Raw genomic sequence first — 112,789 nt, 5'->3', positions numbered from 1 at the left:
CCTGCTGGCCGGCGAGAGGCTGGCCGCGGAGTCGGCCCGGTTCACCGGTTTCGGCTGGATGCGCGGCACGTCGGGCAACCTGTCGGAGGTCGTCGCCCGCGACCCGCTGCGCCTCGCCGTCACCGCCAGCGGCCTGGACAAGGGCGAGCTGGCCGCCTCCGACGTGGCCGTGGTCGACGCGGCCGGGCGGCCCGCCCCGGTGGACGGGGTGGCACCGCTCGTCCCCTCCGCCGAGGCGGGGCTGCACGCCCGGGTGGCCGACCTGACCGGCGCCGACGCGGTCGTGCACGTGCACGCGCTGAGCGCCGTCGTGGCGGGCCACCACTGGCCGGACGGCGTACGGCTGCGCGACGTGGAGACGCTGAAGGGCATCGGCCGCCTCGCGCACGACGACGAGGTGGTCATCCCGGTGATCGGCAACAGCCAGGACATGGCCGAACTGGGCGACCGGTTCGAGGCCGCCTACGACCCGCGCACCCCGGCCGTCATCGTGGCCTCACACGGCCTGTACACGTGGGGCTCGGACCTGAAGCGGGCCCGGCACGTCACCGAGTGCGTGGAGTGGCTGCTGTCCTACGCCCTCGCCACCAGGTGAGGGCGTAGGACCGGGCGTTCAGGCCGCGTCGGTGAGGATCTCGCCGACGCGGCCGAACAGCGCCTCCGGCTCGCGCGTCCGCGCGCCCTCCACCAGCAGGAACCGGGCGGCGCCGAGCACGCCGCGGATCGCCCTGACCCTGGCCGGCTCCTCCAGCGTCTCGATGTCGGTCACCCGGGAGAAGCCGATCACCCGCCGGGCCGCCTTGGCCGCCCCGGCCGCGACGGCGTCGCCGTACACCTTGCCCAGGTAGCCCTCCATGACGCCGGAGCCGAACACCCGGGGGTCGGCGCGGCCGGGCCACAGGGCTGCGAACTCCTCGGCGAAGGCCCGCCAGGTCTCCCCGGCCAGGCCGAGCACCCAGCCGGCGTGCCCGGTGTCGCCGAGCGCGAGACCGCGGGCGGCGTTGAGCACGTAGTTGCCCCACAGGGCGCCGATGTCGAACCCGACCGGGCCGTAGAAGGCGAACTCGGGGTCGAACGCCTTGGTCGAGCGCGGCCTGCCGTCCTCCGCGGCGCGCACCAGGACCGAGCCGGTGTGCAGGTCGCCGTGGATGAGCGCCTCGGCGTGCGTCATGAACGTGATCTTGGCCATGCCGATCGCCGAGCGCACCGCCGGGTCGCCCGCGTACCCGGCCACGTCGGCCTGGTTGGCGGGCAGGATCCTGTTGTGCTCGTGCGTGATGTACGGCTCGGTGTAGACGAGGTCCTCGGTGATCTCGCACAGCTCCGGGTTGACCGCCTCCGCCAGCGCCGCCTTGTGCGCCTTGGCGCCGAGCCCGAAGATCGACGTGCCGAACGCCACCCGGGCCACGTACCTGCCGAGGTCGCCGGCCACGCCCGGGTTCCTGACCCCCTCGTTGAGCAGGCCGCGCCACACCCGGTGGTCCGACAGGTCCTCGATCGCCAGCACGTGCCTGGCGGTGTCCTCGTCGTGGATCTCCGGCACCAGGCCGGGGGCGACGCGCCCGTGCGCGCGCAGGGCGCGGGCCTCGAACGCGTTGCGCTCGGGGGTGAACGGCCACGTCGGGTCCACCCGCACGTGCGGCAGCGCCTGCTTGAGGGCGAGCCCCCGGCCGGCCCCCTCGGCCACGAAGACGAGGTTCATGTTGCCGTCGCCGACCTCGCGGACCCCGGTGATGTCCGCGGGGTCCAGCAGGCGGCTCAGCGCGGGCCGCCCGGCGATGTAGTCGGGCACGTTCTCGACCGTGAGCAGTTCGTAGGACTGCCCGGCGCCGACGGTGACGGTCACCGTATCTTCCTTTCTCTTCGCCCGGGGGTCAGGGCGTAGCTGACGACCAGCGAGCCGACCAGCAGCGCCCCCTGGACGAACGTCTGCGCGTAGTAGGGCGCGTTGAGCATCGTGAGACCGTTGATCATCACTCCGATGAACAGCGCGCCCACCACCGTACCCACCGCGTTGGGCCGGTTCGCGCCGAGGACGGCGAAGCCGATCAGGGCCGCGGCCACCGACTGGAGCAGGTACGGGTCACCGGCGCCCACGTCGCCGCGGCCGAGCCTCGCCGACAGCAGGATGCCGGCCACCGCCGCGCACACGCCGGACACGGCGTAGGCCAGCGCCCGGTAGCGGCCCACCCGGATGCCCGCCAGCCTGGCCGCCTCGGCGTTGCCGCCGATCGCGTACAGCGCGCGCCCCCAGCGGGTGTGGTTGAGGAAGACGTAGACGGCCGCGGCGAGCACGGCGAAGACCACCACCGGGACCGGCACGGAGGCGATCGTGCCACCGCCCAGCCAGGTGAAACCCTCGGTGTACCTGCCGGGCGCGGGCGCGCCGTCGATGGTCATGCCGGCCGACACCGACTGGCCGGAGGTGGCGATGAGCGCGAGCCCCTGGAACAGGAACATCGTGCCCAGCGTGGCCACCAGGTCGGGCACCCGCGCCACCACGGTGAGCAGCACGTTGACCCCGGCCACCAGCAGCCCGGTGAGCAGGCCGAACAGGATCGCCGTGGCGCCGGTGAGGTTGAACCGCACCATGGTCAGGGCGGTCACCATCACCACCGTGCCGACACAGGCGCCGGCGGACAGGTCGAAGCCGCCGGTGGTCATCGACACGGTCACGCCGAGCGCCACCACGCCGACGACGGCGACCGACTGCAGGACGATCAGCGCGTTGCCGTACGTGGCGAACGCCGGTCGCAGCGCGGCGAACACCACCAGCATGACCACGAGGACGACGACCAGCCCGTAACGGTAGGCGACCGTGGCCGCGGTCTCCGCCACCGCCCGCCGTACGGGTGCCGCCGTTCCCGGCGGGCCCGCCGTCTCCTCCCGCGTCGTCGTCATCGCTCCCCTCCCTGCTCCGTCGCGGCGCCGCGCCGCGGGTCCGTCCCGTCCCCCGGGTCGTGCGGGGGCGGGTCGCCGTCGGTGCCGCCGGACATGAGGGCGGCCAGGCGTTCGGCCGTCACGTCGGCGACGGGCAGCTCGCCGGTGGGGGCGCCCTCGTGCAGGACGAGGACGCGGTCGGCGAGTTCGACGATCTCCTGCGGGTCGGAGGAGGCCACGACGACCGCCATTCCCGCGGCGTGCTCCCGCACCACCCGGCCGATGTCGGCGCGGGCTCCGACGTCCACCCCGCGGAAGGGCTCGTCGAGGAGCAGCACCCGGGGCGAGGTCTCCAGCCAGCGGCCGACGACGACCTTCTGCTGGTTGCCGCCGGACAGCGTCTCGATGGCGGCGTCCGGCGAGGCCGCCCGCCCCGCGCCGCGCACCCCGAACAGGTCCACCACGCGCCGCGCCGAGTCCGTCTCCGACCCGCGCGACAGCAGCCCGGCGCGGCTGTGCGCGCGCAGCCAGGGCAGCGTGACGTGCGCGCGGATCGACCAGCCCGGCACGATCGCCTGCGCCGAGCGTTCCTCGGCGGCGAAGGCGACGCCCGCGGCGATGGCCGCCCGCGGGTGCCCCGGCCGGTACGGCCGGCCGTCCACCCGCAGTTCGCCGGACACCAGCGGGCGGGCCCCGCCGAGTTGTTCGAGCAGTTCCGTCTTGCCCGACCCGACCAGCCCGGTCACGCCGAGCACCTCCCCTTCGCGGACGACGAGCCCGAACGGCCGCCCGCCCGCCGTCGTGCGTACGCCCTCGGCCTCCAGCACCGGCCTGCCCCGGCCGCCGGGCGCGGTCTCCCGCCCGGCGGCCGAGACGTGGCCGACCTCGCCGAGCATGGCCTCGACGATGGCGGCGCGGTCCAGCGGAGCGGTGAAGATCCGCCGTACCCGCCCGTCGCGGAGCACCACGACGCGGTCACACAAATCCTCGATCTCGGCGAGCCGGTGCGAGACGTAGAGCACCGCCACGCCGCCGGCGGCGGCCTCGCGCACCCTGGCCATGAGCGCGTCCGCCTCCACCGCGGACAGCGTGGAGGTCGGCTCGTCCAGGATGAGCAGCCGGGCCCGCCGGGACAGCGCGCGGGCGATGACGATCTGCTGCCTGGCGCTGGCCGGCAGCGTCTCCACCGGGGCGTCGAGCGGCAGGTCGAGCCGCACCGCGCGGGCCACCTCCGCGGCCCGCGCGCGGATCCTGGCCCGGGTGGTGAACCAGCCCGAGTGGCGCCTGCCGAAGGAGTCCAGCAGCAGGTTCTCCGCCACGGTGGTGCCGAAGACCACGCCGTCGTCGATGTTCTGGTGCACGGTCTGCACGCCCGCCGCCTGGGCCTCCAGCGGCCCGGCGGGCTCGGCCCGCGTCCCGGCCAGGTGGATCGTGCCGGCGCTGGGCCGGGTCACCCCGGACAGCACCTTGATCAGGGTGGACTTGCCCGCCCCGTTGGTGCCGATGAGGCCGACGACCTCGCCGGGACGGGCGTCGAGGGTGACGTCGTCCAGGGCGAGCGTGGCGCCGTACCGTTTGGACACCCCCGAGACGGACACCACCGGCTCGGCGGCGGCGGTCAAGACGTCGCCCAGGGCACCCGTGCGACGTCCGGCGTCAGGAGGGCGGGGACGGCGCGGGTGAGCTGGTCGATGGTGGTGATGCCGCCGTCGCGCAACTGCTTCTGGGTGACCAGCGCGGGCGGCACGCTGAGCTGCGGGTCCACCTTCTCGCCCGCGACCAGCAGCGCGGCGGCGCGGACGGCGATGCGTCCCACGTTGGACGGGTCGGTGGTGGAGGTGGCCACCCACGGGCTGTCGGGCTCGGTCATCACGCCGATGTCCGCGGTCGAGATGTCCGCCCCGTAGATCTTGACCTTGCTCTGCAGGCCGAGTTCCTTGACCGCCAGCGCCGCGCCCTTGGCGAACTCGTCGTAGGGCGCGAAGATCGCCTTCACGTCCGGGTTGGCCTGGAGGGCCGCCTTGGCCTGGTCGGCGACCGCCGACGCGGTGGAGCTGTTGACCACGCCGATCTGGGCGACCTGCTTGATGCCCGGGTTGTCCTTCTTGAACTGCGTCCACGTCTCGTTGCGCCGGTCCAGCGCCGCGTAGCCGGCGGCGTAGACGTAGACGACGTCGCCGGTGCCGCCGGTGTCCGCCTTGAGGGAGCTCAGCGCCTGCTCGGCGATGCTGTGGTCGTCCTGGGCGAGGGCGACGGCCTCCGGCGTGCCGGGATCCACGTCGAACGCCACCACCGGGATCTTCGCCGCCACGGCCTTCTTGATCGCGGGCTGCATGGTCTGCGCGAAGCCGTGGTCGACGATGATCGCGTCGGCCTTCTGGTTGACGGCCTGCTCCAGGTTGAGCGCCTGCTTGTCGTTGTTGCCGTCGCCGCTGGAGACGTCCAGCTTCACGTTCAGGGCCTGGGCCTCGGCCTTCGCGCCGGCCAGCCACTGCTCGAAGTAGTCGCCGGAGGAGAGCTGCCGCACGAGCGCCACGGTGACGTCACCCTTGGCGAACCGCTCGGGGACCGCGGCCGTCGGGGCGGCGGGGGTCGAGGACGGCGAGGCGGGGGTCGGCGCCGCTGCCGTGCTGGTGGCGGGCGTACCCTGTGAGCAGCCTGCCAGCGTGAGAGCGGCCGTGAGGAAGAAGACGGTTCCGCGGAGTCTTGCGTGAATCACACCCGGGATGATAGGCCCATTTGGGGCGCAATGTCCACTTTTCCCATGGGTATAAGGGGATTTGGCGACTTGTCATCCTCTGACCGACAATCGGGTGTATGACATACCTGACCGTTTACACGGATGGCGAGACCCCGGAGACCCTGCTGGAGACCGGTGACGCCGAGGAGATCGCGGCCGCACTCAAGGAGATCGAGGTACGGCTGCGCCACTGGGAGGTCATCGGTGACCTCGCGACGGGGGCCGACCAGGAGACCATCCTCGACGCCTACCGCGAGGAGGTGGCCAGGGTCGTCGCGGAGGAAGGCTACACCTTCGTCGACGTGGCCCAGCTGCACCCTGACGACAGCGCCGACTGGCCCAAGCGGGCGAAGGCCGCGCGGGAGAAGTTCCTCAACGAGCACACCCACGACGACGACGAGGTCCGCTTCTTCGTCGGCGGCTCCGGCATCTTCTACCTGCACGTGGGCGGCAAGGTGCACGCCGTGCTGTGCGAGCCGGGCGACCTGCTGAGCGTCCCCGCCAACACCACGCACTGGTTCGACATGGGCACCAGCCCCGACTTCACCGCCATCCGCTTCTTCCACGACGACGACGGCTGGATCGGCGCCTTCACCGGCGACTCGATCGCCTCCCGCATCCCCGACTTCGACACCATCACCGCCCGCCGCGCCGCCTGAAGGCACCCTTCGGCGCAGGGGGAGGCGGCGCGTCCGCGCGACCCCGCGGACACGGCTCCGTACAGGAGAGAGGGCCCCGTTCAGGGGCCCTTTTTCATGCCCGCCCCCGCTCCCCCGCCGGCCCGCCGACCGGCTCCGGTAACAGTTCCGCCAAGCGGCTTCCCCGGCTTCGTCAACCCTTGACCGGCAACACAAACGGGTATAAACAAAGACGAAACCAAGCCGAAACGGTGGTGAATCAACACGATGTACGCCGAGGAGCGACAGCAGGAGATCCTGCGCCGGGCGCGAACCGCCGGCCGGGTGGACGTGGTGACGCTGGCCGAGGAGTTCACCGTCACCACCGAGACGATCCGTCGCGACCTCACCGCCCTGGAGCGCGCCGGGGTGCTGCGCCGGGTGCACGGCGGGGCCATCCCGGTGGAGCGGCTGGGCTTCGAGCCCGAGCTCGCCACCAGGGACGAGGTGATGACGGCCGAGAAGGAGCGCATCGCCAAGGCGGCGCTGGCGGAGCTGCCGGAGGACGGGTCGGTCATCATCGACGCGGGCACGACCACCGGCCGCCTGGTGCAGATACTGCCCGCCGACCGGGAGCTCACCGTCATCGTCAACTCGCCGCCGCTGGCCACGGCGCTGGCCGCCCGGCCCAACCTGAGCGTGATCATGCTGGGCGGCCGGGTGAGAGGCCGCACCCTGGCCACCGTGGACGACTGGGCCCTCCAGCCGCTCGCCCACCTCAACGCCGACGTCGCCTTCATCGCGGCGAACGGCTGCTCGGTGGCCAAGGGGCTGACCACCCCCGATCCGGCCGAGGCCGCGATCAAGCGGGCGATGGTCAGGGCCGCCGAGCGCTGCGTGCTGCTGGCCGACCACACCAAGTTCACCAACACCTACCTGGCCCGCTTCGCCTCCATGGCGGAGATCGACGTGGTGATCAGCGACACCGGTCTGGACCCGGCGCTCGCCGCGGAGCTGACCGCGGCGGGACCGGAGGTGGTGCGCGCGTGATCCTCACGCTGACCCTCAACCCGAGCCTGGACCGCACGATCGAGGTCGGCTCGCTGACCCGCGGCGCGGTGATCCGGGCGGGCACGGCGCACCTCGACCCGGGCGGCAAGGGCGTCAACGTCTCGCGGGCGCTGCTCGCCAACAGCGTCCGCTCGTGCGCGGTCATCCCCTACGGCGGGGACGAGGGCCGCAGGCTCGTCGAACTGCTCTCCGCCGAGGGCATCGACATGATCACCGTGCCGGTCGCCGGGACGACCCGGTCCAACGTCACGCTGGCCGAGTCCGACGGCACGGTCACCAAGATCAACGAGCCGGGCACGGCGCTGTCCGCCGCCGAGCTCGACACCGTGGCCGACGCCGTACTCTCGGCCGCGCACTCCGCCGACTGGGTGGTCGCCTCGGGCAGCCTGCCGCCCGAGGTCCCCGCCGACGTGTACGCGGCGCTGTGCCGCAGGTTCGCCGGGGCGGGCATCCACGTCGCGATCGACACCAGCGGGCCCGCCCTGCTGGAATCCCTCACAGCGCGCCCCGCGCTGGTCAAGCCGAACCGCGAGGAGCTGGCCGAGGCCACCGGAGTGCCGATCACGACGCTGGGCGACGCCATCGGCGCCGCCCGCAAGCTGCGCGCCATGGGCGCGGGCACGGTGCTGGCCAGCCTCGGGCCGGACGGCGCCGTGCTGGTGACCGAGGACCGGGTGTGGCACGGCGAGTGCCCGGTCGCGGAGCGGCGCAGCACCGTGGGAGCCGGCGACGCCATGCTCGCCGGATTCCTGGCGGCGGGAGCCGAGGGCGAGACGGCACTCGTCGAAGGACTCGCCTGGGCCACCGCCGCGGTGGGCCTGCCGGGCAGCCGCATGCCCTCTCCCGCCGACATCCGGCGCGACGCCGTTCGCGTCGGAGAAGCCGATCCCACCCAGCCGCTGTCATCCGGGGGTTAGACAGCGACGCGTTCCACCCGCGTCCGGCATCACGGCGCCGGCGCCCCGGAAAAGGAGTAATCGATGGCCACCGCCTACACACCAACGGTCTACGGGACCGGCATAAAGGCCACAGTTCAGCGACTCGGCGGTCGTCTCGCGGGCATGATCATGCCCAACATCGGCGCGTTCATCGCCTGGGGTCTGATCACCGCGCTCTTCATCGACACGGGCTGGCTGCCCAACGCGACCCTCGCGGAACTGGTCGACCCCATCCTCAAGTACCTGCTCCCGGTCCTGATCGGCTACACCGGCGGGCGCATGGTGCACGACCAGCGTGGCGCGGTCGTCGGCGCCGTCGCGACGATGGGCGTCGTCGTCGGGTCCGACGTGCCGATGTTCCTCGGCGCCATGATCGTCGGCCCGCTGGCCGCTTACCTGATCAAGCTGGTGGACGGCTTCACCGAGTCCCGGACCAGGGCCGGGTTCGAGATGCTGGTGGACAACTTCTCCGCCGGCATCGTCGGCGCCGCGATGGCGGTCCTGGGCGCCCTGGGCATCGGGCCGGTCGTGCAGGTGTTCACCACCGCCGCGGGCAACGGCGTCGAGTGGCTGCTGCACCACAACCTGCTGCCGGTCGCCTCGGTGCTCATCGAGCCCGCCAAGGTGCTGTTCCTCAACAACGCGATCAACCACGGCGTGCTCACCCCGCTCGGCTCGGCGGAGGTCGCCGACCAGGGCAAGTCGATCCTGTTCATGCTGGAGTCGAACCCCGGTCCCGGGCTCGGCCTGCTGCTCGCCTACCTGTTCTTCGGCCCGCGCTCGATGCGCTCGACGACCCCGGCCTCGATGGTCATCCACTTCTTCGGCGGCATCCACGAGATCTACTTCCCCTACGTGCTGATGAAGCCGCGACTGATCCTGGCGGTCGTCGCGGGCGGCGCGGCCGGCGTCTTCACCTTCGTCGTCACCGGCGCCGGGCTGGTCGCCGCCCCGTCGCCGGGCAGCATCCTCGCCTACATGGCGATGACCCCGCGCGGCGGCTACTTCGGCGTCATCGCCGGCGTCCTGGCCGCCACCGTCGTCTCCTTCGCCGTCGCCGCCGTGCTGCTGGGCTTCGGGCGGGGAAGCGACGACGAGACCCCCGGCGGCACACCGGCCGCGGAGAGCACGGAGACGGCGGAGACCACGGGACCCACGGGACCCACGGGCGCCACGGGAGCCGCGGCAGCCACGGAGACGCGGGACGGCATCGAACCCCAGCAGGCGGGGACGACCCACACCATCACCGACAAAGACGGCGCACCCGTCATGAAGGAGGCGTGATCGGCATGGCCAGCATCGAGAGCAAGGACATCCACAAGATCGTCGTGGCCTGCGACGCCGGCATGGGCAGCAGCGTCATGCTGGCCGGCCAGCTCCGCAAGCAGCTCAAGGGCTCCTCGGTCACCGTGGAGCACACCCCGGTGGACCGCATCCCGGCCGACGCCGACGTCGTGCTCTGCCACGTCGCCCTCGCCGACCGGGCCAGGGCGACCGCGCCGGGCAAGCCGCTGGTGCCGTTCCAGATCTTCATCGGCGACCCGGCGGTGAACAAGCTCGTCGCCACCATCAAGAGCGGCGGGACCGTCAATGCCTGACACGGCCGCGCTCCCGCTCGATCCGCGGGCCGTACTGCTCGACGCGGTCGCGGCCGACCGGGACGACGCGATCCGCCAGTGCGGGCGGGCGCTGCTGAACGTCGGCGCGATCGAGGAGCCGTACATCGAGACGATGATCGAGCGCGAGCGGTCGCTGTCCACCTACGTCGGCGAGGAGGTGGCCATCCCGCACGGCACCGTGCTGGGCAAGGACACCGTGCACCACGACGCGATCTGCGTGGTGCGCTTCCCCGCCGGCGTCGACTGGGACGGGAACCGGGTCACCGTCTGCGTCGGCATCGCGGCCAAGGGCGACGGCCACGTGCGGCTGCTGTCGGAACTCGCCCAGATCCTGCTCGCCCCGGACCGCGCCCGTGCCCTGCGCGAGTCGGCGGACACCGCCGGCGTGCTGCGGCTGCTTCAACCCATCGGAGAGGACTCAGAAGAATGAAAGTCGCCCGTTTCCACGCTCCCGGCGACATCCGCGTGGAGGACGCGCCGGAACCCACGGCGCGGACCGGCGAGGTCAAGATCCGGGTGCGCAACTGCTCCACCTGCGGCACCGACGCCAAGATCTACAAGTTCGGCCACCACCACATCCGGCCGCCCAGGGTGATGGGGCACGAGATCGCCGGCGAGATCGTGGAGGTCGGCGACGAGGTCACCGGGTGGCAGGCCGGCGACCGCGTCCAGGTCATCGCCGCGATCCCGTGCGGCCGGTGCGAGGAGTGCCGGCGCGGCCGGATGACGGTGTGCCCGAACCAGGAGTCGATGGGCTACCACTTCGAGGGCGGCTTCGCGGAGTTCATGACGGTCCCGGCCAAGGTGCTGGCCGTGGACGGCCTCAACCGCATCCCGGACGGCGTCGGCTTCGCCGAGGCGTCCGTGGCCGAACCGCTCGCCTGCGTGCTGAACGGCCAGGAACTCGCCAGGGTCGGCGAGGGCGACGACGTGGTCATCATGGGCTCGGGCCCGATCGGCTGCCTGCACGTACGGCTGGCCCGCTCGCGCGGCGCGGCCCGGGTCTTCCTGGTGGACCTCAACGCCGGGCGTCTCGCCATGGCGGCCGGCCTCGTCCACCCGGACGCGTCGATCCGCGGCGACGAGACCGACGTGGTGGACGAGGTGCTCAAGCTGACCGAGGGCAGGGGCGCCGACGTGGTGATCACCGCGGCGGCGTCCGGCGCGGCGCAGGAGCAGGCGATCCAGATGGCCGCACGGCAGGGCCGGATCAGCTTCTTCGGCGGCCTGCCCAAGGACGCGCCGATCATCTCGGCCGACGCCAACCTCGTGCACTACCGGGAGCTGACCATCGTCGGCGCCAACGGGTCCAGCCCGCAGCACAACAAGCAGGCGCTCCGCCTCATCGCCGAGGGCGCGGTCCCGGTCTCGGACCTGATCACCCACCGGCTGCCGCTCGACCAGGTGCTCGACGGCATCGGCATCGTGAGCCGGGGCGAAGCCATCAAGGTAACCGTGGAGCCCTGACCACCGGCGAGAGAGGAAGGCGCAAGATGCCCGAGAGGACAGTCACCGTCGGGGCGGGTTCCGGGCTGCACGCCCGGCCCGCGAAGATCTTCGTACAGGCGGCGGCGCGGCAGGGGGTGCCCGTACGCGTCCGGGTCGGCGACGGCAAGGCGGTGCCGGCCAACAGCATGCTCGGCGTGCTGTCGCTCGGCGCCACGCACGGCACCGAGGTGACCTTGGAGGCCGAGGGGCCGGGCGCGGAGGAGGCGCTGGCCGCCCTCGCCGACCTGCTCGCCCAGGACCTCGACACGGCGGAACCCGCGGGCGCCTGAGGCCCGCCCGCCGACGGCCGCGCTCCACCACCCGGGAGCGCGGCCGTCGGCGTGAGAGGACTCTCGATACGATCACACCGGCCTTCCGGCATCCATCAGAAGCCGATGCGGCCTCTCTGAGAAGGAGCACCCTCCAGGGAAATGGCCGTTCTACCCAGAAAAGTTCGCCGAACCGGGAACTCCGCCTGCCTCTCGCAAGAACCACTGGTGTCAATGCCGACACGCGAAAGGCATGTAGATGCGACAACAGAGCCGGCCCACGTTGGCCGCGCCCGTGACCGCCAACGTGACCGCCGACGGGGCCGATGACGTGGCCACCGACGCCGCGGTGATCGCTCTATCCCGGCGCGAGCCCGAAGCGTTCGCCACGCTGTTCTCGCGGCACGCCCCGGCGCTCAAGCAGTACGCCGTCCGGCGCCTTGGCACGGAGGCCGCCGAGGACATCGTGGCGGAGGCCTTCATCGTGGCGTTCCGGAAGCGGGCGTCGTACGACCTGACCTTCGGTGACGCGAGGCCGTGGTTGTACGGGATCGCGACCAACCTCATCGCCCGGCACCGCCGGAGCGAGATCGACCTGTACCGCGCGCTGAGCCGTACGGGGGCCGACCCGGTCATGGAGCCGTTCACCGACCGGGTCGAACAGCGCGTGGCCGCCGGCGGGATGCGCGGCAGGCTCGCGGACGCTCTGGCCGGACTGCCCGACGGGCACCGTGACGCGTTGCTGCTGGTCACCTGGGGCCGGCTTTCCTACGAGGACGCGGCCCAGTCGCTGGGCGTCGCCGTGGGAACGGTCCGCTCCCGGGTCAACCGGGCTCGCAAGAAACTGCGCCGGACGCTCGGCGACATCGATCCGACCGCCGTGAACGAGGAGTTCCCACGTGGATGAGATGACCGTACTCAACCGGCTGCGCGAGGGCATTCCGCCGCAGCAGGACGTGGGCGCGGAGAGGAACCGCCTGCTCGCCGAGATACGTGGTGAGTCGTCGGTGCCCGTCCGGCTCGGGCCGGCGCGCCCGAAGGTCCGGCTGCGCCGGGGATTGGCGCTGGCCGGGGCTTTCGGCCTGGCCGCCGCCGTGACCGTCACCGTCGCCCGGCTCGACGGCGGGCCGAAGACACCGGTCACCCGGCCTCCCGTGGCCGCCGTGCAGGTCAGCGCCGCGTCGGTGCTGGAGAAGGCGGCCCTGGTCGCCGAGAAGAGCAAGGTCGTCGCATGGCGGCCGGAGCAGTGGTTCTACCTGAAGAAGACGCAGCCCGGCTCCCCGGTTCTCCCGGTGTACGAGCTGTGGACCCGGATGGACGGCGAGCGGCAGGCGGTGCGCGAAGCGGACGGCAAGCTCAGGGTGGGGCCGGGGGAGAAGGGGCCGATGAACCCCGCCAAGACCCAGCGGAAGATCGAGAACCTTCCCTCCGACCCGGGCGCGATGCTGGAACACTTCCGGGAGGACGCGGACGGGATGCGATTCGGCCGCACCATCTGCGGTGATCCGTCCCCCCCTTGCCCGGCGGGTACGGAGAAGGACGTCGAGGCGTACGCGGCGCTCCGGTGGTACATGGAGTACGGCCCGCTCATCCCGCCGGACAAGGCCGCGGCGATGTACCGGGCGATGGCCATGATCCCGGGCATCCAGCTCGACGAGAACGCGACGACGACAGAGGGCCGCAAGGGCATCGGCGTCGTCTTCGACGCGGGCCCCGGTGGAAAGCACTACACGATTCTCGATCCGGTCGACTACCGCTATCTCGGGGTGAAGGACCTGACTCGTTCGGGACGGGTCGTCGGCGGCTCCGTCCTCGCCTCGGGCCTGGTCGACAAGCCTGGGGAGACCCCGTGACCGCCGTGCGACGGGGCTCGGCCGCCGTCCTGCTCGGCGTCGCGCTGCTGGTCAACGGCGTGGACGACGTACCCGCCGCCGCCGAGGCCGCCCGGACGGCGTCGCCCGGGTCCTCGCCAGACGCCGCGGCGGCCCCCGCGGTGCCCGGCACGGCGGGGCAGCGGCGCACCGTGACGCTGATCACCGGGGACCGGGTGACGGTCCTGGCGGACGGCGGCGTCCAGGTGACCGCGGGTAAGGGGCGCGAGGGCGTCACCTTCGCCACCCAGCAGGTCGGCGGGCGGCTGCGGGTCATCCCCGGCGACGCGTTCGCACTGCTGCGCCAGGACCGTCTGGACCCCCGGCTGTTCGACGTGACGACGCTGCTGGAGTTCGGCTACGACGACCGGCGGGCGGACCTGCCGCTCATCCTGACCCGCTCCGGCGGCGCGGCCGAGCTGCGGTCGCCGCTGGCCGCGCACGGCGCCCGGGTCGTCCGTGACCTGCCCGCCGTGAACGGCGTCGCCGTGCGGGAGAGCAAGGCCGACGGCGCCCGCCTCTGGAAGGACCTCGTCCGCGGTCCGGACTCCCGGACGCTGGCCGCGCCGTCGGCCAAGGTCTGGCTGGACGGCAAGGCGAAGGTGTCGCTGGACGTCAGCGTCGGGCAGATCGGCGCCCCCGTCGCCTGGGCGAAGGGGTACACCGGGAAGGGAGTCAAGGTCGCGGTCGTGGACACCGGCGTGGACGCCACCCACCCCGACCTGGCCGGCAAGGTGGCGGCACGGGCCGACTTCACCGAGGAGCCCGGCGAGCGGGATCTGGTCGGGCACGGCACCCACGTCGCCTCGACCATCGCCGGCAGTGGCGCGGCCTCCGGCGGAACCCACCGGGGGGTCGCACCCGACGCCACGCTGCTGGACGCCAGGGTCTGCGTATCCACCCTCTGCGCCGACTCGGCGATCCTGGCGGGGATGCAGTGGGCCGCCGAGCAGGGCGCCCAGATCGCGAACCTCAGCCTGGGCCACCAGGACTTCCCCGGACTCGACCCGCTGGAACAGGCCGTCCAGACCCTGACCGACCGGTACGGCATCCTGTTCGTGGTGGCCGCCGGCAACCGGGGCGCCGACCGCACCGTCAACTCCCCCGGAAGTGCCGACTCGGCGCTCACCGTGGGCGCCGTGGACAGGTCCGGTGCGCCGGCGGGCTTCTCCAGCCGGGGCCCGCGCGCCGGCGACTCGGCGCTGAAGCCCGACCTCACAGCACCGGGGGTCGACATCAGCGCGGCGCGGAGCAAGGACTCCCCCGGCGAGGGCCCCTACACGGTCATGTCCGGCACCTCGATGGCCACGCCGCATGTCGCCGGCGCGGCCGCGATCCTCGCGGGACAACACCCCGGGTGGAAGCCGGACGCGCTGAAGTCGGCGCTGATGGCGAGCGCGCGGCCGCATCCGGAGACCGGCGTCTTCGCCCAGGGCGCGGGCCGGGTGGACGTGGCGCGGGCGACGTCCCAGCTCGTGACGGCCCAGCCCGGCGGGCTGGGCTTCGGCCGCCAGATGTGGCCGCACACCGACGATCAGCCGATCACCAGGAAGGTGACATACCGCAACACGGGCCCCACCTCGACGACGCTCCGGCTCACGATCCGGGCGATCGACGGGCGCGGCAGGCCGCTGTCGTCGTCACCGTTCTCCGTGAGCCCGGACACGGTGACCGTCCCGGCGGGAGGTGAGGCGCAGGCGACCGTCACCGCCGACACCCGCGCGGACGTCGCGGACGGGTTCATCGGCGGCTACCTGGTGGCGACCGGGGACGACGGCGTGTCCGTCGGCACGCCGCTGGGGGTCGAGAAGGAGGTGGAGAGCTACGACCTGACGCTGGAGCACCTCGACCGCGAAGGCCGGCCCGCGCCGAACGACTACACGTTCATCCTCAGGACCGACGTCACCCAGGAGGAGGCGCGTCCCCTGGAGGTCGAGAACGGTGACGGCACGATCACCCTGCGGCTCCCCAAGGGGGAATACCTGATCGACAGCAGGACCCTCGACGACCAAGGGGACACCATGCTCGTCCATCCGGGCCTGGAACTGCACTCCTCGCAGACCTTGGTGCTCGACACGCGCCTCGGCCGCCCGGTGTCCGTCGGTGTCCCCGACAGGTCCGCGATCTCCCTGCTCAGCGAGGTGACGTATGGCGGCGAACTCCTCGACGGCCAGAAGTTCTTCGAGGGCTTCATCGCCGATTCGTTCGACCGGCGGTTCGTCGCGCAACTCGGCCCGGCCCGGAAGCACGACCTGCTCACCAAGGTCGGGGGCCAATGGGCCGTGCCCGGACCGGACGGCGGACCGGACGGCGGCCCGGACGGCAGCCCGTCCGCCTACCGGCTGGCGTGGTTCATCCCCGGCGGGGTGCCCACGGGCTTCACGAGGAACGTCGCCCAGAAGGACCTGGCGACGATCCGCAGGGACTACGCCGCGCAGCGGCCCGGCTCGCTCGGCGAGGCGGGAAGCGGCGCCTGGCCCGCTGACGACTGGTTCTTCACCACCACGTTCCTCACGAATTTCGCCCTGCCCTTCACCCACACCGAGTACGTCAACACCGACGGCGGGATCCGCTGGAGGACCTCCTTCCACGAGTCCGGCTCCGACGACGTGGGAGGCCAGAGCTCGTCCGCGACCCGGTACGAGGCGAGGCGCGCCTACGCCGAGAAGTGGAACCGCGGAGTCTTCGGGCCGGCCCTCCTCATCGGCAGGGACGCCCCCGCCGTCACCCGCACCGGCGACAGGATCACAGCTCAGCCGTTGCTTTACGGCGACGGGGCCGGGCACGCGGGATACTGGGGGCCTCTCACGCGGGAACGCCTCGCCCTCTACCGTGACGGGCGACTGCTGACCGACGAGCCGTTCCTGTTCACGAACGTGGAGGTGCCGCCCGAGGACGCGGCCTACCGCCTGGTGGCCGAAGCCGAGCGCGGCGACGGTTCCCTGCCGTCCGCCCGCACCTCGGTCGCCTGGACGTTCCGCTCGGCCGCCGGCCGGGACGGCACGAGGACGGCGCTTCCGCTGTCGGTGATCCGGTTCTCCCCCGACCTGGACCGGCACAACACCGCGCCCGCGGGCAGGGTGTTCACCGTCCCGGTGACCGTACAGGCGCAGCCGGAGTCTTCGGCCGGTCCGACGCGTGACCTCTCCGCCGAGGTGTCCTACGACGACGGCGCCACCTGGGAACCGGCGAAGGTGCTGCGCTCCGGCGGGAACGGCACGCTCGTGCTGCGGCACCCGTCCTCGGACGGGTTCGTGTCGCTGCGCGCAAGTTCGGCCGACGCCGCGGGCAACACCGTCGAACAGACGGTCATCCGGGCCTACCGGATCGCCCGCTGAACCGCTTCCCCGGGGCCCGGCCCCGGGGAAGCGCGGCCCGCCCGGCCGGCCGGTCGGGGAAAGGCCGTTGCCGCCCGGCGGGACGCGTGCTTCAATGCGCTTAACGCGAGTGCCGGTGGCCATTTCTCCAGCGACGCGATTGCCGGGCGGGCAGGTCGCAGGAGGGCGTGCGGCAGACGGCGGCGCCGTGCGCCGCCCCTCCGGTGTGCGGGATCCTCCTTCCGCGCTCACCGGCGGGGTGCAGGCAAGGCCGCGCCGTTCCCGGGCGCCGATCCTCCACACGGCGCCCGCAGCGCAAAGGACTCGCACGTGACATCCAGAACCGACGGGGTGACCGCCTTCCGGCGGCGCCTGTGGCTGTTCGCCCTGGCCGGGGTGGTCGCCCTGGTGACGGCGCTCATCACCCTGCCCGACGAGGCGGACGCGCACGGCGCCGCGATGGTGCCCGGCAGCCGCACCTGGCTGTGCTACCAGGACGGCCTGCGGGCCAACGGGCAGATCATCCCCTACAACCCCGCCTGCGCGGCGGCGGTCAACCAGGGCGGCCAGCAGCCGCTGTACGACTGGTACAGCGTGCTTCGCTCCGACGCCAACGGCCGGACCAGCGGGTTCATCCCCGACGGCCAGATCTGCGGCGCCGGCACCACGAAGTACGCGGCCTACAACGCGGCCCGGACGGACTGGCCGCTGACCCACCTGACCTCCGGGGCGAACATCCAGTGGCGGTTCAGCAACTGGGCGCACCATCCGGGCAGGTTCGACCTCTACGTCACCAGGAACGGCTGGAACCCCAACGCCCCGCTGGCCTGGAGCGACCTGGAGCGGTTCAACACGGTCACCAACCCGCCCCAGTCCGGCCCGCCCGGAGCGCTCAACTACTACTACTGGAACGCCCAGCTTCCCTCCGGCAAGTCCGGCAGGCACATCATCTTCGTGCACTGGATCCGCTCCGACAGCCAGGAGAACTTCTACAGCTGCTCCGACGTCACCTTCGACGGCGGCAACGGCCAGGTCACCGGCGTGGGCCCGAACGGCACCACCCCGCCGGTGACGCCCACCGCCAATCCCACGGTCACGCCCACGGTGCCCCCGACGGTGACCCCCACGGTGACCCCCACGGTGACGCCGACCGTCCCGCCGGACCCGGCGTCCTGCACCGCCACCGTCACGGCCACCACCACCTGGAGCGACGGGTTCCAGGGGGCGGTGACGATCCGCAACACCGGCACGAGCCCGATCAACAACTGGTACGTGCAGTGGACCCAACCGGCGGGCGTGACCATCAGCCAGAGCTGGAACGGCACGCACATGCAGAGCGGGACCACGGCGATGATCCACGCGGCGGCGTGGAACGGAACCCTGGCCCCGGGGGCGTCGGCGAACGCCGGATTCCTCGCGACCGGCTCGGGCTCCCCGTCCTTCACGAACATCAGCTGCGGGTGACCCGAGGGTTGACCCGAGGCTGATCTGAGGCGAAATCGCGAAAACGGCAAGACAGCACGGCCGGTCTCGGAGGTTCTCCGCGACCGGCCGTGCTGAATATCCGGGCGGTGCCCTTCGCAGGGGCAGGTGTTGCACGCGAGTGGTGGCCACTTCTTGAGCGGCCTCACCTCCTTGGTCCGGCGAGACGTGCGGGAGCGCTCCCATGCATGCATTGGGAGGTTACGTCCGCATCCGGCCGGCACCGAGGCGCCGCCCGCCCAGCCCTTGTCGGAGGCACATCCTCGCAGGTCAGCGGCATGGTGGCGGATGAAATTTTCAGCCGTCTCACATGGCGGTGCGGGCCGTCCACAGCTCGGGGAAGACCTCCCTGGCCAGGCTGCGCTCCAGCCAGGCGAGCCCGCTGGAACCGCCGGAACCCGGCTTGGCCCCCATCGACCTGCGCACGGCGAGCAGATGGCGGTGCTTCCACTCCGCGAAGCGGCCGGCCACGTCCACCAGCGTCTCGGCCAGCTCGACCAGTTCCCCGCGCTCGTAGACCGCCCGCCAGGCCGCCTCGACCTCCGCCCCCGGCCGGTAGGCGGCGGTCAGGTCGCGCTCCAGCACGGCGGCGGGCACTGGGTAGCCGTGCCTGGCGAGCAGCGCCAGCGCGGTGTCGTACAGGCTGGGCGCGGCAAGCGCCTCGGTCAGCTCGCGGTACGCGCCGGGCACGCTCCGGTGCGGGCGGGTCAGCGGCTCGGACTTGTTGCCGAGCAGGAACTCCACATGCCGGTACATCGCCGACTGGAATCCCGACGCCTCCCCCAGCTGGTCCCTGAACAGGTTGAACCGCTGCGGGGTGAGCCTGCCCAGGGACGCCCAGGCCGCGTTCAGCGGCTCGAAGTGGCACACGCTGCGCCGCAGGGTCGCCGTCGCCCCGGTCACGTCGTCGCCGTCGAGGTGCCGTTGCGCGAGCCGCCACTCGGCCCGCAGCAACCCGAAGTAGAGCTCCATGACCTGCGTGGTGACCAGGAAGACGCGCTCCTCGGGCACGTCGGTGACCGTCCGCTGGAGGCCGTGCAGGACGGCGGTGCCCACGTACTCGTCGTACGGCGTGGCCCGCCCGAAGTCCAGCGTCGGGCTTCCGTGGTTCCCCGCCGCCGTGGCCGCCCGCTCCTTCTCCGTGATCATGACTCCTCCTTCACACCCCCATCGTGTAACACCGCTGGGCGCCCGGAGAAGATGGGTCTATCGTGGTTCCCCGGATCCGGGCTTCCGATCGGAAGGCGATTGTCCGGTTCCGCCTTCAGAGTGACGGAGGGTGATGATGGACGCGATGGACTGGGCGCTGCTGGGCGAGTTGCAGGCGGACGCCCGGCTGTCCTACAGCGAGCTGGCCAGGCGGGTGCACATGTCGGCCCCCGCGGTCGCCGAGCGGGTGCGGCGGCTGGAGGAGAGCGGGGTCATCTCCGGCTACCACGCCAGGGTCGACCTCGCCCGGGCCGGCCGCGCGGTGAGCGCGCTGATCCGGATGTCGTGCTACGGGCCGCGCTGCGTTCTGCGCGACCAGCAGGCCCTCGCCTGGCCGGAGATCATGGAGGTGCACCGGGTCACCGGCGACACGTGCTGCCTGCTCCGCGTCGCCACCGCCTCGATGCCCGGCTTCGAGGAGCTGATCGACCGGCTCGCCCCCTACGGGCAGCCCTCCAGCATGATGGTGCTGTCCAGCCCGGTCCCCTATCGTCCGGTGACCTCAGCCCAGTGACTTGACGATCTGCTCGGCGGTGTCCAGCCACAGGTGCGAGGCGGGGTCGATGACGTCGAAGTGGTCGCCCGGTCCTTCGAGGTAGACGGCCTCCCTGCCGGCCGCGCGGGCGTAGCGCCGCCCGGCGTCGACGAGGTCCGGCTCGTCGTCGGCGCCCTGGACGACGACCTGCGGCACGCCGAGCGGCAGCCGCGCCAGCGGATCGGCCGCGGCGTAGAGGCCGGGCAGCTCCGCGTGGCCGCCGCCGAGCGCGTCGCGCACGGCGCCGTTGCCGTAGTGCCGCCGGTCCTGCTCGGCCAGGTCGAACACCCCGGCCAGCGAGACGGCCAGGGTGACGGTCTCCGGCGCCTCGGCCGCGACGCGCAGCGCGAGCTGCCCGCCGGCCGAGTGCCCGAGCACCACCACCCGCCGCAGGTCCACCCGCTGGAGCTGGGCGGGGAAGCGGTCCAGGGCGGCCAGCCCGGCGCGGACGTCGGAGGTGGTGGCCGCCCAGCCGTGCACGTCGGGGCGGCGGTATTCGAGGTTCCAGGCGGCGAACCCGCGGTCGGCCAGGTCGACGCAGAGCGCGTCCATCGTGTCGGCGCCCCACGGCGAACGCCAGTTGCCGCCGTGGATGAGCACCGTCACCGGTGGAACCCGCTCGCCCATGCCGCCGGGCAGCCGGAGCTCTCCCCACTGGTCGGGGTGCAGACCGTACGGGATCCTGCGGGCGGGGCGGCGCAGGCGGTGCACGGCGTGCCGTACCGCCCAGGTGAGGCCCCACAGGCCGCGGCCGTGCAGGTGGGCGGCGCCGCCGGCCACCGGGAGCGGGCCGGTGCGGTGCAGGTCGAGCCAGACGGTGCGCGGCGTGTGCGGGCCGTGCAGCGTCATCAGCCGCCTGGCCTCGGGGTCCGGGCCGGGCAGCACCACCAGCGCCCCCGCGTCCGCGGCGCCGATCAGCCTGCCGAGGGCCGGCACGCTCCCGGCGGCGGCCACCCGCCCGTGGACGCCGAGGGCGCGGAACTCGCGGCCGGCCAGCTTCTCCACCAGGTCGGGGTCGGCGACGAGCCCGGGCCCGGTCAGCACCGTCACGTTCATGCCGGCTCCGCCGCCCGCTCCGTGCTCAGGCACCGACGGCCGCGTCAAGGGTCGCGGTGAGCCGCCGCAGGGTGGACCGGAGCTCGGCCAGCTCGCGCGGGTCGAGCCCGCTGGAGCCGACGATCGTCTTCGGCACGTCCGCCGCCCGCTCCTTGAGCCGCCGCCCCTCGGGCGTCAGCCGCACCAGCACGGACCGCTCGTCCGCCCGGCTGCGCTCGCGGCGCACGAAACCCGCCGCCTCCAGCCGCTTGAGCAGCGGGGAGAGCGTGCCGGAGTCCAGCCGCAGCGCCGTGCCGAGCTCCTTGACGGTCACCGGCTCGCGCTCCCACAGCACGAGCATCACCAGGTATTGCGGATAGGTCAGACCAAGACCGCCGAGCACACGCCGGTAGGCGCCGTCGAAGGCACGCGACGCGGCGTGCACGGCGAAGCAGAGCTGCCGGTCGAGCAGTAGCCAGTCGGACTCCATGAGGGAACGATACACCTTGACGACACACAATTAAATTGTGCACAATCAATCTGTCCGTCACCCATCGCGTACTAAATCGGGATATTGGGAGTACTCATGAGCACCGTCTACACCGGGATCGCCACCGCCTCGGGCCGCGACGGCCGGGCCGTCTCCTCCGACGGCATCCTCGACCTCACCCTCGCGCGGCAGAAGGAGATGGGCGGCTCCGGCGCGGGCACCAACCCCGAGCAGCTCTTCGCCGCCGGTTACGCCGCCTGCTACTCCAGCGCGCTGTCCCTCGTCGCGCGCAGCCGGAAGATCGACGTCTCCGACGTCTCCGTCACCGCCGAGGTCAGCCTGCTCAAGGACGACGGCGGCTTCGGCCTGGGGGTGACCCTGCGCGTCGAACTGCCCGACGAGCTGCACGGCGAGGTCGGCCAGGGACTCGTCGAGGCCGCCCACCAGGTGTGCCCCTACTCCAAGGCCACCCGGGGCAACATCCCCGTCGAGCTGGTCGTCGAATAGATCATATTTCAGGGGGTTATAGCTAGATCTGTGGTGGATTAGGGGTTAACGTCGCCCCATGTGCGGCTTCGAGATCACCGGCAAGGGCCTGGGGCTGCGCCAGGTGCGCCCACAGGACGCCGACGCGCTCCTCGCCGTCTACGGCGATCCCGCCGCCACCGAGCACATGCCCTTCGATCCCTGGACCAGGGGACAGGTCGAGCGGATGATCGCCCAGGCGCTCGACGCGGCGGCGGAGCACCCACGCCAGATCCACCTGATGTCGGTGATCGAACTGGACACCGGCCAGGTCATCGGAGTGGCACGGATCCGGATCGAGGCCGATCACCCGCACAGCGCGGAGATCGGCCTCGGTCTGCGTCCCGACCACTGGGGGCGGGGTCAGGGAAGCGACCTCGTCCGGCTGGTGCTGCACTACGGGTTCAGGATGCTCGGCCTGCACCGGATGTGGGGCGCCCGCGCCCCCGCCAACACGGCCGCCCAGCTCGCGATGCTGACCGCCGGAATGGTGGAGGAGGGCCGGATCCGCCACCACGTACGGGCCCGGGGGGCCTGGCGCGACTCGATCGTGCACTCCGCACTCGACGACGAGTGGGAGGGGCACCGCGCGCTGGGTAGGTGAGCGATGTGCCAAGGATCGAAAGGCAGGCCACCATGCTGTACGGCGAAGAGCATGTCAAGCGTTATCGAGCCACCGACGGCGAAGAGGGCCACGAGTGGCAGGGGACGGTCACGCTGATCCTCACCACCACCGGCCGCAGGAGCGGCGAGCGGCACTCCACGCCCCTCATCTACCAGCGGTCCGGCGACGACTACCTGCTCGTCGCCTCCAAGGGCGGCTCCGACGCCCCGCCCGCCTGGTACCTCAACCTCCAGGCGAACCCCGAGGTCGAGGTCCAGGTCAAGGCCGACAGGTTCCGGGCGCGGGCGCGCACGGCGACGCCGGAGGAGAAGCCGGAGATGTGGCGGACGATGACCGCCGCGTGGCCGGCCTACGACGAGTACCAGACCAAGACCGACAGGGAGATCCCCGTCGTGGTGCTGGAGCGGCTGCCCTGACCGTCCCCGCGCGGGACCGGCCGTGTCCTGATCGGCGGACTCCCGGCGGCGGAATCTGGTAAAAGGGCGGGATGAGACGTCGTTGGAAGCCGTGGCTGGTCGCGGCGGCCGCCCTGCCAGTCGTCGCCGGGTGCGCGCACGCCGAGCCGGACGCGGCCCCCGCGCCGCCCAGGCCCCCGGCCGGGGCGGCGCCCGGGAGCACCGCCGGGGCCGCTCCGCAGTCTCCGGCGGAGCCGGCCGCGGAGCGCCCCGCCGCGTCCGCCGCCGGGCGTGAGGCGAGGCCCGGGGTGAAGGTGCCGCCCGGGACCACGGCGGGCTACGTCGTGTTCGACCGCAGGACGGGGAAGATCACCGCGCAGCGTAACGCGCACCGCCCGTTCAGGTCGGCGTCGGTGGTCAAGATCCTCATCGCCGTCGACCACCTGGAGCGCGCCGGAAGCGTCCCGGACTCCGACGCCGCCCTGCTCAGGGTCATGCTGAGGTCCAGCGACGACGACGCGGCCACCACGTTCTGGAACCGCGGCGGCCGGAAGCAGATCATCCAGCGGATGGCGCGGAAGCTGGGGCTCTCCGACACCGCGCCGCCGCCGGACGACCTGCCCGGGTTCTGGGGCTACACCTCGATCAGCGCCCACGACATCGCGAAGACCTACCGCTACCTCTTCGACCGCGCCGACCCGAAGGTGCGCGGGCTCGTCCTGGGTCACCTGCGCAAGGCGACGAAGTGCGGCAGCGACGGTTTCGACCAGTCCTTCGGCATCCCGGACGCGATCAGCCGCCCGTGGGCGGTCAAGCAGGGCTGGTCCGGCTTCGGCACCACGCCCCCGGTCCGCTGCGGCGGCCCCTCGGCCGGCCGCCCTCCCCTCCCCCAGGCCACCGCCGTCACCCCGGCACAACAGGCCGTCGCCGTCACCCCGGCACGGCAGGCGGGCACGGTCACCCCGGCACGGCAGGCCGTCGCGGTCACCCCGGCACGGCAGGCGGGCAACCGCGCGGTTCCCGACTACGGCCGGCCGGTGCTGCACACCACCGGGATCGTCGGCCGGGACGACCGGCTGATCATGGTGCTGCTGACCGCCCACCCGGCGGGCTCGTCGTGGCGGGACTCGGTCCGCAGGACCACCGCGCTCGCCGCCGCGGTCCACCGCAGCGGTCGCCCATAGGGCCTCCTCCCGAGGACAGGGGGCTCAGGCCAGGGTCTGCCACCAGCCGTCCACCGGCGGCGGGTCGTCGGCGCTGATCCGCTCGCCGGGACGCGGCACCACCAGGCGCACGTCCCTGGCCTTGGCCTCGGTCCAGAGCCGGTCGACGGGCTCGCTCCACGGGTGCACGGACAGCTTGAACGTGCCCCAGTGCACCGGGAGCAGCACGTCGCCGCGCAGGTCGAGGTGGGCCTCGACGGCCTCCTCCGGCGTCATGTGGATGTCGGGCCAGGCCGCACTGTAGGCGCCGATCTGGATGAGCGTCAGGTCGAACGGGCCGTGCGCCCGGCCGATCTCCGCGTAGCCGTCGAAGTAGCCCGAGTCGCCGGTGTAGAACACCCGCCTGCGCTGGCCGGCGACGACCCACGAGCTCCACAGCGTCTGGTTGCGGGCGAAGGCCCGCCCGGAGAAGTGCCGGGCGGCGGTCGCGGTGAAGCGCAGCCCGCCGACGGTGGCGTCCTCCTCCCAGTCGAGCTCCACGATCCGGGACCGCGGCACACCCCACCGCTCCAGGTGCGCGCCCACGCCCAGCGGCACCAGGAACGGCACCGACCTGGTCCGGGTGAGGGTCCGCACGGTGGCCCGGTCGAGGTGGTCGTAGTGGTCGTGCGAGATCACCACGGCGTCGATGTGCGGCAGCCGTTCGATGGGCAGCGGCACCGGGTGCACGCGGCGCGGGCCGGCCAGCGCGGACGGCGAGCAGCGGTCGCTCCAGACCGGGTCGAACAGCACCCGGCGGCCCTCGATCTCCACCAGCGCGGTGGAGTGGCCCATCCAGGTGACGTGCAGCCCGCCCGTGGTGAGCGGCCCGGCCGGGCCGGTCGAGGGCCGCACGACGGGCACCGTGCCGCGCGGCGCGCGGTGGTCGTCGTCGAAGAGCAGCTGGCGCAGCACCCGCTTGCCGGTGCCGTGCGGGATCACCGCGCCCGGCACCGGGTTGCGGAACGCCTCGCCGTCGAACTGCGGGGACCGGCGCACCCGCCGGGCGCGCGCGCCGGAGGGCGCCGCGCCCAATGAGGCGGGGATGTCGCGCAGGGCCCACAGGCCCGCCGCGACGGCGACCGTGGCCGTCACCGCGGCCGCGAGGGCGCCCCGGCCGCCCCGCATCCGCATCGGTGACCCCCGTCGTGCCAAGTGCCGCTGCAGTGCCATGAGGCGCCCTCTCCATTCGACAGTCGCGTCCGACCTTCCCAACGGTCAACGCACCTTAATGGATCGGCGTTCCGGGCACGGGGCGGACCACCCGGAACGGGCCTCAGAAGGTGACCAGCGGCTCTCCGAAGGTGTCGGCGATGAAGTTGACGAAGAAGAAGCCGAAGAACAGGAAGTTCAGCACCAGGAAGAGGTAGTGCCACCAGCGCGGCCGGGCCACCTTGGGCAGCCTGCTGTTGAGGTACATCAGCAGGAACGGGTAGATCAGCGCGCCCAGGTTGGACATGTTGGCCGACCACTGGACGAGGCTGATCGGCAGCGCGAAGTGCAGGATGATCGAGATGACCACCATCAGGAAGAACATGAACGGGTAGTAGAACCGGCGCGGGTCGCCCTCGATCAGCGCGCGCAGCCGCGGGCTGGTCGCGTGCGAGGCGTCGGTAACGACCCGGACCATGCCCTCGAAGATGCCGAGCTGGGTGGAGAAGAGGATGAGCACGCCGAGGACCAGCGCCCCGTAGAACATCCCCTGGCCGTACTCGCCGCCGAGCGCGCTGGCCACGAAGGTGGGCACGTTCTCCTGGGTGGGCCGCTCGCCGGACAGTTCGACCGCGCGGTTCATCAGGATGGTGGGCAGCAGCATGCCGAGCATCGCGCCGACGAAGAAGACGCCCCACATGTCCACGAGCAGCAGCCGGTACCACCGCTTCCACATCCCGGCGTTGCGCTCGTCGTCGGGGAAGGTCACCCCGCTGGCCAGGATCTCGGTGCGTTCACCGCGCAGGCCGGCGATGAAGCCGACCCGGTGGCCCATGCCGTACCCCTTGTCGCGGTAGTGGCCCATGACGTACCAGTTGAGGCCGGAGGCGAGCGCGGTGAACCCGGCGAGGCCGCCGAGCTGGGTGGCGGTGATGCCGGCCGGGGGCGCGGCGGGGGTGACGAACCCGACGATCGCGTCCCACCACTGCGAGAAGGGCACCACGAAGACGTTGATGAGCAGCAGCGCGACCAGGATCGCGCCCACCATCACCCAGTTGGCGAGTTCGAGGGCGCGGCTGACCCGGCGGGCGGCGGCGGTGATGAGGAAGACCAGGAACAGCAGGGCGATGGCCCACAGGCGCGGTTCTTCGGCCCCGGAGGGCGCGAGCTCGCCGTGCACCAGCGCGTAGAGCCCCTGCCCGGCGGAGGCGGCCCAGCCGCCGGCGATGAACGCGAAGATCACGAGGAAGACGGAGATGGGCACCCAGAGCAGGAAGCCCGGGGGGACCCGGCCCCAGCCGACCACCGGGGTCTCGCCGGTGGCGATGACGTAGCGGGAGCACTCGACGTTGTAGAAGGTCTGCAGGATGGCGGAGACCAGGATCACCCAGCCGACGCCGACGAACCCGTACTGCCCGACCGCCTGCGGGCCGAGCAGCCACTCACCGCTGCCGATCGAGATGCCGAGGGCGATCAGGCTGGGCCCGACCGCGAACTTAAACAGTTCCTTGGTCCCTATCCTGGGGACCTTGAAGACCTCCTCCGGGGTGGGGAGGTCGGCGATCTCCAGTGCTGGACGGCTGACTCCTAGCTGACGTTTCTGCGTGCCTTCGGTCATGAAGGCGCCTCCTGGGATGCCTCCCCCGAGATCTGTCTTTCCCCGAGCATGATCCGGACTCAGGGCAAAGGCAAGAGTCAGATGTGATCGCCGTCACATGACCGTCACACCAGCCAGACGATCCCGGCGAACCTCCCGGTGTGCTGCTCGCGCCGGTGCGAGAAGAGTTCGGCGCTCTCGATCGTGCACCGGTCGTCGTGCCGTACGTCGCCGACGCCCGCGCGGGCGAGCTGCGCGGCGATCCCGGCCCGCAGGTCCAGGGCGGGGGTGCCCCAGGTGGTGGTGGACCAGGTCTCGGGCAGCACCCGCGCCGCGTCCTCGCGCATCTCCGCGGGCACCTCGTAGCAGCCGCCGCACGCGGCCGGGCCGATCACCGCGGTGGCCCGCGACGGGTCGGCGCCGCGGCGCACCATCTCCGCCACCAGCTCGGTGACCACACCGCCGACCGTGCCCTTGCGCCCGGCGTGGGCCGCGCCGACCACGCCGTTGTCCGGGTCGGCGACCAGCACGGGCGCGCAGTCGGCGCCCAGCACGGCGAGGCCGAGCCCCGGCCGGTCGGTCACCGCGCCGTCCAGCGCCGGCGGCTCGCCGGGGAACGGCTCGGTGACGTAGACGACCTCGGCGCTGTGCACCTGGCGGAGGAAAACCAGCCGTCCCGGCGCGAGACCGAGGTCGGCGGCGGTCTTGGCGCGGTTTTCGGCGACCGCGGCGGGGTCGTCGGAGGTCAGCGCGCCGAGGTTCCTGCTGTCGAACGGCGCGGCGCTGACGCCGCCGTGGCGGTCGGTGAAGGCCATCCTGGCCCGGCCCACGGAGATCATCGCAGTGTCCTGTACAGCTCGGCGGTGCGTTCGGCGATCCTGGTCCAGGAGAAGTGGGCGACGGCCCGCTCCCGCCCGGCCCGGCCCATGGCGGCGGCCCGCCCGGGGTCGCCGAGCAGGGCGTTGATCCGGGTGGCGAGCCCGGCGGCGAACAGCTCGGGGTCGTGCGGGGTGCCGTCGGCCGCCTGGTCGACGGGGACGAGGAGCCCGGTGGAGCCGTCCGCGACCACCTCGGGGATGCCCCCGGTGGCGGTGGCCACCACGGCGGTCTCGCAGGCCATCGCCTCCAGGTTGACGATGCCCATCGGCTCGTAGACCGACGGGCAGACGAACACCGTGGCGTGGCTGAGGATCTGGATGACCTCGGGGCGGGGCAGCATCTCGGAGATCCACACCACGCCCTCCCTGTCCAGGCCCGCGACCAGCGCGCGCACCTCGGCCTCGATCTCCGGCGTGTCCGGCGCCCCGGCGCAGAGCACGAGCTGCGCCCCCGGATCGAGGTCGCGGGCCGCGCGCAGCAGGTGCGTCAGCCCCTTCTGCCGGGTGATCCTGCCGACGAAGACGGCGTAGGGCCGGCCGGGGTCGATGCCGTGCCCGCGGAGCGCCTCTACGCCGTGGTCCGGCGCGTACTCGGCGGTGTCGATCCCGTTGTGAATCACTGTCACCTTTTCAGGCGATATTTCGGGATAAGTCGTGAGGACGTCCTTGCGCATCCCCTCCGACACCGCCACCACCGCGTCCGCCGCCGCCAGCGCGGTGCGCTCGGCCCAGGACGACAGGGTGTAGCCGCCGCCGAGCTGCTCCGCCTTCCACGGGCGCAGCGGCTCCAGGCTGTGCGTGGTGACCACGTGCGGCGTGCCGTACAGCATCTTGGCGACGTGGCCGGCGAAGTTGGCGTACCACGTGTGGCTGTGCACGACGTCCGCGCCCGCGCAGCCGGCGGCCATCTCCAGGTCGGCGCCGAGCACCTGGAGCGCGGCGTTGGCCCGCGCCAGCCCCTCCGGCGCGCGGTACGCGGTCACGCCCTCCTCCGCCCGCGGCGCGCCGAAACAGCGCACCCGCACGTCGGCCAGCCGGCGCAGCTCCCGCGCCAGATACTCGACGTGCACCCCGGCCCCGCCGTAGACCTCCGGCGGATACTCCCGGCTCAACAGATCGACACGCATACCCCGCACCTTAGCCCCAACCCCGCGCACGAAGGACGGGCGGCGGACCGGCGCGAGGACCCGTCCGGCCCCCGAACCCCTCTTCGGCGCGCCATGACCATCGGTTGAGCCACGTATCGCGTGCCCAACGCGAAGCAAGCCCGCCGGGCAGTAGGAAGCCCCGCCGCTCCGTCCCTCGCGGATGGACTCAAGCGGCGGGGCTGTGGGGCCTCGGCGGGAGCCGGCCCGGAGAGCGCGGCCCCCACCGAGGGGCTCATGGGCGGGCGCAGTGGTTCAGCGCTCCGCGGCGGCGTTCGAGGATCTCGTCCTGCTCGTTGAGACGCGTCGCGAGGTCGCGGAGCCGGCACCGGCCGATGGCGGTCCGAAGGCCCTGCCGGAGTTCGCGTCCGGTCACACCACCGCGCCGGATCGCCCACCACACGCCGTCGTGCTCGATGTCCCATCCGGGGTAGAGGTTGCGGAGCGCCTCCAGCAGCCGCCCGTCGTCGTCCTGGGGCACCGAGGCGGCCTCGTCCGGGGTCATCGCCGCTGTTCCGCGAAGCTCAAGACACGTGCGATCCGCTCGGCCGCCTCGCGGTCGTCGTCCACGGTGTCGATCGGCTCGTGCCAGGACCACCAGAACCGCCATACGTCGGCGAAGCCGGGCCCGGCGTAGATGGTCTCCGTCAGCTGCCGCGCGCCGGGGTTGGTCACCACGAGGTGCGGCATCCGGCCGTCGGCCTTCACTCCGGCTTCGAGGCCGCGGTCCTTGAGGAGCACCGCCAGGCGGGTCAGATGAGCGATGGCGGTCGTCCTGCGGGCGAGTGCCACGAGCGGGCGCGGCGTCGGCTGGTCACTCATCGGGCACCTCCCAGGACGCGAGGCCGGGGGACCACGGGGGTCATCGCGCGCATCTGCTGGGCGAGGTCCTCGGCCGTCCGAGCCCACAGAGTGAGCGGCTCGGGCGCGGCCCATGCGGCGATGGCGTAGAACTGGCGCCGGAAGAGGCTGTACATCACCAGCCACGCCGGGTGGCCGGCGTCGAGGCAGGCCGCGGCTTCCCGCTGCGCCTGGTCATACCGTCCGTGGACGACCTTCGGGTGGGGATGCCCGCACGGACAGCCCATAAGGTGTGGCATTGGGTCGCACCTCCGTTGTGCGATCAAGGGACCCGTCGATGCGCTTGGATCGCTCGGCGGGTTCCGCCAAACTGCGGCACTCCCCATCTCAACTCTCCGTGAGCACGCGCGGACAGGTGCGAGTGAGGGAGACTAGGGGAGAAGGCGTTTCCCCTGCCCCGAGGTGTTCGCCGTGAAGACGAATTCGGACCTGGCCGAACGGCTGCGCTCTGCGCGACTGGCGCGAGGCTGGGCGCAGAAGGATCTTGCGCGCCACATAGCCGACGTGGCTGCCGAAATGGGTGTTCCCATGCCGCAACGGGAGTCGCTGATCCGGGCGGTGAAGAGCTGGGAGAGCGGCGCCCACCGCCCGCGCGCCCCCTACCCGATGCTGATTGCGCGAGCGCTCGGTGCCGATGAGGGCAAGTTGTTCGGCGATGGCCGTCCCCGCGACGACGGCGACAGCGACGCCGTCGAGTTGATGACGCTCGCCGGCCGGGCCGAGACGTCCCAGCTTGGAGCCGGCACCTTGGACGATCTTGACGCGGTCGTCGATCAGCTCTGCCGCGAGTATCCGCGAACGGCACCTGCGGTGCTTCAGCGTCGGGCCAAGACACATCTGAAGTACGTCATGGACCTGCTCGATTCCCGCACAACCTTGGCGCAGCACAAGGAACTCCTCGTTCACGCCGGATGGCTGGCCGCGCTACTGGGGTGCGTCTACTTCGACCTGGGCGACCGGCTCGCCGCCGATATGGCTCGACGGCTCACCCTCCGTCTCGGCGAGCAGGCCGGGCATGGCGAGATCATCGCCTGGTCCTGGGAACTCGCCGCCTGGTTCGCACTTGTCGATGGGCGGTTCAGTGACGTGGTCACCTACGCCGAGGGCGGGCAACGCTACGCCCGGAACTCCAGCGCGGGCGCCCAGCTCACCCTCCAGGCCGGGCGCGGCTACGCCCGGATGGGGGATGCTCGCGCGACCGAAGCCCTCAAGATCGGGAAGGCCGCGCTTAACCAACTACCGCAACCCACGTCTCCAGATCACCACTTCGTGTTCGATCCCGCCAAGTACGAGTTCTATGCCGGGACGATCTTCACGCAGCTCGGGCACGACGACGCGGCGGCAGAGGAGCACGTACGCGAGGTGATCGAGCAGTGCAAGCGGCCAGGGGGCGGCATCCGTTGGCCGATGCGCCTGGCCATCACGAGCCTCGATCTCGCCGTGATCGCCACCCGTCGGGGCGACCTCGAAGAAGCCGTGTCTCAGGCCGGGACGGCGCTCATGTTGGAGCGGCGATCCGCCCAGCTTCTGCCGCGCGCCGTTGAACTGCACGCAGCGCTGCGTGAGCAGTATCCCCGTGAGCGTCTGGTGACCGACTACGGCTCGGCGCTCCACGAGGAATACGGTGTCACGCTGGGCCATCGCCCCTTGACGTGAAGCCCCCGGCTGCCTCGGTGAAGCGCGAAGAAGCCCCGCCGAACGATGATCGGCGGGGCGTCACGCTTACCCGGTGGGCGAACGGCAGGCTCGCCCGGTGCGTGCGGTCGCACCATCACGGGCTCGCGAGCGGTGACGCACCCGCCTGGCGGGCGGCGCGTGGAGATGACCGGGTGTAAATCATGTTTGGTGGGCTTTAGTAGGGTTATCGTCCTGGCTATGACGACCCCGAGTGTCCTTGCGATCGTGTTGGCCGGTGGCGAGGGGAAGCGGCTCATGCCGTTGACGGCCGATCGCGCCAAACCCGCCGTACCGTTCGGCGGGATCTACCGGTTGATCGACTTCGTGCTGTCCAACCTGGCCAACGGGCACTACCTGAAGATCGTCGTCTTGACGCAGTACAAGAACCACAGCCTGGACCGGCACATCTCGCGGACCTGGCGGCTGTCGGCGATGCTCGGCAACTACGTCACGCCGGTGCCCGCGCAGCAGCGCCTCGGGCCGCGGTGGTTCGCGGGGTCGGCGGACGCGCTGTTCCAGAACCTCAACCTGATCTACGACGAGATGCCCGAGCACGCGATCGTGTTCGGCGCCGACCACATCTACCGGATGGACCCCCGGCAGATGGTGCAGCAGCACGTGGACAGCGGCACGGACGTGACGGTGGCCGCGATCAGGCAGCCGCTGTCGCTGGCCGACCAGTTCGGCGTGATCGAGACCGACCCGGCCGGGCGCAAGATCGTCGCCTTCCGGGAGAAGCCGAAGGACGCCGTGGGCCTGCCGGACGCCCCCGACCAGGTGTACGCGTCGATGGGCAACTACGTGTTCAGGACCCAGGCGCTGATCGACGCCGTGCGGGAGGACGCGCTCGACCCGGTCAGCAAGCACGACCTGGGCGGGAACATCATCCCGATGATGGTGAAGTCGGGCGGGGCCGAGGTGTACGACTTCGCCAACAACGTGGTGCCCGGCTCGACCGACCGGGACCGCGGCTACTGGCGTGACGTGGGGACCCTGGACGCCTACTACGAGGCGCACATGGACCTGATCTCCGCGCACCCGGTGTTCAACCTCTACAACGCCCGCTGGCCGATCCACACCGGGCACGACCCGCTGCCGCCGGCGAAGTTCGTGCACAACGACGGCGACCGGGTGGGCCGGGCGGTGGACTCGCTGGTCTCCCCCGGTGTGATCATCTCCGGGGGCATGGCGTGCCGTTCGATCCTGTCGCCGCGGGTGATGATGCACTCGCACTCGCAGGTCGAGGACTCGGTGCTGATGGACAGCGTGCGGGTGGGCAGGGGCGCGATGATCCGCCGCGCGATCATCGACAAGAACGTGGTGATCCCGGACGGCGCCCGCATCGGCTTCGACCTGGAGGCGGACCGCAGCCGCTACGCGGTCACCCGCGGCGGCGTCGTCGTCATCGGGAAGAACGAGATCATTGACCGCTGATCGGACGACCTTGGTGCCGATTCCGGCGGAACGGCGGTGTCGGCACCGTCACAGCCTGTAGGCTCCCGCGGGTCACAACGGCATCGGGCCTGTACAGGCCCGCAAGGGGGGCAGTCTGGTGCGAAGGCGCCACTACATCGTGACCACGGGCGTACTCGGGACATGTCTGACACTGACCGGCTGCGGGGGCGGCCAGACCGGTGAGAACGCGTCGGCTCCGGCCGAGGACACGCAGGCGGCGAAGGACGCGCAGCCGCCTGCCGGCTTCAAGACGGTGGGCGGCGAGGCCAACGGGGTCACCGTCGCCGTCCCCGAGTCCTGGACCGCGCTCGACCTGACCAAGGACGACCTGGACCAGGGCCTGGCGCAGAGCGGGCTGAGCGGCGGCGCGCTGCGCCAGGCCAAGCGCGGACTGGAGTCGCTGGTGTCCAGCAAGGCCCTGTGGGCCTCGGACCCGGCGTCGGCGGCGCAGTCGCCGGACAAGTTCGCCACCAACCTGAACGGCTTCTGCCAGCCCAGCGCGGGTGAGACCACGGAGCAGCTGATCAGTTCGGCGAAGTCGCAGCTCGGCCGGCTCGACGCGACCATCGACGAGGCCGCCGAGGTGCCGGTCGAGGCCGGTCAGGCGGTGCGCGTCACCTACACGTTCACCAGCAAGGACGTGAAGGTCCGCGGCACCCAGTACTACGTGCCCGCGGGCGGCAGGACCTGCCTGGTCACGCTCAGCACCGACCAGAAGGACAAGCAGCAGCTGTTCGACCAGATCGGCAAGACGGTTCGCCCGGTCTGACAAGAATCAACCGATCGGCCGTGATCTACACTACTGTTCCGGCTGTGCGTAGATCGCGGCCGTTCTGGCATCTGAGTCCAGCCGAGCACAGCGTCTGGGAGGCCTATCCCACCGGCGAGTGGGTCGACCTGCGCACCGGCGACCGGGAGCGGGACGACCCCGCGGGCGGGGGCGCCTGGGGGCCGGAGCGCACGGTGCGGGCGGAGGTCCTCGTCGCGCTGCTGCTCGGCATGGCCCCGGCCGAGCCCGGCCACACACCGGGCCTGCGGCTGGCCGGCGCCAGGATCACCGGGGCGCTCGACCTGTCCGACGCCGAGATCACCACCAAGGTGCACCTGCTCAACTGCCACCTGGCCGAGACGGTGGACCTCACCGACTCGGTCACCAAGGGCGTCCGGCTGCGCGGCTGCGACCTGCGCCGGCTGCGCGCCGGGCGGTGCAGGATCGACGGCCTGCTGGACCTGGACGGCTCGACCGTGCACCAGGGCATGCGGCTGGACAACACGCACGTCACCGGCCAGTTCCGGCTGTCCAGGGCGCGGGTCTCCGCGCCTCGGCCCGGCGGCGACGGCGGTGGCGAGAGACACCTGCGCGACATCCGCGCCCCCTACTCCGGGGAGGAGCTGAAGGAGCGCGGCTACGTCCAGGACCAGTGGGCCGTGTGGGCGGGCGGGCTCAGCGTGGACGGCGGCGCCTTCATGCGCGGCCTGCGCGCCACCGGCGGCCTGCGGCTGATCGGCACCCGCTTCAGCGGCGGCCTCTACCTGCGGGAGGCCGTGGTGAAGGCGATCGGCACCCAGGCGGTGAACGGCGACCACATGGAGACCGCCAGCGCCGAGTTCAGCGGCGGGTTCAGCGCCGAGGGCACCGTGCGGCTGCGCGGCGCCCGCATCGCCGGCGTCCTGTCCTTCGACAAGGCCACCGTGAAGGCCCCCGGCCGTTCGCTGCATCTGAGTCACATGCAGGTGGACGAGCTGATCCTCACCGCGGAGAAGATCGAGGGCGAGGTCAACCTCGGCTACTCCCGGATCGGCGTACTGCTCGACCGCCCCGCCGTGTACCCGGACGCCGTGCACCTCAACGGCACGACCTACGAATCGCTGCGCGGCGACTGGACCGTCGCGGAACGCCTGAAATGGGTGTGCCGGGACCCGGGCGGCTACCGGCCGCAGCCGTACGAGCAGCTCGCGGCCTGGTACCGCCGCATCGGCCACGAGCCGGACGCCCGCCGGGTGCTGGTCGCCAAGCAGCGCGAGCGCCGCGGCACCCTCCCCGCGGCCGGCCGCGGCTGGGGCCGCCTCCTCGACGTCATGGTCGGGTACGGCTACCGCCCCTGGCTGGCCGCGGGCTGGGCCGGGCTGCTGCTGGCGGTGGGCACGACGGCGTTCTCCCTGGTGCCGCCCACCAAGATCGACCCGGAGGAGGTCCGGGCGTTCCAGCCGTTCATCTACACCCTGGACCTGCTGGCCCCGGTGAGCGTCTTCGAGCAGCGCGCCGCGTGGGAGCCGGTGGGCTGGACCCAGTGGCTGGCCGGCGTGATCATCGTCGCGGGGTGGATCCTCGCGACCGCGCTGATCGCCGGGGCGGCGCGGGTGCTGCGCCCTCAGTCCGGGTCCTGACCGTCGCGCAGCCCCGGCGTCTCCTCAATCCGGGTCTTCAGTCCGGATCCTGACCGTCGCGCAGCCCCGGCGCGCCGACCGGTCGCGCCTCGTGCGGCTCACCGTCCGCGCGCCGCCCGCCGCCGTGCACGCCGTCCCCGTCGAACGGACTGCGGCCGTCCCGGCCGTCCTGACCGTCTCGGCGGTCACCGCCGTCCTGGCCGTCACGGTCGGCGAAGCCGGAGCGGGTGGGCGCCTGGAAGGCCGGGCGCTCCTCGACGCGCAGCCGGGGCAGCGTGTGCGGGTGACGGTCCCGGACGTAGGCGACGAGATGCTCGCGCACGTCGCAGCGCAGGTCCCAGGCGCTGGCCGAGTCGGCGGCGCTCATCAGCGCGCGCACCTCGACCAGGCCGTTCTCGTGCACGTCGGTGACCTGGAGGGTCCAGTCCTTCTGGTCCCACAGCGGGTGCTCGCGCAGGTAGCGGTAGAGCTCGGTGCGCAGGTCGTCCACCGGCACCGTCCAGTCGACCCGGAGGAACACCGTGCCGACGACCCGGCTCCCGTGCCTGGTCCAGTTCTCGAACGGGTTGGTGGTGAAGTAGGACACCGGGAGCACGAGACGGCGCTCGTCCCACAGCCGCAGCACGACGTAGGTGAGGGTCAGCTCCTCGATCCGGCCCCACTCGTTGCGCACCACGACCACGTCGTCGATCCTGATCGCGTCGCTGAAGGCCAGTTGCAGCCCGGCGAGCACGTTCCCGATCGTGGACTGCGCCGCGATGCCGACGACGACGCCGGCGATGCCCGCCGAGGCGAGCAGCCCGGCGCCGAGCGTCCGCACCGCGGGGAAGGTGAACAGCATCGCGCCCAGCGCCACCACCACGAACACCGCGGTGGCGACCCGCCGGACCAGCATGATCTGGGTCCGCGCCCGGCGGGCCCGCACGTTGCCGTCGCCCTCCACCGCGATCAGCCGGTCCAGCACGACATCAGTGATCGCGTAGGCCGCCTGGACCACGAGCCAGGTGACGCAGCCGATCATCAGCAGGTCGAGGCCGCGCTCCAGGCCGCCGGTGGGCGCCGGCTCCCAGACGGAGTTCACGGTGGCCGCGACCGCCGTGGCGAACCCGGGCCAGGTGCACCGCCGGACGAGGGGCCGGGCGAGCACCCAGCGCTCGCCCAGCCTGGATCGCAACAATCGGCGCACCACCTCCACCGCGCCCACCGCCGCCGCCACGGCCACGATCAGAACCAGCCACTGAGGAATCCCGGACACGCCACCTTGCCCCTTTGTCGGTTACTCCTTTCCCATACCTTGCCCTATGTCCGGTCGGATAAGGAGGTCAGAAAGCCTCATCCAGGGTGACGTCGCCCACCACCCCGACCTGGTAGGCCGAGACCCGGCGTTCGAAGAAGTTGGCCAGTTCCTGAACGTCCTGGAGTTCCATGAACGCGAACGGGTTGGCCGAGCCGTACCGGGTGGGCAGGCCGAGGCGGGCGAGCCTGCGGTCGGCGACGTACTCCAGGTAGAGCCGCATCCGGGCGGCGCTCATCCGGCCGAGGTCGTCGCCGTCGCCGCACAGGTCGAGGGCGAAGGCGAGCTCGGCGGCGACCGCCTCCTCCATCATCGTGACGACCTGCGCGCCCAGCTCGTCGTCGAACAGGCCGGGCTCCTCGGCGCGGACGGTGTCCACGACGCTGAAGGCGAACTCCATGTGCATGGACTCGTCGCGGAACACCCAGTTCGTCCCGGTGGCCAGCCCGCCGAGCAGCCCCCGGGAGCGGAACCAGTAGACGTAGGCGAAGGCGCCGTAGAAGAACAGTCCCTCGATGCAGGCGGCGAAGCAGATCAGGTTGAGCAGGAACGCCCGCCGGTCCTCCCTGGTCTCCAGCCGCCGCAGCCCGCCCAGCGAGTCGATCCAGCGGAAGCAGAACTCCGCCTTGGCCCTGATGGACGGGATGTGCTCGACCGCGGCGAACGCCCTGGCCCGCTCGTCGTGGTCGGGCAGGTAGGTGTCCAGCAGGGTCAGGTAGAACTGGACGTGCACGGCCTCCTCGAAGAGCTGCCTGCTCAGGTAGAGCCGCGCCTCCGGGGCGTTGACGTGCTGGTACAGGTTGAGCACCAGATTGTTGGCCACGATCGAGTCGCCGGTGGCGAAGAACGCGACGAGCCGGTTGATGAGGTGCCGCTCCCGGTCGCTCATCCTGGCCAGGTCGGCGAGGTCGGAGTGCAGGTCGACCTCCTCCACCGTCCAGGTGTTGCGGATCGCGGCCCGGTAGCGCTCGTAGAAGTCCGGGTAGCGCATCGGCCGCAGCGTCAGGTCCATCCCGGGGTCGAGCAGCATCGGCTCGTTCACTGGCACGCCTCGCAGATCTCGGGGTTCTCCAGCGAGCACGCCACCGCGTCGGCCGGCAGGACCTCGGCGACGGGGCTCACGGTGGTCTGGGCGATCCTGGTCGCCGGACGGGACCGCAGGTAGTAGGTGGTCTTGAGGCCCGCCCGCCAGGCGTAGGCGTACATCGAGGACAGCTTCCCGATGGTCGGCGAGGCCATGAACAGGTTCAGCGCCTGGCCCTGGTCGATGTACGGCTGCCGCGCGGCGGCGAGGTCGATCAGCGCCTTCTGCGGGAGCTCCCACGCCGTGCGGTAGAGCGTCCTCAGCTCGCCGGGGATCTCCGCGATGTCCTGCACGGACCCGTCGGCCCGCTTGATCGCGTCCCTGACCTCCCCGGTCCACCGGCCGCGCGCCTTGAGGTCGGCCACGAGATACCGGTTGACCTGGAGGAACTCCCCGGACAGGGTCTCCCGTTTGAACACGTTGGACACCTGGGGCTCGATGCACTCGTAGCAGCCGGCGATGGAGGCGATGGTCGCGGTCGGCGCGATGGCGACGAGCAGCGAGTTGCGCAGGCCGGTGACCGCGACCCGGGCCCGCAGCGCCGCCCACTCCGCGGGGTGCGCGGGCACGGCGTCCGGGTAGTGGTCGGGGTGCAGCACGCCGGCCGCCGCCCGGGTGTCGGGGTAGGCCGGATGCGCGCCCAGTTCTTCGGCGAGCTCGGCCGAGGCGCCGTACGCGGCGAGCGCCACCTCCTCGGCGATCCGGGCCGACAGCTCCCGAGCCCGCGGCGAGTCGAACGGCAGCCGCAGCGCGAAGAACACGTCCGCGAGGCCCATCACGCCGAGCCCCACCGGCCGCCACTTCCGGTTGGCCCGCTCGGCCTCCGGCGTCGGGTAGTACCCCAGGTCGATCGTCCGGTCCAGCACCCGCACCGCGGTCCGCACGGTACGGCGCAGCCGCGCCCAGTCCATGCCGGCGGCCTCGCCGTCGCCGTCGCCGCCGTCGCCGCCGGACAGGTGGGCGGCGAGGTTGACCGAGCCGAGGTTGCACACGGCGGTCTCCGTGTCGCCGGTGACCTCCAGGATCTCGGTGCACAGGTTGGACAGGTGGATGACGTTGGCGGGCAGCGCGGTCTGGTTGGAGGTGCGGTTGGCCGCGTCCTTGAACGTCATCCAGCCGTTGCCGGTCTGCGCGAGGGTGCGCATCATCCGGCCGTAGAGCGCGCGGGCCCGTACCTGGCCGGTGTACCGCCCGGCCGCCTCGGCCGCCCGGTAGGCCGCGTCGAACTCCGCGCCCCACAGGTCGGTGAGCTCGGGCACCTCCTTGGGGTCGAACAGCGACCAGACGCCGTCCTCCTCCACCCGCCGCATGAACTCGTCCGGGATCCAGTTGGCCAGGTTGAGATTGTGCGTGCGCCGGGCGTCCTCGCCGGTGTTGTCGCGCAGTTCGAGGAACTCCTCGACGTCGGCGTGCCACGGTTCGAGGTAGACGCACGCGGCGCCCTTGCGCCGGCCGCCCTGGTTGACCGCGGCCACCGAGGCGTCGAGGGTGCGCAGCCACGGGACGATGCCGTTGGAGTGGCCGTTGGTGCCGCGGATCAGCGATCCGCGCGAGCGCACCCGGGTCCAGGAGATCCCGATGCCGCCGGCGTACTTGGACAGGCGGGCGACCTGGCCGTACCGCTCGTAGATGGACTCCAGTTCGTCGCGCGGGGAGTCGAGCAGGAAGCAGGAGGAGAGCTGGGGCCGGCGGGCGCCCGCGTTGAACAGTGTCGGCGAGCTGGGCAGGTAGGACAGGCCGGCCATCAGCCGGTAGAGCTCCTCCGCCTCCGCGACGGTGCCGGCGAGCCCGCAGGCGACGCGCAGGAAGAAGTGCTGCGGCCGTTCGAGCACCTTGCGGGTGACCGGGTGGCGCAGCAGGTAGCGGTCGTAGACGGTGCGCAGCCCGAAGTACTCGAAGACGTCGTCGGCGCCGGGGGCGATCAGCGCGTCGAGGGCGGCGGCGTGCTCGGCGACGAACGCCGCCAGCCCGTCCTGGACCAGCCCGGCGGCGTGGGTGGCCGCGACCGACTCGGAGAACTCCCGCACCCCGCCGGCCGCCGCCTCCTCGGCGATCTCGTCGGCCAGCAGCCGGGCCGCGACCCGGGAGTTCTCCGGGTCGATGAGCACCCTCGCGGCGGCCTCCTCGATGGCCGCACGTCGTCGGGCGGGTGTCATGACTGTCGTCACGTGTACTCTCCTCGCGAGCTCTTCCCCCGGAAGGGCACGCGTGAGGACGCCGCGGGTCCGCCGGTTGGCGAGCCCGCGCCGTGCCGTCCCGCGGCCCTCCCTCGAGGCCCTGGACCGCGCGCGCCCCCGGCCGGGGGCGCGCGGCGTCGCCGGCAGGTCTTCGGACTCACGGGCGCCGCGCCCGGTGAGGCACCAGGCGCGTCCTACTGGCCGTCGCTTCCCGGGCCGTGCGATCGGCCCAGTGCTCTTGACGGCGGTCGTTCCCGTTCACCGCTGCGGGGCAGTCCCGGACTTCCACCGGGTTCCCTCTTGCCTCGCCTGTGACAGGCGAACCAGCAACATCACGGGATCCTACATCTAGTGGCGGGGAACGCAACTACCCCCCATAAGTTGTGTCCGGGTGGGCGAGGAGGCCGAGATCGCGGAGCACGGCCCGGGTTCTGGCGATCTCGGCGCCGAACCACTGGGCGAAGCCGTCGCCGCCGAGGTGCAGCGGGGGCCAGCCGTGGGCCCGGCACGCGTCCCGCCAGCCGGAGGCCTCTCCCAGCCGGTCGCAGACGCCGGCCGCGGCCACCCGCTCGTCGTCGGTCATCCCCGCGGGTCCCAGCAGGCCGCACCAGTCGGCGAAGTCGACCCCGACGCCGCATTCGAGCAGGCTCGGCGCGTCGACGCCGTCGATCCTGGCGGCGGAGGACACGGCGAGCGCCCTGGCCGCGCCGGAGCTCAGCAGCCGCCGCCACTCCCCCAGCCTGCCGATGGCCACCGGCACCCGCCCGGCGAGCACGGCCGAGGCCGCCAGGCCCGCGGTCGAGTAGCCCGCGTACTCCACCCGCCTGGCGTCCACGCCGAGGCCCTGGGCGATCAGGCCGAAGAGCACGTGCTCGGCGCCGCCCGCGGGGCCGCCCGCGACGTGGAGGCTGTCCGGCGCCCGCCGGAGCGCGGCGGCGAACGCCTCGAAGTCGCGCAGCCGGGAAGCGTGGGGCACCACGAGCACCTCCCGGTCGCCGATCAGCCGGGCGAGCGGGGTCGCGGACTCCAGCGCGCGCCCGGCATCGTCCATCTCGACCGAGGCGACCAGCGGCACCCCGGCGAGGAGCCACCCGGCGGATCCCGCCGCGGGCCGCCCGCCCAGCACGTCCCTGACCACCGTGACGGGCGCGTCGGAGCGGCTGTCGGCCCGGGGCGCGCGGGCGAGCCCCGCGGCGCCGAGCGCCGCGACGAGGACGGCGGCGACCTCACGCCACTCCGGCCTGGCCGCCGTCGCGGCGACCACGGAGAGCCCGGTCAGGGAGCGCTCCGCCGTAGGGCCGCGGGTGGAGCAGCCCGCGGCCGCGGCGACCAGCCCGGCCCCGAGCGCGAGAAACCCCCGACGGTACATGTGCCCCACTTCCCACGAAAGGACTCATACCATAGGTTATCCCCTCATCACGGAACGTGACCACGAGGGTGGGGAGTCCGGGCCTTCTCAGCCCGCGGATCCGCGGGTATGGTCCGCTCGTGGCCGAAATCGAGAGCTATCCCTTTCAGAGCGGCCCTCGGGGTTGCCCCGCGCACGAGTGGGACGCGAGGCGGCGGGACGACCCGCTCGGGCCGGTGCGGCTGCCCAGCGGCGACGTCGTCACCCTCGCCGTCAGGCACGACGACGTCGCCGCGGTGCTGATCGACCCGCGGTTCAGCAGGGAGCTGTTCTATCCGGGCGCGCCCCGGATGTTCGACGGCTTCGACCTCGCGGCCCTCCCCGACACGCTGCTCAGCATGGACCCGCCCCGGCACACCAGGATGCGCAGGCTGCTGTCGGGCACCTTCACCCCGCGCCAGGTCGAGTCCTGGCGGCCCCGGGTGCGCGCGATCGCCCGCGACCTGCTCACCGCGCTGCCGGCCGGGTTCGACCTGGTGGACGACTTCGCCTTCCCGTTGCCCATCCAGATCATGTGCGACGTGATGGGAGTGGCCGGGATCGACGTCGCGCGGGTGCGCGGCTGGTCCGAGGCGATGCTGTCCACGTCGAGCCTGCCGCCGGAGGAGAAGGTCGCCGCCGCCGCGGAGTTCCACGCCTACACCACCGAGCTGATCGCCACGCACCGCGACGACCCGGGTGACGGCCTGCTCGCCTCGATGATCAGGGCCAGGGACGAGGGCGACCGGCTGACCGACGAGGAGCTGGTGATCAACACGATCGGGCTCTTCCTCGCCGGGCACGAGACCACGGCGTCCCTGCTGGCCCGCGCGATGCTGCGGCTGCTCGACCCGCGCGACGGCTACGAGCGGCTGGTCGCCGAGCCCGAGCTGGCCGGCACCGCGGTGGAGGAGCTGCTGCGGGTGGAGTCGCCGGCGCTGGCGGCGTTCCTCCGGGTGGCCACCGAGGACGTCGAGCTGCCCTCGGGCACGGTGCGCAAGGGCGAGGGCGTGATCGCCGGGCTGGCCGGCGCCAACCACGACCCGACGGCCTTCACCGAGGCCGGAGCCCTCGTCCTGGACCGGGAGGGCCCGCCGCACCTCGCCTTCGGCCGCGGCCCGCACTTCTGCCTGGGCGCCAACCTGGCCAGGATGGAGCTGCGCGAGATCCTGACCGTGCTGACCGAGCTGGCCCCCGGCCTCACCCTGGCCGTGCCCGCCGGCGAGGTCCCGTGGACCGAAGGCACCCTGGTGCACCGGCCCACGAGACTCCTCGTCCGGCGCTGACTACTCCACCGTGACGCTCTTGGCGAGGTTGCGCGGCTTGTCCACGTCGCGGCCCAGCGCCACGGCCGCGTGGTAGGCGAAGAGCTGGAGCGGCAGCGTCAGCAGGATCGGGTCCAGCTCGACCTCGCTCTTGGGCACCACGATGCAGTCGTCGGCCAGCCTGGGGTCGGCCTCGCGGTGGCCCACCATGAGCACCCGGCCGCCGCGGGCCCGGATCTCGCCCAGCGTGGTGAGGTTCTTGTCCAGCAGTTCGTCGTCGGGGACGATCGCCACCGTCGGCATGTCCGGGCCGATCAGCGCCAGCGGGCCGTGCTTGAGCTCGCTCGCGGGATACGCCTCCGCGTGCACGTAGGAGATCTCCTTGAGCTTCTGCGCGCCCTCCCTGGCCACCGGATAGCCCCGGACCCGGCCGACGAACATCATGCTGGGGTGATCGGCGTACTTGCGGGCCAGCTCGGCGATCCTCGGCTCCAGCTCCAGGATCTGCGCGATCTGGCCGGGCAGCAGCCGCAGCGCCTCGCAGATCCGGCGGCCGTCGGCCGGCGACAGGTCGTGCACCCGGCCGAAGTGCAGGGCCAGCAGCGCGAACGACACCGCCGTGGAGGTGAACGCCTTGGTGGAGGCCACCGACACCTCCGGCCCCGCGTGCAGGTAGACGCCGCCGTCGCACTCCCGGGCGATCGCGCTGCCCACCGTGTTGACGATGCCGAGGACCCGGCCGCCCTTGCGCTTGAGCTCCTGCACGGCTGCCAGCGTGTCGTAGGTCTCGCCGGACTGGCTGATCGCGACGTAGAGCGTGTCGTGCTCGACCACCGGGTTGCGGTAGCGGAACTCGCTGGCGGGCTCGGCGTCGGCCGGGATGCGGGCCAGCTCCTCGATGAGCTGGGCGCCGATCTGGCCGGAGTAGTAAGCGGAGCCGCAACCGATGATCTTCACCCGGCGGAACGCCCGGGTCTCGTGCGGCGTGAGGTTGAGCCCGCCCAGGTGGGCGATGTGGAAGCGGTCGTCGATCCGGCCGCGCAGCGTCCGGGCCACCGTGTCCGGCTGCTCGGAGATCTCCTTGAGCAGGTAGTGCTCGTAGCCGCCGGTGTCGTAGTGGCCCGCGTCCCAGTCCACGGTGAGCGGCACCTTGGCCGTCTCCCTGGCGTCCATCGTGAAGGTGTGGAAGCCGTCCGCGCGCAGCACCGCGAGCTCGCCGTCCTCCAGGTGCACGACCTGGCGGGTGTACCGGACCAGCGCGGCCACGTCGGAGGCGGCGAACATCTCCTTCTCACCGATGCCGAGCACGATCGGGCTGCCGTTGCGCGCCACGACCACCTCGCCGGACCGCTCCGCGTCCACCACGGCGATCCCGTACGTGCCGACGACCAGCTTGAGCGCGGTCCTGACCGCCTCCTCCAGGGAGTCGGTGTCCTTCACGGTGCGGGAGATCAGGTGCGCGAGCACCTCGCTGTCGGTCTCCGAGGCGAAGTCGACGCCGTCGGCCGTCAGCTTGGCGCGCAGCTCGTCGGCGTTCTCGATGATGCCGTTGTGCACGACCGCGATCCGCTCGGCGGCGTCGAGGTGCGGGTGGGCGTTGAGGTCGCTGGGCACGCCGTGGGTGGCCCAGCGGGTGTGCCCGATGCCGATGCCGCCCTTGAACCGCGCCGGTACGGCGGAGGCCAGGTCGGCGACCCTGCCCTTGACCTTGCGCGTCTTCAGCCCCCGGTTGACGACGGCCAGACCGGCAGAGTCATAGCCGCGGTACTCAAGACGCTGCAACCCCTCCAGCAGGATCGGCGCAGCGTCTTTCGGCCCCACATAGGCGACAATTCCGCACATCGAATAGAGCTCCTTACCCGTAAACGATCCTGCGGAGCTGCCGCACGGACAGCTCCGGTGCCGCGACCCGCCTGGACGGCAGTTCCGCGGAGATCCGTCGGAAGATCTCCTCGTTGGTCAGCCCGCCGGACTTCAACTCCCCGTGCCGGCGGCGAACGAACGCCTCCGTGCCCTCGGAGAAGTAGGTCAGCACATCGGCCACGACCCGCGCCGCCTCACCGGGGCCGAGCGCGCTCGTCCTGGTGAGGTGGATGATCAGATCCTGATGAGGATGCCGCGTCACGGTCACAGAGCAGGACCTTACGCAGCCGAAGTAGCGATCAACAACTTTTCTGCCCGAATTCGGGCAGAACGCCGCGTGTTTTGCATACCGATCCTCCTTGACGGCTCGCCGAGGTTCCTCGCCTAAAAGGGACATCGCCCGCAACCGGTTACTCTATGCAGCGAAGAGCATTCGAGGAGTAACTCTATGCGTTCCGGATCGCCGTCCGCCGCCGTCACTCTCGCCGTCACTCTCGCCGTCGCCGACCTCGCCATCACCCCGCCCGCCCACGCCCTGCCCGCCCTTCCCACCGCCTCCGCGCATCCCACCGCCTCCGCGCATGTCCCCTCCGACGCCGCCGGGTCCGGCGGGTCCGCGGGGTCCGCCGGGGACGCCGGGTCCGCCCGGCAGGCCGACTACGCGCGGGCCGCGCGGGCGTACGGCGTGCCGGAGAGCGTGCTGCTCGCCGTCTCCTACCTGGAGTCGCGCTGGGACACCCACGGCGGGCTGCCCAGCACCGCGGGCGGCTACGGCCCGATGCACCTCACGACCGCACCCCCGCGGCACGCCGCGCACCCCCACGGCCACCACCACGACGGGACCGAGGACCCGCGCGGCGACGACAGCCGCCCACGCCTGACCCTCCACTCCCCCGGCTCCGCCTCCCTCCTGGACCCCGGCCACGACTCCACCCCCCACCGAGGATCCGCCCCCCTCTCCGCCCCCTTCCCGCACCCCGGCTCCGCCCGCCGCGCGCTGTCCGGCGCCGCCCGGGTGGCCGGCGTCCGGCACGGGGCGGGCGCGTCGCGGGAGGCGGCCACCGGGATGGTTCCCCAGGTGGACAACGTCATGCGGGCGGCGCGGATCACCGGGCTCGACTCGGCCGTACTCCGGTCCGATCCGGCGGCCAACATCCGGGGCGGCGCGGCGCTTCTCGCCGAGCACCAGCGGCGGCTCGGCGGGCCGCTCTCCGCCGACCCCGCCCGGTGGTACGACGCCGTCGCCGCCTACGCCTCCCCGACCGGCGAGCCTGCCCGGCGCTCCGGATTCGCCGAGGAGGTCTACGCGCTGATCAGGTCGGGGATGCAGGCGACCACCGACGACGGCCACGCCGTACGGCTCGCGCCGGCCCCCGGGCTGCGGGCGGCGAGCAGGACCCCGGCGCCCGACCGGTCCGGGAGCGGGCAGGCCGAGTGTCCCGCGTCGGTGTCGTGCGAATGGATGCCCGGCGCGTACGAGAAGCTCGGCAAGGGCAGGTACGGCAACCACGACCGGCTGCGCGGCCCCCGGGAGATCGACTACATCATCGTCCACGACGGCGAGACCACCTACGACACCATGACCCGGCTGAGCAAGAACCCCTCCTACGTGAGCTGGCACTACACCCTGCGCTCCCGCGACGGGCAGATCGCCCAGCACCTGCGGACCCGTGACATCGGCTGGCACAGCGGCAACTGGTACGTCAACGCGCGATCGATCGGCCTGGAGCACGAGGGGTACCTCGCCCAGGGAGGCGCCTGGTACACCGAGGCGATGTACCGCGCGTCGGCGAAGCTGGTGCGTCATCTCGCCGGGAAGTACCGGATCCCGCTGGACCGCGCGCACATCCTCGGCCACGACAACGTGCCCGGCACCACCCCCTCCGAGGTCCAGGGCATGCACGAGGACCCCGGCCCGTACTGGGACTGGGCCCACTACTTCCGCCTCCTCGGCGCCCCCCTCAGACCCACCCCCACCCGCCACCTGGCCGCCCCCGTCGACGCGACCCCCCACCCACCCCACACCACCACCGCCCACCCACCCCTGAACGCACACCCCCGGTCGGACTCCCACCCCCCGTCGGCCGCGCACCCGCTGTTGGCCGCGCAGACCCCGTCGGCCGCGACCGTCCCGGAGCGACCACGGTCCGGCAGCCCCGCGCATCTCGCGGCCTCCCGCCCCGTCTCCTTCCGGACGATCCTCGCCGCCTCTCACCCCACCTCCTCCCGGACACCCCTCACCGCCTCCCCTCCCACCTCTCCCCGGACGGCCCTCGGCGCAGCGGCCGTCGGCACAGCGGGCACGGCCATCCACCCCTTCAGCGCCGGAGCGACGGCCCCTGACCCGGACCCGGGCACGCCTGCGGCGCCACCGCCGGGCGCCACCCCTTTGAGCGCCACGCCCGGGTCCTCCGCCGGCACCACGTCGAACCCGCCGTCCAGCCCGCCCCAGGACGAGGCCACGAGCCCGGCCCCCCGCCCCCGCCACGCCACATCCATGGACACCGCCCCCCGCCCGCGCCACGGATCGTCCCTGGACACCGTCCCGCGCCCGCGCCACGGCACCTCGCTCGACACCGTCCCGCGTCCCCGGCACGGCACCTCGCTCGACACGGCACCCCGGCCCCGGCACGCGTCGTCGCTGGACACGGTGCCCCGGCCCCGGCATGACACGTCGCTGGACCCCGTCCCGCGCCCGAGGCACGACACGCCGGCGAGCCCGCCGCCGCGGCCGATCATGCCGCTCAGACCGCCGCCGCGCCCGCCCTCGGCGGACGTGGCCGAGCCGGGGATGCACGTCCCGGCCGGGTACCGGATACGGGCGGCGGAGCCGTCCGGACCCCGCGCGATCATGATCGCGCCGGACTTCGACACGCACCGCCCCACGTTCACCGGGTGCAGCGGCAGGCGGCCGGAGCGGGTGTGCCCGAGCGGCGGCGCGGCGTCCGTCTGGCTGCACGACGCGCCCAGCCACGACGCGCCCCTGGTCAGGGACGAGGGCAAGCACCCGGGCGGCGGCTCCACCCGCAGCGTGTACGACCACGCGGCCCGCGCCTCGACCGGGCAGAAGTACGTCCTGGCCGGTCAGCGCGGCGAGTGGACCGCGATCTGGTACCTGGGGCGGCGGGCGTGGTTCCACAACCCGCCCGGCGCCCGGACGGCTGTCCCGGCCGGCGGCCGGATCGTCACCCCGCGCCCCGGCCTCACCTCGGTCCCCCTGTACGGCAGGGCCTATCCCGAGGCGTCCGCCTACCCGCAGGGCGTCCCGGTGCAGAAGCTGGTGCCGTTGCAGTACAGGTTCGCCGCGGGCCAGCACTACACCGTCGGCCTCACCGTCGACGCCTCTTACCTGCGGGCGGCCACCTTCGACCCGGCCCGGCACGTCATCGTGCGCGGCGGCCTGACCTATCACCAGATCCAGTTCGGGCACCGGGTCATGTTCGTCAGGAGCGACGACGTGCGGGTAATTAGGAGCTGATCCGCATGGCGATGGCGTGGCGTGGTCCGAGATGACGATAAGGTTTCCACGTGGGCCGGTTCACCGGCCGCACGCGGACGTGGCTCAGCTGGTAGAGCATCACCTTGCCAAGGTGAGGGTCGCGGGTTCGAATCCCGTCGTCCGCTCGGGTTCATCCCGGTGGAGTGGCCGAGAGGCGAGGCAGCGGCCTGCAAAGCCGCGTACACGGGTTCAAATCCCGTCTCCACCTCAAGGACTCCGGACCTTCCGGAATCCGCTAAAGTAAGGCAGACGCCAAGGGCCTCCAAGCCCGAAGCGATCACGCGGACGTGGCTCAGCTGGTAGAGCATCACCTTGCCAAGGTGAGGGTCGCGGGTTCGAATCCCGTCGTCCGCTCTGTTTACCGGGGCGATTAGCTCAGTGGGAGAGCGCTACCTTGACACGGTAGAGGCCACTGGTTCAATCCCAGTATCGCCCACCACTGCCCATAGCACCTATGGGCTGACCTGGTCAAACGGCCGCCAAAGCCCACTTCGGGCGTTGGCGGCCTTCTGACTTCTCCGGCTGATGTCCGTGGTTCGAGGGAGACGGTCGGTTCGCCATCCTCATGGAGGAGTCCGTCCTTCACCATCGAATCGCCGACGACCAGGTCATGGCGGGCCAACCGGGCCAGCTCCTGGAGGGCATGCCGCTCCCATCCATCTCCCTGGAAATCATTCCCTCCGGCGTGCCTCGCGGGCCGGCTACGAGATCGTCTGGGCCCCTCCCGGAACATCTCCTGCCTCACCCACGCCTACCTCGGACAAGCCCGCGTGTTCTCCCTCTCAAGGGAGATCCGGCAATGGCAACCGACCTCTTCGCTTCCGCCCGACCGGCCTGGCCCGCCGTACGTTTCCCAAATCACGCACACAGAGCGCTGACACCGATCCGAGTAACCGGCGCAAGCTCAGTGGTTATTTCAATGAGGCGCATGGCCGCAGAGGTGGCGGTGCCGTTCCGTCCCTTGCCGGACTGTCCCACCAACACAACTCGAGAGAGCCATCTGAGACTGGTAAACAAATCATGTCGACGTTTCTTCTCCGTACAAACTGCAAATTAGTTCGTTTTCGCAGGTCGCCCGAACTACGAGGAGTAGTGGCTAACTACTGAGGGACATTGTCCGACTCGGCTATCCGGCCGGCCCCGGCCCCGGCCGTGGACCTGGCCGCCGTTGACCTCTTCGCAGCTGTGGCGTAGAACTAGATCATGACCTTCAAGGTGCTGGTGTTGGCCACGACTAACACCCAAGTAGAGCCGGAGTATGTTCAACAGCAGGTGGACACCTTCAAAAGATGGGGGATGACCAATACCACCGATGACCGGCATTGGTCCGTAAGGCTGGACCCCAACGATCCCGCCACTTTCGACGCCATCAATGAGATCATGCAGCTGATGGTATATGTCGGACTCGACGGGGGCGGCGTTGACGTTCTGCCCGACCAATAGATTGAATCCCGGTGTAGTTGTCCTCGGTGACCGGGCTTTACTTCGAGGGCGCCACAGTCTTGGACTACTCCGAGTAGCCGGTAACTACTGAGATAAACGCCTGGTGGCGGATGTGCCGGCGTCCAGAGGGCGAGGCCCGACTGGTCAATGAAGCTCTTCACGATGCCGCGTCACCCACGCGTGGGCGGTCAGCTCACATCCGATGGCCCGTTTCGTCAAGAACTACATCAGCGGAAGTCATTCCTTCCAGGAACAGCGCGAATCGCCTGTGCGCATCACCAGCCGCCGGCGATGTCGGCCAGGACGGGCCACGCCTGCGATGGTCCAGCGCCGGGGTGCGGCACGATATCGAGCGCGTCGAGTAGCGCGGCGGTGTCGGCGGTGAGCGCGTCGGCGTCGGCGGGGTGCAGCCGGGCCGGTAGTACCCCGTCGGCGGCGAGGATGGCCGCGATTGCTGCGGCCAGCAGTGCCGGAGGTGCGGCGCGGTAGGGGCGGGCCGCACCTGGGCGCAGGCCGGCCAGGGTGCGGGCGGTGGGGCCGGGCGCGCCGGGTAGCAGTGCGATGCCGTGCCGGGTGAGTAGCTGCGCGCACTCAGCCGGCGCGGGTCCGCTGTGGGTGGGGATGCCTTCGGCGGCCAACACCGCCCTCACGGCGGCGAGCAGGACGCCGGGGCAGTACACCGCCACCCGCGGAAGCTCGGGCGCGGGCGAGGCGTAGCCGGCCGCGGCTGCGGGGTGCCCGTAGTCGCGCGCCGGCGGCGGGCCGGTGTGGCGGACGCGGCCGGTGACGGCGTCGGCGATCCGATCGGCGATGACCCGTACCCGCCCGGCCGTGTCGAGAGCTTGACGGCCGGACTCGCGGATGCGCCTGACCGTGATCGTGAGCGCGACCCCCAGCCACACGATCAGCGCGAGCACCAGGTGCTGCGGGACGGGCAGAAGAGAGCCGATGACGCCGAGCGTCCACCACAGCAGTGGCCGCACCGTCCGCGCGCGCCACCATCCGAGAAAGATATCCGGCATGCGTGCTCCGTTCGTGCCGGGGCGCGGGGCCTGTCCCCGCGTCGTGGCATCACAGTCACAGTGGGTGATGGTTCCGGCGACGAATCCGGGATTCCGGGGCGCTTTCCCGGAATTCCGGGGGCGGGCACGGAAAGCCGGGGCGAGGGCACGACCCGCGCGGGCATCATGGTTGCTCGCACAATGCGCACGAGCAGCCGCAAGGAGTCACGAACGATGTCGTCAAGTCAGCCGCTGGGGCCGGCGCCGCGCCCGTACCCGGTCCCCGCCAGCGCTGTGGAGTTCGGGGAAGCGCTGCGCGGGTGGGCCGGGCTGACCTTGGCGGGCATGCGGGACCGCAGCGACCGGCTACCGATCACCACCACATCGGACTATGAGCGCGGTAAGGCATGGCCCCGCTACGAATGGGTGGCCGAGTTCGTGGTGGTGTGCCTGCGGCACCGGCTCCCGCAGGCCACGCGCGCCCAGCTCGACGCCGAGCTGGTCCACTGGCAGCGGGCATGGACCTACACCGACCGCCATCGCACCGCCGGACCCGCCACCGCCTCACCGGAGCCGGCCCACCACACCGCCCCGCCGCCCGAGGGTGCCGTGCCGGTTCCCGACGCGGTGCCCACACTCGCCCCACCCGCGAGCCCACCTCACCCGCCCGAAACCCCCGGCGGCGCGGCCCCCGATGGGGAGAGCCCCAGGCGTGCACAGTCGGCCCGGTCGTGGTGGTGGGTCGGTGCCGTCGCTGTGGCTGTGCTGGCTGGAGGGGTGGTCGTCGCGGTGCGCGCCGGGGTCTTCGGCGCCGCTCCCGACCTCGCAGCCTCGGAGGTGGCCGGGCCGGCTTCGGCGGTGTTGGCCAGCGGCGCCGTAGAGGCGCTAGGCACCAAGGAAGGCATGGACCTGGACACCGGGCAGCGCAATCCCGACCAGAACGCGGCGGGTGTCGACATCTCGTTCTCGTCCTCGTCGACACACCTGGACGCGATGTCCACGCGCGTTTCTTACGTCGCGCTACCGGCTCCGGTTCCCGAGCAACGGCATCACTGCGCGCAGGCCACCGGCTACGTGCGCTGGTACGCCCACGTCTACACCCTGACCGAGGGCCGGAACGTGTGCGTGAAAACAGATGAAGGCAGGCTTAGCATGCTGACGATCACACGCCGCGCCACTGAGGCGAGCGGAAGCATCAGTTTCCGTTACGTCACATGGCCCTGACAGACAGCCGTTCACCGGAAGGACGGTTCTTGCCGGTTCGGATAGCAAGGCGATGGTCGCAGCCATGACGTCCAACATTGGATGACCGCCGTCGGCGTCCAGGGGTGAGACGGCGGCCGGAGGTCAGCCGGGTGGCTCCGTCAGCCGCTCCGCCCGGGTCCAGCTGGCCCAGCCACGCTCGCGTATCCGGTCCAGAAGCCGCTGCGCCCGCGGGTCGTACTCCAGGGCAAGCGCGTCCAGGAGGTCGAACGGCAGACCGTCGTGCGCCACCTCGCCGGAGGCGTATGCGTGCTCGGCCAGGCCGGCGGCCATGAGGTCGGCGACTTCGTCCAGACGCGGGTCGTCGTCTGCGTCGCTTTCGGACATTTCCGACAGGACCCGATAGAGCCGAACGAATTCCGGGTCATCGAGCTGCGCGAACTTCGCGGGCATGATCTCGCAGATCTGATCGGGCCAGCGAGCCGAGACCAGGATCCACCCGTCCCGCTCACCCTCCACCAACCGCTCTGACACCCCGATCTCCCGGAGCCGATCGAGATAGGAGACCACCTCCGGCTGGAGCGCCAGGCTGTCCCCGGCAGCGAGCTGCGCGATCTGCTTGCGGCTGATCTCAAGCCGTTCGATCTCGTCGCGCAGGTCGCCGTCGATCCTCTGGACCGCTTCGGCGAAGGTCGATGCGTCGGCGTCGAGCATCTGACCGATCTGGGACAGCGGCACGCCGGCGTTGGCGAGGGTGCGGATCTTGATGAGGGACACGACTGCCTTCGCGCCATACCGCCGGTACCCCGAAGCGTCCCGCTCCGGCTCGGGCAGGAGTCCGATCTGGTGATAGTGCCGCACCGCCCGCACCGTGACGCCGGCGTACGCCGCCAGTTGACCGATCGTCAGCATGCTCTGATCATGCCCTCAACTCGCCCGGACCGGTCGACACCGGCTCAGGAGATCCTGCGACGGTAGGAGATATCGGCGAAGATGTAGGCGACGACGAGGATGCCGACGCACCAGGCGAGGGCGATCCAGATGTCGGTGCCGACCGGCTGCCGGGTGAACAGGTCGCGGATCGTGTTGACGATGGAGGTCACCGGCTGGTTCTCGGCGAAGGCGCGTACCGGGCCGGGCATGGTGGCGGTGGGTACGAAGGCCGAGCTGAGGAACGGCAGGAAGATGAGCGGGTAGGAGTACGCGCTCGCGCCGTCCACGCTCTTCGCGGTGAGGCCGGGGATGACGGCGATCCAGGTCAACGCCAGGGTGAAGAGGATCAGGATGCCGGCGACCGCGAGCCAGGCGAGCACTCCCGCCTCCGAGCGGAAGCCCATGAGGAGGGCGACGAGCACGACGACCACCAGCGAGATCACATTGGCGGCCAGCGAGGTCAGCACGTGCGCCCACAGCACCGACGACCGCGCGATCGGCATGGACTGGAAACGCTCGAAGATGCCGCTCTTCATATCCAGGAAGAGCCGCAAGGTGGTGTAGGCGATGCCCGAGGCGATCGTGATGAGCAGAATGCCGGGCAGCAGGTAGTTCACATACGAATCCGACCCCGTGTTGATCGCGCCGCCGAACACGTAGACGAACAACAACAGCATGGCGATCGGCGTGATCGCCGTCGTGATGATGGTGTCCAGGCTGCGCGTGATGTGACGCAGGGAACGTCCCAGCAGGACGGCGGTGTCGCCGAAGAAATGCTTGTTCATCGTGGTCCCTTACGCGTCCGCGCCGACGTTGCGGTCATGGCCGTTCTTGCCGTTGTCGCCGACGAGGGCGAGGAAGACGTCCTCCAGGGTCGGCTGCTTCTCGACGTATTCGACCTTGGCGGGCGGGAGCAGTTGCCTGAGTTCGGTGAGGGTGCCGTTGACGATGATCCGGCCCTCGTGCAGGATCGCGATCCGGTCGGCGAGTTGTTCGGCCTCGTCCAGATACTGGGTGGTGAGCAGCACCGTCGTCCCCTGCCCGGCGAGTTCCCTGACGGCCTGCCACACCTCGATGCGCGCCTCCGGGTCGAGCCCGGTCGTCGGCTCGTCGAGGAAGATGACCGGCGGATCACCGATCAGGCTCATCGCGATGTCCAGGCGGCGGCGCATGCCACCCGAATACGTCGCCACCCTCCGGGCGCCCGCCTCGGCCAGCGAGAAGCGTCTCAGCAGGTCATCCGCGATCTTGCCCGGTTCCTTGAGGTGCCGCAACCGGGCGACCAGCACGAGGTTCTCCCGCCCGCTGAGGATCTCGTCCACAGCGGCGAACTGCCCGGTGAGGCTGATGGACTCCCGCACCTCCGCCGGTTGCGTGGCGACATCGAAACCGTTGACTCGGGCAGTCCCCGCGTCGGCCTTGAGCAGCGTGGACAGGATCTTCACGACTGTGGACTTGCCCGCCCCGTTGGAGCCGAGCAGGGCGAAGATGCCGCCCCGCGCCACGTCGAAGTCCACGCCGCGCAGCACCTGTAACTCCTTGTACGACTTCTCCAGGCCCTGCACGTGGATCGCAGACCCCCGGACCTGATCAGGCGGGATGCTCATGCCTGTCAGCATGGAGGGTTGACGCAGCGTCAGGGTCAAGCCCGCAGGGCAGATTCGATGCAACTGGTCCTCTGGACACCCTGCCCTCGTTCCGCCGCCGGCCACACCGGCTGATCACCGACCGGTGTCTATCCCTGGGCCAGGGTCATCAGGCGCTGCGCGGCGGTTCTGGCGCCGTCGATCCGCACCCGGGCGGCGACGGTCCGGGCGCGGGCCGCCACGTCCGGCCGGAGGGCCTGCTTGAGGGCGCTCGTCAGCGAGCCGGCGGCCGGGGCGCCGGGCGCGTGCGCGACTCCGATCCCGAGGTCCTGGACGCGCCCCGCCCAGTAGTGCTGGTCGTAGAGCTGGGGGATGACGACCTGGGGCGCACCGGCCCGCGCGGCCGCGGTCGTGGTGCCCGCCCCGCCGTGGTGGACGACGGCGGCGACCCGGCCGAACAGCGCCTGCTGGTTGACCTCGCCGACGGACAGGCAGTCGGGTTCGCCGTCCACCGGTGCCAGCCCCGCCCAGCCGCGGGACAGGATCGCCCGGCGGCCGAGCGCACGGGCCGATCCGACCATCACCCGGGCGAGGTCCCCAGGTGCGCGCATGCTGCCGAAGCCGAAGTAGACGGGTGGCTCGCCGGCCGCGAGGAACGCCTCCAGCTCAGGAGACAGCGGACGCTCGTCACGCAGGATCCAGGCGCCCGTCTGGACCACGGTCCGCTCGCCGTCCTCGGGCCACGGCCCCAGCACCGGGTCGGCGGCCAGCCAGGGCCGGTCGGTGAAGACGTGGCTTCGCACGTCGCCGACCGGCGCCAGGCCGATCGACGCCCGATGGGAGTCGAGCGCGGCGCCGAACAGCTCGTTGAAGCGCTCGGCGTCCCGCGCCCACAGCTCGCGGTTGCCGGCGGTCGCGGGCGGCTGCCCCGGTCCGGGCGGCGGGGCGTGGTACGGCGACGGCAGCACCGCGGGGCAGTAGGCGGCGAAGACGTAGGGGATCCCCATCGTCTCCGCCACCGAGCGGGCGGCCATCTGCAGGGCCGTGGCGGCCACGATGACGTCACAGCCCTCGGCCGCCGACGTGATCGCGGGGAACTGGGCGGCGATCGTGGCCTCCGCCATCTGCCGCCGCTGCTCGGGCGAAGGCGGAGCCGCCGGAGCCGCCGAGGCCGACGGTGCTGACGCGGCCGACGGTGCTGACGCGGTCGCGCGGCCGGCGGCGGTCGCGCGCAGTTCGGGGCCGATGGGCACGACGGGGATGCCGAGCCCTTCGATCCATTCGCGGAAGTCGGGCGGCACACACATCCGGACCTCGCAGAGCTTCCGCAACTCCAAGGCGAGTGCCACCAACGGCTGGACGTCGCCACGCGACCCGATGGTGGACAGCAGCACGCGCATAGGAAATCCCCCTGGTGACGGCATGGAACACGGCCGAAGGGCCGGCTGGTGGACATGAGCCGGGATCGGCATCCGTACCGGGCCCGGCCGGCTCACGGCCCCCGATTCTGCGGGATCACCGGGGTCTTGCCGCAAGCCCCCCTCCCACCTGTACGTTGAAAGTGGCGGCAAGGACGAAGCGCCCCTGAGCAGCGCCCCCGCCCGGCGTTCCGCATGACGTTCGAGCCGGCGCGGGCACATACGGAAGAGGTGTCCTCCCGGTGAGACCAGCGGGTGCCGTCGTCGACGTGTCGAACGTCTGCTGGTCACCGCGGATACCTCCGCTCGGCCGGCAGGTGCCGCTGCTGTCCCGGCTGGAGGCGGTGCGCGAGTGCTGGGTCCGCACGTACGGCACGGCGGCGCCGTTGACGCTGATCGGCGATCGTTCGCTCCAGCACACGCTTCCGCCGGGTGATCGGCACCGGTTGCACGAGTCGGTCCGCTCCGGGGAGCTGCGTCTGGTCCCCTACGCCGACCCGGTTCTCCTCGCCCTCGCCCGGGACCGGGGCCTGCATGTGATCAGCTCCGACCGGTTCGTCGACCAGCGGCGCGACCACCCGTGGATCGCCGGCGCCGCCGACCGCTTCCTGAGCTGGACGTACGACACAGCGGACGACACAGCGGGCGACCCAGCGGGACTCCGCCTCGCGCCGAGCGGCATCCGCGAGGTGCCGGAGCAGGACAAGTCCCGGCAGGAGGAGGCCAAGGAGCTGAGCTTCGCGTACAGGATCAATGTGCGTGACGCCGCGCACCGACGGGTTCTGCGCTCCGCGTGGCGTTGCACCACGCCTTCGTGCATCGAGGCGATGTCCTCGCCGGATCGGCTGCTGACCTGGCCGCGGCTCGGCGGCGACGGCGCCGTGCTGTGCCCGTCCTGCCGTCGGCCGCTGGAGGACATCGGGCCGCGCGGGGTCACCAGGGTGATCGTCGTCGCGGACCGGGCCGGCGGCGAGATCATCCGTTTCCCGATCAGTGAGAACCTCGCGCTCGTCATCGGCCGCGGGCGCCTTCCCTACGGCATCAATCTCGACGCACGCGGCCTGCCGTTCCCACGAGCCCGCGCCCGGGTGAGCCGCCAGCATGTGAAGTTGCAGATGTCCGGGACGGCGCGGATGCCACGGCTCACCGCCGTCGATCTGGCCTCGCGCAACGGTACGGCGATCAAGCGCTTCGGCATGCCCGCGGAGCGCCGGCTGACCTCCGGGGAGGAGGTCGTCGTCGGGGACAAGGACGAGCTTCTGCTCGGCGGCGCGGTGCTCGTCCGTCAGTCCGGCCACCGGTTCTCCTCCGGCCTCGTCCTTCCCGAGCTGGATGATCAGGGCGGGTCGGTCACCGAGGGGACCGATTCGTAGCGGGGCCGTGGTGACCGGACGCGGCCGAGCACTGTCGCGTACATACGGACGGGGTGCAGTTCCTCCGCGTCCACGTAGCCGGCGAACGGCGGCAGATCCTCACAGAACGGAACCAGGACCCGGTACACGGCTTCCGCCGAGGGCGGCCTGTCGCCGGGCTTCTCCGCCAGCAGCCGGGCGAGGAGGCGTTCCAGCGCTTCGGGCACCTGACCGGAGGCCGGATCCGGGAGGGGTGGTTCACGGCGGAAGGGGTCGCGTGCCGACGCCGGCGCCGTCGGGCCGGCGGACCGGTCACGTCCGGTGAGCATCTCGTCCAGGACGACGCCGAGCGAATAGAGGTCGCTCCGCGGGCTCGTCGTTCCGTGCCGGGCCTGCTCGGGCGCCATGTACTCCGGTGTGCCGACGACGACGCCGCTCCTGGTCAGCCTGGTGGCGGACAACGCTGCGGCGACACCGAAGTCCAGCACCTTGACCGAGCCGTCCCGGCAGAGCATGAGGTTGCCCGGTTTCAGGTCCCGGTGCACCAGCGAGCCGGCGTGCGCGACCGCCAGCACCGAGCACACCTGGGCGGCGATCGCCGCGGCCCAGGGCACGGGCACCGTGCCCGATTCGGCCAGGATGTCCGCGATCGAGCGGCCGTTGACGAGCTGCATGACCAGATAGAGATCCTTCCCCTCGGTCCCGCAGTCGTAGACCGCCGGCACTCCGGGATGTTCCAGCCGTGCGGTGATCCGCGACTCGCGCACGAAGCGCCGGACCAGCTCGGGGTCCGGCTCGCCACCGGGCAGTTGATCGACGCGAACGAACTTCATCGCGATCGGCCGGTCCAGACGTTTGTCACGGCCGAACCAAACCTCCCCCATACCGCCCTTGAGCCGAGAATCCGGATCGAGTTCGTAACGCCCGTCAATGATCATCCGTTTGTTCGGCACTGTTCACTCCGGCAAGCCTGAATTCCTGATGCAGAACGTACCTTCGCGGCTCCTCCGTATGATTTCCATCGTGCCCCCGAGCCATCCCCCGATTCGGCTGTCGTCCACCCGGCAGACGCTCAGTATCGTCTGGGCGCTCCTTCCGCTGCTCACCCTCGGTATCGGCACGGTGTTCGTCATCGGCTCCGCCGCCGCACGGTTGGCACAACAGAAACTGTGGCTGGCCGCGAGTGGTTATCTGGGGTACTTCGTCTTCGTCATGGTCCTCGCTCCAGGCGTCGATTATCCGCCGCAGGACGAACTGCGGAACACGGTCGCCATGTGGCTCTGGTTCGGCGGCATGTGCGGCGGAGGGACGCTGCACGCGTTTCTCATCCGTAAACAGGTTTTCCAGCCGAAGGCGCAGGTCCCGGATTCACCGACGGACCGCCCGCGACCGACTGACCCGCCGAGTACACCGCCCGGACGTCCGTCGCCGACCTGGGATCCCTGGGGAGCCGCCCCGTCCTCCGGTTTCACCGGTCCGGGCAGGCTGGGGCCGTACATTCTGCTGCAGAAGATCGGCGAGGGGGGCCAGGGGGCGGTTCATCTCGGAAGAGCGCCGGATGGGCAGCAGGTCGCGGTCAAGGTGCTGCATGAACGGTTTCGCGGCAGATCGGAGGAACTCGCCTACTTAATGCGCGAAGTGGCATCCGCTCAGCGCGTGCCCCAGTTCTCGACGGCCCGGATCCTCGACACGGGCATCGAGGGCGACGTCGCCTACATCGTCAGCGAGTTCGTCCAGGGAAACTCCTTGGAGTGGCAGGTGCGCCATGAGGGCCCGCTCGATGTCGGCCACCTGATCCGGCTGGCCATCGCGACCTCGGCCGCGCTCAACGCCATCCACTCCGCCGGGATCGTGCACCGCGATTTCAAACCCGCCAACGTGCTGCTCGGGCCGGATGGTCCCCGGGTCATCGACTTCGGCATCGCCAGGGCCCTGGACCAGGTGAGCACGGCCTCCGCCGGCGTCAGGGGAACCCCGGCGTACATGTCACCGGAACAGGTTTCCGGCCGGTCCGTCGGTCCCCCGTCCGACATCTTCAGCTGGGCATCGTCCATGTACTTCGGCGCCACCGGCCGCCTGGCCTTCGGCGGCGGCACGCAGTTCCAGATCTACGAGTCCGTGCTCCACCACCAGCCCGACCTGCGCGACCTCCCGCCGCCTCTCCGCGACCCCGTGGCCGCCTGCCTGGACAAGGACCCGTCGAAGAGGCCGACCGCCGGCCGGCTCATGGTGGCCATCGCACGCTGACCGGGAGAAGCCGACCGGGAAGACCGGAAGGGCGTTTTCCGCGGCGGTCCGCCGGCGGGGGTACGCGGCTCGTGACGCGAGACCGCGGCAGTTTCTCGAAGTCGCCCGGTCCGAGGTGAACCGTGTGGGTGATCTACGCCGTTCTTATGGAGAAGAACGCGGGCCGGCACGGCAGCCGGCCCGTCCTTCACGCCAGGCGAATGTGGAGAGGCGGCCGATGCGGCGCAGCGTAGGCAAGCAGGCGGATCCCGATCTGGGGATGCTGACCGGCCGGGTGCTGTTCAACCTGCAGAAGGAACTGTTCGAGACGCTGGCCCGGCGCGGCCATCCGGGACTGCGTCCCAGGCACGGCGCGGTGATGGTGTACCTCGACGCCGAGGGCAGCCGGGCCACCGAGCTGTCGCAGCAGTCCGGCCAGCACAAGCAGGTCATCAGCACGCTCGTCGACGAGCTGACCGCGCTCGGCTACGTGCGGCGGGAGCCCGACCCGCAGGACCGGCGGGCCAAGTTGGTGGTGCCCACCGCGCTGGGCCTGGACATGATGTCCACCTCGGACGCCATCGTGGCCGGGATCGAGCGGCGGCACGCGGAGGAGCTGGGCGAGGACGTGTACGCCGGCTTCAAGCGCGCCTTCCAGCGGATCGCCGAGCTCCAGGTCGCCTGGCGGGAGCGGATCCCCGGGCAGGCGACCGGCGAGGCGTGAGCGGTCAGGTCCGCAGGTCCATGGTCATGGTGCTGCCCCGCTCGCCCCGGCGCTCCTCGTGGAAGCCCACCGCCAGGTAGAAGGCGAGGGCCCGCGGGTTGCCGCTGCCGACACCCAGGTGCAGGCCCGGCACACCGCGGGCGCGCAGGGCCCCGGTCAGCGTCTCGACGAGCCTGCGGCCCAGCCCCGCGCCCTGGCCCCGGGGCAGGATGTCGATGTGCAGGTGCGCGGGGTACGGCTCGTGCAGCGGGTCGGCGAAGCGCCGGGGCCGGTGGATGTGAGCGACGCGCCGCCAGTCCTCCGTGCCGTCGCCCGGGTCGGCGGCGAGCTCCGCCGGATACCGTTCGCGCAGGCCCGGCCACCAGGCGTCCTCCAGCCACCGCTCGAACGCCGGCGTGTCCGCGGTGGCGACGATGTACCCGAGCACCCCCTGGTCGTCGCGGGCGACCCAGGTGAGACCGGGGTCGGCGACCGGGTACGGCCCGGCGTAGATGTGCGCGAGCAGGTCCGGGTCGCGGTAGAGGCGGGTGGCGTCCCGGCCCGAGTCGCCGGTCTGGAGGCACACCCGGTACATGCCGGGCAGGTCTGCGAGGTCGTACGGGCGGATCGTGGGCATCGTCGCCTTTCCAGGACGCCGGCCAGGTGGCCGCCGGGGAGGTGGCCGCCGGGGAGGTGGCCGCCGGGGAGGTGGCCGCCGGGAGGTTGCGGGAGGTGGCCGGTCAGGACTGCGGGAACTGCCCGGCCTTCTCCGCCGCGATCCGCTCGGCGAAGTACCGCGCGGACCGCTTGGGGGTGCGCTTCTGGGTGTCGTAGTCGACGCGCACGATGCCGAACCTGCGGTCGTAGCCGTAGGCCCACTCGAAGTTGTCGAGCAGCGACCAGGCGAAGTAGCCCCGCAGGTTGACGCCCTTGCCCCGGGCCTCCAGCGCGGCGTCGATGTGCGTGCGCAGGTAGTTCTCCCTGGCGGTGTCCCGCACGTAGCCCGACTCGTCCGCGACGTCGGGGTAGGCGGCGCCGTTCTCGGTGATGTACCAGGCGGGGCCGGGGTAGTCGCGCTCCAGGCGCAGCAGCAGGTCGGTCAGGGCCTCGGGGGTGACCTCCCAGTCCATCGCGGTGCGCTCGACGTCGCGCGGGACGCTCCTGGACGCCGGCCAGCCGTTGCCTCCCACCGGCGCGGCCTGCACCACCCGGGAGGTGTAGTAGTTGACGCCCAGCACGTCCACCGGCTGGTTGATCAGCCCCAGGTCGCCCTCCTCGACGGGGAGCGGGCAGCCCAGCTCGGCCAGCTTGCCCGCGATGTCGGCGGGGTACTCGCCGCGCAGCAGCGGGTCGAGGTAGAGCCGGTTGCTCATGCCGTCGTCCCAGCGGGCGGCGGCCAGGTCGGCGGGCGAGTCGCTGGCCGGGATCTTGTGCGAGAGGTTGAGCGTGATGCCCACCTCCAGCCCTTCTGAGCGGCCCCGGCTCGCGGCGGCGTCGCGGATCGTCCGGGACGCGAGGCCGTGCCCGAGCAGCAGGTGGTGGACGGCCGCCATGCCGGCGCGGGCGTCCTTGCGGCCCGGCGCGTGCTGGCCGAACACGTAGCCGAGCATGGCCGAGCACCACGGCTCGTTCATGGTCGTCCACTGGCGCACCCGGTCACCGAGGGCGTTGTAGGCGATCTCGGCGTACTCGGCGAACCGGTAGGCGGTGTCCCTGGCCGGCCAGCCGCCCGCGTCCTCCAGCGCCTGCGGCAGGTCCCAGTGGTAGAGCGTGATCCACGGCAGGATGCCCTTGGCGAGCAGCTCGTCCACCAGGCGGTCGTAGAACGCGATCCCGGCCGGGTTGCCGGCGCCCTTGCCGTCCGGCTGAACCCGGGGCCAGGCGAGGGAGAAACGGTAGACGTCCACGCCCAGCCCGGCCATGAGCGCGACGTCCTCGGGCATCCGGTGGTAGTGGTCGCACGCGACCGCGCCGGTGTCGCCGTCCGCCACGGCGCCCGGTGTGGCGCAGAAGGTGTCCCAGATCGACGGGGTGCGCCCGTCCTCACCGACGGCCCCCTCGATCTGGTACGACGAGGTGGCGACGCCCCAGAGGAACTTCGCGTTCTGTGTCATTGACCCTGCTTTCTACGTTCGACAACGAGCACGGTGCACCGGAGATCGACTCCACCCATTGTTCGGTCTCCTCGATCCGCCCGGGATCCGTACGCCGCCACACTCCCGTGCCCCCGGTCTGCCCCCGGTCCGCCAGGGATGCGGCCCGGCGAGGACGCTACTCCACGCCCGTCGCGTCCGGCCGGGCGAGGGTCCCGATGAGGCACGTGCCACGTCATCCCACATAAGGGCCGTTTCATGCCATAAATCCGGGTATGAGGTGATGTGGGGCAATCACGGCTTTCACGGGGGGAACCATGACGGCGTCCACGGAACACCACCCGCACACCGGCCACGAGCACCGGCACGGCGAGGGCTGCGGGCACGTGGCCGTGCCGCACCAGGGCCACGTCGACTACGTCCACGACGGATGCCTGCACCGAGCACACGGCGACCACGCCGACGAGTGCGGCGGCGGCGGGCACACCGTCCACCAGCGGCACGAGCACCGGCACGAGATGGGCTGCGGGCACGTCGCCGTGCCGCACGGGGACCACGTGGACTTCGTGCACGACGGCCACCGCCACGCGATGCACGACGACCACTGGGACGAGCACTGACCGGACCACCGTTCAGAGCGAGGCGATCTCCACGGTGACCCCGGGACACGCCCGGAAGGGGGCCAGCCGCTCCGGGTCCGCCTCGCTGTCGGTGACCAGCGTCCACGGGCGGTCCAGCGTGGTCCACCAGTGGCCGCCGGCCAGGCCGAGCTTGGTGGAGTCGGCCAGCACGTAGACGTCGCGGGCCCGCTCGACCATGAGCCGCTTCAGCGCGGCCTGCTCCGCGGTGCCCTCGCAGACTCCGCGGTCCGCGACGACGCCGTCCCCGCCGATGAAGGCGACGTCGGCGGTGATGCAGCGCAGCGCGCCCTCCGCGATGGGGCCGATCATGCCCAGGCTGACGTGCCGTACGGCGCCGCCGAGCGCGACGAGTTCGACGCCCTCGCTGTCGGCCAGCGCGTCCACGGTGGTGAGGCCGTTCGTGACGACCGTGATGCCCGACCAGGTGGCCAGGCGTTGTGCCAGCGCGCCGACCGTGGTGCCCGCGTCGAGCAGCAGCAACGCGCCCTGGCGTACGTGGCCCTCGGCCACCTTGGCGATGGCGGCCTTGTGGGCGCGGGCCAGCCGTTCCCGTTCGCGCACCGACTGCTCGCCGGGCGCCGCGGACAGCGCCCCGCCGTACGTGCGCACGATCGCGCCCCGGCAGCTCAGCTCCGCGAGGTCCCGGCGGATCGTCGACGGTGAGACGGCGAACATCGTGGCCATCTCCTCCACCGTGACGGGATGCGCCTGGAGCAGGTTCCCGATCCTGGCGCGGCGTTGCTCGGCTTTCACGGCTTCCCTCCCCCTTCGATCTCCCCCGGGTCCGGGTGACGGGGGACGAGTTCCACGGCCTGGCGGATCGCCTCCACCATGCTCGCGTGCCCGGCGCGGCCGGTGCCCGCGATGTCGAACGCGGTGCCGTGGTCCACGCTGGTGCGTACGACGGGCAGGCCGAGGGTGATGTTCACCCCTTCCTCCAGGCCCATGACCTTCACCGGCGCGTGCCCCTGGTCGTGGTACATCGCGACGACGAGGTCGAAGTCGCCGCGTACCGCCCGGAAGAAGACCGTGTCCGCGGCCAGCGGGCCGCGGGCGTCTATGCCGGCGGCGTTGAGCCGCCGGATCGCGGGGACGATCTTCTCCGTGTCCTCGCCCCGGCCGAACAGGCCGTTCTCCCCGGCGTGCGGGTTGATCCCGCACACGGCGACGCGCGGCGCGCGGACCCCGGCCCTGAGCAGGGCGGCGTGCCCGCGGCGCACGGTGCGCTCGACGAGTCCCGGGTCGATCCTGGAGACCGCGTCCAGCAGGCCGAGGTGCGTGGTGACGTGGATCACCCGCAGCCCGGGGGCGCTCAGCATCATCGACACCTCGGGGGTGCCGGTGAGGGCGGCCAGCAGTTCGGTGTGCCCGGGATAGCGGTGCCCGGCGGTGTGCAGCGCCTCCTTGTTCAGCGGGGCGGTGCAGATCGCCTCGACCCGGCCCGCCATGGCCAGTTCCACGGCGCGCTCGACGAAACGGTAGGCGCCCTCTCCCGCCGTCGCGCTCAGCACGCCGAACGGCAGGTCGGCGGGGATGCAGGCCAGGTCCACGCAGTCGATCACGCCTCGCGTGTAGGCACCGTCCTCCGGTCCGTCCACCGGGTGCACGCACCCCTGCCCGCCGACGATCGCGACGGCCCTGCGCAGCCGCTCGGCGTCCCCGACGACCAGCGGCCTGCTGCCGCGGTACACCCAGCGCTCGGTGAGCGCCCTGACGATGATCTCGGGTCCGATGCCCGCCGCGTCGCCCATCGTGATCGCCACGATCGGCCGCCCCGCCCGCTCCCGCCCGCCGGCCTTCACGCCCGCGCCGATCCGGCCCCGGCGCGCCCCGCCCGCCGTACGGCCCGCAACACCCGCACCAACGTCCCCGGGTCCCCGAACCCACCCGCCTTGGTGACGAAAAGCCCTTCCCCTCCCCCGGGCGGCCCCACGCACAACGACGTCTCCCCCGACCGCCCCGCGTGCGACACGTCCTCACCCGATTGCCCCGCGTGCGACACGTCCTCCCTCAGTCGCCCTGCGTGCGATACGTCCTTTCCCGGCCGCCTCTTATGCGGTGAGCCCTCTCCCCACCGCCACGCACGCGACACATCCTCTCCCGACTGCTCAGCGTGCGGCACGTCCTCATCCGGCCGTCCCGCACGCTCTGAGCCCTCTTCCGGGTGCCCGGCACGCGGTGGGTCTTCTTCCGGGCGGCTTGTGAGGTGGCCCGCCACCACGCCTGGCTCCAGTTCGCCCGCTATGCGCAGTTCGGTGGCACCGAGGCGGGTCATCAGCGCGCGGGCGGTCTCCCCGCCGGTCACCGCGAGCACGGCGACCCGGTCCGCGACAGCCGCCGCCACCGCGGCCAGCACCCCGGCCGTCTCCCCCGCGCGGCCCCCGTCCACCCCCGCGTCCGGATCCACGGAGAGCACCACGTCCCCCACGGCCAGCCCCTCCCCGACCGCGCGCACCACGGCTTCGGCGTCGAGGCCGCCGGACTCGGCGACCCCCACGGTGGGCCGGGACATGGCCCCAGGCACGGCCGAAGCCATGTTCGAAGACGTGGCCGGGGGGATGGTGACCGGAGTCCAGCCGGTGGCGACGAGGGCGGCGCGCTGGGCGCGGGCGGTGCCGGAGCGGCTGCCGATGACGGCCAGGGCGGGGCCGGGAGGCACGTGAACCGCCTCCCGGCCCGTTTCCCCCCCTGCCGCGAAGGACCTCCCCCAGGTCCTTCGCGAGGTCCGGCGTCCGGCGCGCTCCCCCTGCGCGCGCATGTGCCGGGCCATGTGCCGGGCCAGGGCGGTGGTGAGGCCCGCGGAGCCGGTGAGGAGGACCGGATGGGCACAGGCCAGGCCCGCGGCCGTGATCGCGGCGAGGTCGTCGTCGGTCTCACCGTCGCAGACCACCGCGTCCACACCGGTCCGGTACGCGTGCGCGAAACACGCACCGAGCGCGTCCGCGTCGCGCACCACGGCGAGGCCGGTCAGCCGCGTGCCGAGCCCCTCCGCCGCCAGCAGTGCGGCGATGTCGCCCCCGGACGGCACGCCGTACAGGTGGACCACGCCCCCGAGGGTGGTCCGTCCCGTGGCGGGGAACGCCGGGGCGATCACGGCGAGCGCCGGGCGGGCGCCGCCGAGGACGGCCGCCGCGGCCGCGACCTCCGCGGCGACGTTGCCGCGGAGCGTGGAATCGATCTTCTTCACGACCCGCGCCCCGGAGCCCGCAGCGCGCAGTACGGCGGCGCGGACGCGTTCCGCGGCGATGTGACCGGGCGCGTACCTGGTGTCCGTGTCCACGGCGACGACCTGCGCGTCCGGCCGGCATGCCGCCGGGGCCACCGACACGACGGTGGGCATCCGGGCCGCGAACGGCGCCGCGGCGTCGGCCGCTCCCGTCAGATCGTCGGCCACGATCACGACCTGTGTCACGACCTGTGTCACGACCTGCGTCACGCCCGCTCCGGCCCAGCGGCTACGCGACCTCGCTTCTTCCTCACCATCCTCTTAGCCACCTCCTGTCGCGGAGGACACCCTCCCCCGACACCGAACCCACCATACTGCTCATTTCGTGCAAAACAAGACATCTATGCATAAAACGTGCATGCCTATCCCCGGGGAGAGGGCTCCTCGCCCCGGGCGGACGGGAACCGGGGCAGGGCGGGGGCGGGGATATGGGCGGCGAGAGCGAGGAGCCGGGGGCGGAGGGGCCTGTGGGAAGGGGACGAGGCGGGGAGCGGACGGGCGGGCGGAACTGGCCGCAGACGTGGAGCCAGTGGGTTGCGAGGGGCCGGTGGGTTGTGGGGGGCCGGTGGGTCAGAGGTGGCGCAGGCAGAACGGATGAGCGGAAATGGGGCCAGAGGGGGCGGTCAGCGGGAGGGGCGGAGTGGGGGGCAAAGGCGGCGGTCAGCGGGGCGGGTGGGTGGAAGTGGGGGCAAAGGCGGCGGTCAGCGGGGCGGGTGGGTGGAAGTGGGGGCAGAGGTGGCGGGGAGGCGGATGGTGGGGTCAGAGGTGGCGGTGAGCGGGATGGGTGGGGGGAGGGGGGTCAGAGGTTGCGGTGGGTGGAGCCGGGGTGGGTGGGGGGGAGGTGGTGGATTCCGGGGCCGAGGAGGCGTTCGCGGAGGGTGGTGTCCTCGTAGGAGGTGCGGTAGCGGCCGCGGCGCTGGAGTTCGGGGACTACCAGGTCGACGAAGTCCTCCGCGGTGCCCGGGGACAGGTACTGCATGAGGTTGAAGCCGGTCGCGCCGGTCTCGTCCACCCAGCGCTCGATCTCGTCGGCCACCGTGCCCGGGTCGCCGGCGACGAAGAGCGGGCCGCCCGCGCCGATCCGGCCGATGGAGTCGAGCACGTCACGCACCCGCAGATCCCTGCCCACCAGGTGGCGGACGGCCCGCTCGGTGAAGTCGCCGCCGCGGGCCACGAGGTCGTCGATCCGCTCGTCCGGGTCGTAGGCCGCGAAGTCGATGCCGCTGCCGCGCTGGGCGAGGAAGCCCTCCACCCGGATGTGCCGTTGCAGGTCGGCGACCTTGGCGTCGGCCTCCTCCTGGGTGCGGCCGACGATGATCGAGGCGCCGGGGAAGACCTTCACGTGGTCGGGGTCGCGGCCGAAGGCGGCGGCGCGGCGCCTGATGTCGGCGATCTCCTCGCGCAGCGCCGCGAGCGACGGGGCCCCGGTGAAGATCGCCTCCGCGTGCCTGGCCGCGAAGTCCTTGCCGCGCTCGGAGTTGCCCGCCTGGTAGAGGACCGGGGTGCGCTGCGGCGAGGGCTCCGACAGGTGCGGCCCGGCCACCCTGAAGTGCTTGCCCACGTGGTCGATCGGGTGCACCTTGGCCGGATCGGTGTAAACGGCGCGCTCCCGGTCGCGGACCACGGCGCCATCCTCCCAGCTCCCCTCCCACAGTTTGTAGAGCACCTCCAGGTACTCCTCGGCGATCTCGTAACGCAGGTCGTGCTCGATCTCGTCGTCGAGGCCGAAGTTCCTGGCGGCGCCGCGCAGGTAGGAGGTCACCACGTTCCACGCCACCCGGCCCTTGGTCAGGTGGTCCAGCGTGGACATCCGGCGGGCGTGCGCGAAGGGCGGCTCGTAGGTGGTGGAGAAGGTCACCGCGAACCCGAGATGGCGGGTCACCGCGGCCATCGCCGGCACCACGAGCAGCGGGTCGTTCGCCGGCACCTGCACCGCCTCGCTGATCGCGGTGTCCGCGCCGCCCCGGTAGCGGTCGTAGAGGCCGACCACGTCGGCGAGGAAGACGGCGTCGAACAGGCCGCGTTCCAGCAGCTGGGCGAGGCCGGTCCAGTACTCCAGGTCGGTGTAGCGGTGCCGCTGGTTGGCGGGGTGGGTCCACAGGCCGTGCTGGATGTGGCCCACGGTGTTCATCTCGAACAGGTTGAAGTGGATGATGCCGGTCACGGTCGTGTGCTCCGCGTTTCGTAGGGGCGGGCGGGGAGGATGCCGTTGAGGTGGAAGTCGCCGACGTCGTGCACCTTGGCGCGGCGCGGGTCGTGCACGGTGTGGGTGCGCGCGTTGCGCCAGTGCCGGTCCAGGTTGTGCGCGCGCAGCGAGGAGCCCGCGCCGGCGAGCTCGAACCACTCGCCGGTCACGCGCAGGGCGGCGGTGTCGGCCTGCGCCCGCGCGGCGGCCATGGCCACCGCCGCCTCGCCCTCCCAGCGGGCCGCCTCCTCGGGGTCCGCGGTGCCGGCGATGGCCTCGCGGGCCTCGTCGACGACGTCCCCGGCGCTCTCCAGCAGGGCGCGCGCGGCCCGGACGAGTACGGCCAGCTCGCCGAACCGCTGGACCACCACGGGATCCTCGACGACCCTCGTGGCCTCGTTCCCCGGCCAGCCGCCCTTGGTGTAGCCGCGCAGGAAGGCCGCGGCGTCGGCGAGCGCGCCTTCGGCGATCCCGGTGTCGATGGCGGCGTGCATGAGCAGCCCGAAGCTGCGGAACGTGCTCGCCCGCCGGTGGGTGAGGTGGCTGGGCACGATCCGCCCGGCGCTCACCCGTACGTCCCGCAGCACCACGGTGCCGCTGGCCGTGGTGCGCTGTCCCATGCCGTCCCAGTCGTCCACGACGGTCAGGCCGGGGCTGTCGCGTGGCACGTACGCCGTGTGGTGGCGGTCCTCGTCGTCCACGGCGATCACCGGGATCCAGTGCGCGAACAGCGCGCCGGTGCAGTAGATCTTGCGCCCGGAGATGAGGAAGGAGCCGTCCGGCGCCGGTCGCAGCCGGGTGCGGAGCCGGGTGCCGTCGGGCGCCCGGTCGTCCACCGCCGCGTTGCCCAGCCGCTTGCCGGCCAGCACCTCGGCGAAGAGGAACTCCTGGAGCTCGGGGGCGCCGTTCTCCTTGAGCGCCTCGACGTACCAGAAGTGGTTCTGCGGGATCTGCCCGATGCTGCCGTCGGCGGCGGACAGTTCCCTGATGACGGCGCCGAGGGTGGCCGTGCGGACGCCGGCCCCGCCGTACGCGGCGGGGACGGTGATGCCGAGCAGGCCGCTGGCCGACAGCGCGTCCAACTCGGCCACCGGCAGGATCCGCTCGGCGTCCCTGCGGGCCGCGCCCTCGGCGAACCCGCGGGCCAGCGTGCGGGCGACCTCCACGGCCTCCTCGTCGGTCTTGATCACGTGAGTCACTGTCGTTCCTTACGCCGCGGTCAGCCGGGGAATGGCCGCGATGAGCTCGCGGGTGTACGGGTGCTCGGGCGAGGTGAAGACCGTCTCCACCGGTCCCTGCTCGACCACCTGGCCGTCCTTCATCACCAGGACCCGGTCGCAGGCGTGGTGGACGACGCCGAGGTCGTGCGAGATGAACAGGTAGGCGACGCCGGTCCGCCGCTGCACGTCGTCCAGCAGGTCCAGCACCTGGGCCTGTACCGAGACGTCCAGGGCGGACACCGGCTCGTCGCAGACGATCACCGCGGGCCGCGGGGCGAGCGCACGCGCGACGGCGACCCGCTGGCGCTGCCCGCCGGACAGCTGCAACGGCCGCCTGGGCAGGTGCCGCGCGTCGAGGCCGACGAGTTCGAGGAGTTCCACGGCGCGGTCCCTGCGCCGTTCGCGGGGCACGGCGGCGACGGCGAGCGCCTCGTCGAGCACCTTGGCGACGGTGTAACGGGGGTCGAAGGACGCCAGCGGATCCTGGTAGACCACCTGGACGCTCCGGCGCAGGGCGCGGCGGTCCCGGCCGGTGACCTCGGACCACGCCTGGCCGCCCACCTGGACCGAGCCGGAGTCGGGTTCGGTGAGGCCGAGCGCGATCCTGGCCGTGGTGGTCTTGCCCGAACCCGACTCGCCCACGATGCCGACGGTCTCGGCGGCGCGCAGCGTGAAGGACACGTCGCGGACCGCCTGCCGGGCGACGCCGTCGGGGCCGCGGAAGGACTTGGTCACCGCGTCCACCCGGATCACGACGTCGCCCGGCGGGCGGCGTTCCCCCGGGGGCGCCGGGGTGCCGGACAGCCGGGTGCCCTTGGTGTGCTCGGCGGGGATCGCGGCGAGCAGGCTCCGGGTGTAGTCGTGCGCGGGGGCGCGCAGCACCTGGTGGACCGGCCCCTGCTCGACGATGCGGCCGTCCTTCATCACCGCGACCCGGTCTGCGAGCCTGGACACCACGGCCAGGTCGTGGCTGATGATCAGCAGCGACCTGTCCTCGCTCTTCAGTTTCGCGAGCAGGTCGAGCACCTGGGCCTGGACGGTCACGTCCAGCGCGGTGGTGGGCTCGTCGGCGATGATCAGCTCGGGCTCGCCGGCGATGGCGGTGGCGATGAGCGCGCGCTGCCGGAGCCCGCCGGACAGCTCGTGCGGGAGCTGCCTGGCGCGCAGCCCGGGTTCTGGCACGCCCACCTGGGCGAGCAGTTCGGCGATCCGCTCCGCGCGGGCCCGCCGGGACAGCGGGGTGTGCGCGGCCAGCACCTCGTCGATCTCCTTGCCCACCCTGCGCAGCGGGTCCAGGGAGACCAGGGCGTCCTGGAGCACGAAGCCGATCCGGCCGCCGCGGATCGCGCGCCAGTCGCGTTCGCGCAGCCGGGTGAGGTCCCGGCCGTCGAAGGTGAGCGCGTCGGCGCGCACGGTGGCGCCGTCGCCGGTGAGCCCGACCAGGGTGCGCGCGGTGACGCTCTTGCCCGAGCCGGACTCGCCGACCAGGGCGAGGCACTCGCCGCGGCGGACCTCGAAGGAGATCCCGTCCACGACGGTGCCCGCGCCGAATCCGATGCGCAGGTTCTCCACCCGCAGCACCGCCGTCACGAGGTCCTCCCTTCCGACCGCAGCCGCAGCCATCTGCCGACGACGGTCACGCTGATCACGGTGAGCGTGATGGCGGCGCCCGGGAAGACGCCGTACCACCAGGCGCGCGAGATGAAGTTGCGGGCGGTGGAGAGCATCGATCCCCATTCGGGTTCGGGGGGCGGGGTGCCGAGGCCGAGGAAGCTCAGCGCCGAGCCGGCGACCAGCGCGGTGCCGACGCCGATGGTGGCGAGGATGAGCACGGGCTTGACCGCGTTCGGCAGCACGTGCCGCAGCACCACCCGGGGACCGGACAGGCCGAGGGCGTGCGCGGCCTCGACGTAGGTGGACCGCCGGATGGAGAGCGTCTGGGCGCGGACCACCCGCGCGTAGTTCGGGATGTTGGCCACGCCGATGGCGACCAGCGCGTTCCACGTGCCGCCGCCGGCCACGGTGATCACCACCAGGGCGAGCAGCAGTTCGGGGAAGGCGAGCCCGACGTCGGACAGGCGCATGATCAGGCCCTCGACGAAGCGGTTGCCGAGCCCGGCCAGCACCCCGAGCAGGCCGCCGCCGACCAGCGCGATCGCGATCGCGCCGAAGCCGAGCAGCAGCGAGGTCCTGGTGCCGAAGACGATCCGGCTGTAGACGTCCCTGCCGTTCTCGTCGGTGCCGAGCAGGTGCTCGGCGCTGGGCGGCTGGAGGGTCCGCGCGCTGTCCACCGCGAGCGGGTCCTGCCCGGTGAACAGGTGCGGGGCGAGGGCGGCGGCCACGAGCAGGACGAGGACCAGCGCGGCCAGCCACACTCCCGGTCTGATCCCCTTCACGCGGCTCCCTCCACGACTCGTCCGGCCGCCGCCGGGACCTCCCGCAGCCGCGGGTCGATGACCAGGTACAGCAGGTCCACCACGAGGTTGACCAGGACGTAGATCCCGGCGGAGAGCAGCACGACGCCGAGCACGACGGGCAGGTCCTTGGCGTCCACCGCGCTGATCAGGAGCCGGCCGATCCCCTGCCGGGTGAAGAGCGTCTCGGTGATCACCGCGCCGCCGAGCAGCGCGCCCACCCAGTAGCCCGACATCGTGACCAGCGGGGTCAGCGCGTGCCGCAGGGCGTGCCGGAGCCGCACGGTGAGGTCGGCCAGGCCGCGGGTGCGGGCGCTGACGATGAACGGCTCCTCCAGCACCTCCTCCAGCGCCTCGCGCAGCACGTGGCCGAGCACGCCCGCGATGGGCAGCGCGAGCGCGAAGGCGGGCAGGATCAGCGACCGGAACCCGTGGCTGCCGGTGGCCGGCAGGATCCGCAGCCCGAAGGAGAAGACCGTGAGCAGCAGGATGCCGAGCCAGAACGACGGCGTCGAGGCGACGAGCAGTTCGGCCCCGGAGGCGGCGCCGCGGACCCAGCGGCGCCGCCTGGCCGTGGCCAGGGCGACCGCCACCGACAGCGTCAGCGCGACGACCGCGGCGGCCAGCGCGAGCTCGACGGTGGCGCCCGCCTGCTCGCCGATCGCCTGGGTCACCGGCTCGTGCAGCCGGTAGGAGGTGCCGAGGTCACCGTGCAGCACCCGGCCCAGGTGGGACAGGTACTGCTCGTACCACGGCCGGTCCAGGCCGTACTCCCGGGTGACCTGGGCGATCACCTCGGGGGTGGGCGCGGCGTTCTCCCCGCCGACGATCGCCTGGGCGGGATCGCCGGGGGTGAACTGGATGACCAGGAAGCTCAGGGTCGCCGCGCCCCACAGCACGCCGGCGCCGGCGAGCAGCCGCCACCCGATCAGCCGCAGGACGCGGTTCATTCGTCCAGCCAGGTGTCGTAGAAGTAGGGCGAGGGGTAGGCGGGCGGCAGGACCAGGTCGTGGACCTTCCTGTTGTAGGAGACCGGCCGCGGGTCCTCGTAGTACGGGATCGCCGGCACCAGCTCGATCAGCCTGGCCTGGACCTGGTTGTACAGCTCGGTCTGCCGGGCCTTGTCGGTGGTCTCCCTGGCCTCCTGGACGAGGCGGTCCACCTCGTCGTCGGAGAGCCGGGCGACGTTCTGGCCGCGCCGCTCGTCGGTGGTGATGTTCTTGGAGGAGTACTGGATCCACAGCACGTCGGCGGTGTTGGTGGCCCACAGGCCGGAGGTCAGGTCGTAGTCGCCGGCCAGCGCGCGGTCGCTGACCTCCTGGGTGGACGGCGTCTGGATCTGGATGTCGATGCCGGCCTTCCTGGCCGCGGCCTGTGTCTGGACCGCGATCTGCATGCGCTGCGCGGGGAAGGTCGGGTCGATCGGGAAGTAGGCGACCAGCCGCTTGCCGTCCTTGGTGCGGATGCCGTCGGCGCCCCTGGTGGTCCAGCCGGCCTCGTCGAGGAGCTTGCCGGCCTTGTCCGGGTTGTACTCGATCTTGCCTTCGAGACCGCTGGCGTAGTCGGGGGTGGAGGAGTTGATGAACCCGGAGGCCACCCGGTACTGCCCGAAGGAGATGCCCTTGATGATCGACTCGCGGTCCACCGAGTAGAGCAGCGCCTGCCGTACCCGGACGTCGTCGAACGGGGCGCGGGAGGTGTTCAGCCAGAAGGACATCGGGTGGCCGGGGCGGATCGCGCTGAGGAAGGCGAGGTCGGGGTTGGCCTTGACGTCCTCGACGTTCTGCGGCGGCGTGAAGTCGATCGCGTCCACCTCGCCGGAGGCCAGCGCGTTGTAGCGGGTGGCGTCCTCGCCGAGGAAGCGGATCTCCAGCCCGTCCAGGTAGGCGGGCCCGGTGTGCTTGGCGCCCTTCGGACCCCAGTTGTAGTCCGGGTTCTTGTGGTAGGTGATGCTCTGTCCCTTGACCCACTTGTCGAAGACGAACGGGCCGGAGCCGATCGGGTGGTCGCAGATGGTCTGCGGGGCCTCCTTGATCTGCTTGGCGGAGATCATCCCCAGGTAGCCCTGCGCGAGCACGTTGAGGAACGGCGAGTAGGCCGAGGAGAGATGAACCTCCAGCGTGTACTCGTCGATCACCTTGCTGTCCTTGTACGGCGCGATGTACGCCGCGGCCAGCGGGGACTTGGTGGCCGGGTCCCGCATGTGCTCGAAGTTGGCCTTGAGCGCCTCGGCGTTCCACGCGGAGCCGTCGTGGAACTTCACGCCGTGGCGCAGCTTGAAGGTGTAGGTGCGGCCGTCGGGCGAGATCGTCCAGCTGTCGGCCAGCCACGGTTCGATCGTGCCGTCCTGGTCGAACCAGACCAGCGAGTCCGACACCGGGACGGTGACCACGGGGCCGTCGGAACTGGCGTTGCCGTGCGGGTCGGCGCAGGTGGGTTCCTGGCCGTTCTCGCCGAGCACCAGGGTGCCGCCGTGGCGCGGGGTGCCGGTGTCCGGCGAGCCGCCGGTCGCGGTGCCGCCGGTGTCGCCGGTGTCGCCGCCGGAGCCGCAGGCCGCGAGGAGGAGGGAGGCCCCGATCGTCACGGCGGCCATGCGTACAGTCGTTCTCATCGATCCAGCCAGGTGTCGTAGAAGTTGACGGCGCCGTAGGCGTTGTCCCAGCCCAGCCCCTGGACCGTGCTCTGACGGGAGACGAGGCTCGGCCGGTTGTACAGCGGGATGGCGGGCGCGAGGTCGATCAGCCTCGCCTGCGCCCGGGTGTAGAGCCCGGCCCTGGTCTTCTCGTCGGTGGCCTTGCGGGCGTCGTCGAGGAGGCGGTCGAGCTCGGGGTCGTCCAGCCGGGTGGTGTTCTGGCCGCGCCGGTCGGGGGTGGTGATGTTCGCCGAGGAGTACTGGATCCACAGCACGTCGGCGGTGTTGGTGGTCCAGATGCCGACGGAGATGTCGAAGTCGCCGCTCGCCGTACGGTCCGACTGGACCTGCGAGGTGACACTCTCGATCTTCACCTGCAGGCCGGCCTTCGCCGCGGCGGCCTGGGCCTGCACGAGGATCTGGGTGTTCTGCGGGACGGCGCCGGTGTCCAGGGCGACCGCGGTCAGCCGCCTGCCGTCCTTGACCCGGATGCCGTCCGGCCCGCGCTTCCAGCCGGCCTCGTCGAGCAGCCGGTTCGCCTCGGCCTCGTCGTGGGAGATCTTCCCCTCCGGGTCGCCGGCGTAGTCGGGGGTGGAGGGGGTGACGAAGCCGCCGGCCACCTTCCACTGGCCGAAGGACACGCTGTCCACGATCGCCCGGCGGTCCACGGCGAGCGTGATCGCCCGCCGTACCCGGACGTCGTCGAAGGGCGCGCGGGAGGTGTTCAGCCAGATGGAGAAGGGGTGGCCGGGCCGCTCGATCGACGCGAAGCGCAGACCGGGGTCGCTCTTCACGTCGGGGACGTTGACCGGCGGGGTGTTGTCGATGACGTTCACCTCGCCGGACGCGAGCGCGTTGTAGCGGGTGGCGTCCTCGGCGAGGAAGCGGATCTCCAGCCCGTCCAGGTAGGCGGGCCCGGTGTGCGCGGCTCCCGGCGGGCCCCAGGTGTAGTCGGGGTTGCGGCGGTAGGTGATGTTCTGCCCCTTGACCCACTTGCCGAAGACGAACGGGCCGGAGCCGATCGGGTGCTCACAGGTGGTCTGCGGGGCCTCCTTGATCTGCTTGGCGGAGATCATCCCCAGGTAGGACTGCGCCAGCACGTTGAGGAAGGCCGAGTACGGCGTGGCGAGGCGCACCTCCAGCGTGTACTCGCCGGTCACCTCGGCGTCCTTGTAGGGCGCGATGTACGCCGCGGCCAGCGGGGACTTGGTGGCCGGGTCCCGCATGTGCTCGAAGTTGGCCTTGAGCGCCTCGGCGTTCCACGCGGAGCCGTCGTGGAACTTCACGCCGTGGCGCAGTTCGAAGGTGTAGGTGAGCCCGTCGGGCGAGACCTTCCAGGAGGAGGCCAGCCAGGGGTGCAGCTTGCCCGCGGGGTCCTGCCAGAGCAGGGAGTCGAAGATCGGACGGTCGACGACGGTGGTGTTGGTGGCGCTGAGCTGGTGCGGGTCGAGACAGGCCGGCTCGTCGCCGTTCTCGCCGAGCACCAGCGTGCCGCCCCGGCGCGGCGTGCCGGAGGCGCCGTCACCGGCGCCGCCGCCGGCGCCCGCGCCGGTGACGGCGCCGCCGCAGGCGGCCAGCGAGGCGGCCAGGGACAGGGTGAGCAGTGCGGAGAGCAGGAATGGTCGGGAGGGGGTGCCTCGGGTCATGGGCCCAGACCTTAAAGGGGCAATGTGATGTGTGTCATTGCAATGTGACGTATTGCATATATTGCCTACCTGTTTTGAGGGATTAGGGTAGATCGTAGCTTCCTTCGCAGAACGGATAAAGACCCCCATGAGTACCGAAAGCGCTCCGCCTGTGGCCGACCGGCCGGCCGTCCGCGTGATCGCCGACGACGGCGCCGCCTCGATCGCGGTCGCCGCCGCCAAGGCGTACGCCGAGCCGGTGGCCGTCGAGCTGGGCGGCGCGGTCTTCGAGCTCGGCGGCACCCGCTCCAGCCTGGAGCCGCTCAACCTGAACCGGCACTGGCGCAACGCCAGGACGCACACCCTGCACGACCCGGCCCGCTGGAAGCTCCAGCACATCGGCCGCTACGTCCTCAACGGTCAGCTACCACCCCGGCACGGCCTGCTCTGACCCGGCTCGCCATGACACGTACCGTTCCAGCACAGCTTGTCGAGAAGGACCCCGAGATGTCCCCTGCTTCCGGCGTGACCGGGTTGCGCGAGCGCGCCGGCGCGCTCCTGGCCGAGCTGGCCGCGGGCGCGGCCGACCGCGAACGGCTGCGCGAGCTGCCGCGCGCGGAGGTCCGCCGACTCGCCGAGGCCGGCCTGTTCACCTTCCGCGTCCCGGCCCGGTACGGCGGCGCCGGCTCCTCCGTCGAGGAGGTGATCGGCTTCGTCGTGGACCTGGCCGCGGCCGACTCCAACATCGCCCAGGCGGTCCGGCCCTGCTTCGGGCGGGTGGAGGCGCTGCTGGCCGGGCCGGAGACCGACCGGCAGGTGTGGTTCCCCAGGTTCCTGGCCGGCGACGTCTTCGGCAACGCCGGCTGGGAGACCGGCGGGCCGAACGGCGCCGTCGGCTCCCGGATCACCCGGCACGGCGACCACTACAAGGTCAACGGGGTGAAGTTCTACAGTACGGGCGCGCTGTTCGCCGACTGGATCGGCAGCGTCGCGGTGGACGAGGAGGGGCGGAAGGTGTTCTTCACCGTGCCGCGCGACCGTCCGGGGCTGCGCCTGGTGGACGACTTCGACGGCATCGGCCAGCGGCTGACCGCCAGCGGCACCACCGAACTGGACGACGTCACCGTCCACCCGGAGGAGATCGTGCACCGGGACGCCGGGGAGGGGCGTTCTCCGGTCACCCCGTTCCTGCAGCTCTACCTGGCCGCGGTGCAGGCGGGCATCGCCAGGAACGCCCTCGCCGACGCGGTCGCCTTCGCCCGCGAGCGGGCCAGGCCCATCCAGCACAGCGGCGCCGTCCGCTCGGTGGACGACCCCTACGTCCGGCAGGCGGTGGGCGAGATCTCCGCCCGCGCCTACGCGGCCGAGGCGGCGGTGCTGCGCGCGGCCGGGGCGATCGACCGCGCCTGGCGGGACGGCCTCTCCCCCGCCTCGCTGACCGGGGCGTCCGTCGAGGTGGCCCAGGCGCAGTTCTTCGCCGCCGAGGCCGCGCTCAAGGCGGGCGAGCTGCTGTTCGACGTGGCCGGCGGCTCGGCGACGCTGCGCGGGCACAACCTGGACCGGCACTGGCGCAACGCGCGTACCGTGGCCAGCCACAACCCCCGCCAGTGGAAGGCCGCCGTGGTGGGCGCCCACCATCTCACCGGCGCCGAGCCCCCGGTGAACGGCCTGTTCTGAGCTGCCGCCCGCCCGCCGGGCGATGTGACAGGATGCCAGGTCATGAGCCTGTATCCGCCTGTCGAACCGTACGAGTCCGGCCTCCTCGACGTGGGCGACGGCAACCACGTCTACTGGGAGGTCTGCGGCGATCCCGGGGGCAAGCCGGCGGTGATGCTGCACGGCGGCCCCGGGGGCGGCTGTTCGGCGGACCACCGGCGCCAGTGGGACCCCTCCGCCTACCGGATCGTGCTGTTCGACCAGCGCAACTGCGGGCGCAGCCTGCCGCACGCCAGCGACCCGGCGGTGTCCCTGGCGGCGAACACCACCTGGCACCTGGTGGCGGACATGGAACGGCTCCGCGAGCACCTCGGCATCGAGCGCTGGCAGGTCTTCGGCGGCTCGTGGGGCAGCACACTCGCGCTGGCGTACGCCCAGACGCATCCCGGCCGGGTGACCGAGCTGATCCTGCGCGGGATCTTCACACTGCGCGAGGCGGAGTTGCGCTGGTTCTACCAGGAGGGCGCCTCCTACCTGTTCCCCGACCTGTGGGAGTCCTACGTGGCGCCGATCCCGGAGGAGGAGCGCGGTGACCTGATCGCCGCGTTCCGCAGGCGGCTGGAGAGCTCCGACCCGGCCGTGCGGGAGCCCGCGGCGCGGGCGTGGGCGCAGTGGGAGGCCGGCACGATCACCCTGCGGCCCTCCCCCGGCCTGGTCGCCGACTTCGGCGAGGAGCGGATGGCCCTCGCCTTCGCCCGGATCGAGAACCACTACTTCACGCACGGCGGCTTCATGGAGTCCGGGCGGCTGATCCGCGACGTGGACCGGATCAGGCACATCCCCGGCGTGATCGTGCAGGGCCGCTACGACGCGTGCACCCCGATGGCCACCGCCTGGGACCTGCACCGCGCCTGGCCGGAGGCCGACTTCCACCTCGTCCACGACGCCGGCCACGCCTACACCGAGCCCGGCATCCTGCACCACCTCGTCCAGGCCACCGACCGGTTCCGCCCGACCTGACGCACCGGTCGTCCCGAGCGGCGGCGGGTCGCAGAACGGCGCGAGTCGAGCGGGCCGGCCGGGGCAGGGGCCGACGTGCCGGCCGGTCTGCCGCGGCTCACTGCGCACACCTCCTAGGGCATCCGCCCCACCCCGCCGACCGCCCCCGCCTGGCCCGGCTCGTGGAACGGCGCCCGGTCCTCCGGCCGCCAGTCCTGGAGCGGGACGACGCCGGGGTCCAGCACGTCGAGGCCGTCGAAGAAGGACAGCACCTGGGCGGGGGTGCGGGAGGTGGCGCCGGGGACCGAGGTGCGGCCGATGACCGAGCGGCCCTCCTTCTCCTGTTCCTCGGTCAGCTCGCCGAGGGAGCCGTGCGACACGACGAGGTAGCCGCCGGGGGTGAGGGCCGCCCTGAAGGTCCCGGCGATCGCGGACGCCTCCGCGTCGTCGGGGACGAAGTGCAGGACGCCCAGCATGAGGATGGCCACGGGGCGGGAGAAGTCGAGGTGGGCGCGGATCCCGGGGTGGGCGAGGAGGGCCGCCGGGTCGCGCATGTCGGCGTCGAGGGCGATCACGTCGGCGTTCTCGGCGAGGATGGCGCGGGCGTGCGCGAGCACGATGGGGTCGTTGTCCACGTAGACGACCCGTGACCCGGGGGCGGCCTCCTGGGCGACCTCGTGCACGTTGCGCCTGGTCGGCAGGCCGGCGCCGATGTCGAGGAACTGGCGGACGCCCAGCCCGGCCAGATGGGTCACCGTGCGGACCAGGAAGGCGCGGTTCTCCCTGGCGATGTCACCGACGTTGGGTAAAATCTCGATGATCTTGTCGGCGGCCGCCCGATCGGCCGCGAAGTTGTCCTTGCCGCCCAGGTAATAGTCGTACATCCGGGCCACACTGGGCACAGTCGGGTCCACGCCCGCGGGTACGCCGATCTCTTCCACGTCGATCCTCGCCCTCTCCTTTGACCGCACGTCACCGTGGATCTTGCCGGATATTGACGAAGATCTCGACGCTTACCCAGCTTTTGACATACTGTTCCGGCATGCGTGACGAAGTGGGTCAAAGACCCAATTTCGGTTTCCTCGATCGATCGCACACTGTTGCGCCCCCCACCTGGAGCCGCTGGCTCGTACCCCCCGCGGCGCTGTCGGTGCACCTGGCCATCGGCCAGGCCTACGCCTGGAGTGTGTTCAAGCCCCCACTGGAATCGGCGCTCGGCCTGTCCGGCACGCTCAGCGCCCTGCCCTTCCAGCTGGGCATAGTCATGCTCGGCCTGTCCGCCGCCTTCGGCGGCACGCTGGTCGAGCGCAACGGCCCGCGCTGGGCGATGTTCGTCTCGGCGATCTGCTTCTCCTCCGGCTTCCTGCTCTCCGCCCTCGGCGTCTACACCCACCAGTACTGGCTCGTGGTGCTGGGATACGGCTTCGTCGGCGGTATCGGCCTCGGTATCGGTTACATCTCGCCCGTCTCCACGCTGATCAAATGGTTTCCGGACCGGCCCGGAATGGCCACCGGAATCGCGATCATGGGTTTCGGCGGCGGCGCCCTGATCGCCTCGCCCTGGTCGGCGCAGATGCTGTCGTCCTTCGGCACCGACACCGGCGGGATCGCCACCGCCTTCCTCGTGCACGGCCTGGTCTACGCGGTCTTCATGTCGCTGGGCGTCTTCCTGATCCGCGTGCCGCCGGACGGCTGGACGCCGCCCGGCTGGTCACCCGCCAGGACCACCGTGCGCCGCCTGGTCACCACCGCCAACGTGTCGGCCAGGAACGCGATCCGCACCCCGCAGTTCTGGTGCCTGTGGATCGTGCTGTGCTTCAACGTCACGGCGGGGATCGGCATCCTGGAGAAGGCCGCCCCCATGATCCAGGACTTCTTCGCCGACACGGCCACGCCGGTCGCGGCCGGCGCGGCGGCGGGCTTCGTCGCCCTGCTGTCGCTGGCCAACATGGCCGGCCGGATCGTGTGGTCCTCGACCTCCGACCTGATCGGCCGCAAGAACATCTACCGGGTCTACCTCGGCGTGGGCGCCCTGCTGTACCTGTCGATCGCGCACTTCGGCGACAACTCCAAGCCGATCTTCATCATCTGCGCGCTGGGCATCCTGTCCTTCTACGGCGGCGGCTTCGCGACCGTCCCCGCCTACCTGAAGGACCTGTTCGGCACCTACCAGGTGGGCGCGATCCACGGCCGGCTGCTGACCGCCTGGTCGACCGCCGGCGTGCTGGGGCCGCTGATCGTCAACGCCATCGCCGACGCGCAGGAGCACGCCGGCCGTACCGGGCCCGCGTTGTACACGACGTCGCTGTACATCATGATCGGCCTGCTCGCCGTGGGGTTCGTGGCCAACGAGCTGATCCGGCCGGTGAACTCCCGGTTCCACGAGCCCGCTCCCGCGGAGGAGCGTGAGCCGCTGGTCACGAAGGGGGACGCGTCATGACGACCGCGGATCACGGCTCGCGCCGTACCGGGCTGATGGTGCTCGCGTGGCTGTGGGTGGGGCTGCCCCTCGCCTACGGCGTCTACGAGCTGATCCTGAAGCTCACCCAGTTGTTCGTCGGCTGACCCGCCGCGCCCGCCGCCGGGCGGCTGTCAGCGCCGCAGCATCGCGGCGCCGAACAGGTCCGTACGGCGGCGGGCGAGCTGGGGCTTGGCGGCGCACGCCGCGCCCGGTCCGGCCGCGCCGCCCAGGTCGGCCCGCAGGGAGGCCCAGCCCTCTCCCCTGGCGAGCGCCTCGCCGCGCGGCACCGTCACCGCGTCCGGGGAGAACACCCCGCCCGGCACCGGCCCCGCGTTCGCCATCGCGACCCAGACGTGCGAGTCTCCGGCGCGCAGCCGCGCGGGATGGGCGAACACCTCCTGCGGCGCCCGCAGTTCCGCCGGGTTGAGCGGCACCCTGGTACCGGCGAACGGCACCGGGAAGGGCCAGTCCACCGCCGCGGGCACCGCCAGCACGTCGGCGCCGAGCACCGCGAGCGCCCGCGACGGTTCGAAGGGCTCCAGCTCCTCACCCGCCAGCAGCCCCAGGCTCCCCCACGGCCGCGCGACCGTGCGCGGGCCCTCCTCCCCCGGCTCCGCCCACGCCGCGTGCGCCCCGAGGTGCGTCACCTCCCGGCGCGCGATCTCACCCGCCGCGCCGACGAGCACCACGGCGTACCGCGCCGCCCCGCCGTCCGCGGGCACGGCGAGCGCGGTGACCGCCTCGCACCCGTGCTCCGCGCACCACTCCCGCAGCCCGTCCACCGCCCGCCCCGCCCGCGCGGCCTCGGGCACCCCGCCGGTCAGGTGGAACGCGGGCAGCACCGCGAGCCCGGTGCCCTCCGGAGGCGGCGGAGCCGCCGCCGTCCCCGGCCGGATCGGGGACGCGGACAGGACCGCGAGAGTGAGGTCGCCGGAACGGGCGGCGGCGCCGAGGAGGGCGTCGCGGTCGGGGCGGGGCCAGACGGTGGCGCGGGCGAGGGGGCGGTACTCGGCCGGGCGGCGGGCCGCGAGGCGGGCGCGTCTGGCCGCCGCCGCGGCGTCGAGGTCGAGCGTCGCCGTACGGTGGCCCGGGCCGTCGTCCAGCGCGGCGAGCACGGTCCCGGTGTGGTCGAGCACGCAGCTCCCGCCGGCGAACTGCACGGTGCGGGCGCCCAGTCTCTCCGCCCCGGCCTGGTCGGCGGCGACCAGCGGCAGCCCGTTCTCCCAGGCGCGCAGCCGCCAGACGGCGCTCGGCCCCGGTTCGAACACCCAGGCCGTGGGCAGCGCGACCCAGTCGGCCCCGGCCAGCGCGGCGTACCGGGCCGTCTCGGGGTAGTCGGCGTCCGCGCAGATCAGCGGGGCGACCCGGCCCGCGGGGGTGTCCCACACCGGGGGCGGGGCGTGCCCGTCCACCGCCCACAGCGGATCGGCGACGAAGGAGTGCGCCTTGCGGTAGGCGCCGGCGGGGCCGTCGGGGCCGACGAGCACGCACGTGTTGTGCAGGGTGCCGAGGCCGGGGTCGAGCTCCGGCAGGCCGAGCACCAGCCAGGTCCCGGTGCTCCGGCACAGCTTCGCCAGGCGGCGGACCGACGGCCCGTCCACCGGTTCGGCGAGGCCGCGCACCGCGTCCTCGTCCGGCCACAGGTAGCCGGTCAGCGCCAGCTCCGGGGTCACCACCACCCGGGCGCCGTCCGCCGCGGCGGCCGCGGCCAGTTCCTCGATGGCGTCCAGGTTGGCGGCCACGTCTCCGTGGGCCGCGGTGAGCTGCACGACGCCGACGGTGACCGTGCGCCGTTCGGCGCGCCGGGATGAGGTCATGGGGGCGGCACTCCGTCACTCGAAGGGGGCGACGCTGGGCGTCCCGGGGATCCCGTGCGCATCGCGTCGAATGCCGCGTTTCACCTCTTCGAGCCGGATGCGTTCCGAGATGACGGATCCTATCGGCACCGTGGGCGGCCGGTCAGTCCCTGGACCCGGCCTCCGGCCGTCCGCGGCCACGCGCCGGGCGGGCCGGACCTTCGCCCCGCCGTCTCCCGCCTCCCGGCGACCGTCAACCGGCCGTGCGGGCACGCCTCGTACCGGGCTCGGAAAGCCTGGACGCCCGTTCGTCAGGAAAGCGGCAGCACCTGCCCCAATGATCGTCAAGGACCGCGTGGAGCATCGAACCGCCCGTGGGCGCGTCTCTACCGTCCGGCGCGTGAAACTCAGTGCACCGCTCGTCACGAGCGCATCCACGTTCGCCGTCGCCCTTTCCCTCCTCACCGTGCCGGCCGTCGCCGCGCCGCCCCCGCCGCCCACCCTGTCCACCGCCCGGATCCAGCTCAAAGGTCTCACCGTGGCCCCGGCCGACAGCATGGCCGGCTTCAAGCGTGACCTGTTCCCGCACTGGGACCGGGTCGAGGGACGCTGTGACACCAGGGAGATCGTGCTGCGGCGTGACGGTCAGGACGTGGTCGCGGACAACGAGTGCCGCGCGGTCCGCGGCGAGTGGCACTCGCCCTACGACGGGGAGACCTGGACGGACGCCGCCGACATCGACATCGACCACATGGTCCCGCTGGCCGAGGCGTGGCGGTCGGGCGCGGCGGACTGGTCCACCCAGCGCCGCCGTACGTTCGCCAACGACCTGGACACCAGTCAGCTGTGGGCCGTCACCGACAACGTGAACCAGGCCAAGAGTGACAAGGACCCCGGGGTGTGGAAGCCGCCGCAGCGGAGCTTCCACTGCACCTACGCCCGATCCTGGATCGAGGTCAAGAACGAGTACGGCCTGTCCGTCGACAGCGCGGAGAAGGCGGCACTGGAGGAGATGCTCGACCGCTGCTGAGCCTCGGGTCCGGCTCCGGGCGAACCGCGTCCGCCCGGAGCCGGACCGGCGCGGCCACGGGTCACCCGCCAGGAGCCGTACCGCGGGACCGCTGGTCAGCCCGCCAGGAGTCGTACGGCGGGACCGCTGGTCAGCCCGCCCGGAGCCGTACGGCCGGGCCGCTGGTCAGAGCCGGACCGGCAGCCGGGCCAGGCGCCAGGTCCCCGGCACCGGCTCGCGCTCCAGGTCCTGCGGCGGGACCGCGAGGGCGAGGCCGGGGAAGCGGCGCAGCAGCGCCGCGAACGCCACCTCGCCCTCCTGGCGGGCCAGCGCCGCGCCCAGGCAGTAGTGCAGCCCGTGCCCGAACCCGACGTGGGTCTCCTTGCGGCCTTCCTGCTCACGGGCGAGATCGAGCCGCTCCGGCCCGTCGAACTCGCGCGGGTCGTGGTTGGCCGACACCAGGATGGCCATCACCGGCTCGCCGCGCCGCACCGTGACCCCGCCGATCTCGATGTCCTCCGTCGCGTACCTGGTCCTGGTCATCTGGACGGGGCCGCACCAGCGCATCAGCTCGTGCACCGCGCGCGGCATCAGCTCCGGCTCGGCGCGCAGCAGGGCCAGTTGCGCGGGGTGGGTGAGCAGCGCGGCGGTGCCGTTGCCGATCAGGTGCGCGGTGGTCTCGTGCCCGGCGAACACGAGGGTGAGGACCATGGTGGTCAGCTCGGTGTCGCTGAGCCGGTCGCTCTCCTCCTCGTGCACCCGGATCAGCTCGGTCAGCAGGTCCCCCGCGGGCTCCGCGCGGCGCCGGGCGACCAGCGCCTCGATGTACTCGATCATGCCGACCAGCGCGTCCCCGGCGTCCTGCGGCTTCATCGACGTCAGCCCCTTGCCCCAGTCCCGCCACTGCGGGCGGTCCTCCTCGGGGACGCCGACCAGCTCGCAGATGACGGTGATCGGCAGCGGGTAGGCGAAGCCGTCGATGACGTCGGCGACGCCGTCCACGGCGGACTCCTCCAGCCGGTCGAGCAGTTCCTCGGTGATCTCCTCGACCCGTGGCCGCATCTCCGCCACCCGGCGCGCGGTGAACGCCCGCGACACCAGCCGGCGCAGCCGCACGTGGTCGGTGCCGTCCGTGTCGAGCATGGTGTCCAGGACGTAGGGGGCGTACTCGTCGGGTATGCCGCGGGACTTGAGTATCTTCACCCGGAGGTTCTCCGTGTCCGCGCCGGGCACGTTGGCCGGGTTGTTCACGAACCGCTGGTCGCTCAGCACGGCCTTGATGTCGTCGTACCGGGTGACGATCCAGATGGGCGCCTCAACGCCGAAGATCTTGCCGAGGACCGTCGGCGACTCCTCCCTGATCCGCGCGAAGCCGCCGAACGGGTCGCTCAGCAGCGCGGGGTCCATCAGGTCGACGATCTCCGCGCCGGAGCCGGTCATGCTCATGATCTGTCCTCCATCGGTGGTCAGCTGAGATCCCGCCTGCCGATCTCCTGCCGCAGGCGGTCGAGCATGTGCTGGTAGAGGGCGACGACCCGGGGCACGACGGTGTGGACCGCAGCGCGATCGCCGGGGGTCTCGAAGGCCGCCCTGACGACGTGCGCGAGCATGGCGGCCCTACCCTCGACATCCGGGCCGCCGGGGGGCATCAGGGCGTCGGCGGTCAGGTAACCGGTGATGATCGCGCCGAGCGCGTGGCGCTGCGCCTCCCGCGACTCGTCCGCGCGGACGAGCCCGTGCTCGCGGAGCACGTCGAGGTAGGCGTCGACGACGCGCCACCGCTCGTCGAGGATGTCGCCCGCGACATCCGGCGCGCTGCGGGAGAGCGTGCCGAGCGTCTCGGTGTCGCCGATCAGGACCGCGCGCAGGATGGGGTCCTCGTGCACCCATCTGAACGCCGTGGCGACGATCCTGCTGAGCAGGACCGCCTCGGGATCACGCCGGATGTCGTCCAGGAACCGCTCGGCCAGCGCGAGCTGCGAGCGCATCAGGACCGTGAGGAACAGCGCCTCCTTGGTCTCGAAGTGCAGGTAGACGGTCCCCTTGCCGACCCCCGCCCGGCGGGCCACCTCGTCGACGGTCACCCGGCGGTATCCCCACGACACCAGCAGCTCCCCGGCGGCGTCGAGGATCCGCTCCGCCCGCCGCCTCCGGTCCGCCCTCGGGTCCGCCGTCTTCCGCATGCGCCGCCCTCCCCCTCGTGACTTCGTGACCGGATGAGAAATCTGGTCACGCGGTCACACGACCACAGTAAGCCGCGGGTCCCGTCAGGACAAGGGCTTCGATCCGGAGAACGCGGCGCCGCCTACGCGAGCCCGCGGGCGCGTACGACGGCGCCCGTCCGGCCGCGGGCCGGTTGGGGCCGGCCCAGCCAAGCTTGTAGGCGCGTACGGCGGCGCCTGTTGGGGCCGGCTTAGCCGAGCTTGTAGGCGCGTACGGCGGCGCCTGTTGGGGCCGGCTTAGCCGAGCCTGTAGGCGCGTACGGCGGCGCCGCCGAAGACGCTCGCGCGCTCGGGCTCGGACAGGCCCGCGGTGAGCCGCTCCGCCGCGTCGGTCACCTCGGCGTAGGACGCGGCCAGCAGGCAGACGGGCCAGTCGGAGCCGAACATGACCCGCTCCGGGCCGAACGCCTCCAGCACCACGTCGGCGTAGGGACGCAGGTCCTCGACGGTCCAGCCGGGGATCCGCGCCTCGGTGACCATGCCGGACAGCTTGCAGTACACGTTGGGCGACTGGGCGAGCTCGCGCACGCCGGAGGCCCACGGCTCCAGCTCGCCGCTCGCGATCGGCGGCTTGGACAGGTGGTCCAGGACGAAGGTGAGCCCGGGGAGCGCGCGGACGGTCTCGATCGCGGCGGGCAACTGATGCGGGAGGGTGAGCAGGTCGTAGACGAGCCCCGCGTCCGCCACGGCGGCCAGCCCCCGGCGTACGTCGGGACGGCACAGCCAGGCGAGGTCCGGCTCGCCCTGCACGCCGTGCCTGATCCCGGCCAGCAGTTCCCCGCCCGTCCCGGCGCGCAGGGCCGCGAGCGCCCCCGGCACGTCCGGCGCGGTGAGGTCCACCCAGCCGACCACCCCCGCCACCAGCGACGAGCCCGCGGCGAGCGCGAGGAACTCGGGCGTCTCCTTCGGGTCGGCCACCGTCTGCACCAGGACCGTCCGCGAGACGCCGGCCCGCCGGGCGTGCGGTGCGAGGTCGTCCAGCGTGAAGTCCCGCCGGATCGCCGCCATCTCCTCACCGGTGATCCACGGCTGGTCGCGGACGCTCAGATCCCACACATGGTGGTGGGCGTCCACCCGCGTCACCGCATCGCCCACCACGCCGCCCTCCAGCCCGCTCATCGAACCCCTCCCCAACTCATGCCCCCCATCATCCCCCGCCCCGCCGCCCCGCCGCCACAGCAGAGAAGGCGGGGGGCCGCCCACCCCGGCGCGCGGAGGCGGGGGAAGGTGGCCGCCCACCCCGGCGCGCGAAGGCGGGGGTGGGTGTCCACCCCTGCGCGGAGGCCGGGGAGAGGTGGGTGCCCACCCCTGCGCGCGAAGGCGCGAAGGCGGGGTGCTTGGGGCGGGGGTGGGGTCAGGGGGTGTGGAGGAGGTGGGTGACGTGGGTGGTGACGGCGGTGGTGAAGGAGTCGGTCTCGGGGAGGTCGCGGCCGAAGATGGGCTCGATGGCGGTGAGGCGTTCCACCAGGGTTCGTGGGGTGGTGACGCCGGAGGCCGCGGCGCGCAGGCGGTCGGCGAGGGGGTCGTCCAGGGGCAGCGGGCGTCCCCTGGCGTCCCGGCCGCGGGCGACGTAGACCATCCACGCCGCCACGCCGAGCGCGGCCCACTCGGGGGTGGCCCCGGCGGCCAGCCGGTCGCGGGCGGTGCCGAGGAGTCGCAGCGGGAGCTTCTGGGAACCGTCCATCGCCACCCTGACCGTGCGGTCCGGCAGCGCCGGGTTGGCGAACCGTTCCAGGACAGCCTGCCGGTATCCGGCGAGGTCCACGCCGGGCGGCACGGTGAGGGTGGGCCCGGCGTCCTCCTCCATCAGCCGCCGCGCCGCCGCCGCGAGGCCGGGGTCGCCCACCGCCTCGGCGATGGTGTCGTACCCGGCCAGCGCCCCGAGGTAGGCCAGCAGCGAGTGCGACGCGTTGAGCAGCCGCAGCTTCACCGCCTCGTAGGGCGCCACGTCCGAGGTGAGCACCGCGCCGGCCAGCTCCCAGCGCGGCCGGGCGGCGGCGAAGTCGTCCTGGATCACCCACTGCCGGTACGGCTCCGCCGCCACCGCACCCTCGTCCCGCACGCCCAGCAGCCCGGCCGCGTCCCGCCGGTCGGCGTCGGTGGCGGCGGGCACGATGCGGTCCACCACACTGGACGGGAACCGCACGGCGTCCTCGATCCACCCGGCCAGCGGACCGCCCTCCGCGGCCGGCAGCGCCGCGCAGAAGTCGAGCACGAGGCGGCGCAGCACGGCGCCGCCCGCGACGAGGTTGTCGCACGACATCACGGTGATCGGCGCCCCGCCGCGCCGCATCCGCTCCTGGAGGCCGCGGGCCAGCCTGCCGACGGCGCTGACGGCGGGCCCGCCGGCGAGGTCGGCCAGGACCACCGGGTCGGCGAGGTCGAGCCCGCCGTCCCCGGCGCGCCGGTGGCCCTTCTCCGTCACGGTCAGCGTGACGATCGACACGGCCGGGGAGGCGATCCGGCCGCGGACGAGGTCCGGTTCGTCGCCCGCGTGCACGATCTCGCGGAGCGGCCCGGCGACCCGGGCGGACAGGTGGCCGGGGCCCCGGTCGAGCACCGTGTAGAGCCCGTCCTGCGGGCGCAGCAGCCGCACCACGCCGGCCGAGCGCTGGGTCACCCCGCAGATCCCCCAGCGCGGGTCGTCGCCGGCCCGGACGGCGTCCTCGGTGTAGAGCGCCTGGTGGGCCCGGTGGAAGCCGCCGACTCCCAGGTGGACGATGCCGACGGCCAGCTCGGCGGGATCGTACGGCGGCAGCCGTACCCGGCCTTCGCGCCTGAGCCGCGGCAGCTCGGCCAGGCTCAGCCTCTCCGCGGTCACCAGCTGTGCACCGTGCCGTCCATGAGCCTGCTGACCGGGAGGTAGGCGGGCTTGTAGGGGTAGGCCGCGGCGAGTTCCTCGTCGATGTCGACGCCGAGGCCGGGTTCCTCCGAGGGGTGCAGGTAGCCGTCCTCGAAGTGGTAGCCGTGCGGGAAGACGGCGTCGGTCTCCGGGGTGTGCCGCATGTACTCCTGGAGGCCGAAGTTGGGGATGCTGACGTCGAGGTGCAGCGCGGCGGCCATGCACACCGGGGAGAGGTCGGTCGCGCCGTGCGAGCCGCTGCGCACGTGGTACAGGGCGGCGAGGTCGAAGATGCGCCGCAGGTGGGTGATGCCGCCCGCGTGCACGACGGTGGCCCTGATGTAGTCGATGAGCTGCTCGGTGATCAGCGTGTGGCAGTCCCAGACGGAGTTGAACACCTCGCCCACCGCGATCGGGGTGCGGGTGTGCGCCCGGATGAGCCGGAAGCCCTCCTGCAGCTCGGCGGGGACCGGGTCCTCCATCCAGGTCAGCGCGTAAGGCTCCAGGGCGAGACCGAGGCGGCCGGCCTCGATCGGCGTGAGCCGGTGGTGCACGTCGTGCAGCAGCCGCAGCTCCGGGCCGAACTCTTCGCGCACCCGGGCGAAGACGGAGGGCGTGAAGCCGAGGTAGCGTTCGGTCGACCAGGCGGTCTCGCCGGGCAGCGCGGCGTCGGCCGGCTCGTAGAACAGCTTGTCCTTGCTCACGCCATAGGTGCCTTCGAGCCCCGGCACGGCCGTCTGCACCCGGACCGCGCGGTAGCCGAGGTCGCGGTAGCGGGCGACCTCGGTGAGCACGTCGTCCACGTTCTCGCCGTTGGCGTGGCCGTAGACGGTCACGCCCTCCCGGGAGCGCCCGCCGAGGAGTTGGTAGACGGGGAGGCCGGCGACCTTGCCCTTGATGTCCCACAGGGCGGTGTCGACGGCGGCGATCGCGCTCATCGTCACCGGGCCGCGCCGCCAGTAGGCGCCCTTGTAGAGGTACTGCCAGGTGTCCTCGATGCGGGCGGGGTCGCGGCCGATCAGCAGCGGGATCACGTGGTCGGTCAGGTAGGAGGCGACGGCCAGCTCGCGGCCGTTGAGGGTGGCGTCGCCGACCCCGGTCACCCCCTCGTCGGTGACGATCTTCAGGGTGACGAAGTTGCGGCCGGGGCTGGTCACGATCACCCGGGCGTCGGTGATTCTCACTGGTGCGCTCGCTTCCTTGGTCGTTCGGTGGCCGCGGCGGGGCCGGTGCTGCCCCGGACGAGGAGCTGGGTGTCCAGCTCGCGTACGGGCGGGCCGCTCGCGCCCGGGTGGCCGAGGAGGCTGAGCACGAGGTCGACCCCGGCCCTGCCGATCCGTTCCTTCGGCACCGCGATCGTGGTCAGCGCGGGGGTGGCCATGACGGCCTGCGGGATGTCGTCGCAGCCGACGACGCTGATCCGGCCGGGCACCGCGGCGCCGCGCGCGGCGAAACGGCTCACCAGTCCCAGCGCCATCACGTCGTTGTACGCGACGACGGCGCTCACCCCCGCGGCGAGGACCACGTCGGCGGCGGCCACCCCGCCTTCGAAGGTCGGCGCGTAGCCGCCCAGCTCGGCCAGGTCCACGCCGCTCTCCGCGGCGGCGGCGCGCAGCCCGGCGGCGCGCTCGGCGTTGGACCAGGAGGTGGCCGGGCCGGCGGCGAGCCCGACCCTGCGGTGGCCGAGCGCGGCCAGGTGCGCGATCGCCCGGCGGGTGCCGCCGGCGTTGTCCGCGGTGATCGCCGGGACGGCGCCCGCCCTGCGGTTGAGCAGGACGAGGGTGACGTCGCCGGCCAGGGCGAGCAGCTCCTCCTCGCTCAGCCGGGGCGAGCACAGCACCAGGGCGTCCACCTGCCTGGCGAGCCTGCGTGCGAGCCGGGCCTCCAGCAGCGGGTCCTCGTCGGTGTCGGCGACGAAGACCGCGTACCCGGCCTCGCGGGCCCTGGCCTGCACGCCCTTGACGACGCCGGGGAAGAACGGGTTGGCCAGGTCGGGGACGATCATGCCGAGGTTGCCCGTCCTGCCGGTGATGAGCCCTCTGGCCACCGGGTTCGGCTCGTAGCCGAGGCCGGCCGCGGCCCGCCGTACCCGCTCGGTGGTGGCGGGGCTGACCACGGCGGAGCCGGCCAGGGCCCGGGAGACGGTCGAGGGCGAGACGCCCGCCGCGCGGGCGACGTCACGGATCGTCGCTCCCATGCCCGCCTCCCCTGCGCTCGTCGCGCGCCCAGTGTGAAATCGTTTGTAGGAGAAGTCAACCATGGTGGCTTCTCGCCCATTCGACAGGCTTGCAATCGTTTGTGATCCCGGTCAGGCTTGCGAGGTGTGACGCATCCGAAGCTGCATCCCGACCGCGCGCTGCCGGCCGATCCGGCGACCCGCGCCGCCGCCCGCGAGATCCACGCGGCGACCCGCGACCTGCCGCTGCTGTGCCTGCACGGGCACGTCGAGGCGTCCCTCCTCGCCGACGACGCCCCGTTCGGCGACCCGGCGGAGCTCTTCGTCACGCCGGACCACTACCTCACCCGGATGCTCGTCTCCCAGGGCGTGGCGATGGAGGCGCTGGGCATCGCGGGCCGCGACCCGGCCGCGCTGCCCGCCGAGACCGACCCGCGGGCGATCTGGCGCACGTTCTGCGAGCACTGGCACCTCTTCCGCGGCACGCCCACCCGGTTCTGGCTGGAGTACGAGCTGGTCGAGGTGCTGGGCGTGACCGGGACGCCGTCGAGGAAGACGGCGGACGCGCTCTACGACGAGATCGCCGCGCGGCTGGCCGAGCCCGCGTTCCGGCCCAGGGCGCTGTTCGAGCGGTTCGGCATCGAGGTGCTGGCGACCACCGATTCGGCGCTGTCCACGCTCGCCGACCACGCCCGGATCAGGGCGGACGGCTGGCGGGGCGAGGTCGTGCCCACCTTCAGGCCCGACTCGCTGCTGCATCCCGGCCGGACCGGCTGGCCCGCCGAGATCGCCGCGCTGGCCGGGCTGACCGGGGTGGACACCGGCTCCTACGACGGGTTCCTCGCGGCGCTGCGGGCCAGGCGGCGCGCCTTCGCCGAGGCCGGGGCGCTGGCCACCGACCACGGCCACGCCACCGCCGCCTCCGAGCGGCTCCCCGCCGCCGAGGCGGCGCGGATCTACGCCGAGGCGCTCGCCGGCGGCGCGGACCCGGCGGCGGCCGGCGCGTTCGCCGGGCACATGCTGCACGTCATGGCGGAGATGTCGCGGGACGACGGGCTGGTCATGCAGATCCATCCCGGTGTGCTGCGCGACCATGACCCGGGCGTGCTGGCGGCCTACGGCCCGGACCGCGGGTTCGACATCCCGGCCGGGGCGGAGTTCACCAGGGCGCTCCGGCCGCTGCTGGCGTCCTTCGGCCGCGACCCCGGGCTGCGGCTGATCGTCTACACCACGGACGAGACGACCTACAGCCGCGAGCTGGCCCCGCTGGCCGGGGTCTACCCGGCGCTGCGGCTGGGCGCGCCGTGGTGGTTCCTGGACAGCCCGGACGGCCTGCGCCGCTACCGGGAGGCGGTCACCGACAGCGCCGGGTTCTACAACACCACCGGGTTCGTGGACGACACCCGGGCTTTCCTGTCCATCCCGGCCCGGCACGACCTGGCCAGGCGCGCCGACGCGGGGCACCTGGCCCGCCTCGTCGCCGAACACCGCCTCACCCTGGCGGAGGCCGTCGAGACCGCCGTCGACCTCGCCTACGACCTGCCCCGCCGGGCGTTCGGGATCAGTTCTCCAGGGGCTTGAGCTCGGCGGCGAACTCCTCCAGGAACCCCTCCGCCGAGCGCACCGGGGCGGCCGGCCGTACCACGAACTTCGTCAGGCCGGCCTCGACGTAGCGCCCGATGAGGTCGCGGGCCGCGGCCCAGCCGACGGGGACCAGTGTGGCGGGGTCGGTGCCTGGGCGGCGGCGGGCCACGGCGGCGGCCAGCTCGGCGGGCACCGCGTCCACGGCGACGGGGACGCTGATCCCGAAGTGGTCGGCCTCCACCTCACGGCCCGCCTCGGCCGCGTGCTCCTGGATGCGCAGCCGCCCGGCCTCCGCCTCCCGCGGGGTGAGCAGGCTGGCCAGCCAGCCGTCGGCGAGGCGGCCGACCCGGCGCAGCGCTTCCGGGCCGCTGCCGCCGAGCCAGATGTCCAGCGGCCTGGGCGGCAGCGGCCCGACCCTGGCGTCCGACACGCTGTAGAACTCGCCCTTGAAGGTCACGCTCTCCTGCCGCAGCAGCAGCCGGAGCAACGTCATGGCCTCGTCGAACACGGCCCCGCGCGGCCCGCCGCCCGGCAGCGGGAACACCGCCCGCTCCTCGGGCCTCGCGGGCAGCAGCCCGAAGGCGGGAAGCACCCGTTTCGGGGCGAGGGCGGCCAGCGTGGCGAGCTGCTTGGCGACCAGCACGGGGTGCCGGCCCGGCAGGATGGCCACGCCGGTGCCGACCTTGAGCCGCTCGGTCGCCGCCAGCGCCCAGGCCATGCCGACGAACGGCTCGGCCGACGGCCCGTAGACGATCTCGGACAGCCACAGCGAGTCGATGCCCAGCGCCTCGGCGCGCCCGGCGACCGCGGCGAGGCGGTCCGCGCCGTCGCCCGGCGGAGGCGCCACTCCGATCCGAACCTTCATCCGTCCATCAGATCACGATTCATGAACCGAACCCGGTTCGGGGTCTCCTCCCGGCGGAGCCGCCGACATACGTTCTGATCACGTGAAGATCACGTGCAGAAGGGAGACGGCATGAACGCCGGGCCACCGAGCGCCTACCAGTTCGAGATCTACCTCAAGGGGCTGGCCGGGGAGCGCCCGCGGTTCCCCACCGACCTGACCACGCTGGAGGACGTCGCCCGCGGGCGGACCGACCCCGCCGTCTTCGGCTACATCGCCGGGGGCGCGGGCGCGGGGAGCACCGTGCGCGCGAACCGGGACGCCTTCGACCGCCGGCGGATCGTGCCGCGCATGCTGCGCGACGTGTCCCGCCGCGACCTCGGCCGCACCGTGCTCGGGACGCCGATGCCCGCCCCGGTGATGCTGGCCCCGGTCGGCGTGCTGTCCATCGCCCACCCCGAGGGCGAACTCGCGGTCGCGCGGGCCGCCGCCGCGCTCGGGGTGCCGATGGTCCTCAGCACGTCGTCCTCGCACACCCTGGAGGAGGTGGCGGCGGCCGGCGGCGAAGGGCCCCGCTGGTTCCAGCTCTACTGGCCCAGGAGCCGTGAACTCGCGGTCAGCATGCTCGGCCGGGCCGCGGCGGCCGGTTACACGGCGCTCGTCGTCACGCTGGACACCTGGCTGCTCGGCTGGCGTCCCGCCGACCTGGACCAGGCTTATCTGCCGTTCCTGCGCGGAGTCGGCGTGGCCAACTACTTCGCCGACCCGGTCTTCCGGGCGATGCTCGACAAACCGGTCGAGGAGGATCCGAACGCCGCCGTGCTGTGCTGGTCGGAGCAGTTCGCCGACCCCACGAAGACGTGGGAGGACCTCGCCTTCCTGCGCGAGCACTGGCAGGGCCCCATTGTGCTCAAGGGCATCCTGCATCCGGACGACGCCCGCCGCGCGGTGGACGCCGGCATGGACGGCGTGCTCGTCTCCAACCACGGCGGCCGGCAGGTGGACGGCTCGATCGCCGCCCTGGACGCCCTCCCCGCGGTGGCCGCCGCCGTGGGCGACCGGGCCGAGGTGCTGTTCGACGGCGGCGTGCGCACCGGCGCGGACGTGGCCAAGGCCCTCGCCCTCGGCGCCCGCGCCGTCCTCGTCGGCCGCCCCTACGCCTACGGCCTCGCCCTCGGCGGCGAGGAGGGCGTACGGCACGTCCTGCGCTGCCTGCTCGCCGAACTCGACCTCACCGTCGCCCTCTCCGGCCACACCGGCGTGGACACCCTCACCCCGGACATCCTCACCCCGGCCGGCTGACCCTCCCCCACCACCTCACCCCGGTGGGCGGGCCGGTGCGGCCCCGGTAGCAGGCTCCCCGCCCCGCCGGGTGACCTCTGGGGCCGGGATCGGTACCGTGACCGGGTGCGTGCGGTGATGTATCACGAATTCGACGGCGAACCGGTCCTCGGCGAGGTGCCCGACCCCACCCCCTCGGCGGGTGGCGCCGTCATCCGGGTCGAGGCCACGGGGCTGTGCAGAAGCGACTGGCACGGCTGGCGGGGCCACGATCCGGACATCCGCCGCTTCCCGCACGTGCCCGGTCACGAACTGGCCGGCACGGTGCAGGCGGTGGGCGGGTCCGTGACCGGCTGGCGGCCCGGCGACCGGGTGACGGTCCCGTTCGTGTGCGCCTGTGGCAGCTGTACGGCTTGCGCCGCCGGGGAGCAGCAGGTCTGCGAACGGCAGTCCCAGCCGGGGTTCACCCACTGGGGTTCCTTCGCCGAGTACGTCGCGATCGAGCACGCCGACGTGAACCTGGTCGCCGTCCCCGAGACGATGACCTCGGTCACCGCCGCGAGCCTGGGCTGCCGCTTCGCGACGGCCTTCCGGGCGGTGGTCCAGGTCGGCGCGGTCGCGGCCGGCGAGTGGGTCGCGGTGCACGGCTGCGGCGGCGTGGGCCTCTCCGCCGTCATGATCGCGGCCGCCGCGGGCGCCCGCGTGATCGCCGTCGACGTCTCCCCCGCGGCCCTCGCCCTGGCCCGCACCTTCGGCGCCACCGCCACGCTCAACCCCGCCTCCCCCACCGCCCCGGCATCCACCGGCCCGGTGGCGTCCGCCGGGGTCACGCAGGGGGCGTTTCTCCCGCCCGGCGTCGTGGCCGAGCGGATCCGGGAGCTGACCGGGGGCGGGGCGCACCTCTCCCTCGACGCCCTCGGGTCCGCCGCGACCTGCTCCGCCTCGATCGACGGGCTCCGCCGCCGGGGCAGGCACGTCCAGGTGGGCCTGCTCCCCGGGCTCACCACCCTGCCGATGGGCCGGGTCATCGGCCACGAGCTGGCGATCCTCGGCAGCCACGGCATGGCGGCACGCACCTACCCCGCCATGATGGACATGATCGCCTCGGGCGCCCTCCGGCCCGACCTCCTCGTCACCCGGACGATCTCCCTGGAGGAGGCCGGCGCCGCCCTCACCACCATGGGCTCCTCCCCCGGCGTCACCATGATCGTCCCCGCCTGACCGGGGCACCGGCTCAGTGATCCTTCTCACTCGGCGGCCGGATCGGCCCGGACTGCGGGCCGGGCTCCCATGTGCCCGGTACGGCCGGTTCCTTCGCTGGTCAGCGGGGTGGTCGCGGCGGGCGGGCGAATTCCCCGCGTGTGGAGTGGGGATTGTTTTACATAGTCGGCCGGTTCCGGCACCATGTGCTGGGCGAAGGGCGGATCGCCGGGATCGGTGACCTCCGACGCGACCACCTCACTCCAACCGCCCACCCCTTCCGGCGCGCCTCCTTCACCCCCGCCTCATCCCTTCCGACGCGCCCCCTCAGACATGACCCACCTCGATCAGCCAAGGATCGGCACCGCATGACGCCCTTCGACCCTCCGTCCGCGTCCTCTCCCGCCTCCGGCTCCGGCGCCGGCCCCGGCGGGGCTCCGGTGCTGGCGATCGACATCGGGGGTACCAAGCTCGCCGCCGCGATCGTGTCCGCCGAGGGCGCCGTGCTGCGGCGCGGCCAGGTGCCGACGCCGGTCTCCACGGACGGAATGCGTGTCGCCGGGGCGCTGACCGGGCTGATCGCCGAGGTGTCGGAGGGGGTCGCCCCGGCGGCTGTCGGCGTGGCGTCGGCCGGGCCGATCGATCCGGTGCGCGGCACGGTCAGCCCGGTCAACATCACGGCCTGGCGGGACTTCCCGCTCATGGAGCACGTGCGCGCCGCCGTACCGGGCGTGCCCGCGGCGCTGGTCGGGGACGCGGTGGCCGCGGCGGTCGGCGAGCACTGGCGGGGCGCGGGCGCGGACGCCACGGCGCTGCTCGGCATCGTCGTGTCCACCGGCATCGGCGGCGGCCTCGTCCTGGACGGGCGGCCGTACCCGGGACCGACCGGCAACGCCGGGCACTTCGGTCACATCACCGTCGATCCCACCGGCCCGGTGTGCGCGTGCGGCGGGCGCGGCTGCGTGGAGACGCTCTCCAGCGGCCCCTCCCTGGTCCGCTGGGCCCGCGCCCAGGGCTGGCGCGCCGCCGACTTCGCGGCAGCCGAACACGCGGCCGGGCAATCCACCGGGCACGCCACTGAGCACGACGCAAAGCAGACCGCCGGGCACGCCGATGAGCAGACCGCCGCGACCGGCCGCACCGCCCCGGGAACCACCTCCACGTCGAGCCGGGCCGCCTCAGGAAACGCCTCCACGTCGAGCCGGGCCGCCGCCGGAACCGCCGCCGGCTCCCCGGGAGGGGCGGGCGCACACCGGCAGCCCACAGACGAGACCTCCGATGTATACGGCCGGATCGGCAGCCGGACCACCACCGAGCACGTCACCGCCGCCGTGGGGCACACGGCCTCCGGCGACGCCGTCACCGCGACGGTGGCCGCGTCCGTGACCGCGTCCGTGACCGCGTCAGTGGCCGTCTCCTCGGCGGCCGGCGGCACCGGTGAGCGAGGCGGTCCCGCCGGGCCGCCCGACGCGGGCGTGCTGGCGGCGGACGCGCGGGCGGGCGACCCTCTCGCGCTGGCCGCCTTCGAGCGGGGCGCGGCGGCGCTCGCGACCGGTATCGTCGCGGTCGCGACGATCTGCGACCTGGACCAGGTGGTGGTCGGCGGCGGAGTCTCCAAGTCGGGTGAGATCCTGTTCGAGCCGCTCCTGCGGCACGTGCGGGAACGCGCCCACCTGGGCTACGTCCGGAGGCTGACGATCTCCCCCGCCGCCCTCGGCACCGACGCCGGCCTGGTCGGCGCCGCGAGGGTCGCGCTCGACCTGCTCGTTCCCGCCGGCCGGCCCTAGCGGCACGGCGAACCCGCCCGACCATCCCGCGGCCCGGCCCGAGGGCCTGCGGGACGAACCTCCCCGGCACGCACCAGGAGCTCCGATGACCGCCGTCCTGCCCATGACCAACCCCGTCCGGCCCTACGCCTGGGGGTCACGGGTCGCCATCGCCGCGCTCCAGGGGCGCGCGCCCGCGGCGGAGCCGGAGGCCGAGCTGTGGATGGGGGCGCATCCGGCGGCGCCCTCGGTGCTGGCCACGCCGGGCGGGCCGGTGCCGCTGGGCGAGCTGGTGGCGGCCGATCCGGCGGGGACGCTCGGCGCGGCGGCGCTGGCGGAGTTCGGCCCGCGCCTGCCGTACCTGCTGAAGGTGCTGGCCGCCGACGAGCCGCTGTCGTTGCAGGTGCATCCGGCGCCGGAGCAGGCGGCGGAGGGGTACGCGCGGGAGGACGCCGCGGGGATCCCCCTGGAGGCCGCTGATCGCAACTACCGCGACCCGTACGCCAAGCCGGAGTTGATCTGTGCCCTGGAGCCCTTCGAGGCTCTCAGCGGCTTTCAGGAGCCCGCACGGTCGGCGGCGCGGCTGGCCGGGCTCGGCGTGCCCGCGCTCGGCCCGGCGGTCGAGCTGCTGGCCGCCGGGCGGCTGCACGCGGTGGTGTCGGAGCTCCTCACGCTGCCGGCCGCCGAGCGCGCCCCGCTGGTGGCCGACGTGACGGCGGCCTGCGCCCGCGACGCCGAGCTGGCCTGGGCGGCCGGCCTGGCCGGTCACTACCCGGGCGACCCCGGCGTGGTGATCGCACTGCTGATGCACCGGGTACGGCTGGCGCCGGGCGAGGCGATGTACGTGCCGGCCGGCCAGCCGCACAGCTACCTGAGCGGCACCGGCGTGGAGATCATGGGCGCGTCGGACAACGTGCTCAGGGGCGGCCTGACCGGAAAGCACATCGACGTGCCCGAACTGCTGCGCATCCTGTCCCCCGAGGCGTCCGAGCCCGCCCTGGTGCACGCCCGCGACACCGGGTCCGAGGAGGTCTACGACACCCCCGCCCGGGAGTTCCGGCTGTCCAGGATCCCGCTGGACGGGCCCGTGACGCTTCCGGCGGCCGGCCCGCAGATCCTGCTGTCCGTGGCGGGCGAGGTGTCCGTACGGCGGGCGGGCGGGCAGGGTGAGGGCACGACGGAGCACCGGGTTCCACCGGGAAACTCGGTCTTCGTCCCCGCCTCGGCCGGGCCCCTGGAGCTGTCCGGCGAGGGCACCCTCTTCAGGGCCGCCACCGGAGGCGGCGAGAGGGCCTAAGTTACCCCAGGTCACAGACGTCCGGATCTTTTTGGTACACCGTGACCCACAAATCCACCTAAAATCCGCCGATGTGAACCAATCTCCCGAGAGGTTGCCGATACGCGAGCGGTCGCCGAGAGCGACGACGGGCCGGCACCGGAGGCCCGTGCCGGCCCAGTTGCCGCCGGGCGCGCCCGCGCTGGTGCTGGCCGTGCCCGGCGCGGGCGACGAGGCGTCCGCCGACGTGGCCAGCGTCCTCTCCGTCGAGAACCCGCACGTGGAAGTCCGCCTGGCCTACCTCGGCGACGGCGCCGAGGGCGTGGGCAAGCTGCTGGCCGAGCTCGGCGCCGACCGCCCGAAGGAGGCGCTGGCCGCCATCGTGATCCCGCTGGTCACCGGCCCGCACCCGCGGATCTACCGGACGGTACGGGAGGCGGTCGCGCAGAGCGGCATTCTCGCCACGGTCTGCGAGCCGCTCGGCCCGCACCCGATGCTCGCCGAGGCGCTGCACGTCCGGCTGGCCGACAAGGGCCTCGCCCGGGTCGACCGGATGCGGCTGTTCAACATCGCCGCGCCGGTGGACGGCGTCATCGTCGCCACCGCGGGCGGCGAGGAGGCGGCCAGGGCCGCCGAGACCACCGCCGTCCTGCTGGCCGCCCGCCTGGCGCTGCCGGTGGTGGCCGCGTCCATCGACTCCGCGCCCAGCATCGGCGACGCCGCGGAGAGGCTGCACCGGATCGGCGCCTCCAAGCTCGCGGTGGCGCCCTACGTGATCGGTCCCGAGGCCGACATCCAGAAGGTCGCGGACGCGGCGGAGGCCGTCGGCGCGGGCTACGCGGACACGATCGGCGCCCACTACGCGGTGGTGCAGCTCGCCGCGGGCCTCTTCGGAGCGGCGGTCGAGGAGATCTTCTGACCGGCTAGTACCGCACGCAGAACAGCGCGCGCCTGCCCTTGAACTCGGTCACGCTCCACAGCGTCTTCTGCTCGCCCCAGCAGGTGAGGTCCTCCGGGCCGACCGGGTAGGACCTGCTCTCCGGCTCCTCGCCGGGCCTGGCGACGATCAGCGTGCCGTTCCCGCCCGAACCGGCCGACTGGCTGCAGTACCAGCGGCCCTCGTGGCTGAGGGCGCCCTGGATCCGGTGGCCGGGGAGGCTGAAGGCGTCCGCGGCGGTGGCCGTGCCCGACCCGTCGGCGGCGAGCGTGCCGTCAGCGGCCAGCGGCCACCGGGCGACCCTGCCCGGCGCGCCATCGGGGCCGTCGGTGTACTCCCCGGAGATCAGCAGGTCGCCGTCCCCGCAGCGGTCCACGGCGGCGAAGGAGAAGCGCGGGCCGGGCGTGACGACCTGCCAGGAGCCGATCTGCGGCAGCACGTAGCGGTAGCCGTACGCGTGCAGGGCGCCGCCGTGGCGGCCGATCTTCGTCTCGTCGCCCACGTCGTCGCGGCCGGTCCGCATGTCCAGCATCCGGTCCATCGCGAAGACGCGCAGGCCGCGGGTGGTGTCGGCGACGTAGAGGTGCCCGCCGTACCAGGCGATGCCGCCGGCGTGGATGTCGATCGGCCTGAAGGAGCCGTCGGGGGTCGGCAGGACGAGGAGCACGTGCCGGTACTTCAGCGTCGTGAGGTCCAGGAGGCTGATCCGGGCGCCGCGCTCCCCCTCCTCCGGCTTCCAGTACCAGCTGACCGCGAAGGCCCGCACGTCGAGCCCGGCGTCGGAGGCGCAGCTCACGCCCTGCGGGTACCAGTCGGTGGTGTCGTTGTCGCCGGCGTTGAACACGTACCAGTCGTCCGGTGCGCCGGTCATCCCGTCGAAGGCGTCGCTGGCCTTCTTCCTGGCCACCGTGCGGTTGGCGCCCGCGAGCACGGCCGCGAGATCCGCCCGCTCCAGGTCGCGCTCCAGCACGCCGGCCGCCTCGGCCAGCTCGCCGCCGGCCCGCCGCAACGTGAAGGGCGCCGTGTCCACCGAGGTCATCGCCGTCGCCAAGATTCTTCCCTCTCCGCGTCAAGTCTCCCTATAGCTTGACCCTACGGATGCATGGGACGCATGAGTACCCGAGGTACTCAAGCCACTCACACCGACATATCCGGCCATGTGTGAACAGGGGAGCCTTCGAGGGCTAGCTCCCGGTATCGGGTGACCATCCGTCCCGTCGAGCCGGGTGCGTCGCGCAGGGCGGCCATCGCGCGGCGCTGCCAGATCGCCCCGGTACGGCGTCGCTCGACCCGGTCCCTGATCACGCCGAGCGCGGCCTCGGCCTCCGCCGGGTCCACGCCCGCCCGCGCCAGCCCGGCCGCGGCCATCGGCAGCAGGCTCAGCGCCAGCACGCCGCCGGGCGTCTCGCCCTCGCGGCCCGGCCAGCACAGCGGCGCGTCCAGCCCGCTGCGCGCGGCCCGGTAGAAGTTGCGGTAGGCGTGCGCGAAGGGGAAGTCGTCCACCCAGTCCGGCTCGTCGGCCAGCGCCTTCACCAGGCCGACCAGGAAGGCGGCGTTGGCCGCCATGTCGGCGGCGGTCGGCCCGGCCGGCAGCGCGCGCAGCTCCACCCGCAGGTGACCGCCGTCCGCGGGGTCGTAGACGGCGCGGTTCCACTGCCACACGGTGCCCTGGTGCAGCCGCAGCTCGGCGAGTTCGGGCACGCCGCCCGCGCGGACCACGGCCACCGGGTCCTCGTCGCCGACCACGGGCAGGATCGGCTCGTAGTCGCGGACGCAGCGGGCGAAAAGCTCCTCGGCCCCGCCCGCCGCCCACTCCGTGCCGAAGGCCACCCTGCCCTCCCTGCGCCAGCGGCGCTCGATGTCGCGGTCGTCCGCCGACTCCTCGAACAGCGCGATCCTGGTCTCCTCCCACAGCTCGCGGCCGAAGAAGTACGGGGAGTTGCCGGAGACGGCGAGCACCGGGGCCATGGCGAGCTGGGCGGCGTTGTGGACCCGGCCGAACTTCTCCGGCTCCGCGCGCAGGTGGATCTGCCAGGAGGTGTTGGCGCTCTCCAGGATCACGTCCTCCACTTCCAGCTCGATCAGCTCGGCGCCGTGGATGCGGACCCTGAAGGGCTCCACCCGCAGCCGGCGGACCCCGTGGCTCAGCGCCCGGTACCGCGTCTCGTCGCTGATCGCGTCCCTGGTGAAGTCGAACTCGGTGAGCGTGGGCAGGATCCCGATCGGCACCACCCCGCCGCCCAGTTTGGCCGCGGCGGCGTCCACCAGGTCCATCGCCTCGCGGGTCTCCTCGGCCAGCGCGCTGAACGGCCGCCCGGCCAGCGGCACCGGCGTCAGGTTGCACTCCAGGTTGAACCTGCCCAGCTCCAGCACCACCCGCTCGTCGTCGGCGTGGTCGCGGACCTCCAGGTTGCGGGGCATCGGCCGGCCCTCCGCGGTGACCAGGAAAAGCTCGAGCTCCGCGCCGATCGAGGCGGGGCCCGCGCCGAAACCCGGCCGGGCGAGAAGCTCACGCAAAGCGGTCAGCGAAGATTCCAGCCGTTCGGTGAAACGGGCGTACTCCGCCTCCTCGAACCGCTCCTTCTCCACTTTCTGCCCCATGAACACGTCCCCTCGGCGGCGTAATAGTCCCTCCCCCTTCTGTCCTCTCCACGCCGCCCCACACCTGCCGGACGCCACGAACCGGAAAGGGCCGGTTGATAGATCACCACAAGAGCCGCATGTTCGCCTTGGTAGCCACAACGGGGTTTTTGCACACTGGATACAACACCGACGAAGGGGTCGAAAGTGCTCGAATCATGGCTGGCCGGCGAACTCGACACCGTCCCCGGCTACACCCGGTTCTCCACCGTGGACGAGGTCACCGCCGGCCTCACCCGGCTCGCGGCGGACCGGCAGGACGTCGCCGCCCTGCGCCGCGTCGGCACCTCCCGGCTGGGCGAGCCGATGTGGTGCCTCACCGTCGGCGACGGTCCCCGGCACGCGCTGGTCGCGGCCATGCCGCACCCCAACGAGCCCATCGGCGGCCTGACCGTCGTGCACCTCGCCGCCCGGCTGTGCGCCGACCCGGGGCTGCGCGCCCGCACCGGCTACACCTGGCACATCGTGGCCTGCCTGGACCCGGACGGGACCAGGCTCAACGAGGGCTGGTTCGCCGGTCCCTTCACCAAGTCGCACTACGGGAGGCACTTCTACCGGCCGGCGGGCCACGAGCAGGTGGAGTGGACCTTCCCCTTCGCCTACAAGGGGGCGTACTTCGACCGGGTGCTGCCGGAGACGCTGGCGCTGATGCGGCTGATCGACGACACCCGGCCCGCGTTCATGACCACGTTGCACAACGCGGAGCTGGGCGGGGCCTTCTTCTACCTCAACCGGCCCGAGCCCGCGCTGCACGGGGTGCTCAAGGACCTCGCCCGCCGGTACGGCGTGCCGCTGCACGCGGGCGAGCCCGAGCACCCCTCGATGCGCCGGTTCGAGGAGTCGGTCTTCCAGCTCCCTGACATGCGCGACTCCTACGACTACGCGGAGAAGATGGGCCAGGATCCGGCGGCGGCGGTCGGCGGCGGCGGGGGCAGCGACTCCTACGCGGCCAGGTACGGCACGCTCTCGATCGCCGCCGAGCTGCCCTACTGGCGCGACCCGTCGGCCGCCGACCTCTCGGCGACCGGCGACGTCTACCGTGACCTGCTGCTGGCGCAGGCGGCGGACATGCGCGCCACGTCCGCCGTGCTCGGCCGGGTCATGGAGGAGGTGCGCGGGGACGTGGTGAGCGACTCGCCCTTCCTGCGGGCGAGCAGGTTCTTCGTGCCGCTCATCGACGCCACCGCCGTGACCAACGAGCTGCGCGCCGCCCAGCCCGCCGCGGAACGCCCGGCCACGGTCGCCGAGCGCCAGTCGGGACGGGAGATCGTGCACAGTTTCCGGCTGAGGTTCGGCGGCATGCTGCTGCGCGCCCTGGAGGGCGAGCTGGCCATCGGCAACGGCACCCCGGCCATCCGCGGCCACGCCGCCTCCCTCGCCGGGACGTACGCCGCGTGGTGCGCGGAGGCGGAGTCCGGCACCCCGGCGGAGACGATCCCGATCGGCCATCTGGTCGCCATCCAGTACGGCTCCCTCCTGGCGGGAGCCGCCCAGGCCGCCTCCTGACTGTCTTAGCCTGTCCTATCCCAACTTGTACCCAGTACAATGAAATAAGAGCACAATCTAACAACTGTTACATGATGACGGGACCGGGGCACCGCACAGCCGTACGGCCGGCCGCCACGGGTTCTCGCGGCCTTGGCGTGCCAAGCGGCCCCCCGGCGTCGTCCAGACGTGGAGGAACTCAGATGACCACCCTGCAGGAGCAGGTGGCGGAGCAGCACAAACATCACCGGGACGTCACCGGCGGCTGGCTGCGCCCCGCCGTGTTCGGCGTCATGGACGGCCTGGTCTCCAACTCGGCGCTGATCGCCGGCGTCGTGGGCGGCGGCGGCTCCGGGGCGGCGGTCACCGTCGCCGGCCTCGCGGGCCTGGCCGCGGGCGCGTTCTCGATGGCCGTCGGCGAGTACACGTCGGTGGCCTCCCAGACGGAGCTGACCCGGGCCGAGATCGCCGTCGAACGCCGGGAGATCGCCAGGAATCCGGAGGCGGAGCGGGAGGAGCTCGCGCTAGTCTACGAGTCCCGCGGCCTGTCCCCTCAGCTCGCCCGGCAGGTGGCCGAGGAGCTGCACAAGAACGACGAGGTCGCCTGGCGGGTGCACGCCCGCGAGGAGCTCGGCCTCGACCCCGACGACCTGCCCTCCCCGTGGGTCGCGGCCGGCTCGTCGTTCGCCGCCTTCGCCGTCGGCGCGCTCATCCCGGTGCTGCCCTTCCTGCTCGGCGTAGGCTCGGTCGCCGCCGCGATCGTCCTGACCGCCCTCGCCCTCTTCGCCGCCGGCGCCCTGGTGGCCCGCCTCACCACCCGATCCCCCCTCTTCGGCGGCACCCGGCAGCTGGCCCTCGGCGCGGCCGCCGCCGCCATCACCTACGGCATAGGCCACCTCGTCGGCCAGGCCGTCGGCTGACCCCGCCCCTTTCCCTTGTTCACGTCTTGCCGCCTGGAAATACTCCCAGGCGGGAATCTGTGACCATTCTCCATATGACTCCGTATTCACCAGGCAATATGGAATTGGAACCGCATATCGGCCGGCCGGGACGGCGGAACCGAACCCGGCGGCCGTTTATCGCGGAGTGACACGGGACGCTTGCAAGGCGCTTGACAGGCTTGACAGGCGTCAGCGGGAGACCTTGATCCGGCGGTGGGGGGCCTCGTGGGTCCACTGTTCCTCGGCCGCGACGCCGGTGATCATGCTCATGCAGGCGAGGGCGCGTTCCATCCGGCCGTAGACGCCGCTCAGGTCACCGAAACGGCATAACCACTCCTCGATGCGGCCCTCCGCGCCGGGCTCCTGGCCGGGCTCGATCTGGCGGACCCGGCGGCCGTCCTGCCAGACGTGCACGTACGCCCGGCCGCCGGGGTCGTCGAGGACGCTGGCCATCAGGCCGTAGGGGGTGGTCAGGGCTCGGCAGATCCGCTCGACGACCAGCGCCACGCCGTCGTACTGGTGGAGCACGACGCCGCCCCACGGGGAGGTGGCCAGGTGGATGGTCTCGTGGCCGGCGCCGCCTGAGCGGCAACCGGAGGGGTGCCCGCCCTGCGGGATCGGCGGGCAGGCGTCCGGGTCGGCGCCGAGGCGGCGGACGACCTCCTCCTCCCGGACGCCGGAGATGAAGCCGAAGGCGGGGTTCCCCTCGAACTTCCAGGTGCCGTAGGAGTCGATCAGCACGTCGGCGTAGTCCTGGAGCTCCCTCATGTTGGGCCCGAGACGCAGGCCGCCCGGCAGGTCCTCGAAGAGGTCCGCGAACGGCCCGCACAGTCCGAGCAGGCCGGGCGACCACTGGCCGAACAGTCTGCGCCACGGGTCGGCCCCGGCCCTCAGCAGCGCGGTCACGGCGTCGCGCCGCCCGATCCGGACGGCCTCCCACAACGGCGTCTGGCCGAGCAGGTTCACCGCGTCGACCTTGGCGCCGTAGGCGACGAGCAACTCGATCATCTCCCGGGCGGCCGGCCGGTTCAGCACCTCGAAGAGCGGGGTGTTGCCGAGGGCAGGCAGGCCCGCGTCGGGGTTCGCCCCGGCGGCCAGCCGCTCACCGAGCACCTCCGGTGTGATGCGCTGCCACGCCGCCCAGTCAAGGCCCCAACCGTCCATGTCACTCCGCCCAACGATCACCATAGAACGCGCGAAACTTCGCAAGCCACTCGCAGTCAAGCTTGTGCATACCACTTTCAAATGACTGGAAGCCGTGTCGCACCCGGCGAAATTCCCCGACCTTCGGCCGGACGGAGCGGGTCTCCGGCCCCTGCGCCGGACCTGGGAGTCGTCTCCGTGGAAGCCCGGCCCCCAGTCCTCCGGGGACGGGAGGGGAGTCCGGGACGGGGCCCGGAGGTGTGTCCGGCGCGTCTCGGGCGGTCGGTGGCGGGCGCGGCGTAGGGTGGTGAAATCCCCCGCTGTGACTGTCTTGGGGGTGTCGTATGACTGTTGTGAGCAGGCCGATCGTCGCGGCCGGGGCGCTGGTCGCCATGCTCGGGCCGGCCGTGGCGGGATGCGGCGGGCAGGGGCCGGACGGGGGCCCGGCGGCGCAGGTGGCGGCGCACGGCGATCTGTCCATGACCGAGCCGCTGTCGTGGGCGCCGTGCAAGGACCGGTCCGCGGCGCAGGCGTCGCCATCCGCCTCACCGGCCTCCTCCTCCTCGGATCCGGGGGACACCAAACCGGGCAGGGACCCGAAGGCGGCGCGGTACGAGTGCGCCCGCCTCACCGTGCCGCTGGACTACGCGAAGCCGACCGGCGACACCATCGAGATCGAGGTGATCAGGGCCAGGGCCACCGGCCCCGGACAGCGGATCGGGTCGCTGATCTTCAACTTCGGCGGGCCCGGCGCCTCCGGGGTGGACACGCTCGTCCAGGCGGCGTCCGACTTCAAGAAGCTCAACACCCGCTACGACCTGGTCTCCTTCGACCCGCGCGGCATCGGCAGGAGCTCCCCCGTGCTCTGCCTGGACGACCGCCAGATGGACGCCATGCAGCAGTCCGACTCCTCTCCCGACGACTCCAGGGAAGAGGCGATCTACACGGCGGAGCAGCGGGCGTTCGTCCAGGCGTGCGAGAGCAGGTCCGGCAAGGTGCTCCCGTACGTGGGCACCAGCAACGCCGCCAAGGACATGGACCGGCTGCGCGCCGCCCTGGGCGACACCAAGATGCACTACTTCGGCATCTCGTACGGCACCGAGCTCGGCGCCAACTACGCGCATCAGTTCCCCACGAACGTCGGCAGGATGGTGCTCGACGGCGCCGTGGACACCAAGCTCGGCACCGAGGCGCTGACCCTCCAGCAGACGGCGGCCTTCCAGCGGGCGCTCGGCGACTTCGCCCGGCACTGCGTGGAGTCCGGCCCGCGCCGGTGCCCGCTCAGCGCGGGCGGCAAGGACGCCGACGCGATCGTGTCCGACGTCGCCGCCCTGATCCAGAAGCTGGACGCCCACCCGCTCGACACCGCCCAGGGCCGCAAGCTCAGCCAGACCCTCGGGGTCACCGGCGTCGCCACCGGCCTCTACTCCACCAAACTGTGGCCCGCGCTCGCACAGGGCCTGATGATGGCCTACGAGGGCGACGGCACGATCCTGCTCAGCCTCGCCGACGCCCAGAACGGCCGCGACGAGAACGGCCGCTACAACAACATCATCGCCGCGAACACCGCGGTGACCTGCGACGACACCAACGAGCGGTTCACCGTGGAGGACGTCAAGGGTGCGACGCAGAAGTTCCGCAACGTCTCGTCCGTCTTCGGCAGCAGCATGGTGTGGAACCTGCTGCAGTGCACCGGCTGGCCGGTCGCCGGAGAGAACGCCGGGCAGGACGTCAACGCGCAGGGAGCGCCGCCGATCGTCGTCGTGGGCAACATCGGCGACCCCGCGACGCCGTACGCGTGGGCACCGGCGCTGGCCAAGGAACTGGGCGTGGGCGTGCTGATCACGCTGGAAGGCGAGGGCCACGGCGCCTACGACACCGGCGACCCGTGCATCCGCTCCGCCGTGGACGGCTATCTGCTGGACGGGAAGGTCCCGGCCGACGGAACACGCTGCAAGTGACGCTGCCTAAAGTGCGTACATGGACTATGTACGACTTGGATCGACCGGTGTGAAGGTTTCCCGGATCTGCCTGGGCATGATGAGCTTCGGCGACAACCGCTGGCAGGGCTGGGTGCTCGGCGAGGAGCAGGCCGAGCCGATCGTGCGCCGGGCGGTGGACGCGGGCGTCAACTTCTTCGACACCGCCGACGTCTACAGTCGCGGCACGAGCGAGGAGATCACCGGGCGGGTGCTCGCCCGGATCTTCCCGAACCGCGACGACTACGTGCTGGCCACGAAGGTGTTCAGCCCGATGGGCGAGGGCGTCAACCAGAGGGGGCTGTCCCGCAAGCACATCCTCGCCTCGATCGACGACTCGCTGCGCCGCCTGGGCACCGACCACGTGGACCTGTACCAGATTCACCGGTGGGACGACGAGACGCCGATCGAGGAGACCATGGAGGCGTTGCACGACGTCGTCAAGGCGGGCAAGGCCCGCTACATCGGCGCGTCCAGCATGTACGCCTGGCGGTTCGCCAAGGCCCAGCACGCCGCCGAGCGCAACGGCTGGACGAAATTCGTCACCATGCAGAACCACTACAACCTGCTCTACCGGGAGGAGGAGCGGGAGATGATCCCGCTCTGCGCCGACCAGGGTGTCGGGCTCATCCCGTGGAGCCCGCTCGCCCGGGGGCTGCTCGCCCGGGCCGGCAGCGCGGAGACGAGCACCGTCCGGGCCGGCTCCGACGGCCGCATCGGCTACCTCTACGACCCGGAGAACGACCGGCACGTCCTCGACCGCGTCGCCGAAGTGGCCCGCGAGCGCGGGGTCCCGGCGGCGCAGGTCGCCCTCGCCTGGGTGCTGGCCCAGCCCGGCGTCACGGCGCCGATCGTCGGAGCGACGAAGGACGGCCATGTGGACGACGCCGTCGCCGCCACCACCCTGACCCTCACCGACAAGGAACTCACCGCCCTCGCCGAGCCCTACCGCCCCCGGCCCCTGGTCTTCTGAGCCCCGTACCCATCCGGTCATCGGGTGGCCGTCGCCCCCGATGACCGGTTCCGGACGACCGAATAGTCGTATATAGGCCACCTCGCACAGTGATCGTCAATAAAGTGGCCGCGTGTTCGGAATCGTCCGGCCTTGCCGGCACAGTCTGTGCGGCGGGCTGCATCGGGAGTGGCTGTCCCACCTGTGCGGGCTCTGCCTGACCCTGCGGGATCGGCACGGGCACGCGGCCCGGCTCGTCACCAACTACGACGGGCTGCTCGTCTCGGTGCTCACCGAGGCCCAGGCGCGCTCGCCGTACCCGCGGCGCAGGGCCGCGCCGTGCGCCCTGCGGGGGTTCGCGGCGGCCGACGTGGTGGACGCGCGGGCCGAGGGGGCGCGGCTGGCGGCGGCGGCCTCGCTGATCCTCGCCGCGGGGAAGATCGGCGACCACGTGCGCGACGGCGACGGGCTCTACGGGCGGCCCGCGGTGGCCAGGGGCGCGGCGTGGGCGGCGCGGCGCTGGGACCGGGCGGGCGCGGCGGACGCGGCGGAGCTGGCCTTCGACACAACCGTCCTGGCCGGGGCCCTGGCGCGGCAGCCGGTGCTGGAGGCGCGTCCCGCGGGTTCCGTCCTGGACCTGACCGAGCCGGCGGAGAGCGCGGTCGCCGCGGTGTTCGCGCACACCGGGGTGCTGACCGGCCGGCCGCACAATGTCCCCGCGCTGGCGGAGGCGGGCCGCTTCTTCGGCCGTCTCGCCCACCTGCTCGACGCCGTGGAGGACCTCGCCGCCGACCGCGCGAGCGGCTCCTACAACCCGCTCGCCGCCACCGGCACCGGCCCGGCGCAGGCCCGCCGCCTGTGCGACGACGCCGCCCGCGGTCTCGCCCTGGCCGTCGCCGACCTCGACCTGCGCAGGAGCGCCCTGGTACGCGCGCTCCTGGTCACCGAGGTCGCGCGTACGGTGGACCGCGTCTTCGCCGCCGGACCCGGTACCGGGCAGCCCGGCACCGAGACGCCCCGGCGGCAGGGCGGTCCCGCGCTCGGCTGCCTGGCGGGCGCCCTCACCTGCTGCACGTGCGGCCTCTACGAGTCGCCGGGCATGGAGGAGGAGCGCCGGTCCTGCACCGACCGGTGCGGCGACTGCTGCGACGCCTGCGGTTCCTGCGGGGACTGCTGCCAGGCGTGCTCGTCGTGCGGCGAGTGCTGCAACGGATGCGACGGGTGCGACGGGTGCTCCTGCGACTGCGGATGCAACTGATCGTCCCGGGAGCGGCAGGACGGAAACTGTCGGGGGCGGCGCCTAGGCTGGAGCCATGGCTCGGGCAAACGATGACGCCGCGGCGGCGCTGGAAGAATACGCCGATCTGTTCGCCATGACCGGGGGCGACGCGTTCCGGGTGCGCAGCTACCAGAAGGCGGCGAAGGCGATCTCCGGCCATCCGGAGGACATCGCGACCGGCGACGTCCGCAAGGTGCCCGGCGTGGGCGAGGCGATCGCCAAGAAGGTCGAGGAGTTCCTCCAGCGGGGCAGCTTCCGGCAGCTCGACGACCTGCGGGGCCGGGTGCCCGCCGGGGTCAGGCGGATGACGAGGATCCCGTCGCTCGGGCCCAAGAAGGCGATCTTCCTGTTCACCGAGCTGGGCATCGACTCCCCCGAGGCGCTGGGCGAGGCGATCAGGGCCGGGCGGCTGACCGGCATCAGGGGCTTCGGCGCCAAGACCGAGGAAAACCTGCTCAAGGGCATCGACCAGCTGGAGCAGTCCGGGGCACGGGTGCACATCGGGGTCGCGACCGACGTCGCCGAGAAGGTCATCGCGTCGCTGTCCGGCGCCACCGAGCGGATCGCCTACGCGGGCTCGCTGCGCCGGATGAAGGACACCGTCGGCGACGTCGACGTCCTCGCGGTCGCGGGCGACCCGCCGGCCCTGATGGAGTCCTTCCGCGCCCAGCCCTACGTGGCGGAGGTGATCGCCGCCGGGGACAAGAAGACCTCGATCCGCACCACCGCCGGGCTCCAGGTCGATCTGCGGGTCGTTCCCGCCGAGTCCTGGGGCGCCGCGATGCAGTACTTCACGGGATCCAAGGAGCACAACGTCCGGATCCGCGAGATGGCCGTCAAGAAGGGCTGGAAGCTCTCCGAGTACGGCCTGTTCGACGGCGACCGGGTGATCGCCTCGCGGACCGAGGAGGAGATCTACGAGGCGCTGGGCATGCCGTGGATCCCGCCCACGATGCGGGAGGACGGCGGCGAGGTGGCCGCGGCGCTGAAGGGGGAGCTCCCGGTCCCGGTCACGCTGGAGGACCTCAGGGGCGACCTGCACACGCACACCGACCTGACCGACGGCATCGCCTCCCTGGAGGAGATGGTCGCCGCGGCGGCGGCGCTCGGCTACTCCTACTACGCGATCACCGACCACGCGCCCGACCTGGTCATGCAGCGCATGACGCTGGAGAAGGCGCTGGACCAGCGCGAGCGCATCGCCCGCCTGCAGGACCGCTATCCGGGGATGCGGCTGCTGCACGGCACCGAGCTCAACATCGGCCCCGACGGCGCCGTGGACTGGCCGGAGGAGGTCCTGGCCGGCTTCGACGTGACGGTGGCCAGCGTGCACTCGCACTTCACCCAGTCACGCGCCGAGATGACCGCCCGCTTCATCGCCGCCTGCGACAACCCGCAGGTCCACATCATCGGCCACCCCACCACCCGCAAGATCGGCAAGCGGCCTCAGGTGGACGCCGACTGGGAGGCGGTCTTCCGCCGCGCCGCCGCCACCGGCACCGTCATGGAGATCGACTCCTACCCCGACCGCTCCGACCTGCCCGCCGACCTGGTGCGCCTGGCCCGTCACCTCGGCGTGAAGTTCTCCATCGACAGCGACTCACACGCGATCCCGCACCTCGCCAACCAACGCTACGGCGTCGGCATCGCCCAGCGGGCCTGGCTCACCACCGACGACGTGATCAACACCTGGCCCCTGGACCGGCTGCTCACGTACCTCGGCCGCGGCCAGGACCGCGTCTGACCATTCAGCATGAGCCTCAGGCAACCGCCGGCGACGCCTGCGAGTTCCCCGTCGCCGAGGCCGCCCACCATGGCCACCTCGGCGACCGCCTCCCCCTCCACCATGGGGGCGGCCGAGCACTGCGTCCACGACGACGGCGACCGGCTCGTCCCCTCCGCCTGGTCCCCTCCCTCTGCCCTGGCATGATCGCCGGCCTCCGCCGCGAACGCGGCCGCCTCACCGAAACCGTCACCCGCCTCCAGGCATCCCAGGACGTCCTGGACACCCTGCTGGTCGCGGCCATGCGCGAACACGGCAATCTGTGAACGGCCGGCCCAACCTGCGAGGGCTCGAACCCGTCACTTACCCCGAGGGCCAGGACCTCGCGACCGGGCGTGTGATGCGGGACGCGGTTGGGCTTGACGAACCTGGGACGAGAAAGGTCGGGGTCGGCACTGGCGAGAGTTCGGGCAATTGCTTCAGGAACGAATACTAGAGGCTCTGGGCTGGGCCTACGCGGCCCAACCCACGCCTTTGTCCCCGCCCGCCATCGAATTTCCCTGGATCGCACCCACCGTCGGGCAACCCGTCGCCGTGGCCGATGCGTCTGTACCGTCAGCAGACCAACGGAAGGCGACTAGGTGGCCGATAGGGCGATATTTCAGGA

At 72.4% G+C, this 112,789-nt stretch carries 101 protein-coding genes, 4 tRNA genes and 1 riboswitch (1 of these 106 cut by a window edge); of the genes, 54 read left to right on the top strand and 51 right to left on the bottom strand.

Features of this window, described 5'->3' with window-relative positions; genetic code table 11:
- Positions 1-595, top strand: the 3' portion of a protein-coding gene (mtnB, locus tag QSK26_RS30040; RefSeq protein WP_285778655.1) for a methylthioribulose 1-phosphate dehydratase. 29 nt of this gene lie to the left of the window's left edge; 595 of the gene's 624 nt are visible here — the last part of the coding sequence; the start codon falls outside the window, past its left edge; its stop codon occupies positions 593-595.
- 18 nt (positions 596-613) lie between these two features.
- Here the strand turns inward: mtnB and mtnK are convergent, their stop codons facing one another.
- Genes mtnK through QSK26_RS30020 form a run of 4 tightly spaced genes read right to left on the bottom strand, consistent with a single transcriptional unit; the run spans position 614 to position 5,599 of the window.
- Complete coding sequence (mtnK, locus tag QSK26_RS30035; protein WP_285778654.1) at positions 614-1,846, bottom strand: S-methyl-5-thioribose kinase; 1,233 nt, start codon at positions 1,844-1,846, stop codon at positions 614-616.
- Positions 1,843-2,901: an ABC transporter permease gene (locus QSK26_RS30030; RefSeq protein WP_285778653.1), complete on the bottom strand. Its 1,059-nt coding sequence runs from the start codon at positions 2,899-2,901 to the stop codon at positions 1,843-1,845. The genes mtnK and QSK26_RS30030 overlap by 4 nt, the downstream gene beginning before the upstream one ends.
- Complete coding sequence (locus QSK26_RS30025) at positions 2,898-4,502, bottom strand: sugar ABC transporter ATP-binding protein (protein WP_285778652.1); 1,605 nt, start codon at positions 4,500-4,502, stop codon at positions 2,898-2,900. The genes QSK26_RS30030 and QSK26_RS30025 overlap by 4 nt, the downstream gene beginning before the upstream one ends.
- Entirely contained in the window at positions 4,499-5,599 is a 1,101-nt protein-coding gene (locus tag QSK26_RS30020) for a substrate-binding domain-containing protein (RefSeq protein ID WP_285778651.1), read from the bottom strand. The genes QSK26_RS30025 and QSK26_RS30020 overlap by 4 nt, the downstream gene beginning before the upstream one ends.
- 98 nt (positions 5,600-5,697) lie before the next feature.
- Here QSK26_RS30020 and QSK26_RS30015 point away from each other — a divergent pair, with 98 nt between their 5' ends.
- The 12 genes from QSK26_RS30015 (at position 5,698) to QSK26_RS29960 (ending at position 18,274) form a co-directional block, all read left to right on the top strand.
- Positions 5,698-6,279 (top strand): 1,2-dihydroxy-3-keto-5-methylthiopentene dioxygenase, encoded by a 582-nt coding sequence (locus QSK26_RS30015; protein WP_285778650.1) that lies wholly within the window; start codon positions 5,698-5,700, stop codon positions 6,277-6,279.
- A 246-nt stretch (positions 6,280-6,525) separates the two neighbouring features.
- A complete protein-coding gene (locus tag QSK26_RS30010; protein WP_285778649.1) occupies positions 6,526-7,287 on the top strand; it encodes a DeoR/GlpR family DNA-binding transcription regulator in 762 nt (253 codons plus the stop codon).
- Positions 7,284-8,225 (top strand): 1-phosphofructokinase, encoded by a 942-nt coding sequence (gene pfkB, locus QSK26_RS30005; RefSeq protein WP_285778648.1) that lies wholly within the window; start codon positions 7,284-7,286, stop codon positions 8,223-8,225. Before QSK26_RS30010 ends, pfkB begins: the two co-directional genes overlap by 4 nt.
- A 63-nt stretch (positions 8,226-8,288) precedes the next feature.
- Positions 8,289-9,530 carry a mannitol-specific PTS transporter subunit IIC gene (mtlA, locus tag QSK26_RS30000; protein WP_285778647.1) on the top strand — a complete coding sequence of 414 codons (1,242 nt, stop codon included), beginning with the start codon at positions 8,289-8,291 and terminating at the stop codon, positions 9,528-9,530.
- Positions 9,531-9,535: 5 nt separating this feature from the next.
- Positions 9,536-9,844: a PTS sugar transporter subunit IIBC family protein gene (locus QSK26_RS29995; protein WP_285778646.1), complete on the top strand. Its 309-nt coding sequence runs from the start codon at positions 9,536-9,538 to the stop codon at positions 9,842-9,844.
- A complete protein-coding gene (locus tag QSK26_RS29990; RefSeq protein WP_285778645.1) occupies positions 9,837-10,295 on the top strand; it encodes a PTS mannitol transporter subunit IIA in 459 nt (152 codons plus the stop codon). Before QSK26_RS29995 ends, QSK26_RS29990 begins: the two co-directional genes overlap by 8 nt.
- Positions 10,292-11,332, top strand: a complete 1,041-nt coding sequence (locus QSK26_RS29985) for a zinc-dependent dehydrogenase (RefSeq protein ID WP_285778644.1) — start codon at positions 10,292-10,294, stop codon at positions 11,330-11,332. Before QSK26_RS29990 ends, QSK26_RS29985 begins: the two co-directional genes overlap by 4 nt.
- Before the next feature lie 26 nt (positions 11,333-11,358).
- Entirely contained in the window at positions 11,359-11,643 is a 285-nt protein-coding gene (locus tag QSK26_RS29980) for an HPr family phosphocarrier protein (RefSeq protein WP_285778643.1), read from the top strand.
- Positions 11,644-11,881: 238 nt separating this feature from the next.
- Positions 11,882-12,529 (top strand): RNA polymerase sigma factor, encoded by a 648-nt coding sequence (locus QSK26_RS29975; protein WP_285778642.1) that lies wholly within the window; start codon positions 11,882-11,884, stop codon positions 12,527-12,529.
- Position 12,530: 1 nt separating this feature from the next.
- Positions 12,531-13,475 carry a CU044_5270 family protein gene (locus tag QSK26_RS29970; RefSeq protein WP_285778730.1) on the top strand — a complete coding sequence of 315 codons (945 nt, stop codon included), beginning with the start codon at positions 12,531-12,533 and terminating at the stop codon, positions 13,473-13,475.
- Complete coding sequence (locus QSK26_RS29965; protein ID WP_285778641.1) at positions 13,472-16,831, top strand: S8 family peptidase; 3,360 nt, start codon at positions 13,472-13,474, stop codon at positions 16,829-16,831. Before QSK26_RS29970 ends, QSK26_RS29965 begins: the two co-directional genes overlap by 4 nt.
- A gap of 309 nt (positions 16,832-17,140) precedes the next feature.
- Positions 17,141-18,274 (top strand): lytic polysaccharide monooxygenase auxiliary activity family 9 protein, encoded by a 1,134-nt coding sequence (locus QSK26_RS29960; protein ID WP_285778640.1) that lies wholly within the window; start codon positions 17,141-17,143, stop codon positions 18,272-18,274.
- A 324-nt stretch (positions 18,275-18,598) separates the two neighbouring features.
- Here the strand turns inward: QSK26_RS29960 and QSK26_RS29955 are convergent, their stop codons facing one another.
- Entirely contained in the window at positions 18,599-19,441 is an 843-nt protein-coding gene (locus tag QSK26_RS29955) for a tryptophan 2,3-dioxygenase (protein WP_285778639.1), read from the bottom strand.
- 133 nt (positions 19,442-19,574) lie between these two features.
- Here QSK26_RS29955 and QSK26_RS29950 point away from each other — a divergent pair, with 133 nt between their 5' ends.
- Complete coding sequence (locus QSK26_RS29950) at positions 19,575-20,015, top strand: Lrp/AsnC family transcriptional regulator (RefSeq protein WP_285778638.1); 441 nt, start codon at positions 19,575-19,577, stop codon at positions 20,013-20,015.
- On the opposite strand, the gene QSK26_RS29945 is transcribed toward QSK26_RS29950, so the two are convergent.
- Both QSK26_RS29945 and QSK26_RS29940 read right to left on the bottom strand, forming a co-directional pair.
- On the bottom strand, positions 20,004-21,092 hold the full coding sequence (locus QSK26_RS29945; RefSeq protein ID WP_285778637.1) for an alpha/beta hydrolase: 1,089 nt from the start codon (positions 21,090-21,092) through the stop codon (positions 20,004-20,006). The two genes, QSK26_RS29950 and QSK26_RS29945, sit on opposite strands and share 12 nt — an antisense overlap.
- A 25-nt stretch (positions 21,093-21,117) precedes the next feature.
- On the bottom strand, positions 21,118-21,561 hold the full coding sequence (locus QSK26_RS29940; protein ID WP_285778636.1) for a MarR family winged helix-turn-helix transcriptional regulator: 444 nt from the start codon (positions 21,559-21,561) through the stop codon (positions 21,118-21,120).
- 96 nt (positions 21,562-21,657) lie between these two features.
- Between QSK26_RS29940 and QSK26_RS29935 the strand changes: the two genes are divergently transcribed.
- The 4 genes from QSK26_RS29935 to QSK26_RS29920 all read left to right on the top strand — a co-directional run bounded on the left by QSK26_RS29935 (position 21,658) and on the right by QSK26_RS29920 (position 24,290).
- Positions 21,658-22,068, top strand: a complete 411-nt coding sequence (locus QSK26_RS29935) for an organic hydroperoxide resistance protein (protein WP_285778635.1) — start codon at positions 21,658-21,660, stop codon at positions 22,066-22,068.
- Between the two features lie 58 nt (positions 22,069-22,126).
- Positions 22,127-22,690: a GNAT family N-acetyltransferase gene (locus tag QSK26_RS29930; RefSeq protein WP_285778634.1), complete on the top strand. Its 564-nt coding sequence runs from the start codon at positions 22,127-22,129 to the stop codon at positions 22,688-22,690.
- Between the two features lie 32 nt (positions 22,691-22,722).
- On the top strand, positions 22,723-23,127 hold the full coding sequence (locus tag QSK26_RS29925) for a nitroreductase family deazaflavin-dependent oxidoreductase (protein WP_285778729.1): 405 nt from the start codon (positions 22,723-22,725) through the stop codon (positions 23,125-23,127).
- A 71-nt stretch (positions 23,128-23,198) separates the two neighbouring features.
- The gene (locus QSK26_RS29920) at positions 23,199-24,290 is read left to right on the top strand and encodes a D-alanyl-D-alanine carboxypeptidase family protein (protein WP_285778633.1); all 1,092 of its coding nucleotides are present in this window, start codon (positions 23,199-23,201) and stop codon (positions 24,288-24,290) included.
- Positions 24,291-24,314: 24 nt separating this feature from the next.
- Here QSK26_RS29920 and QSK26_RS29915 read toward each other — a convergent pair whose 3' ends face one another.
- The 7 genes from QSK26_RS29915 to QSK26_RS29885 form a co-directional block, all read right to left on the bottom strand.
- Positions 24,315-25,442, bottom strand: a complete 1,128-nt coding sequence (locus tag QSK26_RS29915; RefSeq protein ID WP_285778632.1) for an MBL fold metallo-hydrolase — start codon at positions 25,440-25,442, stop codon at positions 24,315-24,317.
- Positions 25,443-25,584: 142 nt separating this feature from the next.
- Positions 25,585-27,078, bottom strand: a complete 1,494-nt coding sequence (locus QSK26_RS29910; RefSeq protein WP_285778631.1) for an Nramp family divalent metal transporter — start codon at positions 27,076-27,078, stop codon at positions 25,585-25,587.
- A 104-nt stretch (positions 27,079-27,182) separates the two neighbouring features.
- On the bottom strand, positions 27,183-27,896 hold the full coding sequence (gene pgeF, locus QSK26_RS29905; protein WP_285778630.1) for a peptidoglycan editing factor PgeF: 714 nt from the start codon (positions 27,894-27,896) through the stop codon (positions 27,183-27,185).
- Positions 27,893-29,062, bottom strand: a complete 1,170-nt coding sequence (gene glgA / locus QSK26_RS29900) for a glycogen synthase (protein WP_285778629.1) — start codon at positions 29,060-29,062, stop codon at positions 27,893-27,895. The genes pgeF and glgA overlap by 4 nt, the downstream gene beginning before the upstream one ends.
- A 253-nt stretch (positions 29,063-29,315) precedes the next feature.
- Positions 29,316-29,585: a hypothetical protein gene (locus QSK26_RS29895; RefSeq protein WP_285778628.1), complete on the bottom strand. Its 270-nt coding sequence runs from the start codon at positions 29,583-29,585 to the stop codon at positions 29,316-29,318.
- Complete coding sequence (locus QSK26_RS29890; RefSeq protein WP_285778627.1) at positions 29,582-29,902, bottom strand: hypothetical protein; 321 nt, start codon at positions 29,900-29,902, stop codon at positions 29,582-29,584. The genes QSK26_RS29895 and QSK26_RS29890 overlap by 4 nt, the downstream gene beginning before the upstream one ends.
- Positions 29,899-30,180: a hypothetical protein gene (locus QSK26_RS29885; protein ID WP_285778626.1), complete on the bottom strand. Its 282-nt coding sequence runs from the start codon at positions 30,178-30,180 to the stop codon at positions 29,899-29,901. Before QSK26_RS29885 ends, QSK26_RS29890 begins: the two co-directional genes overlap by 4 nt.
- A 172-nt stretch (positions 30,181-30,352) precedes the next feature.
- On the opposite strand from QSK26_RS29885, the gene QSK26_RS29880 reads away from it, so the two are divergent.
- From QSK26_RS29880 to QSK26_RS29865, 4 genes are all read left to right on the top strand, one after another.
- A complete protein-coding gene (locus QSK26_RS29880; RefSeq protein ID WP_285778625.1) occupies positions 30,353-31,597 on the top strand; it encodes an NsdA family TPR-like regulatory protein in 1,245 nt (414 codons plus the stop codon).
- 219 nt (positions 31,598-31,816) lie between these two features.
- Positions 31,817-33,052, top strand: coding sequence for a glucose-1-phosphate adenylyltransferase (gene glgC, locus QSK26_RS29875; RefSeq protein ID WP_285778624.1), 1,236 nt, complete (start codon positions 31,817-31,819; stop codon positions 33,050-33,052).
- A gap of 139 nt (positions 33,053-33,191) precedes the next feature.
- On the top strand, positions 33,192-33,842 hold the full coding sequence (locus tag QSK26_RS29870; protein ID WP_285778623.1) for a hypothetical protein: 651 nt from the start codon (positions 33,192-33,194) through the stop codon (positions 33,840-33,842).
- A 44-nt stretch (positions 33,843-33,886) separates the two neighbouring features.
- Positions 33,887-35,461, top strand: coding sequence for a hypothetical protein (locus QSK26_RS29865; protein WP_285778622.1), 1,575 nt, complete (start codon positions 33,887-33,889; stop codon positions 35,459-35,461).
- Between the two features lie 37 nt (positions 35,462-35,498).
- Here the strand turns inward: QSK26_RS29865 and QSK26_RS29860 are convergent, their stop codons facing one another.
- The 4 genes from QSK26_RS29860 to QSK26_RS29845 all read right to left on the bottom strand — a co-directional run bounded on the left by QSK26_RS29860 (position 35,499) and on the right by QSK26_RS29845 (position 41,385).
- Positions 35,499-36,716 carry a mechanosensitive ion channel family protein gene (locus QSK26_RS29860; protein WP_285778621.1) on the bottom strand — a complete coding sequence of 406 codons (1,218 nt, stop codon included), beginning with the start codon at positions 36,714-36,716 and terminating at the stop codon, positions 35,499-35,501.
- Positions 36,717-36,783: 67 nt separating this feature from the next.
- The gene (locus QSK26_RS29855) at positions 36,784-37,797 is read right to left on the bottom strand and encodes a ribonucleotide-diphosphate reductase subunit beta (RefSeq protein WP_285778620.1); all 1,014 of its coding nucleotides are present in this window, start codon (positions 37,795-37,797) and stop codon (positions 36,784-36,786) included.
- Positions 37,794-40,007: a ribonucleoside-diphosphate reductase subunit alpha gene (locus tag QSK26_RS29850; RefSeq protein WP_285778619.1), complete on the bottom strand. Its 2,214-nt coding sequence runs from the start codon at positions 40,005-40,007 to the stop codon at positions 37,794-37,796. The genes QSK26_RS29855 and QSK26_RS29850 overlap by 4 nt, the downstream gene beginning before the upstream one ends.
- A 134-nt stretch (positions 40,008-40,141) precedes the next feature.
- A riboswitch (cobalamin riboswitch) is annotated at positions 40,142-40,359 on the bottom strand.
- Positions 40,360-40,383: 24 nt separating this feature from the next.
- Complete coding sequence (locus QSK26_RS29845; RefSeq protein ID WP_285778618.1) at positions 40,384-41,385, bottom strand: Bug family tripartite tricarboxylate transporter substrate binding protein; 1,002 nt, start codon at positions 41,383-41,385, stop codon at positions 40,384-40,386.
- A gap of 119 nt (positions 41,386-41,504) precedes the next feature.
- Here QSK26_RS29845 and QSK26_RS29840 point away from each other — a divergent pair, with 119 nt between their 5' ends.
- On the top strand, positions 41,505-42,689 hold the full coding sequence (locus QSK26_RS29840; protein ID WP_285778617.1) for a cytochrome P450: 1,185 nt from the start codon (positions 41,505-41,507) through the stop codon (positions 42,687-42,689).
- Here the strand turns inward: QSK26_RS29840 and glmS are convergent, their stop codons facing one another.
- Both glmS and QSK26_RS29830 read right to left on the bottom strand, forming a co-directional pair.
- Positions 42,690-44,510 carry a glutamine--fructose-6-phosphate transaminase (isomerizing) gene (glmS, locus tag QSK26_RS29835; RefSeq protein WP_285778616.1) on the bottom strand — a complete coding sequence of 607 codons (1,821 nt, stop codon included), beginning with the start codon at positions 44,508-44,510 and terminating at the stop codon, positions 42,690-42,692.
- Positions 44,511-44,523: 13 nt separating this feature from the next.
- Positions 44,524-44,799, bottom strand: a complete 276-nt coding sequence (locus QSK26_RS29830) for a hypothetical protein (RefSeq protein ID WP_285778615.1) — start codon at positions 44,797-44,799, stop codon at positions 44,524-44,526.
- Positions 44,800-44,979: 180 nt separating this feature from the next.
- Between QSK26_RS29830 and QSK26_RS29825 the strand changes: the two genes are divergently transcribed.
- The 7 genes from QSK26_RS29825 (at position 44,980) to QSK26_RS29800 (ending at position 49,473) form a co-directional block, all read left to right on the top strand.
- A complete protein-coding gene (locus QSK26_RS29825) occupies positions 44,980-48,009 on the top strand; it encodes an N-acetylmuramoyl-L-alanine amidase (protein WP_285778614.1) in 3,030 nt (1,009 codons plus the stop codon).
- 73 nt (positions 48,010-48,082) lie between these two features.
- A tRNA-Gly gene (locus tag QSK26_RS29820) sits at positions 48,083-48,155 on the top strand.
- A 12-nt stretch (positions 48,156-48,167) separates the two neighbouring features.
- Positions 48,168-48,238 (top strand) — tRNA-Cys (locus tag QSK26_RS29815).
- 73 nt (positions 48,239-48,311) lie between these two features.
- Positions 48,312-48,384 (top strand) — tRNA-Gly (locus QSK26_RS29810).
- 10 nt (positions 48,385-48,394) lie between these two features.
- Positions 48,395-48,469, top strand: a tRNA-Val gene (locus QSK26_RS29805).
- Positions 48,470-48,589: 120 nt separating this feature from the next.
- A complete protein-coding gene (locus tag QSK26_RS41930) occupies positions 48,590-49,087 on the top strand; it encodes a Scr1 family TA system antitoxin-like transcriptional regulator (RefSeq protein WP_352244422.1) in 498 nt (165 codons plus the stop codon).
- A 146-nt stretch (positions 49,088-49,233) separates the two neighbouring features.
- The gene (locus QSK26_RS29800; RefSeq protein WP_285778613.1) at positions 49,234-49,473 is read left to right on the top strand and encodes a hypothetical protein; all 240 of its coding nucleotides are present in this window, start codon (positions 49,234-49,236) and stop codon (positions 49,471-49,473) included.
- 275 nt (positions 49,474-49,748) lie between these two features.
- Here the strand turns inward: QSK26_RS29800 and QSK26_RS29795 are convergent, their stop codons facing one another.
- On the bottom strand, positions 49,749-50,495 hold the full coding sequence (locus tag QSK26_RS29795) for a hypothetical protein (RefSeq protein ID WP_285778612.1): 747 nt from the start codon (positions 50,493-50,495) through the stop codon (positions 49,749-49,751).
- A gap of 324 nt (positions 50,496-50,819) precedes the next feature.
- Here QSK26_RS29795 and QSK26_RS29790 point away from each other — a divergent pair, with 324 nt between their 5' ends.
- The gene (locus QSK26_RS29790; protein ID WP_285778611.1) at positions 50,820-51,698 is read left to right on the top strand and encodes a hypothetical protein; all 879 of its coding nucleotides are present in this window, start codon (positions 50,820-50,822) and stop codon (positions 51,696-51,698) included.
- A 123-nt stretch (positions 51,699-51,821) separates the two neighbouring features.
- Here QSK26_RS29790 and QSK26_RS29785 read toward each other — a convergent pair whose 3' ends face one another.
- The 4 genes from QSK26_RS29785 to QSK26_RS29770 form a co-directional block, all read right to left on the bottom strand.
- Complete coding sequence (locus tag QSK26_RS29785) at positions 51,822-52,589, bottom strand: MerR family transcriptional regulator (protein ID WP_285778610.1); 768 nt, start codon at positions 52,587-52,589, stop codon at positions 51,822-51,824.
- Positions 52,590-52,633: 44 nt separating this feature from the next.
- Positions 52,634-53,395, bottom strand: a complete 762-nt coding sequence (locus tag QSK26_RS29780) for an ABC transporter permease (protein WP_285778609.1) — start codon at positions 53,393-53,395, stop codon at positions 52,634-52,636.
- A 9-nt stretch (positions 53,396-53,404) separates the two neighbouring features.
- Positions 53,405-54,217 (bottom strand): ABC transporter ATP-binding protein, encoded by an 813-nt coding sequence (locus tag QSK26_RS29775; RefSeq protein ID WP_285778608.1) that lies wholly within the window; start codon positions 54,215-54,217, stop codon positions 53,405-53,407.
- Positions 54,218-54,345: 128 nt separating this feature from the next.
- A complete protein-coding gene (locus QSK26_RS29770) occupies positions 54,346-55,596 on the bottom strand; it encodes a glycosyltransferase (RefSeq protein WP_285778607.1) in 1,251 nt (416 codons plus the stop codon).
- A gap of 260 nt (positions 55,597-55,856) precedes the next feature.
- On the opposite strand from QSK26_RS29770, the gene QSK26_RS29765 reads away from it, so the two are divergent.
- Positions 55,857-56,987, top strand: a complete 1,131-nt coding sequence (locus QSK26_RS29765; RefSeq protein WP_285778606.1) for an FHA domain-containing protein — start codon at positions 55,857-55,859, stop codon at positions 56,985-56,987.
- On the opposite strand, the gene QSK26_RS29760 is transcribed toward QSK26_RS29765, so the two are convergent.
- Positions 56,951-57,850, bottom strand: a complete 900-nt coding sequence (locus QSK26_RS29760) for a serine/threonine-protein kinase (protein WP_285778605.1) — start codon at positions 57,848-57,850, stop codon at positions 56,951-56,953. The two genes, QSK26_RS29765 and QSK26_RS29760, sit on opposite strands and share 37 nt — an antisense overlap.
- A 46-nt stretch (positions 57,851-57,896) precedes the next feature.
- On the opposite strand from QSK26_RS29760, the gene QSK26_RS29755 reads away from it, so the two are divergent.
- Entirely contained in the window at positions 57,897-59,213 is a 1,317-nt protein-coding gene (locus QSK26_RS29755) for a serine/threonine-protein kinase (RefSeq protein ID WP_285778604.1), read from the top strand.
- 217 nt (positions 59,214-59,430) lie between these two features.
- Positions 59,431-59,916: a MarR family winged helix-turn-helix transcriptional regulator gene (locus QSK26_RS29750; protein ID WP_285778603.1), complete on the top strand. Its 486-nt coding sequence runs from the start codon at positions 59,431-59,433 to the stop codon at positions 59,914-59,916.
- Between the two features lie 4 nt (positions 59,917-59,920).
- On the opposite strand, the gene QSK26_RS29745 is transcribed toward QSK26_RS29750, so the two are convergent.
- Positions 59,921-60,532, bottom strand: coding sequence for a GNAT family N-acetyltransferase (locus tag QSK26_RS29745; RefSeq protein ID WP_285778602.1), 612 nt, complete (start codon positions 60,530-60,532; stop codon positions 59,921-59,923).
- Between the two features lie 103 nt (positions 60,533-60,635).
- Positions 60,636-62,009 (bottom strand): GH1 family beta-glucosidase, encoded by a 1,374-nt coding sequence (locus QSK26_RS29740; protein ID WP_285778601.1) that lies wholly within the window; start codon positions 62,007-62,009, stop codon positions 60,636-60,638.
- A 296-nt stretch (positions 62,010-62,305) separates the two neighbouring features.
- Between QSK26_RS29740 and QSK26_RS29735 the strand changes: the two genes are divergently transcribed.
- Positions 62,306-62,608, top strand: coding sequence for a threonine dehydratase (locus tag QSK26_RS29735; protein ID WP_285778600.1), 303 nt, complete (start codon positions 62,306-62,308; stop codon positions 62,606-62,608).
- A 12-nt stretch (positions 62,609-62,620) separates the two neighbouring features.
- Here the strand turns inward: QSK26_RS29735 and QSK26_RS29730 are convergent, their stop codons facing one another.
- From QSK26_RS29730 to QSK26_RS29685, 10 genes are all read right to left on the bottom strand, one after another.
- Positions 62,621-63,382: a DeoR/GlpR family DNA-binding transcription regulator gene (locus tag QSK26_RS29730; protein WP_285778599.1), complete on the bottom strand. Its 762-nt coding sequence runs from the start codon at positions 63,380-63,382 to the stop codon at positions 62,621-62,623.
- Positions 63,379-64,431, bottom strand: coding sequence for a 4-hydroxythreonine-4-phosphate dehydrogenase PdxA (gene pdxA, locus QSK26_RS29725; RefSeq protein WP_285778598.1), 1,053 nt, complete (start codon positions 64,429-64,431; stop codon positions 63,379-63,381). Before pdxA ends, QSK26_RS29730 begins: the two co-directional genes overlap by 4 nt.
- On the bottom strand, positions 64,428-66,065 hold the full coding sequence (locus tag QSK26_RS29720; protein ID WP_285778597.1) for a four-carbon acid sugar kinase family protein: 1,638 nt from the start codon (positions 66,063-66,065) through the stop codon (positions 64,428-64,430). The genes pdxA and QSK26_RS29720 overlap by 4 nt, the downstream gene beginning before the upstream one ends.
- A gap of 589 nt (positions 66,066-66,654) precedes the next feature.
- Positions 66,655-68,019, bottom strand: coding sequence for an LLM class flavin-dependent oxidoreductase (locus QSK26_RS29715; protein ID WP_285778596.1), 1,365 nt, complete (start codon positions 68,017-68,019; stop codon positions 66,655-66,657).
- On the bottom strand, positions 68,016-69,239 hold the full coding sequence (locus tag QSK26_RS29710; protein ID WP_285778595.1) for an SfnB family sulfur acquisition oxidoreductase: 1,224 nt from the start codon (positions 69,237-69,239) through the stop codon (positions 68,016-68,018). The genes QSK26_RS29715 and QSK26_RS29710 overlap by 4 nt, the downstream gene beginning before the upstream one ends.
- A 9-nt stretch (positions 69,240-69,248) precedes the next feature.
- On the bottom strand, positions 69,249-70,850 hold the full coding sequence (locus QSK26_RS29705; protein ID WP_352244416.1) for a dipeptide ABC transporter ATP-binding protein: 1,602 nt from the start codon (positions 70,848-70,850) through the stop codon (positions 69,249-69,251).
- Positions 70,847-71,656 (bottom strand): ABC transporter permease, encoded by an 810-nt coding sequence (locus tag QSK26_RS29700; protein WP_285778593.1) that lies wholly within the window; start codon positions 71,654-71,656, stop codon positions 70,847-70,849. The genes QSK26_RS29705 and QSK26_RS29700 overlap by 4 nt, the downstream gene beginning before the upstream one ends.
- Entirely contained in the window at positions 71,653-72,624 is a 972-nt protein-coding gene (locus tag QSK26_RS29695; protein ID WP_285778592.1) for an ABC transporter permease, read from the bottom strand. The genes QSK26_RS29700 and QSK26_RS29695 overlap by 4 nt, the downstream gene beginning before the upstream one ends.
- Positions 72,621-74,285 (bottom strand): ABC transporter substrate-binding protein, encoded by a 1,665-nt coding sequence (locus QSK26_RS29690; protein WP_285778591.1) that lies wholly within the window; start codon positions 74,283-74,285, stop codon positions 72,621-72,623. The genes QSK26_RS29695 and QSK26_RS29690 overlap by 4 nt, the downstream gene beginning before the upstream one ends.
- Complete coding sequence (locus tag QSK26_RS29685) at positions 74,282-75,952, bottom strand: ABC transporter substrate-binding protein (RefSeq protein ID WP_285778590.1); 1,671 nt, start codon at positions 75,950-75,952, stop codon at positions 74,282-74,284. The genes QSK26_RS29690 and QSK26_RS29685 overlap by 4 nt, the downstream gene beginning before the upstream one ends.
- Before the next feature lie 127 nt (positions 75,953-76,079).
- Between QSK26_RS29685 and QSK26_RS29680 the strand changes: the two genes are divergently transcribed.
- From QSK26_RS29680 to pip, 3 genes are read left to right on the top strand one after another with little or no spacing between them, the layout of a single operon-like run.
- Positions 76,080-76,382, top strand: a complete 303-nt coding sequence (locus tag QSK26_RS29680; RefSeq protein WP_285778589.1) for a hypothetical protein — start codon at positions 76,080-76,082, stop codon at positions 76,380-76,382.
- A gap of 56 nt (positions 76,383-76,438) precedes the next feature.
- Positions 76,439-77,608, top strand: coding sequence for an acyl-CoA dehydrogenase family protein (locus QSK26_RS29675; RefSeq protein ID WP_285778588.1), 1,170 nt, complete (start codon positions 76,439-76,441; stop codon positions 77,606-77,608).
- 42 nt (positions 77,609-77,650) lie between these two features.
- Positions 77,651-78,607 carry a prolyl aminopeptidase gene (gene pip, locus QSK26_RS29670; RefSeq protein WP_285778587.1) on the top strand — a complete coding sequence of 319 codons (957 nt, stop codon included), beginning with the start codon at positions 77,651-77,653 and terminating at the stop codon, positions 78,605-78,607.
- A 113-nt stretch (positions 78,608-78,720) separates the two neighbouring features.
- Here the strand turns inward: pip and QSK26_RS29665 are convergent, their stop codons facing one another.
- On the bottom strand, positions 78,721-79,527 hold the full coding sequence (locus QSK26_RS29665) for an SAM-dependent methyltransferase (protein WP_285778586.1): 807 nt from the start codon (positions 79,525-79,527) through the stop codon (positions 78,721-78,723).
- A gap of 101 nt (positions 79,528-79,628) precedes the next feature.
- Here QSK26_RS29665 and QSK26_RS29660 point away from each other — a divergent pair, with 101 nt between their 5' ends.
- Positions 79,629-81,026 carry an L-lactate MFS transporter gene (locus QSK26_RS29660; protein ID WP_285778585.1) on the top strand — a complete coding sequence of 466 codons (1,398 nt, stop codon included), beginning with the start codon at positions 79,629-79,631 and terminating at the stop codon, positions 81,024-81,026.
- Positions 81,023-81,151 carry an MFS transporter small subunit gene (locus tag QSK26_RS29655; RefSeq protein WP_285778584.1) on the top strand — a complete coding sequence of 43 codons (129 nt, stop codon included), beginning with the start codon at positions 81,023-81,025 and terminating at the stop codon, positions 81,149-81,151. The genes QSK26_RS29660 and QSK26_RS29655 overlap by 4 nt, the downstream gene beginning before the upstream one ends.
- Before the next feature lie 27 nt (positions 81,152-81,178).
- On the opposite strand, the gene QSK26_RS29650 is transcribed toward QSK26_RS29655, so the two are convergent.
- A complete protein-coding gene (locus QSK26_RS29650) occupies positions 81,179-82,864 on the bottom strand; it encodes a nitrilase-related carbon-nitrogen hydrolase (protein WP_285778583.1) in 1,686 nt (561 codons plus the stop codon).
- A gap of 379 nt (positions 82,865-83,243) precedes the next feature.
- Here QSK26_RS29650 and QSK26_RS29645 point away from each other — a divergent pair, with 379 nt between their 5' ends.
- The gene (locus QSK26_RS29645) at positions 83,244-83,873 is read left to right on the top strand and encodes an HNH endonuclease family protein (protein ID WP_285778582.1); all 630 of its coding nucleotides are present in this window, start codon (positions 83,244-83,246) and stop codon (positions 83,871-83,873) included.
- Positions 83,874-84,038: 165 nt separating this feature from the next.
- Here QSK26_RS29645 and QSK26_RS29640 read toward each other — a convergent pair whose 3' ends face one another.
- The 6 genes from QSK26_RS29640 to QSK26_RS29615 form a co-directional block, all read right to left on the bottom strand.
- A complete protein-coding gene (locus QSK26_RS29640) occupies positions 84,039-85,298 on the bottom strand; it encodes a cytochrome P450 family protein (protein WP_285778581.1) in 1,260 nt (419 codons plus the stop codon).
- Between the two features lie 20 nt (positions 85,299-85,318).
- Entirely contained in the window at positions 85,319-86,035 is a 717-nt protein-coding gene (locus QSK26_RS29635; protein ID WP_285778580.1) for a TetR/AcrR family transcriptional regulator, read from the bottom strand.
- Between the two features lie 276 nt (positions 86,036-86,311).
- Positions 86,312-87,193, bottom strand: a complete 882-nt coding sequence (locus QSK26_RS29630; RefSeq protein WP_285778579.1) for an amidohydrolase family protein — start codon at positions 87,191-87,193, stop codon at positions 86,312-86,314.
- A gap of 235 nt (positions 87,194-87,428) precedes the next feature.
- Positions 87,429-88,895, bottom strand: coding sequence for a mannitol dehydrogenase family protein (locus QSK26_RS29625; protein ID WP_285778578.1), 1,467 nt, complete (start codon positions 88,893-88,895; stop codon positions 87,429-87,431).
- Positions 88,892-90,100 (bottom strand): D-mannonate dehydratase ManD, encoded by a 1,209-nt coding sequence (manD, locus tag QSK26_RS29620; RefSeq protein WP_285778577.1) that lies wholly within the window; start codon positions 90,098-90,100, stop codon positions 88,892-88,894. The genes QSK26_RS29625 and manD overlap by 4 nt, the downstream gene beginning before the upstream one ends.
- Entirely contained in the window at positions 90,097-91,113 is a 1,017-nt protein-coding gene (locus QSK26_RS29615; RefSeq protein WP_285778576.1) for a LacI family DNA-binding transcriptional regulator, read from the bottom strand. Before QSK26_RS29615 ends, manD begins: the two co-directional genes overlap by 4 nt.
- A gap of 126 nt (positions 91,114-91,239) precedes the next feature.
- Between QSK26_RS29615 and uxaC the strand changes: the two genes are divergently transcribed.
- Entirely contained in the window at positions 91,240-92,673 is a 1,434-nt protein-coding gene (gene uxaC, locus QSK26_RS29610) for a glucuronate isomerase (protein WP_285778575.1), read from the top strand.
- Here the strand turns inward: uxaC and QSK26_RS29605 are convergent.
- Positions 92,654-93,541, bottom strand: a complete 888-nt coding sequence (locus QSK26_RS29605) for a TIGR03854 family LLM class F420-dependent oxidoreductase (RefSeq protein WP_285778574.1) — start codon at positions 93,539-93,541, stop codon at positions 92,654-92,656. The genes uxaC and QSK26_RS29605 overlap by 20 nt on opposite strands.
- Positions 93,542-93,652: 111 nt before the next feature.
- Between QSK26_RS29605 and QSK26_RS29600 the strand changes: the two genes are divergently transcribed.
- Both QSK26_RS29600 and QSK26_RS29595 read left to right on the top strand, forming a co-directional pair.
- Complete coding sequence (locus QSK26_RS29600; RefSeq protein ID WP_285778573.1) at positions 93,653-94,822, top strand: lactate 2-monooxygenase; 1,170 nt, start codon at positions 93,653-93,655, stop codon at positions 94,820-94,822.
- A 117-nt stretch (positions 94,823-94,939) separates the two neighbouring features.
- Positions 94,940-96,022 carry an alcohol dehydrogenase catalytic domain-containing protein gene (locus QSK26_RS29595; RefSeq protein ID WP_285778728.1) on the top strand — a complete coding sequence of 361 codons (1,083 nt, stop codon included), beginning with the start codon at positions 94,940-94,942 and terminating at the stop codon, positions 96,020-96,022.
- A gap of 26 nt (positions 96,023-96,048) precedes the next feature.
- Here QSK26_RS29595 and QSK26_RS29590 read toward each other — a convergent pair whose 3' ends face one another.
- Positions 96,049-96,276 carry a hypothetical protein gene (locus QSK26_RS29590; RefSeq protein WP_285778572.1) on the bottom strand — a complete coding sequence of 76 codons (228 nt, stop codon included), beginning with the start codon at positions 96,274-96,276 and terminating at the stop codon, positions 96,049-96,051.
- 93 nt (positions 96,277-96,369) lie between these two features.
- On the opposite strand from QSK26_RS29590, the gene QSK26_RS29585 reads away from it, so the two are divergent.
- The 3 genes from QSK26_RS29585 (at position 96,370) to QSK26_RS29575 (ending at position 99,962) form a co-directional block, all read left to right on the top strand.
- Entirely contained in the window at positions 96,370-97,788 is a 1,419-nt protein-coding gene (locus QSK26_RS29585; RefSeq protein ID WP_285778571.1) for an ROK family protein, read from the top strand.
- A gap of 85 nt (positions 97,789-97,873) precedes the next feature.
- On the top strand, positions 97,874-99,064 hold the full coding sequence (gene manA / locus QSK26_RS29580; RefSeq protein ID WP_285778570.1) for a mannose-6-phosphate isomerase, class I: 1,191 nt from the start codon (positions 97,874-97,876) through the stop codon (positions 99,062-99,064).
- A 148-nt stretch (positions 99,065-99,212) separates the two neighbouring features.
- Positions 99,213-99,962, top strand: coding sequence for a sirohydrochlorin chelatase (locus QSK26_RS29575; protein ID WP_285778569.1), 750 nt, complete (start codon positions 99,213-99,215; stop codon positions 99,960-99,962).
- Positions 99,963-99,966: 4 nt separating this feature from the next.
- Here QSK26_RS29575 and QSK26_RS29570 read toward each other — a convergent pair whose 3' ends face one another.
- A complete protein-coding gene (locus QSK26_RS29570) occupies positions 99,967-101,031 on the bottom strand; it encodes a hypothetical protein (RefSeq protein ID WP_285778568.1) in 1,065 nt (354 codons plus the stop codon).
- Positions 101,032-101,117: 86 nt separating this feature from the next.
- On the bottom strand, positions 101,118-102,581 hold the full coding sequence (locus tag QSK26_RS29565; protein WP_285778567.1) for a glutamate-cysteine ligase family protein: 1,464 nt from the start codon (positions 102,579-102,581) through the stop codon (positions 101,118-101,120).
- 186 nt (positions 102,582-102,767) lie between these two features.
- Here QSK26_RS29565 and QSK26_RS29560 point away from each other — a divergent pair, with 186 nt between their 5' ends.
- Both QSK26_RS29560 and QSK26_RS29555 read left to right on the top strand, forming a co-directional pair.
- Positions 102,768-104,126, top strand: coding sequence for a M14 family zinc carboxypeptidase (locus QSK26_RS29560; RefSeq protein ID WP_285778566.1), 1,359 nt, complete (start codon positions 102,768-102,770; stop codon positions 104,124-104,126).
- Positions 104,127-104,308: 182 nt separating this feature from the next.
- Positions 104,309-105,025, top strand: a complete 717-nt coding sequence (locus QSK26_RS29555; protein WP_285778565.1) for a VIT1/CCC1 transporter family protein — start codon at positions 104,309-104,311, stop codon at positions 105,023-105,025.
- A 210-nt stretch (positions 105,026-105,235) separates the two neighbouring features.
- Here QSK26_RS29555 and QSK26_RS29550 read toward each other — a convergent pair whose 3' ends face one another.
- Entirely contained in the window at positions 105,236-106,210 is a 975-nt protein-coding gene (locus QSK26_RS29550) for an ankyrin repeat domain-containing protein (RefSeq protein ID WP_285778564.1), read from the bottom strand.
- 332 nt (positions 106,211-106,542) lie between these two features.
- Here QSK26_RS29550 and QSK26_RS29545 point away from each other — a divergent pair, with 332 nt between their 5' ends.
- From QSK26_RS29545 to QSK26_RS29525, 5 genes are all read left to right on the top strand, one after another.
- Positions 106,543-108,150, top strand: a complete 1,608-nt coding sequence (locus tag QSK26_RS29545; RefSeq protein WP_285778563.1) for an alpha/beta hydrolase — start codon at positions 106,543-106,545, stop codon at positions 108,148-108,150.
- Positions 108,151-108,169: 19 nt separating this feature from the next.
- Positions 108,170-109,141 carry an aldo/keto reductase gene (locus QSK26_RS29540; RefSeq protein ID WP_285778562.1) on the top strand — a complete coding sequence of 324 codons (972 nt, stop codon included), beginning with the start codon at positions 108,170-108,172 and terminating at the stop codon, positions 109,139-109,141.
- Between the two features lie 112 nt (positions 109,142-109,253).
- The gene (locus QSK26_RS29535) at positions 109,254-110,378 is read left to right on the top strand and encodes a DUF5685 family protein (RefSeq protein ID WP_285778561.1); all 1,125 of its coding nucleotides are present in this window, start codon (positions 109,254-109,256) and stop codon (positions 110,376-110,378) included.
- A gap of 55 nt (positions 110,379-110,433) precedes the next feature.
- The gene (gene polX / locus QSK26_RS29530; protein WP_285778560.1) at positions 110,434-112,143 is read left to right on the top strand and encodes a DNA polymerase/3'-5' exonuclease PolX; all 1,710 of its coding nucleotides are present in this window, start codon (positions 110,434-110,436) and stop codon (positions 112,141-112,143) included.
- Positions 112,144-112,325: 182 nt separating this feature from the next.
- On the top strand, positions 112,326-112,448 hold the full coding sequence (locus tag QSK26_RS29525) for a hypothetical protein (RefSeq protein WP_285778559.1): 123 nt from the start codon (positions 112,326-112,328) through the stop codon (positions 112,446-112,448).
- The last annotated feature ends 341 nt before the right edge of the window (positions 112,449-112,789 follow it).

This window comes from Microtetraspora sp. NBRC 13810 (assembly GCF_030268685.1).
Classification (GTDB): Bacteria; Actinomycetota; Actinomycetes; order Streptosporangiales; family Streptosporangiaceae; genus BSRQ01.
This window is presented reverse-complemented; position numbering and strand designations above follow the sequence as displayed.

What these genes read in the sequence shown, in the direction of transcription:
- QSK26_RS29565 (WP_285778567.1), bottom strand. Translation starts at nt 102,581, where the DNA reads ATGGGGCAGAAAGTGGAGAAGGAGCGGTTCGAGGAGGCGGAGTACGCC.
- QSK26_RS29690 (WP_285778591.1), bottom strand. Translation starts at nt 74,285, where the DNA reads ATGAGAACGACTGTACGCATGGCCGCCGTGACGATCGGGGCCTCCCTC.
- QSK26_RS29925 (WP_285778729.1), top strand. Translation starts at nt 22,723, where the DNA reads ATGCTGTACGGCGAAGAGCATGTCAAGCGTTATCGAGCCACCGACGGC.
- QSK26_RS29650 (WP_285778583.1), bottom strand. Translation starts at nt 82,864, where the DNA reads ATGACCTCATCCCGGCGCGCCGAACGGCGCACGGTCACCGTCGGCGTC.
- pip (WP_285778587.1), top strand. Translation starts at nt 77,651, where the DNA reads ATGAGCCTGTATCCGCCTGTCGAACCGTACGAGTCCGGCCTCCTCGAC.
- QSK26_RS29735 (WP_285778600.1), top strand. Translation starts at nt 62,306, where the DNA reads ATGACGGCGTCCACGGAACACCACCCGCACACCGGCCACGAGCACCGG.
- QSK26_RS29930 (WP_285778634.1), top strand. Translation starts at nt 22,127, where the DNA reads ATGTGCGGCTTCGAGATCACCGGCAAGGGCCTGGGGCTGCGCCAGGTG.
- QSK26_RS29605 (WP_285778574.1), bottom strand. Translation starts at nt 93,541, where the DNA reads ATGAAGGTTCGGATCGGAGTGGCGCCTCCGCCGGGCGACGGCGCGGAC.
- QSK26_RS30030 (WP_285778653.1), bottom strand. Translation starts at nt 2,901, where the DNA reads ATGACGACGACGCGGGAGGAGACGGCGGGCCCGCCGGGAACGGCGGCA.
- QSK26_RS29990 (WP_285778645.1), top strand. Translation starts at nt 9,837, where the DNA reads ATGCCTGACACGGCCGCGCTCCCGCTCGATCCGCGGGCCGTACTGCTC.
- QSK26_RS29595 (WP_285778728.1), top strand. Translation starts at nt 94,940, where the DNA reads ATGTATCACGAATTCGACGGCGAACCGGTCCTCGGCGAGGTGCCCGAC.
- QSK26_RS29845 (WP_285778618.1), bottom strand. Translation starts at nt 41,385, where the DNA reads ATGTACCGTCGGGGGTTTCTCGCGCTCGGGGCCGGGCTGGTCGCCGCG.
- glmS (WP_285778616.1), bottom strand. Translation starts at nt 44,510, where the DNA reads ATGTGCGGAATTGTCGCCTATGTGGGGCCGAAAGACGCTGCGCCGATC.
- QSK26_RS29995 (WP_285778646.1), top strand. Translation starts at nt 9,536, where the DNA reads ATGGCCAGCATCGAGAGCAAGGACATCCACAAGATCGTCGTGGCCTGC.
- QSK26_RS29615 (WP_285778576.1), bottom strand. Translation starts at nt 91,113, where the DNA reads ATGGGAGCGACGATCCGTGACGTCGCCCGCGCGGCGGGCGTCTCGCCC.
- QSK26_RS29750 (WP_285778603.1), top strand. Translation starts at nt 59,431, where the DNA reads ATGCGGCGCAGCGTAGGCAAGCAGGCGGATCCCGATCTGGGGATGCTG.
- glgC (WP_285778624.1), top strand. Translation starts at nt 31,817, where the DNA reads ATGACGACCCCGAGTGTCCTTGCGATCGTGTTGGCCGGTGGCGAGGGG.
- QSK26_RS29655 (WP_285778584.1), top strand. Translation starts at nt 81,023, where the DNA reads ATGACGACCGCGGATCACGGCTCGCGCCGTACCGGGCTGATGGTGCTC.
- QSK26_RS30010 (WP_285778649.1), top strand. Translation starts at nt 6,526, where the DNA reads ATGTACGCCGAGGAGCGACAGCAGGAGATCCTGCGCCGGGCGCGAACC.
- QSK26_RS29825 (WP_285778614.1), top strand. Translation starts at nt 44,980, where the DNA reads ATGCGTTCCGGATCGCCGTCCGCCGCCGTCACTCTCGCCGTCACTCTC.
- QSK26_RS29770 (WP_285778607.1), bottom strand. Translation starts at nt 55,596, where the DNA reads ATGCGCGTGCTGCTGTCCACCATCGGGTCGCGTGGCGACGTCCAGCCG.
- manA (WP_285778570.1), top strand. Translation starts at nt 97,874, where the DNA reads ATGACCGCCGTCCTGCCCATGACCAACCCCGTCCGGCCCTACGCCTGG.
- pgeF (WP_285778630.1), bottom strand. Translation starts at nt 27,896, where the DNA reads ATGATCTCCGTGGGCCGGGCCAGGATGGCCTTCACCGACCGCCACGGC.
- QSK26_RS29740 (WP_285778601.1), bottom strand. Translation starts at nt 62,009, where the DNA reads ATGACACAGAACGCGAAGTTCCTCTGGGGCGTCGCCACCTCGTCGTAC.
- QSK26_RS29885 (WP_285778626.1), bottom strand. Translation starts at nt 30,180, where the DNA reads ATGCCACACCTTATGGGCTGTCCGTGCGGGCATCCCCACCCGAAGGTC.
- QSK26_RS29640 (WP_285778581.1), bottom strand. Translation starts at nt 85,298, where the DNA reads ATGAGCATGACCGGCTCCGGCGCGGAGATCGTCGACCTGATGGACCCC.
- QSK26_RS29940 (WP_285778636.1), bottom strand. Translation starts at nt 21,561, where the DNA reads ATGGAGTCCGACTGGCTACTGCTCGACCGGCAGCTCTGCTTCGCCGTG.
- QSK26_RS29890 (WP_285778627.1), bottom strand. Translation starts at nt 29,902, where the DNA reads ATGAGTGACCAGCCGACGCCGCGCCCGCTCGTGGCACTCGCCCGCAGG.
- QSK26_RS29915 (WP_285778632.1), bottom strand. Translation starts at nt 25,442, where the DNA reads ATGCGGATGCGGGGCGGCCGGGGCGCCCTCGCGGCCGCGGTGACGGCC.
- polX (WP_285778560.1), top strand. Translation starts at nt 110,434, where the DNA reads ATGGCTCGGGCAAACGATGACGCCGCGGCGGCGCTGGAAGAATACGCC.
- QSK26_RS29975 (WP_285778642.1), top strand. Translation starts at nt 11,882, where the DNA reads ATGCGACAACAGAGCCGGCCCACGTTGGCCGCGCCCGTGACCGCCAAC.
- QSK26_RS29985 (WP_285778644.1), top strand. Translation starts at nt 10,292, where the DNA reads ATGAAAGTCGCCCGTTTCCACGCTCCCGGCGACATCCGCGTGGAGGAC.
- glgA (WP_285778629.1), bottom strand. Translation starts at nt 29,062, where the DNA reads ATGCGTGTCGATCTGTTGAGCCGGGAGTATCCGCCGGAGGTCTACGGC.
- QSK26_RS29910 (WP_285778631.1), bottom strand. Translation starts at nt 27,078, where the DNA reads ATGACCGAAGGCACGCAGAAACGTCAGCTAGGAGTCAGCCGTCCAGCA.
- QSK26_RS29695 (WP_285778592.1), bottom strand. Translation starts at nt 72,624, where the DNA reads ATGAACCGCGTCCTGCGGCTGATCGGGTGGCGGCTGCTCGCCGGCGCC.
- QSK26_RS29760 (WP_285778605.1), bottom strand. Translation starts at nt 57,850, where the DNA reads ATGGGGGAGGTTTGGTTCGGCCGTGACAAACGTCTGGACCGGCCGATC.
- QSK26_RS29555 (WP_285778565.1), top strand. Translation starts at nt 104,309, where the DNA reads ATGACCACCCTGCAGGAGCAGGTGGCGGAGCAGCACAAACATCACCGG.
- QSK26_RS29950 (WP_285778638.1), top strand. Translation starts at nt 19,575, where the DNA reads ATGATGGACGCGATGGACTGGGCGCTGCTGGGCGAGTTGCAGGCGGAC.
- QSK26_RS29785 (WP_285778610.1), bottom strand. Translation starts at nt 52,589, where the DNA reads ATGCTGACGATCGGTCAACTGGCGGCGTACGCCGGCGTCACGGTGCGG.
- QSK26_RS29920 (WP_285778633.1), top strand. Translation starts at nt 23,199, where the DNA reads ATGAGACGTCGTTGGAAGCCGTGGCTGGTCGCGGCGGCCGCCCTGCCA.
- QSK26_RS29935 (WP_285778635.1), top strand. Translation starts at nt 21,658, where the DNA reads ATGAGCACCGTCTACACCGGGATCGCCACCGCCTCGGGCCGCGACGGC.
- QSK26_RS29955 (WP_285778639.1), bottom strand. Translation starts at nt 19,441, where the DNA reads ATGATCACGGAGAAGGAGCGGGCGGCCACGGCGGCGGGGAACCACGGA.
- QSK26_RS29775 (WP_285778608.1), bottom strand. Translation starts at nt 54,217, where the DNA reads ATGAGCATCCCGCCTGATCAGGTCCGGGGGTCTGCGATCCACGTGCAG.
- QSK26_RS29780 (WP_285778609.1), bottom strand. Translation starts at nt 53,395, where the DNA reads ATGAACAAGCATTTCTTCGGCGACACCGCCGTCCTGCTGGGACGTTCC.
- QSK26_RS29745 (WP_285778602.1), bottom strand. Translation starts at nt 60,532, where the DNA reads ATGCCCACGATCCGCCCGTACGACCTCGCAGACCTGCCCGGCATGTAC.
- QSK26_RS29895 (WP_285778628.1), bottom strand. Translation starts at nt 29,585, where the DNA reads ATGACCCCGGACGAGGCCGCCTCGGTGCCCCAGGACGACGACGGGCGG.
- mtlA (WP_285778647.1), top strand. Translation starts at nt 8,289, where the DNA reads ATGGCCACCGCCTACACACCAACGGTCTACGGGACCGGCATAAAGGCC.
- QSK26_RS29540 (WP_285778562.1), top strand. Translation starts at nt 108,170, where the DNA reads ATGGACTATGTACGACTTGGATCGACCGGTGTGAAGGTTTCCCGGATC.
- QSK26_RS29755 (WP_285778604.1), top strand. Translation starts at nt 57,897, where the DNA reads ATGATCATCCGTTTGTTCGGCACTGTTCACTCCGGCAAGCCTGAATTC.
- QSK26_RS29600 (WP_285778573.1), top strand. Translation starts at nt 93,653, where the DNA reads ATGAACGCCGGGCCACCGAGCGCCTACCAGTTCGAGATCTACCTCAAG.
- QSK26_RS29680 (WP_285778589.1), top strand. Translation starts at nt 76,080, where the DNA reads ATGAGTACCGAAAGCGCTCCGCCTGTGGCCGACCGGCCGGCCGTCCGC.
- QSK26_RS29660 (WP_285778585.1), top strand. Translation starts at nt 79,629, where the DNA reads ATGCGTGACGAAGTGGGTCAAAGACCCAATTTCGGTTTCCTCGATCGA.
- QSK26_RS29635 (WP_285778580.1), bottom strand. Translation starts at nt 86,035, where the DNA reads ATGCGGAAGACGGCGGACCCGAGGGCGGACCGGAGGCGGCGGGCGGAG.
- QSK26_RS29630 (WP_285778579.1), bottom strand. Translation starts at nt 87,193, where the DNA reads ATGAGCGGGCTGGAGGGCGGCGTGGTGGGCGATGCGGTGACGCGGGTG.
- QSK26_RS30015 (WP_285778650.1), top strand. Translation starts at nt 5,698, where the DNA reads ATGACATACCTGACCGTTTACACGGATGGCGAGACCCCGGAGACCCTG.
- QSK26_RS29525 (WP_285778559.1), top strand. Translation starts at nt 112,326, where the DNA reads ATGATCGCCGGCCTCCGCCGCGAACGCGGCCGCCTCACCGAAACCGTC.
- QSK26_RS29550 (WP_285778564.1), bottom strand. Translation starts at nt 106,210, where the DNA reads ATGGACGGTTGGGGCCTTGACTGGGCGGCGTGGCAGCGCATCACACCG.
- QSK26_RS29945 (WP_285778637.1), bottom strand. Translation starts at nt 21,092, where the DNA reads ATGAACGTGACGGTGCTGACCGGGCCCGGGCTCGTCGCCGACCCCGAC.
- QSK26_RS29800 (WP_285778613.1), top strand. Translation starts at nt 49,234, where the DNA reads ATGACCTTCAAGGTGCTGGTGTTGGCCACGACTAACACCCAAGTAGAG.
- QSK26_RS29795 (WP_285778612.1), bottom strand. Translation starts at nt 50,495, where the DNA reads ATGCCGGATATCTTTCTCGGATGGTGGCGCGCGCGGACGGTGCGGCCA.
- QSK26_RS29970 (WP_285778730.1), top strand. Translation starts at nt 12,531, where the DNA reads ATGACCGTACTCAACCGGCTGCGCGAGGGCATTCCGCCGCAGCAGGAC.
- QSK26_RS29980 (WP_285778643.1), top strand. Translation starts at nt 11,359, where the DNA reads ATGCCCGAGAGGACAGTCACCGTCGGGGCGGGTTCCGGGCTGCACGCC.
- QSK26_RS29585 (WP_285778571.1), top strand. Translation starts at nt 96,370, where the DNA reads ATGACGCCCTTCGACCCTCCGTCCGCGTCCTCTCCCGCCTCCGGCTCC.
- QSK26_RS29675 (WP_285778588.1), top strand. Translation starts at nt 76,439, where the DNA reads ATGTCCCCTGCTTCCGGCGTGACCGGGTTGCGCGAGCGCGCCGGCGCG.
- QSK26_RS29790 (WP_285778611.1), top strand. Translation starts at nt 50,820, where the DNA reads ATGCGGGACCGCAGCGACCGGCTACCGATCACCACCACATCGGACTAT.
- QSK26_RS29685 (WP_285778590.1), bottom strand. Translation starts at nt 75,952, where the DNA reads ATGACCCGAGGCACCCCCTCCCGACCATTCCTGCTCTCCGCACTGCTC.